General features: G+C 46.9%; 120 protein-coding genes, 4 tRNA genes and 1 pseudogene (1 of these 125 cut by a window edge). 35 read left to right on the plus strand and 90 right to left on the minus strand.

Annotation, left to right across the window (positions count from 1 at the left end; translation table 11 throughout):
• Window positions 1–514: 514 nt before the first annotated feature.
• On the minus strand, window positions 515–1,507 hold the full coding sequence (locus ACFI32_RS04530; RefSeq protein ID WP_462625317.1) for a DUF4424 family protein: 993 nt from the start codon (window positions 1,505–1,507) through the stop codon (window positions 515–517).
• A 149-nt stretch (window positions 1,508–1,656) separates the two neighbouring features.
• On the opposite strand from ACFI32_RS04530, the gene ACFI32_RS04535 reads away from it, so the two are divergent.
• Complete coding sequence (locus tag ACFI32_RS04535) at window positions 1,657–2,652, plus strand: NERD domain-containing protein (RefSeq protein ID WP_462625318.1); 996 nt, start codon at window positions 1,657–1,659, stop codon at window positions 2,650–2,652.
• A gap of 50 nt (window positions 2,653–2,702) precedes the next feature.
• Here ACFI32_RS04535 and ACFI32_RS04540 read toward each other — a convergent pair whose 3' ends face one another.
• Window positions 2,703–3,671 carry a LysR family transcriptional regulator gene (locus tag ACFI32_RS04540; RefSeq protein ID WP_462625319.1) on the minus strand — a complete coding sequence of 323 codons (969 nt, stop codon included), beginning with the start codon at window positions 3,669–3,671 and terminating at the stop codon, window positions 2,703–2,705.
• A 180-nt stretch (window positions 3,672–3,851) separates the two neighbouring features.
• Here ACFI32_RS04540 and ACFI32_RS04545 point away from each other — a divergent pair, with 180 nt between their 5' ends.
• Window positions 3,852–4,271 carry a nuclear transport factor 2 family protein gene (locus ACFI32_RS04545; RefSeq protein WP_462625320.1) on the plus strand — a complete coding sequence of 140 codons (420 nt, stop codon included), beginning with the start codon at window positions 3,852–3,854 and terminating at the stop codon, window positions 4,269–4,271.
• Between the two features lie 52 nt (window positions 4,272–4,323).
• Here the strand turns inward: ACFI32_RS04545 and ACFI32_RS04550 are convergent, their stop codons facing one another.
• The 3 genes from ACFI32_RS04550 to exaC form a co-directional block, all read right to left on the minus strand.
• A complete protein-coding gene (locus ACFI32_RS04550; RefSeq protein WP_462625321.1) occupies window positions 4,324–4,650 on the minus strand; it encodes a DUF779 domain-containing protein in 327 nt (108 codons plus the stop codon).
• 208 nt (window positions 4,651–4,858) lie between these two features.
• Complete coding sequence (gene adhP, locus ACFI32_RS04555) at window positions 4,859–5,887, minus strand: alcohol dehydrogenase AdhP (RefSeq protein ID WP_462625322.1); 1,029 nt, start codon at window positions 5,885–5,887, stop codon at window positions 4,859–4,861.
• Window positions 5,888–6,130: 243 nt separating this feature from the next.
• Window positions 6,131–7,657, minus strand: coding sequence for an acetaldehyde dehydrogenase ExaC (gene exaC, locus ACFI32_RS04560; RefSeq protein ID WP_462625323.1), 1,527 nt, complete (start codon window positions 7,655–7,657; stop codon window positions 6,131–6,133).
• 408 nt (window positions 7,658–8,065) lie between these two features.
• Here exaC and ACFI32_RS04565 point away from each other — a divergent pair, with 408 nt between their 5' ends.
• From ACFI32_RS04565 to ACFI32_RS04575, 3 genes are all read left to right on the plus strand, one after another.
• A complete protein-coding gene (locus ACFI32_RS04565) occupies window positions 8,066–10,015 on the plus strand; it encodes an AAA family ATPase (protein ID WP_462625324.1) in 1,950 nt (649 codons plus the stop codon).
• A 102-nt stretch (window positions 10,016–10,117) separates the two neighbouring features.
• Entirely contained in the window at window positions 10,118–11,254 is a 1,137-nt protein-coding gene (locus ACFI32_RS04570) for a type I glyceraldehyde-3-phosphate dehydrogenase (protein WP_462625325.1), read from the plus strand.
• A gap of 93 nt (window positions 11,255–11,347) precedes the next feature.
• A tRNA-Ser gene (locus ACFI32_RS04575) sits at window positions 11,348–11,438 on the plus strand.
• Between the two features lie 222 nt (window positions 11,439–11,660).
• On the opposite strand, the gene ACFI32_RS04580 is transcribed toward ACFI32_RS04575, so the two are convergent.
• The 11 genes from ACFI32_RS04580 to ACFI32_RS04630 form a co-directional block, all read right to left on the minus strand.
• Window positions 11,661–12,830 carry an Arm DNA-binding domain-containing protein gene (locus tag ACFI32_RS04580; RefSeq protein WP_462625326.1) on the minus strand — a complete coding sequence of 390 codons (1,170 nt, stop codon included), beginning with the start codon at window positions 12,828–12,830 and terminating at the stop codon, window positions 11,661–11,663.
• Window positions 12,831–13,023: 193 nt separating this feature from the next.
• On the minus strand, window positions 13,024–13,191 hold the full coding sequence (locus tag ACFI32_RS04585; protein ID WP_462625327.1) for a hypothetical protein: 168 nt from the start codon (window positions 13,189–13,191) through the stop codon (window positions 13,024–13,026).
• Between the two features lie 27 nt (window positions 13,192–13,218).
• On the minus strand, window positions 13,219–13,416 hold the full coding sequence (locus ACFI32_RS04590; protein ID WP_462625328.1) for a TraR/DksA C4-type zinc finger protein: 198 nt from the start codon (window positions 13,414–13,416) through the stop codon (window positions 13,219–13,221).
• 11 nt (window positions 13,417–13,427) lie between these two features.
• Entirely contained in the window at window positions 13,428–13,652 is a 225-nt protein-coding gene (locus ACFI32_RS04595) for a hypothetical protein (RefSeq protein ID WP_462625329.1), read from the minus strand.
• A 242-nt stretch (window positions 13,653–13,894) separates the two neighbouring features.
• Entirely contained in the window at window positions 13,895–14,623 is a 729-nt protein-coding gene (locus ACFI32_RS04600) for a hypothetical protein (RefSeq protein ID WP_462625330.1), read from the minus strand.
• On the minus strand, window positions 14,624–14,944 hold the full coding sequence (locus tag ACFI32_RS04605) for a hypothetical protein (RefSeq protein ID WP_462625331.1): 321 nt from the start codon (window positions 14,942–14,944) through the stop codon (window positions 14,624–14,626).
• 184 nt (window positions 14,945–15,128) lie between these two features.
• Complete coding sequence (locus tag ACFI32_RS04610) at window positions 15,129–17,795, minus strand: toprim domain-containing protein (protein ID WP_462625332.1); 2,667 nt, start codon at window positions 17,793–17,795, stop codon at window positions 15,129–15,131.
• Window positions 17,796–17,865: 70 nt separating this feature from the next.
• A complete protein-coding gene (locus tag ACFI32_RS04615; RefSeq protein WP_462625333.1) occupies window positions 17,866–18,309 on the minus strand; it encodes a DUF7673 family protein in 444 nt (147 codons plus the stop codon).
• A 13-nt stretch (window positions 18,310–18,322) separates the two neighbouring features.
• Window positions 18,323–18,541 (minus strand): ogr/Delta-like zinc finger family protein, encoded by a 219-nt coding sequence (locus tag ACFI32_RS04620; protein ID WP_462625334.1) that lies wholly within the window; start codon window positions 18,539–18,541, stop codon window positions 18,323–18,325.
• A 302-nt stretch (window positions 18,542–18,843) separates the two neighbouring features.
• On the minus strand, window positions 18,844–19,098 hold the full coding sequence (locus ACFI32_RS04625) for a hypothetical protein (RefSeq protein ID WP_462625335.1): 255 nt from the start codon (window positions 19,096–19,098) through the stop codon (window positions 18,844–18,846).
• Window positions 19,088–19,306 carry a hypothetical protein gene (locus tag ACFI32_RS04630; RefSeq protein ID WP_462625336.1) on the minus strand — a complete coding sequence of 73 codons (219 nt, stop codon included), beginning with the start codon at window positions 19,304–19,306 and terminating at the stop codon, window positions 19,088–19,090. Before ACFI32_RS04630 ends, ACFI32_RS04625 begins: the two co-directional genes overlap by 11 nt.
• Before the next feature lie 108 nt (window positions 19,307–19,414).
• On the opposite strand from ACFI32_RS04630, the gene ACFI32_RS04635 reads away from it, so the two are divergent.
• Window positions 19,415–19,897, plus strand: a complete 483-nt coding sequence (locus ACFI32_RS04635; RefSeq protein ID WP_462625337.1) for a helix-turn-helix domain-containing protein — start codon at window positions 19,415–19,417, stop codon at window positions 19,895–19,897.
• 27 nt (window positions 19,898–19,924) lie between these two features.
• Here ACFI32_RS04635 and ACFI32_RS04640 read toward each other — a convergent pair whose 3' ends face one another.
• The gene (locus tag ACFI32_RS04640) at window positions 19,925–20,131 is read right to left on the minus strand and encodes a hypothetical protein (RefSeq protein ID WP_462625338.1); all 207 of its coding nucleotides are present in this window, start codon (window positions 20,129–20,131) and stop codon (window positions 19,925–19,927) included.
• A gap of 241 nt (window positions 20,132–20,372) precedes the next feature.
• On the opposite strand from ACFI32_RS04640, the gene ACFI32_RS04645 reads away from it, so the two are divergent.
• Both ACFI32_RS04645 and ACFI32_RS04650 read left to right on the plus strand, forming a co-directional pair.
• Complete coding sequence (locus ACFI32_RS04645; protein WP_462625339.1) at window positions 20,373–20,855, plus strand: OB-fold protein; 483 nt, start codon at window positions 20,373–20,375, stop codon at window positions 20,853–20,855.
• Between the two features lie 203 nt (window positions 20,856–21,058).
• Window positions 21,059–21,634 carry a hypothetical protein gene (locus ACFI32_RS04650; RefSeq protein ID WP_462625340.1) on the plus strand — a complete coding sequence of 192 codons (576 nt, stop codon included), beginning with the start codon at window positions 21,059–21,061 and terminating at the stop codon, window positions 21,632–21,634.
• A gap of 4 nt (window positions 21,635–21,638) precedes the next feature.
• On the opposite strand, the gene ACFI32_RS04655 is transcribed toward ACFI32_RS04650, so the two are convergent.
• The 15 genes from ACFI32_RS04655 to ACFI32_RS04725 form a co-directional block, all read right to left on the minus strand.
• Window positions 21,639–22,631, minus strand: coding sequence for a contractile injection system protein, VgrG/Pvc8 family (locus ACFI32_RS04655; RefSeq protein ID WP_462625341.1), 993 nt, complete (start codon window positions 22,629–22,631; stop codon window positions 21,639–21,641).
• A 2-nt stretch (window positions 22,632–22,633) separates the two neighbouring features.
• Entirely contained in the window at window positions 22,634–23,062 is a 429-nt protein-coding gene (locus tag ACFI32_RS04660) for a phage tail protein (RefSeq protein ID WP_462625342.1), read from the minus strand.
• Window positions 23,062–25,779, minus strand: coding sequence for a phage tail tape measure protein (locus ACFI32_RS04665; RefSeq protein ID WP_462625343.1), 2,718 nt, complete (start codon window positions 25,777–25,779; stop codon window positions 23,062–23,064). The genes ACFI32_RS04660 and ACFI32_RS04665 overlap by 1 nt, the downstream gene beginning before the upstream one ends.
• A gap of 9 nt (window positions 25,780–25,788) precedes the next feature.
• Entirely contained in the window at window positions 25,789–25,929 is a 141-nt protein-coding gene (locus ACFI32_RS04670; RefSeq protein ID WP_462625493.1) for a GpE family phage tail protein, read from the minus strand.
• Window positions 25,914–26,342 (minus strand): phage tail assembly protein, encoded by a 429-nt coding sequence (locus tag ACFI32_RS04675; RefSeq protein ID WP_462625344.1) that lies wholly within the window; start codon window positions 26,340–26,342, stop codon window positions 25,914–25,916. Before ACFI32_RS04675 ends, ACFI32_RS04670 begins: the two co-directional genes overlap by 16 nt.
• Window positions 26,343–26,519: 177 nt before the next feature.
• A complete protein-coding gene (locus tag ACFI32_RS04680) occupies window positions 26,520–27,035 on the minus strand; it encodes a phage major tail tube protein (protein WP_462625345.1) in 516 nt (171 codons plus the stop codon).
• 16 nt (window positions 27,036–27,051) lie between these two features.
• The gene (locus ACFI32_RS04685) at window positions 27,052–27,651 is read right to left on the minus strand and encodes a phage tail sheath C-terminal domain-containing protein (RefSeq protein ID WP_462625346.1); all 600 of its coding nucleotides are present in this window, start codon (window positions 27,649–27,651) and stop codon (window positions 27,052–27,054) included.
• Between the two features lie 15 nt (window positions 27,652–27,666).
• Entirely contained in the window at window positions 27,667–28,335 is a 669-nt protein-coding gene (locus tag ACFI32_RS04690; RefSeq protein ID WP_462625347.1) for a hypothetical protein, read from the minus strand.
• A gap of 9 nt (window positions 28,336–28,344) precedes the next feature.
• Window positions 28,345–28,635 carry a hypothetical protein gene (locus tag ACFI32_RS04695; RefSeq protein WP_462625348.1) on the minus strand — a complete coding sequence of 97 codons (291 nt, stop codon included), beginning with the start codon at window positions 28,633–28,635 and terminating at the stop codon, window positions 28,345–28,347.
• 18 nt (window positions 28,636–28,653) lie between these two features.
• Entirely contained in the window at window positions 28,654–29,253 is a 600-nt protein-coding gene (locus ACFI32_RS04700; protein WP_462625349.1) for a phage protein Gp37, read from the minus strand.
• 8 nt (window positions 29,254–29,261) lie between these two features.
• Complete coding sequence (locus tag ACFI32_RS04705; RefSeq protein ID WP_462625350.1) at window positions 29,262–29,693, minus strand: phage protein Gp36 family protein; 432 nt, start codon at window positions 29,691–29,693, stop codon at window positions 29,262–29,264.
• Between the two features lie 84 nt (window positions 29,694–29,777).
• Window positions 29,778–30,686, minus strand: coding sequence for a Mu-like prophage major head subunit gpT family protein (locus ACFI32_RS04710; protein ID WP_462625351.1), 909 nt, complete (start codon window positions 30,684–30,686; stop codon window positions 29,778–29,780).
• A 52-nt stretch (window positions 30,687–30,738) separates the two neighbouring features.
• Complete coding sequence (locus ACFI32_RS04715; RefSeq protein ID WP_462625352.1) at window positions 30,739–31,218, minus strand: hypothetical protein; 480 nt, start codon at window positions 31,216–31,218, stop codon at window positions 30,739–30,741.
• A 30-nt stretch (window positions 31,219–31,248) separates the two neighbouring features.
• Window positions 31,249–32,367: a phage protease gene (locus ACFI32_RS04720; RefSeq protein ID WP_462625353.1), complete on the minus strand. Its 1,119-nt coding sequence runs from the start codon at window positions 32,365–32,367 to the stop codon at window positions 31,249–31,251.
• Between the two features lie 352 nt (window positions 32,368–32,719).
• The gene (locus ACFI32_RS04725) at window positions 32,720–33,202 is read right to left on the minus strand and encodes a phage virion morphogenesis protein (protein WP_462625354.1); all 483 of its coding nucleotides are present in this window, start codon (window positions 33,200–33,202) and stop codon (window positions 32,720–32,722) included.
• Window positions 33,203–33,255: 53 nt separating this feature from the next.
• Between ACFI32_RS04725 and ACFI32_RS04730 the strand changes: the two genes are divergently transcribed.
• Window positions 33,256–33,351 (plus strand) — tRNA-OTHER (locus ACFI32_RS04730).
• Between the two features lie 2 nt (window positions 33,352–33,353).
• On the opposite strand, the gene ACFI32_RS04735 is transcribed toward ACFI32_RS04730, so the two are convergent.
• The 24 genes and pseudogenes from ACFI32_RS04735 to ACFI32_RS04850 form a co-directional block, all read right to left on the minus strand.
• Window positions 33,354–34,709 carry a phage head morphogenesis protein gene (locus ACFI32_RS04735; protein WP_462625355.1) on the minus strand — a complete coding sequence of 452 codons (1,356 nt, stop codon included), beginning with the start codon at window positions 34,707–34,709 and terminating at the stop codon, window positions 33,354–33,356.
• Window positions 34,710–36,347, minus strand: a complete 1,638-nt coding sequence (locus ACFI32_RS04740; protein ID WP_462625356.1) for a DUF935 domain-containing protein — start codon at window positions 36,345–36,347, stop codon at window positions 34,710–34,712.
• Between the two features lie 31 nt (window positions 36,348–36,378).
• The gene (locus ACFI32_RS04745; protein WP_462625357.1) at window positions 36,379–37,959 is read right to left on the minus strand and encodes a hypothetical protein; all 1,581 of its coding nucleotides are present in this window, start codon (window positions 37,957–37,959) and stop codon (window positions 36,379–36,381) included.
• Window positions 37,959–38,501, minus strand: coding sequence for a DUF3486 family protein (locus ACFI32_RS04750; protein WP_462625358.1), 543 nt, complete (start codon window positions 38,499–38,501; stop codon window positions 37,959–37,961). Before ACFI32_RS04750 ends, ACFI32_RS04745 begins: the two co-directional genes overlap by 1 nt.
• 2 nt (window positions 38,502–38,503) lie before the next feature.
• Window positions 38,504–38,815 (minus strand): hypothetical protein, encoded by a 312-nt coding sequence (locus ACFI32_RS04755; protein WP_462625359.1) that lies wholly within the window; start codon window positions 38,813–38,815, stop codon window positions 38,504–38,506.
• Between the two features lie 13 nt (window positions 38,816–38,828).
• Window positions 38,829–39,152, minus strand: a complete 324-nt coding sequence (locus tag ACFI32_RS04760; protein ID WP_462625360.1) for a hypothetical protein — start codon at window positions 39,150–39,152, stop codon at window positions 38,829–38,831.
• Window positions 39,152–39,349 (minus strand): TraR/DksA C4-type zinc finger protein, encoded by a 198-nt coding sequence (locus ACFI32_RS04765; protein ID WP_462625361.1) that lies wholly within the window; start codon window positions 39,347–39,349, stop codon window positions 39,152–39,154. The genes ACFI32_RS04760 and ACFI32_RS04765 overlap by 1 nt, the downstream gene beginning before the upstream one ends.
• Complete coding sequence (locus ACFI32_RS04770; RefSeq protein ID WP_462625362.1) at window positions 39,342–39,689, minus strand: hypothetical protein; 348 nt, start codon at window positions 39,687–39,689, stop codon at window positions 39,342–39,344. The genes ACFI32_RS04765 and ACFI32_RS04770 overlap by 8 nt, the downstream gene beginning before the upstream one ends.
• A 2-nt stretch (window positions 39,690–39,691) precedes the next feature.
• Entirely contained in the window at window positions 39,692–40,474 is a 783-nt protein-coding gene (locus ACFI32_RS04775; RefSeq protein WP_462625363.1) for an N-acetylmuramidase family protein, read from the minus strand.
• 190 nt (window positions 40,475–40,664) lie between these two features.
• Complete coding sequence (locus ACFI32_RS04780) at window positions 40,665–41,072, minus strand: Mor transcription activator family protein (protein ID WP_462625364.1); 408 nt, start codon at window positions 41,070–41,072, stop codon at window positions 40,665–40,667.
• Window positions 41,062–41,499, minus strand: a complete 438-nt coding sequence (locus ACFI32_RS04785; protein ID WP_462625365.1) for a gp16 family protein — start codon at window positions 41,497–41,499, stop codon at window positions 41,062–41,064. Before ACFI32_RS04785 ends, ACFI32_RS04780 begins: the two co-directional genes overlap by 11 nt.
• 184 nt (window positions 41,500–41,683) lie before the next feature.
• On the minus strand, window positions 41,684–41,914 hold the full coding sequence (locus ACFI32_RS04790; RefSeq protein ID WP_462625366.1) for a hypothetical protein: 231 nt from the start codon (window positions 41,912–41,914) through the stop codon (window positions 41,684–41,686).
• Window positions 41,911–42,231 (minus strand): hypothetical protein, encoded by a 321-nt coding sequence (locus ACFI32_RS04795; protein WP_462625367.1) that lies wholly within the window; start codon window positions 42,229–42,231, stop codon window positions 41,911–41,913. Before ACFI32_RS04795 ends, ACFI32_RS04790 begins: the two co-directional genes overlap by 4 nt.
• Complete coding sequence (locus tag ACFI32_RS04800; protein ID WP_462625368.1) at window positions 42,228–42,620, minus strand: DUF2786 domain-containing protein; 393 nt, start codon at window positions 42,618–42,620, stop codon at window positions 42,228–42,230. Before ACFI32_RS04800 ends, ACFI32_RS04795 begins: the two co-directional genes overlap by 4 nt.
• Before the next feature lie 71 nt (window positions 42,621–42,691).
• Window positions 42,692–42,967, minus strand: a pseudogene (locus tag ACFI32_RS04805) (HU family DNA-binding protein); the annotation flags it as partial.
• A gap of 87 nt (window positions 42,968–43,054) precedes the next feature.
• Entirely contained in the window at window positions 43,055–43,711 is a 657-nt protein-coding gene (locus ACFI32_RS04810) for a DUF3164 family protein (RefSeq protein WP_462625369.1), read from the minus strand.
• Complete coding sequence (locus ACFI32_RS04815) at window positions 43,704–43,979, minus strand: hypothetical protein (protein WP_462625370.1); 276 nt, start codon at window positions 43,977–43,979, stop codon at window positions 43,704–43,706. The genes ACFI32_RS04810 and ACFI32_RS04815 overlap by 8 nt, the downstream gene beginning before the upstream one ends.
• A gap of 3 nt (window positions 43,980–43,982) precedes the next feature.
• Window positions 43,983–44,222 (minus strand): hypothetical protein, encoded by a 240-nt coding sequence (locus ACFI32_RS04820; RefSeq protein WP_462625371.1) that lies wholly within the window; start codon window positions 44,220–44,222, stop codon window positions 43,983–43,985.
• A gap of 1 nt (window position 44,223) precedes the next feature.
• Window positions 44,224–44,640, minus strand: coding sequence for a hypothetical protein (locus tag ACFI32_RS04825; RefSeq protein WP_462625372.1), 417 nt, complete (start codon window positions 44,638–44,640; stop codon window positions 44,224–44,226).
• Window positions 44,628–44,942 (minus strand): hypothetical protein, encoded by a 315-nt coding sequence (locus ACFI32_RS04830; protein ID WP_462625373.1) that lies wholly within the window; start codon window positions 44,940–44,942, stop codon window positions 44,628–44,630. The genes ACFI32_RS04825 and ACFI32_RS04830 overlap by 13 nt, the downstream gene beginning before the upstream one ends.
• Complete coding sequence (locus tag ACFI32_RS04835) at window positions 44,935–45,642, minus strand: hypothetical protein (RefSeq protein ID WP_462625374.1); 708 nt, start codon at window positions 45,640–45,642, stop codon at window positions 44,935–44,937. Before ACFI32_RS04835 ends, ACFI32_RS04830 begins: the two co-directional genes overlap by 8 nt.
• An 89-nt stretch (window positions 45,643–45,731) precedes the next feature.
• Window positions 45,732–46,511 (minus strand): AAA family ATPase, encoded by a 780-nt coding sequence (locus ACFI32_RS04840; RefSeq protein ID WP_462625375.1) that lies wholly within the window; start codon window positions 46,509–46,511, stop codon window positions 45,732–45,734.
• A gap of 90 nt (window positions 46,512–46,601) precedes the next feature.
• Entirely contained in the window at window positions 46,602–48,878 is a 2,277-nt protein-coding gene (locus ACFI32_RS04845) for a transposase (protein WP_462625376.1), read from the minus strand.
• Window positions 48,875–49,198 carry a helix-turn-helix domain-containing protein gene (locus tag ACFI32_RS04850; protein WP_462625377.1) on the minus strand — a complete coding sequence of 108 codons (324 nt, stop codon included), beginning with the start codon at window positions 49,196–49,198 and terminating at the stop codon, window positions 48,875–48,877. Before ACFI32_RS04850 ends, ACFI32_RS04845 begins: the two co-directional genes overlap by 4 nt.
• 231 nt (window positions 49,199–49,429) lie before the next feature.
• On the opposite strand from ACFI32_RS04850, the gene ACFI32_RS04855 reads away from it, so the two are divergent.
• The 3 genes from ACFI32_RS04855 (at window position 49,430) to ACFI32_RS04865 (ending at window position 51,903) form a co-directional block, all read left to right on the plus strand.
• Window positions 49,430–49,885, plus strand: coding sequence for a hypothetical protein (locus ACFI32_RS04855; RefSeq protein WP_462625378.1), 456 nt, complete (start codon window positions 49,430–49,432; stop codon window positions 49,883–49,885).
• A 269-nt stretch (window positions 49,886–50,154) separates the two neighbouring features.
• A complete protein-coding gene (locus tag ACFI32_RS04860) occupies window positions 50,155–50,376 on the plus strand; it encodes a hypothetical protein (protein WP_462625379.1) in 222 nt (73 codons plus the stop codon).
• A gap of 1,248 nt (window positions 50,377–51,624) precedes the next feature.
• Entirely contained in the window at window positions 51,625–51,903 is a 279-nt protein-coding gene (locus ACFI32_RS04865) for a hypothetical protein (RefSeq protein WP_462625380.1), read from the plus strand.
• A 342-nt stretch (window positions 51,904–52,245) separates the two neighbouring features.
• On the opposite strand, the gene ACFI32_RS04870 is transcribed toward ACFI32_RS04865, so the two are convergent.
• The 5 genes from ACFI32_RS04870 to ACFI32_RS04890 all read right to left on the minus strand — a co-directional run bounded on the left by ACFI32_RS04870 (window position 52,246) and on the right by ACFI32_RS04890 (window position 55,880).
• A complete protein-coding gene (locus ACFI32_RS04870) occupies window positions 52,246–53,055 on the minus strand; it encodes a hypothetical protein (RefSeq protein ID WP_462625381.1) in 810 nt (269 codons plus the stop codon).
• A 319-nt stretch (window positions 53,056–53,374) separates the two neighbouring features.
• Window positions 53,375–53,713, minus strand: a complete 339-nt coding sequence (locus tag ACFI32_RS04875; protein ID WP_462625382.1) for a CopG family transcriptional regulator — start codon at window positions 53,711–53,713, stop codon at window positions 53,375–53,377.
• A gap of 215 nt (window positions 53,714–53,928) precedes the next feature.
• Window positions 53,929–54,004, minus strand: a tRNA-Asn gene (locus tag ACFI32_RS04880).
• Window positions 54,005–54,368: 364 nt separating this feature from the next.
• Window positions 54,369–54,444, minus strand: a tRNA-Asn gene (locus ACFI32_RS04885).
• 233 nt (window positions 54,445–54,677) lie between these two features.
• A complete protein-coding gene (locus ACFI32_RS04890) occupies window positions 54,678–55,880 on the minus strand; it encodes a pyridoxal phosphate-dependent aminotransferase (protein WP_462625383.1) in 1,203 nt (400 codons plus the stop codon).
• 417 nt (window positions 55,881–56,297) lie between these two features.
• On the opposite strand from ACFI32_RS04890, the gene ACFI32_RS04895 reads away from it, so the two are divergent.
• The 7 genes from ACFI32_RS04895 (at window position 56,298) to ACFI32_RS04925 (ending at window position 63,785) form a co-directional block, all read left to right on the plus strand.
• Window positions 56,298–57,080: an SDR family NAD(P)-dependent oxidoreductase gene (locus ACFI32_RS04895; RefSeq protein ID WP_462625384.1), complete on the plus strand. Its 783-nt coding sequence runs from the start codon at window positions 56,298–56,300 to the stop codon at window positions 57,078–57,080.
• Window positions 57,081–57,105: 25 nt separating this feature from the next.
• Entirely contained in the window at window positions 57,106–58,827 is a 1,722-nt protein-coding gene (locus ACFI32_RS04900; RefSeq protein WP_462625385.1) for an NAD(P)/FAD-dependent oxidoreductase, read from the plus strand.
• A gap of 73 nt (window positions 58,828–58,900) precedes the next feature.
• Complete coding sequence (locus tag ACFI32_RS04905; RefSeq protein WP_462625386.1) at window positions 58,901–59,854, plus strand: DUF1365 domain-containing protein; 954 nt, start codon at window positions 58,901–58,903, stop codon at window positions 59,852–59,854.
• A gap of 88 nt (window positions 59,855–59,942) precedes the next feature.
• Window positions 59,943–61,463 carry a class I SAM-dependent methyltransferase gene (locus tag ACFI32_RS04910; RefSeq protein WP_462625387.1) on the plus strand — a complete coding sequence of 507 codons (1,521 nt, stop codon included), beginning with the start codon at window positions 59,943–59,945 and terminating at the stop codon, window positions 61,461–61,463.
• Between the two features lie 14 nt (window positions 61,464–61,477).
• A complete protein-coding gene (locus tag ACFI32_RS04915; RefSeq protein WP_462625388.1) occupies window positions 61,478–61,888 on the plus strand; it encodes a DUF2177 family protein in 411 nt (136 codons plus the stop codon).
• A gap of 181 nt (window positions 61,889–62,069) precedes the next feature.
• Window positions 62,070–62,642: an acyl-CoA thioesterase gene (locus ACFI32_RS04920; RefSeq protein WP_462625389.1), complete on the plus strand. Its 573-nt coding sequence runs from the start codon at window positions 62,070–62,072 to the stop codon at window positions 62,640–62,642.
• A gap of 66 nt (window positions 62,643–62,708) precedes the next feature.
• Window positions 62,709–63,785: a cation diffusion facilitator family transporter gene (locus ACFI32_RS04925; RefSeq protein ID WP_462625390.1), complete on the plus strand. Its 1,077-nt coding sequence runs from the start codon at window positions 62,709–62,711 to the stop codon at window positions 63,783–63,785.
• 96 nt (window positions 63,786–63,881) lie between these two features.
• Here the strand turns inward: ACFI32_RS04925 and dps are convergent, their stop codons facing one another.
• The 3 genes from dps to ACFI32_RS04940 form a co-directional block, all read right to left on the minus strand.
• Entirely contained in the window at window positions 63,882–64,364 is a 483-nt protein-coding gene (dps, locus tag ACFI32_RS04930; RefSeq protein ID WP_462625391.1) for a DNA starvation/stationary phase protection protein Dps, read from the minus strand.
• A 288-nt stretch (window positions 64,365–64,652) separates the two neighbouring features.
• Window positions 64,653–65,423 carry a tRNA(His) guanylyltransferase Thg1 family protein gene (locus ACFI32_RS04935; RefSeq protein WP_462625392.1) on the minus strand — a complete coding sequence of 257 codons (771 nt, stop codon included), beginning with the start codon at window positions 65,421–65,423 and terminating at the stop codon, window positions 64,653–64,655.
• Window positions 65,424–65,533: 110 nt separating this feature from the next.
• A complete protein-coding gene (locus tag ACFI32_RS04940) occupies window positions 65,534–65,983 on the minus strand; it encodes an AAA family ATPase (RefSeq protein WP_462625393.1) in 450 nt (149 codons plus the stop codon).
• 222 nt (window positions 65,984–66,205) lie between these two features.
• Between ACFI32_RS04940 and uvrB the strand changes: the two genes are divergently transcribed.
• The 4 genes from uvrB to ACFI32_RS04960 all read left to right on the plus strand — a co-directional run bounded on the left by uvrB (window position 66,206) and on the right by ACFI32_RS04960 (window position 70,323).
• Window positions 66,206–68,317: an excinuclease ABC subunit UvrB gene (uvrB, locus tag ACFI32_RS04945; protein WP_462625394.1), complete on the plus strand. Its 2,112-nt coding sequence runs from the start codon at window positions 66,206–66,208 to the stop codon at window positions 68,315–68,317.
• A gap of 97 nt (window positions 68,318–68,414) precedes the next feature.
• Window positions 68,415–69,017, plus strand: coding sequence for a hypothetical protein (locus ACFI32_RS04950; protein ID WP_462625395.1), 603 nt, complete (start codon window positions 68,415–68,417; stop codon window positions 69,015–69,017).
• Entirely contained in the window at window positions 68,998–69,708 is a 711-nt protein-coding gene (locus ACFI32_RS04955; RefSeq protein WP_462625396.1) for a class I SAM-dependent methyltransferase, read from the plus strand. The genes ACFI32_RS04950 and ACFI32_RS04955 overlap by 20 nt, the downstream gene beginning before the upstream one ends.
• A 243-nt stretch (window positions 69,709–69,951) precedes the next feature.
• Window positions 69,952–70,323, plus strand: a complete 372-nt coding sequence (locus ACFI32_RS04960; protein ID WP_462625397.1) for a hypothetical protein — start codon at window positions 69,952–69,954, stop codon at window positions 70,321–70,323.
• 127 nt (window positions 70,324–70,450) lie between these two features.
• Here the strand turns inward: ACFI32_RS04960 and ACFI32_RS04965 are convergent, their stop codons facing one another.
• Both ACFI32_RS04965 and ACFI32_RS04970 read right to left on the minus strand, forming a co-directional pair.
• Window positions 70,451–70,837 carry a hypothetical protein gene (locus ACFI32_RS04965; protein WP_462625398.1) on the minus strand — a complete coding sequence of 129 codons (387 nt, stop codon included), beginning with the start codon at window positions 70,835–70,837 and terminating at the stop codon, window positions 70,451–70,453.
• Between the two features lie 262 nt (window positions 70,838–71,099).
• The gene (locus ACFI32_RS04970; protein ID WP_462625400.1) at window positions 71,100–71,615 is read right to left on the minus strand and encodes a hypothetical protein; all 516 of its coding nucleotides are present in this window, start codon (window positions 71,613–71,615) and stop codon (window positions 71,100–71,102) included.
• A 382-nt stretch (window positions 71,616–71,997) separates the two neighbouring features.
• Between ACFI32_RS04970 and ACFI32_RS04975 the strand changes: the two genes are divergently transcribed.
• A complete protein-coding gene (locus ACFI32_RS04975) occupies window positions 71,998–73,857 on the plus strand; it encodes a single-stranded-DNA-specific exonuclease RecJ (RefSeq protein WP_462625401.1) in 1,860 nt (619 codons plus the stop codon).
• A 231-nt stretch (window positions 73,858–74,088) separates the two neighbouring features.
• On the opposite strand, the gene ACFI32_RS04980 is transcribed toward ACFI32_RS04975, so the two are convergent.
• The 6 genes from ACFI32_RS04980 to ACFI32_RS05005 all read right to left on the minus strand — a co-directional run bounded on the left by ACFI32_RS04980 (window position 74,089) and on the right by ACFI32_RS05005 (window position 80,169).
• Window positions 74,089–74,703: a trimeric intracellular cation channel family protein gene (locus ACFI32_RS04980; protein WP_462625494.1), complete on the minus strand. Its 615-nt coding sequence runs from the start codon at window positions 74,701–74,703 to the stop codon at window positions 74,089–74,091.
• Window positions 74,704–74,924: 221 nt separating this feature from the next.
• Window positions 74,925–75,560, minus strand: coding sequence for a trimeric intracellular cation channel family protein (locus ACFI32_RS04985; RefSeq protein ID WP_462625402.1), 636 nt, complete (start codon window positions 75,558–75,560; stop codon window positions 74,925–74,927).
• A gap of 185 nt (window positions 75,561–75,745) precedes the next feature.
• On the minus strand, window positions 75,746–76,846 hold the full coding sequence (locus ACFI32_RS04990) for a multidrug resistance efflux transporter family protein (protein WP_462625403.1): 1,101 nt from the start codon (window positions 76,844–76,846) through the stop codon (window positions 75,746–75,748).
• 154 nt (window positions 76,847–77,000) lie between these two features.
• The gene (queE, locus tag ACFI32_RS04995; RefSeq protein ID WP_462625404.1) at window positions 77,001–77,723 is read right to left on the minus strand and encodes a 7-carboxy-7-deazaguanine synthase QueE; all 723 of its coding nucleotides are present in this window, start codon (window positions 77,721–77,723) and stop codon (window positions 77,001–77,003) included.
• A 510-nt stretch (window positions 77,724–78,233) separates the two neighbouring features.
• The gene (gene dapD, locus ACFI32_RS05000) at window positions 78,234–79,055 is read right to left on the minus strand and encodes a 2,3,4,5-tetrahydropyridine-2,6-dicarboxylate N-succinyltransferase (protein ID WP_462625405.1); all 822 of its coding nucleotides are present in this window, start codon (window positions 79,053–79,055) and stop codon (window positions 78,234–78,236) included.
• A gap of 166 nt (window positions 79,056–79,221) precedes the next feature.
• Window positions 79,222–80,169, minus strand: a complete 948-nt coding sequence (locus ACFI32_RS05005) for an alpha/beta fold hydrolase (protein WP_462625406.1) — start codon at window positions 80,167–80,169, stop codon at window positions 79,222–79,224.
• A 262-nt stretch (window positions 80,170–80,431) separates the two neighbouring features.
• Here ACFI32_RS05005 and ACFI32_RS05010 point away from each other — a divergent pair, with 262 nt between their 5' ends.
• The 6 genes from ACFI32_RS05010 (at window position 80,432) to ACFI32_RS05035 (ending at window position 88,009) form a co-directional block, all read left to right on the plus strand.
• Complete coding sequence (locus tag ACFI32_RS05010; protein WP_462625407.1) at window positions 80,432–81,586, plus strand: FAD-dependent oxidoreductase; 1,155 nt, start codon at window positions 80,432–80,434, stop codon at window positions 81,584–81,586.
• 406 nt (window positions 81,587–81,992) lie between these two features.
• Window positions 81,993–82,988, plus strand: coding sequence for an arsenosugar biosynthesis radical SAM (seleno)protein ArsS (gene arsS / locus ACFI32_RS05015; protein WP_462625408.1), 996 nt, complete (start codon window positions 81,993–81,995; stop codon window positions 82,986–82,988).
• Between the two features lie 58 nt (window positions 82,989–83,046).
• A complete protein-coding gene (locus ACFI32_RS05020) occupies window positions 83,047–85,197 on the plus strand; it encodes an FAD-dependent oxidoreductase (protein ID WP_462625409.1) in 2,151 nt (716 codons plus the stop codon).
• A gap of 70 nt (window positions 85,198–85,267) precedes the next feature.
• Window positions 85,268–86,104 carry a TIGR04283 family arsenosugar biosynthesis glycosyltransferase gene (locus tag ACFI32_RS05025; RefSeq protein WP_462625410.1) on the plus strand — a complete coding sequence of 279 codons (837 nt, stop codon included), beginning with the start codon at window positions 85,268–85,270 and terminating at the stop codon, window positions 86,102–86,104.
• 63 nt (window positions 86,105–86,167) lie between these two features.
• Entirely contained in the window at window positions 86,168–86,833 is a 666-nt protein-coding gene (locus ACFI32_RS05030) for a TIGR04282 family arsenosugar biosynthesis glycosyltransferase (protein ID WP_462625411.1), read from the plus strand.
• A gap of 129 nt (window positions 86,834–86,962) precedes the next feature.
• Window positions 86,963–88,009, plus strand: coding sequence for a methyltransferase domain-containing protein (locus tag ACFI32_RS05035; protein ID WP_462625412.1), 1,047 nt, complete (start codon window positions 86,963–86,965; stop codon window positions 88,007–88,009).
• Window positions 88,010–88,153: 144 nt separating this feature from the next.
• On the opposite strand, the gene mtnP is transcribed toward ACFI32_RS05035, so the two are convergent.
• Together mtnP and lipA are read right to left on the minus strand one after the other, a co-directional pair.
• Window positions 88,154–89,083 (minus strand): S-methyl-5'-thioadenosine phosphorylase, encoded by a 930-nt coding sequence (mtnP, locus tag ACFI32_RS05040; RefSeq protein WP_462625413.1) that lies wholly within the window; start codon window positions 89,081–89,083, stop codon window positions 88,154–88,156.
• A gap of 379 nt (window positions 89,084–89,462) precedes the next feature.
• Complete coding sequence (lipA, locus tag ACFI32_RS05045; protein WP_462625414.1) at window positions 89,463–90,509, minus strand: lipoyl synthase; 1,047 nt, start codon at window positions 90,507–90,509, stop codon at window positions 89,463–89,465.
• A 470-nt stretch (window positions 90,510–90,979) separates the two neighbouring features.
• Here lipA and acnB point away from each other — a divergent pair, with 470 nt between their 5' ends.
• The 3 genes from acnB to ACFI32_RS05060 all read left to right on the plus strand — a co-directional run bounded on the left by acnB (window position 90,980) and on the right by ACFI32_RS05060 (window position 94,848).
• Window positions 90,980–93,583 (plus strand): bifunctional aconitate hydratase 2/2-methylisocitrate dehydratase, encoded by a 2,604-nt coding sequence (gene acnB, locus ACFI32_RS05050; RefSeq protein WP_462625415.1) that lies wholly within the window; start codon window positions 90,980–90,982, stop codon window positions 93,581–93,583.
• Between the two features lie 210 nt (window positions 93,584–93,793).
• Window positions 93,794–94,219, plus strand: a complete 426-nt coding sequence (locus tag ACFI32_RS05055; RefSeq protein WP_462625416.1) for a DUF805 domain-containing protein — start codon at window positions 93,794–93,796, stop codon at window positions 94,217–94,219.
• A gap of 155 nt (window positions 94,220–94,374) precedes the next feature.
• Window positions 94,375–94,848 carry a PACE efflux transporter gene (locus tag ACFI32_RS05060; protein ID WP_462625417.1) on the plus strand — a complete coding sequence of 158 codons (474 nt, stop codon included), beginning with the start codon at window positions 94,375–94,377 and terminating at the stop codon, window positions 94,846–94,848.
• A gap of 110 nt (window positions 94,849–94,958) precedes the next feature.
• On the opposite strand, the gene ACFI32_RS05065 is transcribed toward ACFI32_RS05060, so the two are convergent.
• The gene (locus ACFI32_RS05065; RefSeq protein ID WP_462625418.1) at window positions 94,959–95,756 is read right to left on the minus strand and encodes an enoyl-CoA hydratase/isomerase family protein; all 798 of its coding nucleotides are present in this window, start codon (window positions 95,754–95,756) and stop codon (window positions 94,959–94,961) included.
• A gap of 309 nt (window positions 95,757–96,065) precedes the next feature.
• Between ACFI32_RS05065 and ACFI32_RS05070 the strand changes: the two genes are divergently transcribed.
• The gene (locus ACFI32_RS05070) at window positions 96,066–96,878 is read left to right on the plus strand and encodes an alpha/beta fold hydrolase (protein WP_462625419.1); all 813 of its coding nucleotides are present in this window, start codon (window positions 96,066–96,068) and stop codon (window positions 96,876–96,878) included.
• Between the two features lie 89 nt (window positions 96,879–96,967).
• Here the strand turns inward: ACFI32_RS05070 and ACFI32_RS05075 are convergent, their stop codons facing one another.
• The 7 genes from ACFI32_RS05075 to ACFI32_RS05105 form a co-directional block, all read right to left on the minus strand.
• Entirely contained in the window at window positions 96,968–98,032 is a 1,065-nt protein-coding gene (locus ACFI32_RS05075) for an HpcH/HpaI aldolase/citrate lyase family protein (protein WP_462625420.1), read from the minus strand.
• Between the two features lie 69 nt (window positions 98,033–98,101).
• The gene (locus tag ACFI32_RS05080; protein WP_462625495.1) at window positions 98,102–99,253 is read right to left on the minus strand and encodes a cysteine protease StiP domain-containing protein; all 1,152 of its coding nucleotides are present in this window, start codon (window positions 99,251–99,253) and stop codon (window positions 98,102–98,104) included.
• Window positions 99,254–99,315: 62 nt separating this feature from the next.
• Window positions 99,316–100,143, minus strand: coding sequence for an HAD hydrolase family protein (locus ACFI32_RS05085; protein ID WP_462625421.1), 828 nt, complete (start codon window positions 100,141–100,143; stop codon window positions 99,316–99,318).
• Window positions 100,144–100,241: 98 nt separating this feature from the next.
• Window positions 100,242–101,543 (minus strand): phosphoribosyltransferase domain-containing protein, encoded by a 1,302-nt coding sequence (locus ACFI32_RS05090; RefSeq protein ID WP_462625422.1) that lies wholly within the window; start codon window positions 101,541–101,543, stop codon window positions 100,242–100,244.
• 46 nt (window positions 101,544–101,589) lie between these two features.
• Window positions 101,590–102,591 (minus strand): J domain-containing protein, encoded by a 1,002-nt coding sequence (locus ACFI32_RS05095; protein ID WP_462625423.1) that lies wholly within the window; start codon window positions 102,589–102,591, stop codon window positions 101,590–101,592.
• 297 nt (window positions 102,592–102,888) lie between these two features.
• Window positions 102,889–104,124, minus strand: coding sequence for a S1 family peptidase (locus tag ACFI32_RS05100; RefSeq protein ID WP_462625424.1), 1,236 nt, complete (start codon window positions 104,122–104,124; stop codon window positions 102,889–102,891).
• A 92-nt stretch (window positions 104,125–104,216) separates the two neighbouring features.
• A complete protein-coding gene (locus ACFI32_RS05105; protein ID WP_462625425.1) occupies window positions 104,217–105,341 on the minus strand; it encodes an ATP-grasp domain-containing protein in 1,125 nt (374 codons plus the stop codon).
• A 337-nt stretch (window positions 105,342–105,678) separates the two neighbouring features.
• On the opposite strand from ACFI32_RS05105, the gene ACFI32_RS05110 reads away from it, so the two are divergent.
• Window positions 105,679–106,911 carry a TerD family protein gene (locus ACFI32_RS05110; RefSeq protein ID WP_462625426.1) on the plus strand — a complete coding sequence of 411 codons (1,233 nt, stop codon included), beginning with the start codon at window positions 105,679–105,681 and terminating at the stop codon, window positions 106,909–106,911.
• Between the two features lie 105 nt (window positions 106,912–107,016).
• Here ACFI32_RS05110 and ACFI32_RS05115 read toward each other — a convergent pair whose 3' ends face one another.
• From ACFI32_RS05115 to rlmKL, 8 genes are all read right to left on the minus strand, one after another.
• Window positions 107,017–107,691, minus strand: coding sequence for a hypothetical protein (locus tag ACFI32_RS05115; protein WP_462625427.1), 675 nt, complete (start codon window positions 107,689–107,691; stop codon window positions 107,017–107,019).
• A gap of 123 nt (window positions 107,692–107,814) precedes the next feature.
• Window positions 107,815–108,426, minus strand: a complete 612-nt coding sequence (locus ACFI32_RS05120) for a TerD family protein (protein WP_462625428.1) — start codon at window positions 108,424–108,426, stop codon at window positions 107,815–107,817.
• Window positions 108,427–108,479: 53 nt separating this feature from the next.
• Entirely contained in the window at window positions 108,480–109,232 is a 753-nt protein-coding gene (locus ACFI32_RS05125) for a TIGR00266 family protein (RefSeq protein WP_462625429.1), read from the minus strand.
• An 81-nt stretch (window positions 109,233–109,313) separates the two neighbouring features.
• On the minus strand, window positions 109,314–109,889 hold the full coding sequence (locus ACFI32_RS05130) for a TerD family protein (RefSeq protein WP_462625430.1): 576 nt from the start codon (window positions 109,887–109,889) through the stop codon (window positions 109,314–109,316).
• A 354-nt stretch (window positions 109,890–110,243) separates the two neighbouring features.
• Entirely contained in the window at window positions 110,244–111,164 is a 921-nt protein-coding gene (locus tag ACFI32_RS05135; RefSeq protein ID WP_462625431.1) for a glutaminase, read from the minus strand.
• Window positions 111,165–111,340: 176 nt separating this feature from the next.
• Window positions 111,341–112,405 carry a DUF475 domain-containing protein gene (locus ACFI32_RS05140; RefSeq protein ID WP_462625432.1) on the minus strand — a complete coding sequence of 355 codons (1,065 nt, stop codon included), beginning with the start codon at window positions 112,403–112,405 and terminating at the stop codon, window positions 111,341–111,343.
• Between the two features lie 181 nt (window positions 112,406–112,586).
• On the minus strand, window positions 112,587–113,162 hold the full coding sequence (locus ACFI32_RS05145; protein ID WP_462625433.1) for a TerD family protein: 576 nt from the start codon (window positions 113,160–113,162) through the stop codon (window positions 112,587–112,589).
• A 258-nt stretch (window positions 113,163–113,420) separates the two neighbouring features.
• Window positions 113,421–114,976, minus strand: partial view of a bifunctional 23S rRNA (guanine(2069)-N(7))-methyltransferase RlmK/23S rRNA (guanine(2445)-N(2))-methyltransferase RlmL gene (gene rlmKL / locus ACFI32_RS05150; protein ID WP_462625434.1) — the 3' portion only. It continues 748 nt past the right edge of the window; the window shows 1,556 of its 2,304 coding nt (coding positions 749–2,304); its start codon lies off the right edge, out of view; the stop codon is at window positions 113,421–113,423.

Here is a 114,976-nt window from a genome sequence, read left to right on the forward strand (position 1 = left end):
TAATAGATCTCTTGCAAAGTTACCAGTTCATTGATTTTCAATGACGGAGTCACGAGGGCTAGCGATGACTTATGCAACAAGTCTATTTACTTTCGAATAATCTTTCTATGTTTCTATAAAATATATTATATGAATTTTTTCACCTTAGGCAAGTAATATTTTTAGTATAAGAAAATAATAAATTTAAATTTTCACTAATTATATAATTTATATTGTTATTTTTAAATGTAATTATATTATAATACTTATGATTTAAGAATTTTGATATGAATACATCGATATGCTTGAAACCGTAAAAAAATTAATTTTCTTGAGTAAAATATTATAATTTATATTCGAGTGCGGCGCGTCGCGAAAAATATTTTAAGAAAAATGACCTATATATCATATATTTATTTACTTTTAAATAGCGTTTGGTTTTGTTGTACTGGTTTTATATTGACTTAACTATATTAAAATTGGTTTAATGAAATAAGTTTTATCTATACGCTAGCCAAAGCCTACAAACTGTCTTTTAATTCATAATAAAAGTAACATCAAAATCATGTGTTGGCACAAAATTAGATTCTTTGATTTCAAACGTCGTTGCTCCAGTTTTTTTAACTTTGCTTTTACCTTTCCAACAAAATGAAACTAGCTCATTAGCATCACGCTCGACTGTGAGCTTAAAGTCCTTGATGGGTTTTGCCCAGTTTGCGCCTGTGGTCAAGATATAGCTTAATGCTTGATAAGGAGGGTTGGGATTATTTTTGCTAAAACCTCGCTGAGTTGACTTATCAATACAAAAGTATTTAATGTGCTCATCTCCCAACATAACTGAGCCGCCCACGAGTGGGGTATAGGTATGCTTTACTTTGGTTATTTTATTTGCTTTAAAGGTTTGCTGCCAGCTATAGATGATTTGTGAATCCCAAGAGAAATATGGACTGTCCCTATCATCTAAGAATTTATCTAAACGTTTATCATCACAATTCAAAAGTTTTCGATTAATATCTTCAAAGTTAACTCGATTTTGCCAAGGGTTTATCATTTCAGTATTACTCATGCCACAAGATCTAAACAGCGCTGTCGTATCGACAGTTTTATTCGTATAGTCTCTGCGACCGTCTTTAATGATAATTGGTTGCATAAAAGTACGGACGTGTAACGTAGGAGTGATTGGTTGACCATCAACCCATACTTTAAAATGGTTATACGTTTCACTTGTATCGGCGTAATCCGAGTCGATAAAGCTGGGTATGGCAGGCATGGGGAACAAAATCGTTTCGGTAATGTCCTTATTGCTGAGGTTTTTAAATTCATAATTGACGCGGATTTCATCTTTTGAGATATACAAGTCTTCGCTGTGCATGCTGATATGTTTGTTTTTAATATATTCAACGCCGCCCGTTCCTATATAACCTGTAGAGTCATTGGCTTGCGCCACAGTGCCACTCAGTATTGCGGTACATACTGAGGTAACGCCGAAAATTATACTGGCGTTGAATATCTGGGGTTTGTTATTCATATGGGTTCACTCAAAGCTATATGATGTATGCTACGTATAGATCATTCTAATGATACGCAAACGGCAAATAATTTGCTATTAAAAGCAAACAAAAATAAGACTTTTTGCAGACTTGCATGGTCTGATTACTTAAAAATATAAGAGCCATCATGTCCCTAAAATCCACCTTCAAAGGCTTTCTCGGCGAAACCGTCATCAACATTACCATGTGGCTCAAGCTTGAAAAAGACGTTTACCATCGCCTAAACAATGTCACCTTGCCGAGAGACAAAGGTGGCAGCACGCAAATCGATCATATTATTGTCTCCGTATACGGCATCTTTGTCATCGAAACCAAGAATTATAAAGGCTGGATATACGGAAAGGAGACGCAAAAACAGTGGATACAAGCCTTTCCAAATGGAAGTAAATTCAAATTCCAAAATCCATTGCGCCAGAACTACTTGCACATTAAGACGCTCGCGGATTTATTAGGATTGGAGCTGAGCTATTTTCATTCGATGATTGCTTTTATCGGAGAGTGTGAGTTGAAAACCCGTGATGAGCTACCCGAACACGTATTGACCAGTGGTATGGTCTCGTATGTAAAGAAAAAGCAAGATAAGCTACTGACTGAAGACGAGGTCACATCCATCGTTGAGCAGATTGAGAGCAATAGATTTAGCAAATCGTGGCGCACTAATCGGCAGCACAAAGCCTATCTAAAAGACAAGCATAGCACCCCAAGCAAGAATACTGATAATCCCACACCTGAACCAACAGTCAAAGAAACCGTAAAGAGACCTATCTTAAAAAGTAGAGAGGTGCAGCGATGGTCTGGTCAAACTGAGATTGAATCTAAAGATTTACCAGTACATCATCTGAATAATCAGCAGACGAGCGCACCACATGTCAGTATGTCGCATGCTATGGCCAATAAAGTGTTTATGACGCCATTTGAGGTTGTAGCGTCTGAATCACAAGTGGATAAATCTGAGGTAATTGAGCCAGCAGGCGATGCTGCTAATCTCGTCCAGATACCAACTTGCCCAAGATGTAACGGCGAGATGGTTGAACGCACTGCGAAAAAAGGTGCACGCCAAGGACAATCCTTTTATGGGTGCGCGCAGTTTCCTAAATGTCGCGGTGTGGTGAGTGTTCGCTGAGAGTGATTACTTGGCAATTGAGATGTTTGTTATCCAAGCGATAAAAAAGATCAAGTGAATCCCTCTAATCTACCAGAACACTCAATCAACCAATCTGCTACTGCTCTTACGCGTGCTGAGCGCCTGACATCAGGATGCATCACCAAATAAAGCGGATAGGCTTGTACCAGTGGAATGAGGGTGTCTGAGCTTGATGACGTGTTTTGTGTGGACAGGTTGTCATAACACGCGCCTGACTCGTGAGCTGGCGGATCATCGATATCCAAAGCGGTGACAGCGCTGCGCTGTATGGGGTCAATGGCGATCAGCTCTGAATAGGGACGCGCCAAAAAATCAGGCAACAAAGCGATACCGATCTGTTGCCGCGCCGCATGACACGCCATATACAAGTCATTGGTATGTAGGGTGATAGGGTAGTCGTACTGCTGAATGAGCATTTGCGCCCATGCCCAAACGCGGCTATTGGCTTCAAAGGCGATGAGTGGCCACGGATTACAGGTCGATTGCTTGAGCCAGTCGCGGTGCGCATAAAATCGATAGGTCGTTGCGCCGAGTCTGCGGATGACCAAGTCCTCTTCTATCGGTCGGCGTGTACGCAGCGCAATGTCGGCTTCACGCTGGTGTAAGTTACTTATGCTCACTTCGCCGCATAATGACAAGGTAATGTCGGGGAACCGCTGGCGAAAGTCAGGCAATACTGGAACAAGCACTTCATTTGCCCAAACGGGCGGCGCAGACAGTGTGACTTTGCCCTGCAGGACATTTTGGTCGATTGCCATCCGTTTAAAAACAGTGATCTCTTTTTTGACCTCTGTTGCCTGCTGATACAATCTCTCACCTTCGGTAGTGAGTACATAGCGTCTGCCCAATCGGTCAAACAGATTGACAGCTAAGCTTTGCTCAAGATGCTCAATACGGCGCGCAACGGTGCTGTGTTGCACGCCCATCTTATCCGCGCATGCCGTCAGGGTTTGTGTCTCTACCAAGCAAATAAAGTAAGCCAAATCATCCCAGTGCATGTCATGCGCCATTTTGTGAATATGCTGTATGTTAGCAGCTTTTATTGTGCATATTTGCACAGATGCTGTGTGTTCATCGCCTGTTTATTGATGACAATCTTCATTAGACTGGGTATCACGATCACTCGTAGGCAGTCCAAAGCGCCGCGATTTCTTTTGGTAATCATAGTGAGAAAACCCATGCAAACAACCGCAAATACCCAAACCCTTGATCAGTTCGTTGCTCATGTTTTTACTGGCGAGTACGAGCAAGCCATGGCGCTATGTGATATAGGCGTTGAGTTTGTCGTCTTTCGAAAGGCGCGTGACAGTCAAGTGCCGATCTACGGAACGCATACCGGACGCGAGGCGGGTACTGAGTTTTTTAAAAGTTTGGCGCAACTGTTTAAATTTGGCACCTTTGAGATGGAAGATGCTATTGAGAACGATCGTTACATTGTCAGATTCGGCGAACTTGCTCACACCGTCAAGCACACTGGTGACGTCTTCAACAGTCTTTGGACGATGATCGTACGCTTTGATGAGTCAGGAAAGATTTGCCTATATCGTATGCACGAGGACACCGCCGCGTTAGAGATAGCGATGCGCCTAGCACGGTAGATAATGTTAACCAACGTATATGCTGACAGTCAGCTGATGACAACAGTTAGATTCACACTGCACACACATCCGAGCGCACGATAAAACGCTTACCTTCTGGAATCTCTAGTGAAAAACTGGCACCGCGTCCATCGACCACATCAATGGTCAGATCGGTATGCTGCCACAGCTGATACTGGGCGCGTCCCATGTAAAAGGGACAACCAGCAAGCTCACCAACCAGCACGTCTTGACCGCCCACCTTAAACTCGCCGAGTGGGTAACACATGGGCGAGCTGCCATCGCAGCAGCCACCTGACTGATGAAACATCAAATCGCCATGCTTAGATTTTAGTGGGTCTATCAGCGCTTGACACGCTGCTGTCGCTGTCAGTTCCATATCATACTCCTTGTCTTGTTCCGTCCGTGGTGATTGGTTATTATCGTCGGTCTCTATCATCAGTATGCCACAGTCAAATCAAAAAGGCCGTATCATCTTTAGGCACATCACAGCTATTATGTGGCTAAATTTGATACGACCTAGGATTGCTTTTTGACAGCTGGCATAGTTATTTAACCCGCTTGTGCCGCTGTCATTTTGCGATCTGCTACTGGTTATAGTCGATGACGATACGGCCTTCGATTTTGCCTTCGTGCATCCGCTTAAAGATATCATTGATGTTCTCTAGTGGCTCGGCGGCAACGGTCGCTTTGACTTTACCTGCCGCTGCCATATCTAGCGACTCTTGCAAGTCAAGGCGCGTGCCAACGATAGAGCCGCGAATGGTAATGCCGTTCAATACGGTATCGAAGATAGATACTGGGAAGTCGCCAGTGGGTAGACCGTTACATACTAACGTACCACCTCGGCGCAGCATGCTTAAGGCCTGATCGAAGGCTTTTGATGATACTGCAGTGACGAGAACGCCATGAGCGCCGCCGATTTCTTCTTGTAGATATTCGCCTGGATCTGTGTTTTTGGCATTGACGACAACTTTTGCACCCAGTTTTTTGGCGAATGCCAGTTTTTCGTCATCAATATCGACCGCGGCGACATTAAGCCCCATCGCAATGGCATATTGTACCGCCATATGACCAAGGCCACCGACACCCGAAATGACAACCCAGTCGCCAGGCTTGGTTTCCGTCATTTTAAGGCCTTTATAGACGGTCACGCCTGCACATAGCACTGGTGCGATCTCAATAGAGTCTACACTTTCAGGAATGATGCCCACATAGTTGGCATCGGCAAGAACATATTCTGCAAAGCTACCATTGACTGAGTAACCTGCATTTTCTTGTTTTTCACACAAGGTTTCCCAGCCGCCCAAGCAATGGGTACAGTGACCACAAGCGGAGTATAGCCACGGCACACCCACGCGGTCGCCTTCTTTAACATGGGTGACGCCGTCACCGACAGCTGTAATGACCCCAACGCCTTCGTGACCAGGGATAAACGGCGGACTCGGCTTGACAGGCCAGTCCCCTTCGACTGCGTGTAAGTCAGTGTGACAGACGCCCGAGGCGTGCATTTTGACGACGATTTGACCGGCACCTGCAGTTGGGATATCGACTTCTTCGATTTGCAAGGGTTGACCAAACTCATGTAGTACCGCAGCTTTCATTTTATTACTCATAGTGCGCTCTCTTTGTTAGTTGTGGTTTTTGGGTTGAGTAAAAATCGTCTGCCTATTACCTGTCTAAAATAACAGGGGCTAAGACAGTCCAAATCGCTTATTTTAGGCGCAAAGAGGGAATGAATGTTTCATCACCTTGGCGCAGGTTGTGCGCCAGAGCTAAGAAACATTCATGCCAGTCTAGTTATGGTGATTTAATAGAAGAATGATGGTCGCTGATGATTCAGCGTGGGCAGTTGCGACCTAGAAGAAGCCCATCGCTTTGGTGCTATAAGATACCAGCATGTTTTTGGTTTGCTGATAGTGCTCAAGCATCATTTTGTGGTTCTCACGGCCAATGCCTGATTGCTTGTACCCGCCAAAAGCAGCGTGAGCAGGGTAGAGGTGGTAGCAGTTGGTCCAAACGCGACCCGCTTGAATACCACGGCCGAAGCGGTAAGCTTTATGAACATTACGGGTCCAAACACCAGCGCCTAAGCCATAAAGCGTGTCATTGGCAATCTGCATGGCTTCTTCGTCATCTTTAAAAGTGGTGACGGCAAGGACAGGGCCAAAGATTTCTTCTTGGAACACACGCATGTCATTGGTGCCTTCAAAGATGGTAGGCTTGACATAATAGCCTTCTGATAGGTCGCCATCATGCTGAGCGCGTTCACCGCCGACCAAGACTTTAGCGCCTTCTTTTTTACCAATATCAAGGTAAGATAGGATTTTTTCTAACTGATCTGAGCTGGCTTGTGCGCCAATCATGGTTTCCGTATCTAGTGGATTACCCATTTTAATGGCTTCAACACGGGCAACGCAGCGTTTGATAAACTCATCATAGATGCTTTCATGAACGAGCGCACGTGATGGACACGTACAGACTTCACCTTGGTTAAGGGCAAACATCACCAAGCCTTCGACGGCTTTGTCTAAGAAGTCATCATCTTCGTCCATGACATCGGCAAAGAAGATATTTGGGCTTTTGCCGCCCAGCTCTAAGGTGACAGGAATGATGTTTTCACTGGCATATTGCATGATTAAGCGGCCAGTGGTGGTTTCACCAGTAAAGGCAACTTTATTAATGCGAGGGTTAGAGGCCAGCGGTTTGCCTGCTTCGACACCAAATCCGTTGACCACGTTGAGCACGCCTTTGGGTAGAATATCCGCAGCACCGATGGTATCAAGAAGGTATAGCAAGGAAGAAGGGGTTTGCTCGGCAGGCTTGAGCACGATACAGTTACCCGCAGCAAGGGCAGGAGCAATTTTCCAGACGGCCATCAAGATTGGAAAGTTCCAAGGAATGATCTGACCGACCACACCGAGAGGTTCATGGAAATGGTAAGCGACAGTATCTTCGTCAATTTCGCTAATGCCGCCTTCTTGAGCGCGAATACAGCCTGCAAAGTAGCGAAAATGATCCACAGCAAGCGGGATGTCAGCTGCTAAGGTTTCGCGGACAGGCTTACCGTTTTCATAACATTCTGCAATAGCGATATTTTCAAGGTTAGCTTCGATGGCGTCGGCCAGTTTGAGGAGGATATTAGCGCGTTCGGTAACGCTGGTTTTGCCCCAAGCGTCTTTAGCGGCATGTGCCGCGTCCAAGGCTTTTTCGATATCGGGGGCTTTAGAGCGTGCCACTTCACAGATCACTTGACCATTTGTCGGGCTGATGGCTTCAAAATATTCGCCGTCAGTTGGATCGACCCACTCATTGTTAATAAAGTTACCGTATTTTGCGCGAAATTGGACAGAGCTGCTATCGGTATTTGGATTTGCGTACAGCATGAAACACTCCTTGTTGTGTTGTTGGTTTTATCAGATAATACAGGCGCTGTTTTTATCGTCAAAGAGGGCCATCATGGTTGCTCAAGTGGGTGATAACCATCAATTGTCAGCGCACTCATTCTATCGTACTCGGCTTTTGCCTATGATTATACGTACTTTTTATAATAAACTGATCATATATGTATAACTTATGGTTATATTTAATAGGGCATGATTGCGTGGTGCAATAATGCCTGTATGCCCCGAGTTATAAGGTGACCGTGCTGTATTTAAAGTGTCACTAAATAACACGATAAATATCATACACTTAAGGTTGGTCTGTCATTTTATGCAGCCTGACTGCTTTATAGACCTTTATAGGTTTAGCGCCGTCTTTTTACTTTTCATATTACTGGTTGGTTTGAATATATGCGTCAATCTTCTGCTCTAAATATTTTAAAAACAGGTCAAAATGTGTTTTTGACTGGCTCAGCAGGCTCAGGAAAAACTTATACACTCAATCAGTATATCCATTATCTGCGTGCGCGTCGCGTGCCTGTGGCGGTGACTGCCAGTACGGGCATCGCCGCCACGCACATGAGCGGCACGACGATCCACAGCTGGTCGGGTATTGGCATTAAAGATGAGCTGACCGATCGCGATTTGGGGTTGCTGGCACGTAAGCAGTTTTTGGCTGATCGTTTAAAGGACACTGCAGTGCTGATTATTGATGAAATCTCAATGCTGCATGCCAAGCAGCTCAATGCGGTCAATCAAGTGCTCAAACATGTGCGTAAAAGTGAGGAAGCATTTGGTGGAATACAGGTCGTGGTGGCGGGTGACTTTTTTCAGCTGCCGCCAATTGGCAATCGCGGTGAAAGTAATCGAGAAAAGTTTGCTTTTATGTCTGAAGCGTGGCTGGATGCCCAATTTCACATTTGCTATTTGAGTGAGCAGCATCGACAGGTGAGCGAGCAGGACAAGGCGCTGAGCTTGGATGATATTTTAAACCAAATTCGCCGCAATCAAGTCAGCTTTGATGCTGTTAGTGCCCTTGAGACGACATACGATCAAGATGTGGACATCAAGCGTACGCGCCTTTATACGCACAACCAAAACGTCAATAAGATCAACGATAAAGAGCTGGCCGATCTGTCAGGTGAGGTCAAGCGCTTTGATGCGGTGACCGACGGCGACAGCAAGCTGGTAGATACGCTAAAGAAAACGGTACGCACCCAAGATGAGCTGCTGCTTAAAGTGGGCGCAAAAGTGATGTTTATCAAAAATAATACTGAGCTTGGCGTCTCAAACGGCACCATGGGCGAACTGGTCGGCTTTACCGTGGTCAAAGTTGCCACCAAAAGTGATGAATCACGAGCGCAAGAGGCTTTGGGTAAAGTAGACAGCGACGATGACGATGATAATGACCATGATGCTGATGAAGAAAGTGACAACGCAGCGGCACAAGCTGGCAAAAAGACCGCCAGTGCTCAGTCAACCACCCAAGCGGCCAGTCAAAAAATGCCAGTGGTACGGCTCAACTCAGGCCGCGAAGTGGTCGCTGAACCTGAAGAATGGATCATCGAAGATGAAAACGGCGAGGTGCTCGCCAGTTATCAGCAAGTGCCACTGTGTCTGGCGTGGGCGATCACCATTCATAAGTCACAAGGAATGACCCTTGATGCTGCTGAAATTGATTTGTCACGTACCTTTGAGCTGGGTCAGGGCTATGTGGCCTTATCGCGTCTTAAGTCACTGGCAGGGCTCAAGCTGCTGGGTATGAACGAGATGAGCTTACAGCTCGATCCGCTGGCACGCGGGGCTGACAAGCGCTTTTTGGTGCTCTCGCAAGAAGCGGACGACAACTATGCCATGCTTGATACCGACAGCATGCAGCAGGCGCATGATAAGTTTGTCATCAAATCTGGCGGTACGCTGAGCCAGTCCGTTATTGACGCCTATAATAGTTTGCAGAAAAAACGCCGCGAGCAGCAGCAAGCACAACGTGATAAAAAGCAAAAACGAGGCAAACAGCTCACCGACAAGTCTAAGAGCACCTTGGCTGCCACGCGCGTATTGCTTGAGGAGAGCTTGAGTATTGCCGAGATTGCCCAGACCCGTGAGTTGGCGCAGTCGACCATCATGGGCCATATCAGCGAGCTAAGACGCCAAGACCCAAGCTTATCTTGCGACCATCTGCGCCCTGACGATGAGGTGATGACAGCGGTTGGCACTGCATATGTCGCTATTAAGGTAGCCAATGATCCCAACGATTTTAATGATAATGGCAATATCAAACTTAAACCCATTTATGAGCATCTCAAACAGACGATCAGCTACAATACCATTCGTTTGGCGCTGATTTTTATCAGCGCATAGTCCGCGCTGTGTCTGTTATGATGGCCTTCACCCGCCCATTCTCCAAGCTTTGGCGCGGTGAGTCTTTATTTTTGCCTTTTTATTTATAGTGATTGTTTCTTTATGCATAGTTTTGCCAGTGCTACCTACCGCTCATTGTCTGCCGCCGCCGTCCATGATGATATCAAAACTGCATCACAAGCGGTGCAGCCACTACGTGTTGCCATTAATGGTTTTGGGCGTATTGGGCGTAATGTGCTGCGCGCCTTGCTAGAGCGTTTTGAAGTGCTGGGCCGCGCCATTCATGTGGTTGCGATCAATGATCTGGCAGACGCAGATATTTTGCTACATTTGCTCAAATTTGATAGTACACATGGCCGCTTGAGCCGTTTGGGTATCAGCGCGGACGTGGTTGATGATGCAGGAGAGACCCAGCTGTGCTTGACCAAAAACGATCATCATTACTGTATCCGCCTACTGTCAGAAAAAAATCCGCAGCAACTGCCGTGGCAAGCGCTCAACGTTGATGTGGTGCTTGAATGTACAGGCTATTTTCGCTCGTATGAGCAGGCGCATCGCCATATTGAAGCTGGCGCGCAACAGGTCATCATTGGTGCAGCCCCATTTGATGACGTCGATGCTTGTATTGTGATGGGTGTCAACACTGACACACTGACTACCAAATTGCCGATTATCTCAAGTGTGTCTTGTACCACACAGGCGCTTGTACCGCTGATTGCCACGTTAGATGCCAGCTTTGGCGTAGCCTCTGCGATGATGACAGAAATACATGCGGTCACCGCTGACCAAAACGTACTCGATCAAGTCCACCGCGACCCCAGACGCGCGCGCGCCTCAGGCCACAACATCATACCGACCACCTCCAGCAGTATCGCCGCTACCGAACGTGTACTACCGTCGATGGTGGGCAAGATCAATGGCCACTCGATACGCGTACCCACCATTGATGTTGCCGCTATTGATGTGACGTTTGTCTTTGACACGCCGCCGACCAGTGTGGCAGCACTACAAAGCACCCTGCAGGCAGCCTGCGCGGGACTGCTGGCGGGTATCATGGCCTATACGGATGAGCCGTTAGTGTCTAGCGACTTTGTCCATCAGCCTGAATCCTTGATTATCGATGGTAGCCAACTGATGCAAGTGGGCAACCAGTACAAGGTTTTTGCGTGGTATGACAATGAATGGGGCTACGCCAATCGCTTGCTGGATATGTGCTTGCACCTGTCTGAACACCAGTAAAATGGGACAAAATAAGCCCCTGCAAAAAAAAGTGATGTTTTTTAAAATTAGGGCTTGCATTATAAACGGATATCTATATAATGATGCACCAATGGAGACGTGGCAGAGCGGTTGAATGCACCGGTCTTGAAAACCGGCAAGGGTTCATAGCCCTTCGAGAGTTCGAATCTCTCCGTCTCCGCCATATTTTAGGTGATAGCGAAAATCGCTGAAAGCCTTACAGAGCCTGCCTTGCGCAGGCTTTTTTAATGCTTAAAATTCGAGTGAAATTCCTTGCCGTGGGCTGGGTCGTGGACTGGATATTTGACTAAAATCGTTGTTATGGTTTTTGAAGCCCTTATAAATAAAGGCTTTCCAGCGTTGCTGCGCTAAAAAGCCTGGTACTTCGTGCGTGGGCTGGAATGGGCTATATCTGTAATGCGTGGTCTAGTATCTTGATGATGTGGCCACTGTCTTGCGGAATGAATTTGCCGTAATGTTTATGGATCATATCAGTGTTGCTATGGCCAAGTTGATTCGCTAGCCATTCGGCCGTAACAACGCCTGTTGAGAGTACTTGACTGGCATAAGTGTGCCGGCCATTATTTAGCGGTCGATAATCTACATCTATACGCTCTAAATAATCAGCCCACTGGTGGCGTAACTGCTCATAAGTATGATGTGTGCCAGTATTTGGATTGTGCCAAAGGAACTGCAGGGTATGCGGTCGTACTGTGCGATGATCACGCTCCGTTATCTCTACCGTTTGCAGCGGTACGTCCTTTATTAACTCAATTTGATTGCGCAATGCTTCGATGACGATAGGTAACAGCTCTACTTGGCGTTTGCGGCGACGGTTCTTTGTTACTCGGTATGCGCCTTTGACCACACCACGTCTGATATAAGCATAGCCATTGTCTAAATCTAAATCTGATACGGCCAGCGCTAATAGTTCATGTGATGACAAGCCTGACCATATCATTACCGTCCATAGATTTTTGCGCGCCTGGTCTTTCTCTTTGCCAATAATCAGGCTGATTTCTGCCTTGCTGAAAGGGTTGATGTCATCTGGGTCATTATAGTTGAGTTTGATATATTGAGATGGATCATTAATCTGCGCTTGATGTCTTGACCAGTAGCCGTATATCTTACGCCACAGCCCTAATATTTCTTTGATGGTATTTGAGCTTAGTTGCTTTTGTTTCATCAGCTCTTTGTATACCCAGTTTTCCACATCTTCTACTGTAATCTTGGCAATTTGCTTATGAGACCAGTATTTGCTGATATGGTTGTCTACTTTGCCTGCGTATGTTTTCCAAGATGATTCTGACACCAAGGCTTCTTCTTTCGTCCTCCATTGACTAATGTAGTAACCGAAATAAGATTCTTTCCTTTTCGGGGAATTAGGAAAGGTTTGGTCACGGTCGAAGGTGCCCATTTCTATTTGTGTTTCTATCGATTGCGCTATGGCGTTTGCTTTTTTTAGATTGGCTTCGGTGGGCGGCGTATCGTATAGGGTTTCGCGGTCACGTTTGCCTTGCTTATCGCGCCACCAAATACGGATGCTGGTTTTTAAAGGTTCTATGCCTGCAGACATTGCGTATCCTTTGATTTCAGGTCAAAAGTAGGTTTATAACGTAGCTGCTGTTGTAATGTGAGCAGTAAAATAGCGGTAATACTACGGTAGTAAAAAAAGAGGTAATAAAGGTAAGATCTTCATTATCTCTTTTTATGTTTCTGATTTTATTTGGATTAATTATTACCTTTAGAAGGTAGTTTTAAGGTAATAGTTACTCATCAAGCCTAATTGCAATTGTCATTGACGCCCCTTTAACTTGTTGTAAATGTAAGCAAGTACCTTTAAATTGGTGTTCTTCCATAACTTCTGCATATCCGATAATGGCATCACGTATGATTTTTGCTAGATCTGCATCTGGACTGTTTGCTAAATCGCTCAAAGTACAATCTTTTATGTCTGTCCTTGATTATCTTCTCCGTTCTTGAACATTTTGGCAGTCAATGCAGCGTTTGACGCCTCCGACTTGCTGCCGTTGGTAGGGTATGTCTTCACCGCAATCTATGCACTCCGGATACGACGGCTCATTGAATTTGGGTGCGTTGGTAATGATCCTATCGATTGATTCTTGAGCGATATCGTTTGCTCTGTCTATATCGCCTGCCACTTAACTTCTCCTTATTTCTTTAGTTTTTTAGGGTTTGTGCGGTAGCTTTGCTTATAGCAATCTTTACACTGTGTGGTAAATTTCTTTCTGCCTATTTTATCCTTACCGTCTTTGTAAAAAAATTCAGACGCAAGTGGATATAATTCATCACATTTAGTACAACGTTTTTCTGAACCAAGTTCGGTTTCGATTATTTTGTTTCTAACCGGAGGCTTCCTTTTGAATTTGACTGGCATATTATTTCCCTATCTTAAGTTCAGTTAATGTTTCAAACCGCCGCTCTTGATAAGATTCAACCTCGCAGCGCATTGTGATTTTGTCGTCTCTGATCGCGTACCGCTTGTTTTGATAAAGCTGTCTCTGTTTGTGCGTTGGGTGCATTGAGCAATCAATCATTTGCCCTGATTCAGTATCAAAGGTTAGCCAGTGCAGGGGACTTGTTGGGTTATATGGGAATAGAGCGCGGACTAGATTCATTTCAGTCAGCCTCTTTTACAGGTCTGAAGACATCTTTAAACTGTCCTATATTTATTCGAGACGACCATCTTATTTCGCCTGAATCTTTGTGGCGATAAATGATAATTCCTTGTTCAACCCTAATGCCGTAAATATAAACTTTGTAGTTATGGTGGATACTTACCCATTGGCTATCTTTTGTTATCTCATCAATTAGTGGCTGAAGCTCGACAAACTCACTCAAAAACTGTTCGATACTCATTTTTCGAGTGTGTTTGTTTCCTAGATATTTGAAAACTACGCCTATAATTTCGCACTTATGCCTGTCAATGCCAGATATACACACTTGCACGTTTTTATTTCTTCTAATCCATCTCTGATTGATATCTAAACTGTTTGGCTTCTTGTTCTCTCGCGTATGTAATGTCCTTAAGTTTTTTTTCTCACGACTATCTTTTAGTTCATCGAAAAGTGTGTCTCCGAGTAAGTAGTCATCTTTTATGTTTTTTGATGAAGAACTATCTTCATTATTAAAATAATAGTTTTTGATTTCGAGACAATCTTGTTTAAGCTCCTTTTTAAGTTTATTGAGGTCTCTAATGTTGAATGTGTAATTGATACTGTCATGCATTGATAAGAGGAAGTCTCGGCATATCTCACTTTCTCTTGACCTATCGTGTAGTGTTGTTCGAGCTGCTGCTTCTAATGCTAAACCTTGCTTTTTAGAAAGCTTTTTTATGTTGTTAGACATCTAATCAATCTCCATTTCGTCTGCAATTCTTAGAACGTCGATAGCACTATTTTTGGCCAACCCTGTTACTTCATGGATAGAGATAACCATCTCATCATCCTCATCATCAATGTCTCTAAGATAGTAATCTCGCAGATGATTAAGACTTTGCTGAAATTCAGCTTCTATCAATTCAGGTCTCACCAAGCGATTGATTGTTATGGCCATTATCAAAGAGCGATTGACTTCGATAATCTCTTTTGTCTGCTGCTGTTCAATATGTTTTTTTGCTAACTCTTGACTGTGTTGCATGGCCATCTGGAGTAATTTATGTAAGTCCATTAGTCTGCATCCTTGTACATTGGGTGATCCTTTGGTATCGAGCATTCACCATTGATTATTTCCATGTCGTAACAGTGGTCGCAGAGGTCCGCGTGAGGTGCGTCACTTTGTCCAAACCAAAGCTCACAGCCACATTCATCGCAAACACAGTCTATTTCAGCAAAGTCGTATTTATTACTATTCATCAGTTCGCTCCTTGTTCAAAAATCCAACACTTAACCGTTTTTGATTTATAAACAGCACTTGATACGGGCACATTTGAGTCGATAAATTTATGTTTACGGCTTGATTTGAGTAGTCGCTTCATTTCGGTCTGGTCTGGTAAGCGCTGACCTTCTGACTGAGCAATCTTGTAAAAGGCCGGTAGGTTGATGGCAATTTTCTTTTTATCCGCTGTGTAGTGATTCATCTGGCAATCAGCTAGGGAGTCTAAATACTCGTATATCTCCCAAAATTGTTCTACTAGCGGATGGTCATTGGATAGTCTGGCTACGCGCTGTTCTGCCATTTTGATGAGCGTGCTTTTGGCAGTCTTGGCTTGTCCATCTGTCATGATGCCGTCTAATACGTGCAAATGAAGACAATCAACCATCGCCGCTATTTGAGCGTGATTCAAGGCGATGCGCGTATGAGTAATCCCCGCTGCATGATAGAAAACCTCGTACTCTCGCACTTTGGTTTTGTACGTTTGCAATATAGCGTCCTCACTTCGAATCGCTTTGGCCATAAATTGACTGGTTATTTCGAGCGGTATTCTATCGAGCTCATCAACAATATATTTGCCCTCAAGCGTTTGTCCTTCACGAGTCAAACGAATATGCAGTAAACGTGTGAGCATGGCTTCAGACGCTTGAATAGGCTCATTTTGACTAATCATGATAGCTGCACGAAATGGTGGTGAATACGTGTCGTTACCGTTATTCTTGACACCGCGACTACGGATCGAGCGACCGTTAAATGCATCTTTTAACTGGTCCCACTCGAATTTTGAATAAGACTTTTTGCCATCTTCATCATTACGGTCGCCTTCAATCAAAGCGATAGGCATATTTGATATTTGGGCAAACTCTCGATAGATAGCGACCGATGTGGCCTTAGAGGGATCAAATCCTTCGTAGTCCTCACGTCCGCTAAGACGCCATAAGAATTCAAGTAAGCGTGACTTACCTGCACCTGCTTGGCCGACTAGTTCAAAAAAGGGATAGCTGCGATCCATGCCGCGTATCTGCTCGGCAAAATAAGTTCCCAGCCACCATGCCATAACGACAGTTCCATAGTCCCCACGTACTTTGTTGAACTTTGGCCACCAGTCAAAGGTAGGTTTATCTTTTGTATTGAGATGAACGGCTGGTGAGTTTGCAAGTGACTTAACTTCTAAGCGGCCAAGTTTGAAATAGTCCTGTTCATTAATTGCGACTGCCTTGCCTTTATGGACAGCAGTATCATTAAAGATATACGCGCCAAACTCTTTGCTATAACCGATATAGTCCGTCGTCTTGACCTCTTTTAGTGCTTCGGTCTGGTGACGCATGATGATATCTAGTTGTCCTGCTGAACCTGTCCAAAATACGCCAGCATAAACGGATAGGAGGCGCGGCTTGAATTTCGAGGGACTAGATAATTGGTCGCCAGTAATGGTTGTGGTCACAGTACCTTTTGCTGTGGCCACGCGAACAAAGTACCAGGATTCATCAGTGATTTCATTGCGCTGAAAATAAAGGGCCTCGAGCTTGGCATTGCATAGTTCAGTGACAGCACTGCAAGACTTCACAAACTCTGGCATCTGCTCATCAACGTCAGTTAAGTCGCTGACGGACTCAAGATAAGAACCAACTTGATGCTTTTCGACACCCATACAGGTTGATAGGGCTTTGGTATCTAATTCGAACCACCATGTACGATAGTTGTATTCAAAGTAGAAGCTGGTGCGCTTGGTGTGCATGTACATGATGACAGCAGCTTCCATTGCTGACGTTGCCGTCAGTAAATTGCCTAAGTAACGATAATGATCAATGTGCTCAGATGTGAGACGGCCCATCTCGTGTAGGTCGTTCCAATCTAATTTGCGATGCGTTTCATATGGCGGCTGCGCGGCCACGCATTTGAAGCCCATATCAGTTGCTAACTTTACAAAATTTTTGGTGTAGTCTTTGCCGGCCTTATCATTGTCATATGCCCATACTAGGGTGGGTAGTGTGCGCTTCTCTTTATTATATTTGCTCTTGAGAGCATACAGACTATGCTCAGGGAAGTTACTGCAGCTGATGGAGCTGGCGGTATCAAGGCCGTGCTCATGCAATGCACTAGCATCAAAGATACCTTCTGTGATCCAAATCTCCGTTGGCAGCTGCGTGTTTGCTGGATGCCACCACCAGTAACCCTTTAGATCATATCCATACTTGAGGTTGGCTTTACGCGGGAAACGATTAGCTTTATCAATGATGCGCTCCCACCAGCCTCCATTGGGTAGCTGGAAACGGACGGTCGCAGATGATATGCCAAGCTCACGATTGGTGTATTGCTCTTGGCTGTAACTGCCTTTGATTGCTTTGATGCTAAGCCCACGTCCCTCAGCTAGATAAGCGTCGGCTGCTGCATTGGGGCTGATGTCAGTTTGTTTATATGTGGCTGACCAGTCGGTGAATAGGTCAGAAAATAAGTCTTTAACATGGACTTCCATGCCGCATTTATTTAGCCGACCGCATTTAACCACGCGGGGCGTTACAGAGTGGGTATAGAGTGATTTTTTACTACAGTCTGGGCAGCGACCTTCGCGTAGCCATTCGCCGCTTACTTTGAATCCGTATTCCGATCTCAGGCGGTCTACGACTTTGTCATTAATTCGTGTCATGGTATTACCTAGTATTGAGTGCTTGTGCATTAAGAGAGCTGTGCGCTGCCACTGAGTGTGGCTGCTTGCTTCACTTTGACCCTATGAAATTTGGCGTGTCTTTATAGCGACTCCAGAGCTGCTGCAGGACCTTGTTGCCGTCTTCTATGTAGTGGTGAACGTCCTTATCTGGACCGTTGAATGTTTGATAATGGAGTACGTCCATACAAGCGCGCCAATTATTCAGGTCAAGATTACGCATACTTGTTAGATCAAAATGCCACACATGACGGTTATAGAGATTAAGCAGCATGGTCGCTGCAGTAAATCCGCCACCAGAAAAGGTTTGCGACAGTGCAATAACCGTCGGTAGAGATGCAATCATCCGTTGGCGTGCTATCTCTCGGTGTTCTTCTATAACCGTTTGTTCCGCCATCCATTTCTCAAGATGGTGCCCGCTTATATTAGGCGCCATATTGCGTAGGTCGCTTTGAATCGCGGCTTTTATCTCAGGTGTGATTACAAATTCGTGCATCGTGATATTCCTTTTATCTGGTCAGTGCAGCCGCAATTTCAGGTTTTGGCTGCAGACTGGGTTGTAGTTGTTTTGATATTTCAATCGTGACTTTTGCTGAAAATAAACAATCAGGATTATGACAAGCTGCTGTGAGCTGTTTTGTTAATGCGCTAAATAGCACATGACCATGTGTACGCATCCGTTTACCACAATGGGGGCAGCATATATATGCAGAGGTTGAGCTTGCCATAATGTCTCCATTTGATTATTTGGCCGCCTTATACTCTTGACCACAAAAAGGGCAGTAGTTAAAGAATAAAGGCATTTTTTTGGAAGTTTTCCGACCGCTGATTTCGACTTCAATCGTGGTACTTAACTTACTTGTTAGTCCCATGTTCTCAGTGATAACTAACTGAGCATCTTTTAGTCGTACAGACTGCACTGACCCGTTATATTCTTCGGTCTTGTTCAATCCTTTAACAATCTGGGCTGGTTTTTCTTCGATACAGTTACAAGACATCGTGGCGTCTCCATGTATGTGAGGTGGCGTTTTTAATTAACGGTAAATTTGCCGCTGGGGAATTGATATTTCACCGTTGGCACAATAACTTGCTGCTGTTTAAACTGCTTTTGACGATGGTTAATGATGATTTGTCTTGATTGCTCGCCAATAAATTCGCGTACAGCCGTTGCTTGCTGGTCTATATCGCGTATACGCATGGCTTCCAAGAAGTCGTCCAGCTCATGCTGATTGAGGTAGCCATATAGACGGTTGTCGCGGACATTGTCCCAGTTCTTATGCGCCATTGTTTTCCCCTTTAGCATTGTTTTTGTTGTCACTGGGTTGTTGTAAGGCTTCGAACTTTGCCATGAACTCGCTATCGTGCTGCTGGTAGAAGTCAATGATTTCGACCATTACTTCTTGGATGCTGCCATTCTTTTTAGTCATGGCTTTATAGCGGATGTAGTCGCGCTTAGATTCAGGTAAGCGCGTACCAAAGGGTACTAGTTCCATCGTGAATACTCCGTGATTGGCTTTTGTGATAAAGTGTTAACTGTCTTACTTGTTAACAACTATATTATTACATGCTCGTTTGGGCATGTAAAGGAGATATTTGGTCAAATGAGCATTTTATCTAATGACGAAATAGCCGTAAGGATAGCTGAAAGATTGGTTCTTGAGCGCAAAAGGCTTGGTTTGGAACAGGATTATGTGAGGGAAGTGCTAGGAATAGCCAACTCTACGATGTCTCGTTACGAAAATGCTAAACGGTCTCCAGATGTTATTTTGGCCAAACGGCTATCTGATATCGGTTATGACATGGCATATGTAATATCAGGTGAACGTTCAACTGAGCCCAAACTAATTGAAAGCAATGCTGAACAAACCATCCAGACTGATCGACTAATTAAAATTAGAGTACAGCAAGATAGTGATGGTTCTGAACTGATTGAGCCTCCCGCTTTGCAAGATATATTGCGTAGCTATGCTTACGATATAGAGACTTCTTTGATAGATGCGGGAGCGAATAAGGGTGAATATACTTTGCTAGATTTATATTCACTAGCGCAACCGTTTGCGCTAGCGGATTGGAACAAAGAATAGTTAAGTCATCGTATACTTATTAAGTGACTAGCCCAATTTGTTGATCGTATTAGCACCATCTGCGCACACTTGGGCAACGTCTTTAAAAATCACTTCAAGTTGTTCAAGTGATAATGTTTCAGGATTAGTTGATAGCTCACATAACTGGCCGAGCATATCTGTATATGCCGCGATGCGTGTGAGTTCGTCGGCTAGAGCCTTGTTATTTGTCATTACGCTGCTTGTTTTATTCATGATGTTACTTTCCTAGATTGATTAACTTGATAGACTTCTGTTTTGTCAATTAAGTCAGGTTCAAGGTTGTCAACCACTATGTTTAACAAAGACTTATTTACTGAATATTATTGCGAGATTCCCGTTAATTAAAGGATTATGGTATTTTTGTCTCTCTGTTTTGATTAACTGCTGTACCGTTTAGACATAATATAGTAAGGTTATTGTTTCGAACGCAGTAGACAAAAATGCAGAGGTCACGATGAAGAAGTTATTGTTAGTAGCAGGGTTATTGACTCTATCTGGATGTAGCGACAATAGTACGGCTACCACCGCATCAGAAGCGCCAGTAGATACACAGCCAGAGGTAGCAGCCGTATCTGGGAGCGAAGTTGTTCCTGAAGCTGCACCACAGGAAGAGCAAGAAGAAGTTATTGAAGTTACTGCGGATGAACTGTTGGCAGCTTACAAAGAAAATGAGTTGGCAGGAGATCAGAAATTCAAGGGAAAAACACTTCTCGTCACTGGTGTGCTGGATTCTATTCAATCAGGTATTGGTGATTCTCCATTCTTACTACTGAAAGCTGGTGATGAGTTTGAGTTCAATATGCCTCAAGCGCATTTTGACGCTTCAGAGACAGACAGTCTGGTTACTCTAAAAAAGGGTGAAAGCGTCCAAATCAAATGCGTGAGTGATGGGGAGGTTATGGGCTCGCCCATGCTGAAAGATTGTAAGGTTGTCTAAGCACTTTCAAGTATGAAAAAGCCCTGCTAGATAGCAGGGCTTTTTGTTGTATATATATAGGGCGCTTGGGGCTGAAATCCGCACCACGATAATACGGCCGCCTTATTCGTACACTCTGCAGTAGTGTCTTATTTCGACGCTCCCAAGCAAGTGTTATTATAACGTATTCAGCAAAAATATGTTTAATTTGAGGATAGAAAATTATGGATCCATTAACGGGTTTTGTCACTATAGTAGGGTTACTTGCTACCTTCCAGTCTGGAAGAGAGGGGAAGAGTGATATGGAGGAATTCAAAGTATGGTTGGAGGCAAATAATTATAGCAATATGGTTTCTATTATCGAAGACAACCAAAGTGTACGACAACACCTTACCGCTTTTATGAACCAAAATCATGAGCAAGTTATGGCTCAGCTATCTACTCTCAATGACCTAATGGTTTCTGTTGCAGGCCAGATACAGGGTTTAGGCGGTATTGCTACAGGTTTTAACCCTAACGGTGGATTATCGGAACAAGCTGTTGATGTATTAAGGCAGTTTGTTGATTCTGGTAGCAGCAATATGTACTACATGAAAAATAATGGTTTGGATGGCAATGACTTTTATATTTTAGAGGGGGCATCTGATATTGAGTATAGTGACGCAAGATTCATAGAAGCTGATATAAATAGTTTAGTAAATTCAGGTCTCATTAATTTCACTATAGGGTCTAAAGGTAGATATGAATATAAAATTACTCGTCAAGCTGTAAAGTTTATAGAAGCTATTGACAGTAAATAATATATCAACCTAATGATGCCAGTAAGTCTAGCTGTGTAAATAGGCCTCCACTTTTGCTATAACTATGCACAGCAATATCAACAGTCCATTTTAAGCTGTCAATCTCCGCCTTAAAGCCCTGTAGTGTTACAGGGCTTTCTGTCGTGATGGCAGGGTAGGCGTAGGCAGTGCTGATGCTAAACTTTGCTTGCTGATCACCAATACGTTTTGCTTCAGCGTGGGCTGCTGCAGTGGCCGCCTGCTTATCTTTGTATGTGCCTTTGAGCTTTTTAGTTTTAGAGCCATTAGCCTTGGTTTCAACCGTACGGCGGGTGGCCGCATCTTTGTCCTGGTAACTGGCTAACACGCTATCATAGTCTGCTTGCCTGTCTTCAATACTATAGCGATAGCGGTCACCAGTACGCTTTGTGATGACGGTTAAATCTAGTGCTTGGCCTGACACGCTTTGATTGCTATTCGCGGTAAAAATAAGCAGCTTACCATGCTTGATATTGACCACCGCACCGTATTGATGACACAAGCGCGTCAGCAAATGAATGTCAGATTCGTCTGTCTGGTCAACGTGACCGACGTCGATATTAACAAGCTCTGGTTTTATAGATAATGTCAGCTGCTGGCGTTTGCTTACAGTCTCTGCTATCGCCCCCAGTGTCGTATTATGATAGGACTGACTATGGCCAGATTTTAATGATGATTTAAAATCTGCTGACTTTGCGCGTATGCTGATAGTATCGGGCGCGCCTGACCATTCCACCGTATCGACGACGTATGTTCCCATATCATGAGTGCCCGTATCTTGATAGCCCATCCAGCACTGTAATCTAACACCGCGCTTGGGTAGTTCTAATGCACCGTCATGGTCATCTAGCGTTATCGTCAGCTCATCGGCGTCAAGGTTCTTGTTATCGGTAATAGATAACGTCATCAGTCGCGCCATGACTTGATCGTTTAAGGGCTTATCATCGGCTGTCAGTTTGAGTATTGGTGTGCGGAGCATTGTTATACCTCTTGGCTATCTGTCGCGACTGTCTTATCAGTCTGTATGCGGTCATCGTCGACCCGCATTAGCTTCATGGTGCCGTCAATCTTGCGTGCTACGCCTAGATTAGTGATATAGCTACGCGTCTCATCGATACTTGTGATGGCAAACACACCGTATATATATCCGCTGCCATCGATGAGCACATAGCCACCACCAGCGTCAGCCATCTCCGATAAATCATCGATAGACTGGCGGTTGCCAAAACCATGTGATTGATAGATCAGGAAAGGTATGGTTACTGTCTCTTCGCCAGTACCTGTGAACTGATACTGATCACGCCCCTGTGCGATGGCATTGCTACCATATGACCATGACCGGCTGCGCTGCAGCTCGCTGTATGTCATGGTATCGACGCTAAAGACAAACTGTCCAAGTGCTAAAAGCATTACCAGTCCTCTGCTAAGTCATAAAGTGCTGTGTTGTTGGTTTGGCTGCGCTGTGCCTTGGCGACTTCTTGCGCGACCAGCTGGGCAATCTGCTGCTCTGATTGGTGAGGCTGCGCGTAGATATTGATGTTGATGGGTGCGACAGCTTGGGGCTGATTGTTACCATGACCCATAAAACCACTGGCCATGATTGGTTTGCGATTATCAAAGCGAATCTCGCTTGTGTCCATCGCAGCGCGTAAACTGTCGCTGGTCTTGATCATGGCTTGCACAGGGCTGTCGTTTTTTAGCAGCCCATTATTCAATCCTTGCATCATAAAATCGCCGTACCCAGCAAATACACGGCTGGGGGAATGGATACCCATTAAGCTTGTGAACGCTCCTTTGATGCGCCCCGCAACGCCCTTGATGCCTTCGACCACTGCATTTGCGCGGCTCATGATACCGTTTTTTAGACCATCCATAATCTGCCCACCGATTGTCACCATCTGGGCAGGTAGTCCCATCAAGAATGCAATCATGCGACCAGGAATCCCCGCTACATAGTTGACCGCTGCGCCACCGTGTACGACGACCATCGCTGCAAATGTGCCAATAGCTGTGCCGATGGTCTGCAGCCCTAACGCTAATGCACCTACTAAGCCTGCAACGACCTGACCAATCAGACCTACAATAACGCCCAATACGTGACCAAAAGACTGTCCTGCTGTGGCTGCTGTATTAAGCTGGGACTGCGTAGTTTGAGCTGGCGTAATCAACCATGCAAAAGCTGCCGCTAACGACTGCAGACTAAAAATAATAAAATCTAAGACTGGCTTGAGCGGTGCAAATGTCTGTTGCAAAAGGGCTTTTAAGTCGCCCAGTGACTGTAAAAATGGCGCAATGCCTGCTAAAAATCCTGTCCACATACCGCCGAAAAAAGCTTTAACTGGTTGCCAGTACTTGATTAATAGCAGTCCTGCCAATGCAATGCCCATAATGATCCAGCCAATAGGTGTGGTTACTAGGGCCACTGACAAACTGCGTAAAGCGGTAATTAAAAACGGCACGGACTGCTTAGCTAAAAAGAGGAAACTACGCGCAAACACCTTGGTGAATAAGAGTAGCGCTTGCCCCATCATCTTGAACTTACCCCAGAAGGTGATACCAAACTTGGCTAAGATGGCATTCAATATCATCATGGTTGCGCCGAATTTGATGAAACTTGCGGCCATACTGAAAAATGTGCCAAACATCAACGCAGCGCCGTACTTTACTGCCCAAATCGCGGCATTGATTTTGATGAATTTTAAGGCCAGCATTCCAATCATTTTTACAAGTTCAGGATTTGCGTCAACCCATGCTTTTACGCGTTTGCTAATCTCAATAGCTGATTTTATAAACTCATTAAGATACGGCAGCACTAAGTTACCTAAGCTCAGCCCCAGCGCTGTTAGGTTGTTTATGAGCAGCTGTATATTATTTGCTGTGGTTGCTGCTCGAGCTTGGTATTCTGCATTCATTGAACCTGCATACGCTGTTTCGTCAGATACCAGCTGTAAATTACCTCTTAGTGCGTCTAAATTATTGAGCAGCGGGGCAATGGCACCGATAGACTCCGAGCCGAACAAATCCTTCAGCGTCGCTGCTTGCTTATACTTTTCTAATTTTGAGATAGACTCCAAGACTTTTAACGTAGTGCCTTCAGCATCTGTTTGCATATCCTTGGCGATCTGGCTGTAGTCTAACCCCAAGTCTTCAAATGCAGCTTTTTGAGACTTTGTAGCGGATTCCCCTGCAGCTAGTGCCAGCATCATATTCTTAATGCCTGTAGAGGCAACCTCTGTGGGCACACCCATACCATGAATGGTAGCCCCTAATGCTGCTATCGCTCCTGACGCATAGCCGCCGACTTCGCCTAAGGGCCCAATGCGCTGCACCACATTCATAATGCCTCTAGCGGCGGCGGGTGTATTATTACTTAGCAAGTTGATTTGGTCAGATAAGGCGACTACTTCTGTTTGCGTCAAGTCAAAAGCGGTACGCATTTCCGCCATTGATTGTCCTGCTTCTTGCGCGGCTACATCAAACGCGACACCCATTTTAATTGCATCTTGACCAAATGTAAGCAGATCCTTTTTTGCAATGCCTGACTGTCCGCCAGCTGCAATGATAGCCGCAATGTCTTTCGCCGCCATCGGATACGCTGTTGATAGACGAATGATTTCATCGCCCATCTCTTTGACGCCTTTTGCCACTGCAACTGGGTTGTCTCCGAAATCAACGACTTTTTTTACGTCTGCCATTGACGATTCAAAGTCAATGCTGGCTTTAATGGGGATGCTGACCAGCATCGCTGTAGTGCCTAGCGTCAGCGCGCTGTTAAGCACTTGCTGCCGCATACGCTGCCGAGTAGCAGCAAATGATTGAGATAATGTGTCCGCCTTTCTGTGCGCTGCAGACATGACTTTGAGCACCAGACCAAAGTCTGATGCCAAGCCTTTTGTTAAACTACGCGCTTTTTGTAGGGCACTATTTGTACGTCCTACAGATTGTGACGCTCTATTTAAATCTGAGTTATTGATATGGCTCATGCTACGCTCGAACGCATTGACGCTGTCTGTTGCTCGCCGCATTGATTTTGAGAGGGCTTCTGACTGTTTGATGATCGGATTGAGCGGTGCAGATATTTCATCAATCAGCTTCAGCGTTGCAGATAAGTCCAAGTTATTTGCCATCTGTTTCCCTTATTTATCTGTCTCACTACGCTTACGCGCGCGTTCGTGCCAAGCCATTAATTCGTCAATATACATATCATCGCAATCAGATGGTCGCCAGTGAAAGACGACCGCTAAATCTGCAATGATGTCGTCTACGCTGGGAGGGATTCCATAGCTTTCGCGCTTTCCGCTTCCTTGCGTGCTTTCTCCCGCTGCGCATTGCTGGCGAAAAAACCGACCACCGCTGTACTGACTTTAAGCAAGTCACTAGGATCAAGTGCGGCAACTTCATGTTCTGCAAGTGGTGGGGTGCTGACACGCGGCACCAGCTTGATGACTGTATCGATGTCTAGCTTGAGTAGGTCGGCTAATGATAGACCACGCAGCGCACCTGTCTTCGGCTTATTAATATTTACTTTGCTGATTTGCATATCGCCGCGCTGGACAGGGCTATCAAATTCGACAGTTTCAATGTCTGGATTGACCGGTAAAGTAGGTGGGGTTGCGGTTTCAACTTGGTTGTCTTCGATTTGAGACGCTGCGCCTGCTGCGATTGCTTCTACTGCTGCTTGCTTACTCATAATGTTGTCCTGGTATCTTTGATTATTGGTTTGGTTAAATGGTTAAAGTAATAAATTGGCCATGTTTGGATGATAGTGACCTCAGTGCCTCTATCGGACGATCGTCGCCTTGGTGAGCCGTCACCTCACCAACTAGCTAATCGCCATTTATCTAAACGGTGACGTTTGGCCAAAAGTTTATAAGCCTAATTTGCTATTGATGTCACTGGTCATATCTTTGCCAGCAACGATAAGGATGCCATTGACAAAATCGACTTCGAGTAGCGGTACGCCATCATCGACGATTTTTAGATACGTCACTGAGTATGTCAGCTCTTGTTCGTTGATATTGCCAAGCTCCATTTCGCCGAGGGGCAAGTTAGTGACTGAGCCGCGCATATACACGTCACGCACGACGTGGGTGCATGTGTCTTGACGCTCATACGCACCGATATAGCGGATGGGGAGGGCATCCACACCGCAATACGACAGCTGGGCAATATGACGAGCATCGACACCCGTGTAGTTGATGGTGGCTTCCATTGCTTCGAAACCGAGGTCCAACTTGATATCGCCAATCATTCCCGCTGCGCGATAGTCTTCAGTCTTTTTGACGATCTCAGGTAGGGTGATTGTCTTGGCAGTACCCGCATGACTGTCACCATCGATGCGGACGTTGAAATTTTTCAATACTGCAGGCATCTGTTTTGCCATGATAGTGTCCTTTTTGTTATGCGGTCTGGGCAATCAACTTGCCAAAGTCGACCAAGTAGCGGTCGGTGATGCGCTGGTTCAAGCCCAAGTTTTCGAGTGTGGGCACTGGCGTATAGTCGTAGTCTATCCGGAGCAGCCCTTGGCTCAGGTCTTGAGGGTTGTTCACTTCGTTGTTGTACCAGCAGCTTGCGCCCAGTAACCAGCCTTTGGTTACAGTTGCGCGCAATTTTGCGTTGATAGAGTCGATGATGTCTTGCACGAGCACAGGTGTCATCGGCTGGTCAACGAAAGGAAAGCAGCCGTTGATAATTGTGTCGAGCATCCACTGCGCCGTTAGTACACCAGTCTCAAATGCAAAGCGTGGGTCAGATGAGCAGGTACGGTTGCCCCAAAAGCGAAACCCTTCATGCTGAATGACCGAGGTCACTTCGTTGGCGTTTAGATAGCCCACTTCAGTGTTTGGGTCTTCTAGGTCCCAAGTGCGCGGGGCAACGATGCCATTGACACCAGGCACAGGGACGTTGGAGATCGATTTGGTAAAACTGGCTGGGGTCGTTTCATCAATGAGTGCTCGCATGGCGAGGGCTGTGGCGATGATTGGGATTTGTTGAGTCATGTGATGTCCTTAAATTTAGAAGTTGGAGAAATCAGGTGGTGGTAGGACAAATGAACATTGAGTATTAAATATAATGCAGTCTTGATTTGTGTCATGCTGTGCTTGCAAAAACCCCATATCTGCAACATGAGTGCTTGTGTTATTGATGCTTGATAGTAAATAATCATATGCATCGACGTGAGGATTATTTTGATCATCAATACGCAGAGCATCAATCTCAGACTGTGTACAGGGTAAGAATTTAACAACTGATGGACTGGTATTAATGATTAGTCCTACTGGCCCAACTGCGTATGTATCAATGATTGACTGTAGCGTGTCTGGCGTTGCGTTATACATTAGCTCTGTAAACTCATTAACACTGACAACATCGTTTGATTCTAGTAGCTCGTCTGTTAGCGCATACTTAATTGCCTCAAATGTATAGCCAACATAATTCAAGCCATTTAATTCAAGTCGATAGTCGCCAATCATCTGCCTATCTGAAGTAGGTAAAGCTACAGGTATTGAGTCATGCCACGTAGTCACACCAAAAAATATATTGCTCATTAGGGCCACGAGCCGTGTATTATCTTCAGATAGCGGTACGACTGATTCGACCTCGTGTGTATATACATCAGTAATGACAAAAATCTGTGGATCTTTGTCATCAATCTGTACTTTTAAACATCCTGATAGCTGCATTATTTTCTCCTATTGCACGATTTTGATGTAACTGGGCGCTGCCACGTTTTGTTTGTTTTGGCTGCCCACAATCTCAACCTCTACCCCCTGTGATACCGTCAAAGCTGCCGCCATCATGCGACCTGCGTTAGAGTCAGTACCGCACAAGGCATCGGCTGAGGCTGTGTCATAGATAGGCTTTGGTACAGTGGGCGCAGTGGCATCACCTGTTACAAACACGATGCTGTGATTCTGCGATGGCAGCCCTGTCCGCTGCGTTTGTGTATTGATTTTGGTATAGATACCTGGCGTACGTTGCATACTGTATATCCTTGTTTTTTAATGGTTTAAATGGGCGGTATCAGATGCCAGCACGCGGTCATCATCTGTATAGACATAATCAATATTGACCGTTTCAATCCACGGCACATCATCGTCACGATCAGGGTTGGTCAGCGTGGCGCTGGTATGCCAGTCATACGCAATGACTGACACCACTTGGTCGCGTGTCTTGGAGTTAAATAGTGACGTAATCTCACCATCATCCAGCGGATCGATAGCCAGTCCCATACGATTGCCCAGCAGCGCATTTTCGACCAACTTAATAAGTTGATAGCTGCCAATATTAAGCATTGTCCCATCCGCCTTAAATGCGCCTTGACGACTCGTTTCCTCACGGCGACCAGAATTGGCGGCAACAAGCACGGTAAAGACATAATCACGCTCTCGCTTTTTTGCACCCAGTTTTTTAGGCTTAGCTGAGGATTTAAACGTCACCCAAATTGCAGGGAATGAGGCGACAACTTGCGCAAACTCATCAGGTGACTCAGCATCAAAGTCGCCTGCGTAGCTCTTAATACCGCGTACAAAACCACCGCCATGCGCTTGGTTGTACTCGTGTAGCGTGTCCTTGATGGCTTGTTCTATCTGATCCAGCATAATTCCCCTTAGTACAGGCTATTACCAAACACACTTGGACGGCCTGAGGTCATTTGCGAAAGGTTAATACTAGGCGCTGCATTCGTTTCAACAGTACTAGCACCCGTACCTTTTTTGCCCTCGTTAATCTTTTCGAGATTTTTAACAGCATCGTCATAACGTTCTTTGTCACGCTTGCTCTCGCGCGCATTTCCCAACACAGCTCGGTATCGTGCAATATCATGTGCAAGCGTTTGAACGAACGGTGAGTTGACCACAGTGGGTACACTGAGTTTGGATGACAGATGAGCATCGACTTCGCCGTTAGCAGCATCAATAGCTTTTTGCAATTTGACGACATTAATCTGACCTGTAAAAGGTTTTTCTGTGTCGGTAATTTCAATTAAGTCTTCTTCACCAAAAGTCTCAATCATCGACGCTATCGTTGCGTAACTGCCCATTACATCACCTGTTGTTCCCGTTAAGTTAATACCGATGTCTAACGCCAGCCTTTTTGCATGACGTTAGATTTTCACATTAGGCGTTTACGCGTAGCCTTTTAGCATCAACTGCCAAAAGCCATAACCTGCACCGTATCGTGCTTCAGCACCAAACTTATAGACAGCACGCATAAACACATCAGGCGCGTTTAAGTCGGTTTGTGAGACAAACACAGGCTTCTTGCGTTCTTGGATAATCAGCGCTTTTACTGGCATAGAGGTATCTTCTAAATACCAAGTGCCAGCGGTTAGATCGTCAATGACCAGTAGCTCAGCTGTGTTCTTGTAGATGTTTTGGTCGCCGTTTTCTAACTTGTCGGCAGTGAGCAACGTGCGAGCCGTATCTTCAAGATCAGGTCCGACGATCAGCAAGTTTGGGCGCACTTTGAGATTGCGGCCTTCATAATCTGTCAGTGATCGCATCTTAGTACGTCCAATACCGTAGCTCGCCTTTGCGGCAGCAGCAGACTCAGCAGACAGTGCTTTGTTATGCACGTTACTCATGGTCTTATCTTCACCCTTTACCGTGACAGGGTGAGTGCTCGAAAAGAACGGTTTACCGTCGTAGCATAGATTGGTTTGGCCTTGATTGATTAACTCAGCCGCCAACTCATCGGGTAGCTGCTTGGCTGACCAACCTGCTTGCTGGCTCATATTGTTGTACTGACCAATATTGTCATCTTCGATGTCATTACGTTTGACTTCGACAGTGACTTCAAAATCATCATTAACGATGCTGTAGCCTTGCTTTGATAGCTTATTGATGACTTTATCGCCGACCCATTTACGCATACGTGGCATATTTTGTAGCCACGCATAGGTTTCTTGGCTGTTTGAGCTAGGTACGACCATTGCCATTTGTTTATAAAAGCTATCGGTCTTACTAAACGTATCGTTATAGACCTTTTTCAGACCAGCAGCGATAGCGTTAAGTGTTGGTGCATTGACGTTCATAGTGTGTCCTTGAGCTTATTGATTTATTAGTGCTTGGAGCTGAGCGGATGCGTTAAACCACTGGACCAGCAGAGCCAGCGACAATCCCGATAGGCGCGCCGCCCACATCGACCCATACTTTGCCGCTGTAGTCCACGCCCATCAGTACGCCAACACCAAGCGCGTCAGCCGAGCCGCCCTCGACAGGTTTTGCAACCGTGTTTTTGCCATTCAGCACGACGACTTTGCCAATGTCAGCAGCAGTTACAGGGTTGGTGGCATCGTTGCTCAGTAAAAATTGACGATTGCGCGTGATAGTAATCGTGGCATTGGCTTGCATAGCAGTAGGGTTGCCACCTTTAGTTGGCGTAGTATCGGCATTAATAGTCACTGTTGATTCAGCTCGTCCCATCAAGTACTGGGCGCTTGCATCAGTGGCAGGGACAGCGTGGCCTTCGGTATCAGTTGCGACCAGCTCGCCTTCAGTAATCATGACACCAGCAGCTACGATTAAAGGTATAGAAATACCCTCACGGTAAGGGGTGTTAATCATTGACTTATCCTTTTATTTATAAAGTGTGGTTTATGCGTTGAGCTGTGCGAGCATGTCCGCATCAGACAGACCCATTGCTGCCGCGACTTCTTTTTGCTCAGCGGACAGCGCTGTGATTTTGTCACCAGAGACAGGGTCGGGCTTACCGTGCGTTTGCTTGCTATTCAGTGCAGCGATGACGGGCGCATTATCCAGATACGTTTTAAAACCTACGGGGTCTGACTTGGCGTAAGACTTTGCCCATTTCTCTTGTGCGGGCAGTAGGCGTCCATCAGACAGCGCCGCGGTCAATAGCTCAGCAGTAGGGTCAACTTGATTACCTTGCAGCTCGGTAATTTGTGCATTCAATGCCGCTACTGTTTCGGTCATCGTTGCGACAGGCACGTATTTTGCTGGGTCAGGCTCAGCGCTGTGCGCAAATACGCTAGATAGAGCTGCCAGTGGCTTGTCTGCATCAACGTCAACTTTGGCGGTGGCAGCTTTGGTTTTGAAGTCATCGACTTGCGCACTGAGCGCGGTAACGGCTTCGTCTTCTGTTGTAGTCTCTTTAAGACCAAGAGCGGCAATGACATAAGCAAGTAAGGGTTTCATTTCTGTGTCCTGTTTTTGGTTTACATTAAATTTGGCAGACAGTGCGGTCAGCTCATCGAGCGTCAATAGGGCGGGCTGATTGGTGATGGCGACGTTCATGATGTTGGTCACATAACCGTCGGTGTCATAAACAATCACGGGTGATTTATAGCGGTACTCATTACCAGCGATGGCTTGTGTCGCTCTGGTCGTCCAACTGGGTGCGCGGTTGCACAGCCCCACGCCGTCGATATACTCAAACTGCCCAGCGGCAAGCCACCCAGCCGCTGGCGCAGGCTGTCCGTTAGATTGCGCGTGTAGCGTCTGGTGCTCATAATCAATAACCATATCAGTCGGGCGCGCATTCAGTAGGTCAGCCAGTGCATAGCCATTGCTGGCATCAAGTAGCCACGCGTCGCACTCGGACGGACGACCTGAGCCGTCACCACTGCGCGTTTTGCCCGCTGGAAATACTAAAAAATACCCTTGCGGTGCGCGGCTGGCTGTAATCTCTAACGACAGCGCGGCAATGTGGGTACTGCTACCGATTGTTGCGGTATGGGTTGACGGCTTGGCCATAGCATCTCTTATCAATTTGTCTATTTGTTTTAGTGGTTGGGATAATCAGCAAACGTTACATAACCCTTCCTGAGGCGCGTATAAAAAAAGCACTGCTTTTACACACTGCTTTTACACACTGATTTTTAAGCACTTAGCGTTGTTGTCATAAAGTCTTATGATGGCAAAAATAAGCGCCAATAAATACGGGACGCATTTCCGACTTTTTGAGTTTTTGCATGAACATAAAAAAACGCCCATTTAGGGGCGTTCAATTTATAAGTAGAGCAATCACCGCGTTTTATCTTTTGCGCCTGATAGTCGTAAATCTAACGACCCTCTAACGCTATTCATCTACCATATGTTTGAGTCATTATCTAAAACTACGCCGCAAATGCGCCATAATGACTTGATGTACACCGTCGACCGCTTCTGTTTGTAGGTTGCCATTTGCGTCAATGGGTATATAAGGCCGCGCTGGTATCTTCACTTTGCGGCCACGACCTGCCATACCACCCCATTGCTGTATCGCAGCATACGCGCCCGATTGATTACCACCACCTGCACTGATAGTAGCGCTGGTAGCATCACTAAAGGTTTGAATACTGTTATATAACGAATTAGAGCGCCTAAGTAGCCCGTCTGTACTGATTCCCAAGCGCTCATAGTTTTTGATGGTGACATCGGACAGCGCGGGCCATTTAGGGCGACCCTGCGCTCGAAAGTTCTGCTGCGTCTGACTCATCAGCTGCGCGCGTATCGTCCGCATGAGCGGCGATGTGTTGCTGGTTTGCCGTGCGGCTTGGTTAAGTACGCGTTGTAGCTCATCTGTAATTAATATCGTTGATACTGTCATATGTCGCCCTAAGTTGTTGATATTGACAGCGATTGACGTTACGCTAGCAACAAGCATTGGTACTCATAATGGTACGAGGACGGTTGCATTAGTGGTTATCAGCATAACCACCAAGCCGTGTGTAGTGGGTTCGATTCCCGCCCAGTGCTTTCTATTTACTATCAACCGTACTCAACAGCCGAGTATAGTTCGTGCCGTTATTTAAGTTACTAGCGGTATCAAGCGAGATAGTACGTATCACATTACCGATGTAATTTTGTTTTGCTTCTACGACATCGCGACCCTTTATCCTCTCGTTCATTTTGACAATTAATTTGTAGCTGATGTCTGGTGTATCAAACACTAGCACGGGTGCATTGGTTATGTTGTCCCAATACAAATCATGCTTTGCCGTCAAATTACGCACGATATTCGCGACCCATGCAGGATCATGTCTCTTATGTGCCCGATCCAAATGCTGCAACGTGATGCGGTCATGCAAAGTAATCACCGCATTTTCTAGCGCCAGTCCCTTTTCATCTGCCAGTTTTTGTACGAACTCAGGACGTACTACGCCAACATGACGAAACTCACCACGAGGGCGCGTTGGGTCAACACTATCGACCCATGTTTTTACATCGTCATTAAAGCGGCCCAGCACCGACTCACGAGCAAGTACAGCTTGCATACTATTAGCGCCCAGCAGCGCAGGTGCTTGTCCTGCTTTATCCAGCATTGGCTGCATGGGTAGCGTATCGCCTACGTGTAGCCAACCAGGGTCAGTACGGTACACGGGCATATTAGGCAAGCGCATGACATTGACAGGGGCAGTGTAAGCGCCATACGTGCCTTGTACGATGACATTTTCAGTAGTCACATATTCGCTGATATCGTCATATATCGTATAGCCATCGAGTGCGCCATATTGTCCCGCTTGCTCAGCAGTCAGTAGTATCTCATCACAGCGGCAGCCCCATGCACATCGCGGGCGAATAGACTGATAGTAAGGATCATCACGGCGAAATATTTGTCCGTCTAGCGATTGATGGCTAGGACGCACACGGTTATCGCCGCGTGATATCCACATTGCATAGGGATAGATATCGTAGTCACCATCATGGCGGCGCGCCTTGTGATACGCCTGATTGATATTGGTTTCATAAATACGCTTTAGTCGATGGTCACTACCTAGCTGTGCTGGGGCTATACTGCCATCAGGCAGCTCAATATTTTTTTTGCCCCACCAGCCTTTTTCTTTTAGCATTGGCTCGACAGACGCCTGCCACTGGGCAAAGGACATATTGTTTTCCATTGCTTCGACCAGTGACTGCTGCACTTGCTTGAGCATATCCATGTCAGTCATCTTAGCAACGACGAACGCATGGTCATGCGCGCGCCCTTGTACCTCTGCGTAGTCAATGGACGCTTGCGGCTTTTTGTCTTGCAAGTATTTGATGGCATCATCAGGGCGGCGATTGAACAGGCTTTGCAGATTAATATTATTAGAGGTAGCGTTAGAATCAGGCATTTATGCGCCTCCAGCGGGTAATTCTAACGGTTGCTCATTTAAAGCGCCCCACAGTCCAGCGGCACACAAGTACTGCTCAAGATTAGCCGCTAGCTCATCGACCGCCTTGTTTGGCTCGGCATTGGACAATAGCGCCAGCGCTTCGTCATAACTGGTTGCAACCGATAGCTTATCGACCATCGCTTGCCCCAGTACCGCGCTCATATCGGTGATATTTTGCGTATAGGCGATATCAGACAGGGCAGCATCAATACCTGATTCAGCGCGTGCGATATTGGTACGCTCACGTTTAACCGTGTCCATTTGTGTATTCAATGCCGCTTGTGCGCTTAGTGCGGCGCTCAGCGCAGTAGGTGTGGCAGTAGTGCCGATGGTCAGGATAGCCTCGTCATCAGCCGCCATTGGTATATTGAGCTTACCATGTAGCCATTTAGCACCGATTCGCATACCGTTAACACCAGCCAGTTTAGGGATTGCTTCACTAAAAGTCGTGATATCTTCAGGTTCTGATAGATCAAACGCAAACTTTGGATAACGGCGAGGATGGACGCTCGGATAATTCAGGCGCATCATTGATGCTACGATATCGCGACTGATAGACGCTGCGAGCTGCTTAGCATCACTATCACGTATTTCAATCCGCGCCACTTCATGAATGTTACCAAGTGCGTTAGTGCTAGATTTACCATCGCTTTGTGTGGTCAGCGTGCCACCCAAGATAGCTTTAGACTGTGACAGCTCGCACCATTTAATCATGGACTCGAACGGATCACTATTGCCCTTAGCGGCTTCCTTAAAATCAATCTGCATACCTTGCGGGATAATGCCTGCCGCGCGGTGTCCGATCTCCATTACTGCCCGTAACAAGGTAAACTTTTCAGATTCGGTCGCACCTGCGGGATACGTCCCTAGACGCATTGGTAGACCATAGATCTCCAAAAATTCAGCCAAATCACGCACTGAGTAATTTTTAAACACGTACGGCCATGCAAGAATACGATGCAGACCGCCACGCACTAGATAGCCGCTTTTGGCCTTGTGCGTGTGCATCAAAAACGCATGATCCCAAAGCGCCTCTGGCGCATCAATGCCGTTACCCAGCATCAGCGTCTTATTATCAGGGGCAATCACAAAGCGCTGGGGCTGCACAAATGCTAGCGACTCAACATACCAAGTACTGCCGTCGCGCACCCAGTTGATTTCTTGTCCGCTAAATCCTTTCCCAATGGCATCCAGCGCGTCTTTAATGACAATGTCAAAATCATTGATCGCGTGCATGAGCGTTTGGATAGTCGCTGCTTGTTCTTTTTCTGCGGCGGTTGCCCCTTCAGGTGTTTTGACGTACCAATCAAGGGACAATAGGCTACGCTTACGCTTATCTAGCTCAGCAAAGATATGACTGTCACGTTCTTCCATGTCTTCAAACAGCGACAGCATATCGTTCATATTGCCAGACTCTGCGCCTGTAAGCAGTTGGTGCAACTTAGCGGGTGTTAGTCCTACCGCTGGATGCGATAGCTCTGGACGCTCCCACACGTGAGCGCGGTCGTCAGTGGCTTGTACTTGTGAGCCAAGCAAGCGCTTAATTTGTTTTTGCGCAATGGGCGCGGCTGATTTCAGCGCTGCATAAAATGACATTGATATTCCTTAAAAATCGTATTAACCAAAACTACCAACCACCCGTGCCTAAAAAGCCACTAAGCGATACAAGCTTTTCAAACACATCACGCATTCCGCGTGGCATCTCTGATCTATCAATTGGCACTGGCGTCCATTCAAGCTCAGGCGTTGGTGATTTACTCGCATAGTCACAGAGCAAATGTGCGATACCGCTATCACCGTGGCGTTTACTACCAGTACTGCTATTGGTTCGTTTAGCAGGTATCCGCGCCACGCCTTTGATTTTAGTAAATAGCAAGTGGTCATCACGGATATCACGATCAGCGGGCATATCCTCGATCGTGCCGTCTGTGAGACACGCGCCAAAATGCGGTGTATGCTCGGCATACCAGCCCTCACTAAGTTTTACAGCATCGATGCGGTGCGCCCCAAATTTCACTTGTAGGGCTTCAGCCAGATACTCACCATTACCACTGGCATCATTCGCCCCTTGATTAAATCGCGGGGTACGCTCAATCACATGGATACAGATGCGTTCTTGCTGCTTATAGGGTGTTTTTTCCATCTCCAGCACATACGGGCAGTAGCGTCCTGTGTTTAGCCTCTCAGCCTGCCACCACATCACACAGGCATCACGATGACGGGCAAAATCAAGTCCATAGTAATGCGGGTGGGTCTTGTCTAGCGTTAGCAATACAGGGTCGGCAACTTCTTCTAACCACTTATCTACATGGGTGTTACGGGCATCCTCAGTCCACAGCTCAAAACCTTTAGGCGGTACAAAGCGGATTACTTGACTGTCTTCATTTTGCAGCTTTTCTAGCTGCCCCATTGTTAGCCAGCGTCCTGAGCCTTGCGCGGGGATGACGTCCAGCTCTTCCTCAGCATCATCACCATAGAATTTATAGACCTCAGCCACCCACGCCGCTTCCTCAGCCGCGTCATACTCACGACCCAACCGCAGACACACGCGCTTATACAGCCCTTGCTGGACAGCCTCGGCAAACGTGGTCTTATGCACTGTGCCGCTACGTTTAAGCGCGCGTACCTCTTGGATGAGATCGTTAAAGGGATTCTCATCCCCATTGTGCGTCGAGATAATACGCACTTTACCGCCCCAAATAAGCAACGCTAAGGCAGCTTTGATTAAGCCCGCCAAGTCTTCATGAAACGCTGCTTCATCAATAACCACTACGCCTTGCTTACCGCGTAGGTTGGATGGTCGGCTTGATAGCGCGGTGATGCGGTTTTTGGCTTTTGGGAATCGGATCGTGTAGGTTTTGATTTCTTTGTCGCCGTCTTCATCGACAAAAATACCTTCCTCAATCTCAGAGGCTGCATAGTTAAACGACCGCGTCCACATTGCGCAGGCTTCGATATACTCAACGGTCATGTCTTGGTTATAGCCAACATAGTAGACATTTTGCCCACCTGATTTTTTATCAGATGCCGCAATCAGCGCGCAGTCCGCAGCCTCCGCCCATGTCAGACCAATACGCCGCGACTTTTCTGCAATCTTAAGCTGTGACTCGTCCGCCAGCCACTTTTGCTGATACGGTAGCAATACCGCTGGTGCTTCCAGCTCATAATTGGCATCGAGCAGAGGCGGGGCTGTTTGCGTTGTGGTCATCAGTCTGCGATCCCTAAAATGGCCTTGCGGATTTCTTGCACGGTGTCACCCGTCAGTCCGCCCTTATTAGCGATTTGCTCAACCTTGTCCGCCGCCGCTTGCGCTTTTTCGCGGACTTCGATTTGATGCTTTTTTTGATTGATCGATGCTTTGCCCAGCTCAGCAATGCCCTTACTGATTTTGGACAGGGCGCCCATACGCTCCATAGGGTCAGTATCATCATCAAGGCTTTGCAGCTGCACCAGCGCGTTAAAAAACTCTGACTGCATCATGGTAATAACGGTAGACGACAGCGCCCCTGCGTCATCAGGATTACGCTCAGCCATATAGATGGCGGCTTGCGTAGACAGGGACACCGCTTGCATTTTTTGCTCGTGTTTTTTGCCAAAGCGGTGGACACTAGATTTGCTAATCTGATAGCCAAGCTCGGTCAGCCAGTCCGTTAAATCTTGGTAGTTTTTAAAACCTGAATCCTCAAGCCGCTGCTTGAATAGCTGCAAATGCTCAGGCGTGAGCTGGTCTACTGCACTTTCACGCGCCATGCTTAGCTCCAGTATTTAGTGGGGCGAGCGATACCAGCGCGGCAGTCCACTGTATAATCAACAACATCAACACCCAATGCTGTACAGCGTGCGTGCCAGTGCCCATCAGGGTTTTTAGTCAAAGCAACCATCTTACGCATTTCAAGATAGCTAAGCTGTTGGTGCAGCTCCGTCGGTGTCACATTGCCGTAAATGTCGTCCATGATGGTTTTTAGCATGACATCACCGCACCCTAAAGGTTCGGCACGGTGGATAGCGACCAGCAAATACCAGCGCATACCCTCACGGCGGCTTTTATTAAGGTCAATAGACATCAGTTATCCTTATTTATTTTTGCTGATTAAGTAACTCATAGAGTCGGTCAAGCTTGGCTTCGACCACGGTAAAAGTGCGGTTGAAGTCTGCGCGGGTTAAGTACTTTTCGGGCAGCTCAGCTTTTAATAGCAATAGGTCTTTTTCAATCTGACGCACATCATTGCTTTGCTGTGTAAGCTGCTTTGATACATTGCTAATAGCGACCTCTAGCGTGTCATCACGCTCACGTAACGACGCATCAAAGCGCGCAAACAAGGCTTTCCCTGTACCAAAAATTGACCCAGCAACCGTCGCCAGCAGAACAATAACTTGATAGGCTTCTAACTCTAATGTCATCACGAATCCTTATGGTATTGCTGGCATTCAATACAGTATTTGGCATGTGGGGCAGCATGTTTGCGATCAGCACCAATCGGGTCACCGCAGTCGATACAGTCAGCGATATCATTAGCCTTAGCCGTTTTGATATGTGACAGCGCTGCGTTTAGATGCACAGCCGCGATTTTGTTGGCATCATCAATAATGTCACCCACGCGTTATACCGCCTTTGATCGGCTTACCCGTTAGTAAACGCAAGATGGCATTGATAAACGCCACGCCTGTCGCCAGTACGCCATAAACTTCAGGCGTCATTAGCGTCTCAAGGCTTGGTGTGGCAGATGTTGCTAGCGTCATCGCAGTAATGATCAAGTTAAACCAGATGGTTTTTGACTGATACCAATGCTTAGGTTCAGGCGTAATTTGCCCGTACTGTGCGGGTAAAAACCCAGCGTCGTCGATATAGACGATACTTTCACCAGAACCACGATTAGGCTTTGGCAGCTCATCAATGGTTAAGTGGCGCTCGTTAGTTTGGGGGTTATTGTCTTTCATTATCACCATCCGTTCTTTTTGGCACGGGCATGACCACGGTCCATTTTTTTGTCATAGCCATTGCGCTGATAATCTGAGCCGTTATAGCCCAGCGCGAAACTTGGCCAGTCTTCACGGCGCAAGTCATCATCTAGTCCATTGACTTTGATATAGCGACACACCGCATCAAGCTGCGCACCCTCTGACGTATACATATGCTCAATAAAATCACGAACAGACTCATAACCAAGGCTCTGCCAGTTGAAACCCATGACTTGTCCAAAGCCCCAAGACGCCGCCTCATGCGCGGCATCCCAGTTGAGAGTTGCTGCGATCAATAGTTTCTCGTATTGCGGGCGTACGCTATAGCCGCCAGAGCGTGGATTACAGATGTCTGGATACTTCTCAAACATCTCATTACGCTTGGTAATCCAGTTACGATCAGTCAGCGCCTGCCAAAACTTATGACGCTCAAATAGGATTTTTGGCGTACCGTCGCTGTTAAAGCCACCCTTAGGTGATTCAACATCAGATAGCGCCTTAATGGTCGCGGCAGGTACATTGATGCCCTTAGCAGCAGCAATGATGTCATCTCGTTGCACTTTTGGCGGATTTGGATTGGGAATAAGCAAAACAGGCGGCTGCGCCAAACCGATGCGTACCAGTAGCTCCTGTAGTTCGTCAGCTGAAAACTTTTCTAAAAATGTATCCCCAGCATCGACATTGTCTTGTACCAGCATTTTTGAATCTTGCTGATAGCGCAGCCAGTTAAAAAATGCTGGTTTGGTCATAGCGGTTTGGGTCATAGTCAGCTCGGCAGTCAGATAAATAGGGCAGTAAAGTTGTGTAATACCGCTATCATCCCAAAAACAAGCGTCGATAAATACGTGATACATTTCCGATGTTTTACTTATTTCAAAAATAAATTGTCAGGCACAAAAAAGCCGTTAGATACGGGGGTATCTAACGGCTTTAGGCTAACCAAATAGAAAAGGGCTAACAGTCAAACAAGCGTAGCTGTCTGCGCGCGTATACCGCCCTTGCTTGTTCATTGCGATAATTTTCAATGATTTTGCGTACAGTACGTACATGCAGATTGTATTCTTTGGCAAGCGTGCTTTTGCTGGTGCCTGCTTTGTATTTCTGCGCGATCTCAGCATTACGTTCAGCCAGATTTTTTGCGCGTTGCATCGGTATTGTCAGATGACTGCCGTAAAAGTAATGACACATCCGCCGCGCTGCTTCGACGCCGATTATTCGTGCCAGTTCATGGTTATCATCAATTTTATTAGGCGCATACATATAAAGTTCTTGACCCCGAAAAGCAGCCACCACCTTTTCGGTAGCATCATGACCGATCAGCATCTCTAGCTGTTGGTAAGTCTTAGTATTATTATCGGTCATCCACTACCGCCGCTTTTGCTAGTGCCTGCTGATTTTTAACCAGTGCGGTGATGATGCCGCGCAGCTGACGGGGTGTACAAAACGTCAGTGCATCAACTTTGTACATATGTTTTGCCATTGTCTCAGCATATTCCCACGGCTTAGCGCCATCTGTTAGTAGCGCTTCAATCTTATCTATCAATGCTTTTTTGGCAGCCGCTGCGTCTGGCTTTTTGGTGGTGTGCTTTTTGGCAGGTGTCACGGTAAAGCCGTGCTGTTCCATATGATCAACGACCTTACGTAGCGCTGCTGCTGTGCAGTCTTTGCTTGAGTGTTTACCTGTCACTTGATATAGCATTTCGCGATACGTGCCGTTGTCCAGCCCCAGCTGATTTTTGCCGATATGCACGAGCTGCATCATCTTACGTTTTTGAGGAGAGTACGCCATTTGCTGACCTCGCATAAGCATATGATTCAATAGATGTTTATTATTATAGACAAAAGCGAGTGTTTAGAGTTATGAGGTAAGATTATTTTAAACAGTAGTTCTAAACAAAAAAAACCCGCTAACAAGTAGCGGGCTGCAATACATATACTTACCTCACATATCAATTTTTCGCCGTTAGTATTTTTTAGTGCTCATTGCGTAGCACCTTTTCATGTATACGCCAATCACTGAGTTCTCTTGCAATAACATTCTGACTGGCGACCTCATAATCCATCATCAGTGTCACCTCACACGCACAAATATAACCACCCAAAAAGCAGTCTTTATCTGGTTTTAGCGGGTGCACTGGGGTAAACGTAACTTCACGCTTGCACTTCGGGCATACTGAATCGCATTTTTCATGACTGTCATTCATAACTTAACTCCAATCAGACCATTGTCACCTTGTCCATTCATCGCATGATGCAGCTTGGCATTTTTGCCTGCGACAATACCGTTATAAAAATCATCAGTGCCAGACGCTGCTCTATTTTTAGATACTCTATCCACCGCATTTTTAGTTTTCAGTGATAATTCTCGTTTCATTGCATATTCAATCATAGGTATGTCAGTTGTAGGTGGTACAAGCTTACTAACCAGCTGTTCGACAGTCGCTACCCAGCCCATGCAAAACGCATCCGCTCGTGCTGTCTTGTTTTTAGCAAGTCGCACCCGTTTAAGCTCAGTTTTCATATAGTGAAGCCGTGCTTCAGCTGACGGGCTAAAGAGTCATAAGCGTAGCTCGCTATCGTACTGTGCATCTCTAAGCCAACAAAGCAAAATACAGGCACATACTTAAGCCCACCTTCACCATTCCCCAAATACATTTTGCAGCCAAACAATTCCGCTATCATGTCTGCAAGACATGCTAAATACAATGCAGGATTGCGCGCAGTACGCGTGCTTGATGCCTTAAACTTAATATCAGCCAGTTTGACATCATCCATGCTGATATTATGCTGTGACATCATCGCATGGGCTTGACGTAAAGCCGTGGCTGCTTCATGTTCATTACTTGACTTGCTCAGTGCTAAGCAGCGGATGATCTTATCCATAATGCGTTTTTTATCTATATCACTCATAATCTTCTCCAAAAAAAGACTGGCTAACAGCCAGCCCTTTTATGATTGTTTAAATGCCGTTTGAAGGTGTATCAATTCACCGCATCTTTCAATGTCTTACCTGCCACAAAGCGCGGTACAGTGGCAGCGGGGATCAATACAGGCTCACCTGTTTTCGGATTACGGCCTTCACGCTCAGCACGCGGTACAGCTTTAAATGTCCCAAAACCGACCATTTTTACCTCATCACCAGCGGCCAAAGCCTTACTGACGTGGCTCTCAAACGATTTGAGCATCGCAGTGGCTGCGGTCTGTGTGACGCCTGCATCAGCGGCGATGGCTTTGATTAATTCTTGCTTATTCATGGTCTTATCCTTTTTATATTGTTTGGTTTAATAGCGTAGGCTAGCAGTGCGTAGCCCACGGGTATCGTTAGACAGTAGGGTTAAAAGCTTCTATACATTGCTAAAATCAAGCGAGATTTGATGATAAGCGCCAGCGTCGTCGCGCTCATAAAATCTTATGTATTCCTTTGTGTCCGTCACTTGTACCGCATCGCTGATAGCTTCCATAGCACGCAGCCACTTTGTGTCACTGATGTCTAATGAGCGCAGGCTAAGCACACGATGCGTGCTGATTTTGCCCTCTTTATCAACTTGGAATGCTTGATTGATCAGCGCCTTAATGTTGTCATTACTGCCCTGCGTCCAGTCGGTCAGACACTCATCAATCAATTTTTTTGCGACTTGCAGCCGTTCATCAAAGACGATGTTCTCAGATATTGCCAGTTGCACTTTATACTTGCCGTCATAACTGAGCAGCGTCGTATTGCCTTTCTTACCACCCAGCTGCACATTATATTCCTGCGCTGATAGCGCCACAAAATCGTTAAAGGCGGCAAACAGCGTGCGCTTTGTCTCTTGCATGTTTTGATGCAGCGCCTTTGCAGCATCAATCATGGACTTGACTTGCTCGTCGCGCAGCTTATCGACGGGTTTAACTTTGTCGATGGGGATTAGATGCCCCTTTGAGTTCTCCATATAAGCAACGACGTCGATAGGCGTAAGTTGGGGCGCTGTATTAGCAACGGTGTTTTGATTTTGATTATTCATGGTTAGATTCCTTATCAGCTCTTAAGTTGTCAGTTTGGGTAATGCTAGTTACTAATCCTTTCACTACTTCTTGTACAACCGCATTTAGCGCTTGTGTTGATTCACAGGTGGTTTGCTCGTTGAGCTGCATAAACTCTCTGGCTGATTTATTTAGCTCTGTCAGCAGGTCAGGCGATAGACGTGATACAGTACGTGCCAATAAGTCATGGCAAATATGGCTGTGTAATTCACCTGCTTGCTGTGCTTCGTTTGAAAAGTGATTACTCATGGTTTAGTCCTTTTTGTTTGTCATTAATTCAGCGTGTGCTGGCAGCATATACAGCCAGCGCGTGCGCCGTGTCGTCACATGAAATCGACGGCGCACAATGTCTTTATTACTGTGTAGTCGGCGCAGCAACGAGTCTGCCGTGTCTGGTGAGACGCCTATTTCAGACGCGATATCACTCACAAATGCGGGTGCATCGGCTAACACATCCAGCACTTTCAGGCTTGTTGTGTATATGCAGGACATATCACACCTCATCAGGCTTATGCGTGCAGCCCTGACACGCGCGCCAATGGCGCAGAGCCGCAGGATTATGTGTCGGCGCATCAGCAAGCGCATGATCCGTGCAGTACTGACGGTTGACTGTCTCACCAGCATAGGGACATAAGACCTGTGTACGATAAGTGATATAAGCATCAGCAATGGTCTTGGTATTGCCTGTATAGTTCCCAGAGAGTGCAAGGCTCAGGCTGGGGCGTGCATAGTCGATACGCCTTGCAATTTCAGCATATGAGATGCCCAGCGTCTCTTTTTCCTCATGACACGCCGCGATCCAATTGGCAGCCGTCACTGGATAATATTTCCAGCCTTGTGGGTTTCGACAGTCAGCATCAGCAGCCGTACTAGCGGTATTATCAATAGTCACCGTTTCTATAGCAGACATAGCGCACCTCCTACGACCCCAATGACCAGTAACATCACGATCACCAGCGTGATTAGATGGTGCAATCGTTGCACCTCGCCGCGCAAACGCTCGATGTCAGTAGCAGCGGCATGCTCAAAGGTTGGCAATCTTTCAATGGCTGCCCGTTCGCGCTGTTTTTTCAAATACTTTTCTACCGATTTATCATCGGTTTTTAGCGGCGCTATGGCTGTATCCAGTAGCGTGGTATGCGTATTTTTAACGATGCTGCGCTCAAGCGTCGTCAGATGCGCGGGTATATTTGTGGCTTTAGTATTAGACATGACGACGCGCCTCCCGTTTGGCTTGTTTAGCTCGAGCTCGAGCTTCTTTTTTTTGTTCAGATTGCTCAGATTCCAACTGGTGCGAGGGTGCAAGCGCGGTCTCAGGGTCGTACACGACCATGCCGAGATTACCGTCATAGATTTTTTTACCGCGTTGTACTTCAGGCGCTTTGGGGCCAGTGTTGTGTATCAGCTGATAGATGGCCAGCTGCTTGGCTTGCCCCGCTTGGCGTACTTGTAAGTACCCCGCACTATAAAGATGACGCAGGTACTGGCGCACACTGGCGACATTGAGTACCAGCTCAGGCGTTGAGCCACTAGCAATGATTTGATTAGCGTTAAAAGTTCTGAGGATGCGTATAGTGCGCCAGATAGTCTCGCTGACAGATGGCGGTTTTGGCGCGCCCTTGCTATCAATACGGGGCGGTGCTTGACCGATATCGCGTATCAGCTGATAGCGATAGGTCGGCAGCTTACGTGTGAGTCCAATTTGTTCGCGTGAGACATAGCCTGCGCTGAGTAACGCGCCAAGCCAAGCCTTAGCTTTATCATAATTGATACTAGGGATAGTGCGTGGCACATCGCGGATGATGACGCCATCCGCTGATGCACGCAGCATGTCCCACAGTTTTTCGTAGTCGCTACGCACGATAGTACGCGGCTTTGACACAGAGAGGAGGGGGTTTATATTAATAGTCATACCGTTTTGACAGTTGTTTTTTTGATAGGTATGGTTTTGACAGTCACATTCGATTGAGTTTTGACAACGACAACACATAAAGTTTCTCCTTAATGTAGTGCAAATGAGCGTGGTTTGGGGGATTGACCAGTGATAAAGCCATTAGGCAGTAGCTGCTCGATATCACTCATCGTCACAGAGCGTATACCGCACTCAAGTGCCCGTTGCCCCAGCATCTCAAGGTTTGTGCAAGTACGGCGTGTTGAGCCGCGTACTGCGCCGACCAGCTGCTCAAGCACTTGGCTCTCGATAGACACTTTTGACGCATAGATCGGTGCAAGCAAGGCAGCATCAGCGACCGTTACAGGCTGTGCAGGGACCCAGCTGTGCACGCGCCCGTGAAACCGCTCCCAGCGTTCTAGCTTTTTCGGTAGCTGCTCCTCGCCGATGATCAGTATCGTCCCTTGTGACGACTCGTAGATATCGCGTACCATTTCTACCTTGGAGCCACTTACCAGATGATCAAATTCATCAATGATTAGCGGGCGTCCAGACTTTGCCAACTCCTCTGCGATTTGCCCCAGCATTTCGCTAGCCGTTTTTGCAGCAGGGATGCTCATTTCACGCAGCACCGACTCCAAAAAGCTTTTGCGTGTGCAAATACTGGTCGCTTGTACATAGTAGGCGTTAGTGCGATTAGCGATATAGCCCGCAGCGACAGACTTACCAAGACCTGACGGGCCATAAAACACCCCGATACCAGGCAAGCTCGGATGGCGGCTTTGTATGCGTTCTATCGCCTCAAAGCACACAGCCACGTTCGTGACTTGCGCCACTCCAGCAGCCGTGGGCGTCATACCAGTATTGACATTATTCATTACTTCACGCATGATTTAATCTCCTATGATTGAGTATGCGTACTTGATCAGGCGGTAGTCATTACAGTGGCTACCGCCACCTTTTTAGGGCTACCTAAATAGCTAACCCCACTTAAAAAATGGTCGCGTGCCATGCTCGGCTTCATGAGCGTCGCTGTATTCACGCAGTTTGATTTTGAAAATCTTAGATTCAGGGTACAGCTCGTAAAAGTCCGTATCCGCTGCCTCCAGTGCATCACCTACTTTCACCTGAGCATCTAGCAACAGCCAACGCTCAAATTTTGCGTCCTGCTCAGACTGCCCACTTGGAGCTACTTTTGGCTGCTGCGCCTCTGCTATCGGCGCTTGTGCCTGCTGTGTTTTGTCATCTGCGCCTAAACTGTTTAGGCGTTCAAATGCCGCCTGCGTTGACACATTCGGCTCTATCAGCGGCGCATCTTCGATCTCGGCAAGGCTGGCATTTAGCCGCGCTTGCGCTCGTTCAATATCAGCCTTTGGCATCATCTGACCCTCTACATGCTCTAGCACCCGATGCGGCGCAAGGTTTTCAAGCGCTGCATCCACATGCACCTGCGCCCGTTTCACTTGACCAAGCGCACGTTTTTCACGCGCATAACCCAGCGCATGTTCGGCAAAGTAGCCTTTCTTATTCGCCTCAAACTCAGCGATACAGATCAGGCGATGGGTGAGGTCACGTACCCAGACTCTACTGCCATCATGGATGTCATAACCGACCAGCATGATCTCCCCGTGATACTGCTCCAGATCGCGTGAGAAATACTTATTACTAAACAGATTGATCTCACCGCGTAGGCATTTACGCTGTACATACGGACGGTATAAGTCATCGCGCTCAGCATCTGATACGACAACCAACCCAGTGCCTGCTTTGGTCATCGCGTCAACTTGCTCATCCCACATTTTTTGTGGCGTTAGGTGCTCACGGCGTCCTGTAGTTTGGTTGTAGCGGCGGGGCAGACCACTGTGCGGCTCATGGTTATAGGTAGTAACGGCCTCTTTTGCGATTTGCAAAAACTCATCCCAGCCGATAAGCCGCTTAGACTCACCAAACTCTTTAATGTCTTTGCGGGTTTTCTTAAACACAGCCTGCTTGGCTTGGCTATCCATATCTGCACCTATATAGGTAGGCAGTTTGCGAGCTAAGCGTATCCATATCGTTTGATGCACCCGCTCAATAGTCCCGCGCGCTTGTGAGTTGTAGGCGATAGAGTGTTTCACCTCCACACCCATACGTGTCATCAGACCCGTTGACTCGTCTTTCATCATGGCGTTTTTATAGCCAGAGCCGTTATCTACGTAGAATATGGCAGGTATGCCGTAATCACTTGCTGCGCTGGATATCGCGTCTAGTACCGCAAGACCAGACTCTGCTAAATCAATGCTATAACCCACCACCATACGAGTATGTACATCCAATACCGTAGTGATCTCAGGACGGAATGGTTTTCCCGTCTCAGGGTGCGCCACTTCTGCATCAAACGTGTGTCCATCTGCCGTGTAGACATCAGACGGCAGCAAAACAGTCGTATCACGGCGTACAAAAGGCTTGATGTTCTTAATCTCACGACTGCCCATCCGCCCGCGCTCACGCTCGACATTGCCAATATGCGTATCCAAAAAGTACCGCGCTTGATGATAGCTTGGCATCTCGACAGCGCTGTTAGCATAGGCCGCTTCGATACGGCGCATCACCTCGGCAAGCTCAGGCTTGGCAGGGTCACTCCATAGTTTGAGCAGCATTCCAGCCCACGGCGGTATTTCCGTCGTACGCGCTTTAGGAGCCAATAACGCCACCGCGCTGGCATCAGGCTTAGACTCGCTGGTCTCAAACGCCTTTATCCACTCAAACAGCGTGCGGCGACTCACATTACCGCGACCCTCTTTAACGCCGCTTTTAGCCCCGCTCTTAGAGTTGGCGCGTTTCAGTGTCGCGGTCAGCGTATCGTCCAAGCGTTTCTCCTTGCTTGCTTTGGCAAAGGCTTCTACCGCTTTGGTTTTACCTGTTAGCTCAGCCGCCTTTAGCACATAGCGCACCACAGCGATGCGAGCAATAGCGCAGTCTCGTTGCCAGTCGGCAAGTATGGCCGCGCTAGCAAATACACCATTATCGGTAGCGGTAATCTCGGTAGTACCTAAAAAATTACTTTTGGGTACTTTTTCATCATCGTTAATACTTGCAACCTGATAATGCAAAGGCACTTCATAAAGGCGTTTGGGACGGCCTCTACCTTCATGTTCTTTGTCGTAGTGCCAATTCCAACCTTCTTTCTTAGCTCTGTAGCTAATTGCTTGGCGAGTAGTAGGGAAGTCAGGAATATTAAGCTCAATGATTTCATCAGAATTTAAATACTTTTTCATGACAACAACTCCGCAACCGTGGTATATTTGTCCGCATACCGTGGTCTAACGCGTTCTTGTCCTATTGTCCAGCGGGTAGGGAACAGCAATTGCACAGGCACATCGAGATATTCAGCGATAGCCAGCTCACCTTGCGTAAACGGCTCAGCCAGTGCCTTACTAGCAGAGTTCTTTGGCACACCCATCTGTGTGCATAGCTCAGCCAAAGTCACGCCGCGCTTACGAATAGCGGCCTTGATGTCTTCAGGATGCCAGCCACCGTCGGGTAGACGCTCAAATTGAGCAAACAAGGGGTACGCGTCAAAGGCATAAGGTTGCATAGTAATAACTCCAATCAGCCCCGCTGATTTATTTTTTAATGGTTAGATTTAGAGTTAAGCGGCTTAACTTGTAAACATCATAGTACCTAAAAGTATTTAATACAAGTGTTTGCATTAATAAAAAAGTAATTTTAGGTACTTTTGAGTATAAAGTATTGATATTTAAGGATATGTTTTTTTTGCAAAAGCACTCAAATAAGTTTGGCTGCATTTGCATTAATAGGGGTATTTATGCAAAAGAATAAGAAGCAGATAGGCGAGGATTTCTGGCTTAGAATTGAAATGCTAATGAATGGGGAAAATCCATATTCATGGGCAGTATCCCATGGTATAAATAAAAGCACCTTTCAAAGTGCTATGAATCGCGGCACAAAGCCACTTGACCGCACTGTTGAAAAGTGGGCTAATAAAATTGGTGTAAACAGTGAATGGTTAAAAACAGGCAAAGGCGACCCCAACGACCTAAACCCCTCGCAGCCTGTGACGCAAGCCATGCCAGACACAGACGGTATCGACATGGCAATGATGGTCGAAGCGCTTACGATAGTAGAAGACCACCTGACCGCGCATAACAAGCGCATGGACAGTGACAAAAAAGCCGAACTGGTCGTCAGCATCTACGATCTACTGTGTAAAAGCCCAGAGGCAGGTACTACCATTACCGCCATGCTAAAGCTTGCCGTTTAGATAGATTACGCACAGTGAGTGCCAAATTATAATTAGGTACTTATGACAGACCATATTTTTTATTGATAAATATCAGTAACTTAAGATTTAGGTATAGCGCAATACGCTGTGGCACAAGTGCCATATTAATCGTCGTCAATAGGATACCTATGACCAATAAAAATGAGAATAACAGCACGTCATTTGCTGTCGTATAAGTCGATTTAACTATTGTCGAGACCTCTCCAACCAGTTAATATACTCCTCCGAATCAAAAATGCGGAGGATGTATGACCACTTTGCCATTTCCAAAATCAGCCAAGCCTTGCAATACAGCAAAAGTGCAGACACAAAAAAAGGACATAGCCGCGTTACTCAACAACCATGTCCATCCCAACCACAATACAACCCTCACGCTATCAGACCACTCAGGTAAGACCCTCACCATCAACTGCAACACAGACGACCCATCTGGACTATTAGACACCGCCTTGATATACCTCAGTAACTAACGCCCATAAAAAAACAGCGCCTACAATCACGTAAGCGCTGTTCATCTTTAATTTTAGTGCAGAATAACTTACAACTATTATCGCAACTCAATTTGCACCACCTATTTAGTGCAGAATAATTTATAAATGCGCCTAATTCAGATAACCAATCAAATCCTAGCCAACTTCCGCCGTATCCCGTACAGCTAAAGGCTTCTTATCCCACTTCACCCCAACTCGTCCCATCTAATCCCACTACCATCTAGTGCAATATAAAGTACTAACTCACACTCATGACCTCTAAATCTTGTCATCTCGGCCGATCTCATCAATAAATCGCTTGAATGTGCCAGCCATATTACCAATACTGTAATCAACCCTCTAAACGAGGGCAAAAAATCCTTTTTTTTGGCTATTTAAAAATTTATATAAAAATCAAACAGTTATAACAAGGCAAAAAATAAAAGGTAAAATAAGGGTTTTTGTCTTCCACACCTTGTGATAACTGATTTTTTAGAGGTATAATTCCTCTTACTCACCGCACAGGTGACTTAGAAATTTGTTTTGTGGCGTCTTGCCATCCCAACCCTCTTACTCACCGCACAGGTGACTTAGAAATGCAAATCATGGGCGGATTAGATGGTCAGGACCTTACTCACCGCACAGGTGACTTAGAAATTAAAAGACGTGTTGAGTGAAGCCACGCCTGACTTACTCACCGCACAGGTGACTTAGAAAAAGCAAAGCTCTGTCTTTTAGCGTCTTTAAATCTTACTCACCGCACAGGTGACTTAGAAAATTGCCATTGTCTTTGCTCAAATCAGAGCAACCTTACTCACCGCACAGGTGACTTGAGCCGCGTTAAAAAATTGCATGTCAATTTTAGTGGTGCAAGGAAAATCCTTTAAATAGGATTTTTAGGTAGTATGACCATCGTGAGATATTCGTATTTATCCACCGCACAGGTGACTTAGAAAATATATCGTGACGCCCAAAGCGAGCAGTAGTACTTACTCACCGCACAGGTGACTTGAGCCGCGTTAAAAAAATTGTATGTCAATTTTAGTGGCGCAAGGAAAATCCTTTAAATAGGATTTTTAGGTAGTATGACCATCGTGAGATATTCGTATTTATCCACCGCACAGGTGACTTAGAAATCAATCAACCCACCCTCATATAAGCTCATAAAATAAAGACGTTTTCGCACTACAATAGAGAAAGCGTCCTCTAATAAAGCTGTTACAAATTTTTAGAGATTTTGGGGAAATAATGAGTCAGACACGACATGCAGGTCCTGTCATTACCGCTCAAACTGGCTGGGATGAAGCGTTACTCATCGGGACTGAGCAAGAGTTGCTCGAATTTGCGGAGAGCATCATTCAAGCGGTGGGCTGTGCAAAAAAAGAAGAGTTCTTTGGCGAGGAAGCCCATGTATCAGCGTTCTATGCCGTCACAGGCCAGTATAGTGAAGTCCTATTTGATTGGTTGGTGGTCACAAAGGACAGCAAGCAAACCATTGAACTTGTGCATAAAGTGCAAGGTTTATAACAAGTTGCTGCATACACAAAAATGACTCGTTGCACTCCCAATTTCTCGGTGAGTAAGGCGTTGAGGCTGTAGAATTAATCTGCTTGCTTCAGTATTATGCTTGAACGCGAAAGCCACTCTAAAAATGAGTGGCTTTTTTTATAATCTGATCACGCCAAAAGTCGCGCCCTCCCGTCCAAGTTTCGCATACTAAATGTCATTATTTTAATGCACCAAATGCCCTCAGAAGACCCACTGTTTTATAATAGCGGTATAAGGGTATGATGCAATATAATACTCATTATGCAGCGATATCAGGCCTTTTTGGCGCTCTAAACCTCTACCTTGCTGACCACCATAGCGCTACGGCGACAACGATTGAGAAAAGCGCACTTGCTGTCCATCGGCCAGGATCAGCGTGCCTTCATCGATAGCAATATTCACATCTTGCGTGTTACGAATGGCTCGCATCACATTGATATCCTCAATACTGCTGTTGATAATGATCTTTCCAGATTGTTCCGTGGTGATGGGCGGCTCAAAATCTGTATGCGGTATGACAAAGCGTTTTCCTTCTCTTAACTGGTCATCTTTCATGATCAGCACCCCCTTAAAGCTTTTGATGGCGCTTGTGCCATGGTTGGAGAGCATAAACTGTAGCTTGACCTGATTTAAGCTGTCACTGTCGCTTGATTTGACAGGCAGTAGGGCAATAGGGTAGGTTTCGGTCATCGCCGCTGTTCCTGCCTTGCTGGCGATGATAGGGCTTTTTTCTCCAGTAGGATTGTTAGGGTGCAGGCGCTCATACTCTCGCTGCTGCACAAGCGCTTGCTTGATGGTGGTACGCGGCATCGCCCCTGACTCATACGCGTCACTGAGCTTCATACGCAGCATATAGCGGCTGAGCAATTGCCGCTCGTCCTCGGACAGCTGCTCAAAGGTGTCGCCCAGCTTGTTTTGCCACTGATCGGAGTCGGTGGGGATGGTTTGGGTGAGTGGGTCAGTTTGCGGCTGGCTACAGCTGGCCAGTAGGGGCAGTGCGCCCAAAAAAGACAGGAGCAAGATCATGGTTGTAGCAGGCTTGGTGCTTTTATTGGCTGTGCGTTGCCAGTGTTCACCTGCCATAGGATGTATTTGCGTCCTTGCGCCACGCTTTTTTAGCATACCTACCATAACCTGTCTCCTAATCCTTTATTATTATCCATCAGCCATGACGGCTGACAGGTGATTGGCTTTGTCAAAAATCACGCTGTATCTTAAATATACCCTGTTTTGGGCGGCGTTATATCAGCGCGTTATCAGGTATCGTGTTACGTTTTGCAAAAGGTGGAGGCAATCGGTAGGTGAACCAAAGCAGAGGAAGTATGGGGATGACGAGGGTGAAAACAGATAAAATACACAGGCATAAAAAAGGGCCAAGCGCTCTATAGCGGATTTGGCCCTGTGTTTCTATAATACAATACGGTAGACGGCGGCTGATGTGCCGCCAATATCACTTACTGGCGTCTTGTTCTTGTAAGTTGCAAAGCGGCTCCGTGATATGATTGTTGTGAGTCACCACGATGGCTTCATCGATGATGCGCTGGCTGACGCCCTTTTTGCGCAAAGTTTCGATAAAGATTTCATCATGGGCTAGGGTATAGTCCTCATGATCGCGGTCAAGACCTTGGCGAATATACAGACGAATCAGACCTTGTATACGTTTGAAACCAAGTTCTGATCGAGTCGTCTCCAGTAGCTCAATCATCTCTTCTGAGAGACGGATACTGATAGGACGCATGATCTTTTGTGGATGATCAGAAAACTTATTTTTTATTCGTACAGGTATCATAGTAAACCATTATGTTTTAATGAATAGAAACAGTACTTAAGCAAAAACATGTATCGTACGGATGATAAATACTTGAATTGTGATTATAAAACAAATGCCATCACCACTATGTACCATACAATAAAACAATGTAAAAGAACACTGCCACTTTTGCAAAAATGATAGACATAAAAAAAACCTTCATCGTATGAATACAAGATGAAGGTTTTAGTATATGGCTCCTCAACCTGGGCTCGAACCAGGGACACACGGATTAACAGTCCGACGCTCTACCAACTGAGCTATTGAGGAATAAGCTGTCATAACGAATGCTATGTTTTCTAACAGTGTTTGCGTTATGTGGGGCGTATTTTAGCCAAGTCATTATAGGCTGTCAACCCTAAATATGCATTATTTTTGATTTTTTGCCAAAAACTTAAAAGCCGTCAAAAATAGCCGCTATTTGGGCAAGTTGCACCCTGTTATATGCTCATTATTATTGATGAGATTATCAAACCAGTAACCGATCATGTACCACATAAATAATAGAGCGTTTTGAATGATCAAGATAGCAGACATAAAAAAAACCTCATCAAGTCGATGAGGGTTTTGGCAAATGCCATAATTGAATCTAATGTGATTCAAGATAAGCCGTCACAATATGTGTGACAAAATGTGGCTCCTCAACCTGGGCTCGAACCAGGGACACACGGATTAACAGTCCGACGCTCTACCAACTGAGCTATTGAGGAATAAGTTATCAACCTAATTGGTTGTAACGAGCTTAGCGCAAGCATGTTGCGTTGTTGCTAAGTGGGGCGTATTCTAGCAAAGATAAAAAATAGGTCAAGCATTTTTTGCTATTTTTTTGAAAAAAGTTCCAATCCATATCCTGAATACTCAAATTGGCACAAAAAAACGCCCACAGCGGGGCGTTCTTTGTTACATAGTTACATACTGCTATTAAGCGTCAATCACAGATGGCTTATTCGGCAACATCCAATTCTGATACGGCAGACTCGATACGCGCTAGCGCGTCTTTTAGTGTCGCTTCGTCAGTGGCGTAAGAGATACGCATAAAGCCGCCAAGACCAAAGGCATCGCCAGGTACGACCGCCACGCCAACTTTTTCAAGCAGCCACTCGGCAAACTCGGTGCAAGACGATAGGCCAGCGGCCTTAATCAATGGCTTGATCTCAGGATACACGTAGAATGCGCCATCAGGACGCAAGCAAGTAATGCCTTTAATGGCATTTAGGCCGTCAACCACCAAGTCGCAACGCTTCTCAAACGCTTCAATCATCGGCTCAAGGACGGTTTGGTCACCGCTGATGGCGGCTGCCGCTGCCACTTGGCTGATCGAGGTTGGGCATGAGGTGGACTGTGATTGTACTTTTTTCATGGCGCCAATCAGTTTTGCAGGGCCACCCGCGTAGCCGATACGCCAGCCCGTCATGGCATATGCTTTTGATACGCCGTTTAGGATGATGGCGCGGTCTTTGAGCTCAGGCGCTGCATTTAGGATGTTGTAGAACTTATCGCCTGTCCAGCGAATATGCTCATACATGTCATCAGAGGCCACATAGACTTGTGGGTGCTTTTTTAGCACTTCAGCGATGGCTTTTAGCTCATCTAAGGTATAGATCATGCCTGTTGGGTTAGATGGGCTGTTGAGTACCAACATCTTGGTTTTGTCAGTGATGGCGTCTTCGAGCTGCTCGGCAGTGATTTTGAAATCTTGCTCAGCGGGGCATTTTACGATGACAGGCACGCCTTCAGCGATCTTAACCATATCAGGATAGCTGACCCAATAAGGGGCTGGGATGATGACTTCGTCGCCTGCATTGATAAAGGCTTGGGCAAGGTTAAAGAACGACTGCTTACCACCGACCGATACTAGGATTTCGTTAGGCTCGTAGCTGACGTCGTTGTCACGCTGGAACTTGTCGATAATGGCTTTTTTGAGCTCTGGCGTACCGTCAACGGCAGTGTATTTGGTAAAGCCATTATTGATGGCTTCAATCGCGGCTTGTTTGATGTGATCTGGGGTATCAAAGTCAGGCTCACCTGCACCAAGGCCGATGATGTCTTTACCAGCATCTTTAAGCTCTTTGGCTTTATTGGTGATGGCAAGTGTCGGTGACGGTTTGATGTTGTTTACGCGATCAGACAGTTGCAGTTCGCTCATTATAGATCCTTTTTTAATAAAATGTTTTTAGTCATTGTTGTGGTCATAAGTCGAACGCCAACATGTGGCTGGCTGATGACAGTGATTGCCCAAAAAAAGACGTGACACGTGCTATCACCAATGCCTTTACTCAAGCGCAGGGCATATGGGCGTAGGGCTGATATGACATGACTAATAGTAACGTAATTCCGCTGTGTTTTAATAAAAACCGCGTCATTGGTTACAAAAAAGCCAAGCGTTGCGCGAGTGCTTGCGAAGTTACAACACTAGTCTATCAACCATGTTTTATAATTATTTAGACTAAATAAATGAACATCATATGGTGTTAAGCCAGCCGATAAAGAAAAAAGTAGCGCTTAATGCCAATTAAGATGGATATGACCATCATCAACCAATTATAAAAACAGGGATCTTATTATGAGCCAATCAACCAAAGATAAAGCATCAGATCAGTCCTCTAAAACAGACGCATTGCCAACAAACAGTCATATTCTCATTACAGGTGCGACCTCAGGGATTGGTAAGCAGTTGGCCATTGATTATCTACAAGCGGGACATCAGGTCTATGCTGTTGGCCGCGATGACGATGCGCTAGCAGACCTAAAAGCGCAGGGTGCCATGACGATTGATTTGGATTTGATGGATCGAGAAAAAGTCATTGAGGCTTTTGAAAAACTTGACACGATTGATTTGGCTATCCTTGGGGCAGGCATGTGTGAATACCTAGATATGCCAAACTTCGACAGTGAATCGTTTATGAAAGTGATGTCGGTCAATATGGGTACGTTGTCGCATGCCATCGAGGGCGTATTGCCAAAACTGATGGCCTCAAAAGGTCGCTTGGTGGGTATCGGTTCGGCATCAGCTTATGTACCTTTTGCCCGTGCAGAAGCCTACGGCAGCTCAAAAGCGGCGATTCATTACCTGATGAAAACCTTACAAATCAGCCTTGCGCCGCATGATGTGGCGGTTAGTCTGGTGGTGCCAGGCTTTGTGGAAACGCCAATGACGGCGCAAAACGACTTCCCGATGCCGTTTTTGCAAACCCCTGAGCAAGCCAGCCGCGCCATTCGTGAGGGTATCGATCACGGCGATGAGGTGATTGAATTTCCCAAAAAGCTCACGTTACCCCTCAAAACCTTGGGAGCTTTGCCAGATATGATCTGGCAGCAAGTCAGCGAAAAGCTCAATAAAAAATAATAGCACCATAACAGGATCATCGTTTATGCCAATCAGACGTCGCAAGCCCAAAGCAAACCGTGTGGCAGCCGTAAAAGACAACAATAATGACACCCATGGTCGCCATCAGAAAAATGACAATCAAGCAGCTTCACCTAAAAAAAATATTGCCATCATTGGCTCTGGTGTTTCAGGGTTGACTTGTGCGCATTATCTGGCAGCTCAGCACGCGGTAACCATATTTGAAGCCAACGACTATATCGGCGGTCACGTCAACACCATTGATGTGGCACTGCAAGATGGCAAAAAAGGCGCAGATCATATCGAGACCAGTGCCATAGATACTGGGTTTATCGTCTTTAACGAGCGCACGTATCCCAACTTTTTTCGCCTGCTTGATGAGTTGCAAGTGCCATTTCAAGCCACGGACATGAGCTTTTCAGTCAAAAACAGCGCGCGCAACTTTGAGTATAACGGTCACACGCTCAACACCTTGCTGTCGCAGCGCAAAAACGTGCTCAGTCCTAAGTTTTGGCAATTTATTACCGATATTTTGCAGTTTAACAAGCACATTCGTACGCTCAGAGCAGATTTTGATGCCGCACAGGCCAAGGGTGAGGATATCAGCACGTTGTCGGCGCAGACGTTGGGCGACTATTTGGCCGGCAAGCGCTATGGTGCTTTGTTTACGGACAATTATTTGTTGCCGATGGTGTCGGCGATTTGGTCAAACTCGCTCAAAGATGTGCAGGACTTTCCATTGGTGTTTTTTGCGCAGTTTTTTGACAATCATGGCTTGCTTGATGTGGTCAACCGTCCGCAGTGGTTCACTATTAACGGCGGCTCCAAGCAGTATGTGAATAAGCTGGTCACTCGCTTTGTGCAGGCAGGCGGCAAGGTACATGTCAACCATCCTGTGCAGTCAGTACGGCGAAAAAATGGTCGCGTCAGTATCAGCTTTCAGGCGCGTACAGACAGCGCACATACGGGCACACAAGTACAAGCATTTGATGAGGTGATTTTTGCGTGTCACGCTGACACGGCGCTGCGTCTGCTGGGTGATGCCAGTGCCGAAGAACAATCGGTACTGAGTTATTTTCAGTTTACCCCCAACACGGCGGTACTGCATACCGATACCAGCGTGCTGCCCAATAAGCCATTGGCATGGGCCAGCTGGAATTATCTGATAGATGCGCCTGCTAGCACAGATCGCTCAGGGGCATCACCCAAGCCTGTATTGACCTATCATATGAATATCTTGCAGCGCTTGCAAAAACGCCATAATTATCTGGTCACGCTCAATCAAAACATTGATGAGGCACAGGTTATTAAGCGTATCGACTACACGCACCCTGTTTACAACACCGACATGGTCGCCGCACAGGGGCAGTGGTCGCGGATCTCAGGTCACCAGCATACGCATTTTTGCGGGGCGTATTGGTTTAACGGCTTTCATGAAGATGGCGTACGCAGTGGACTGCGGGTTTGTCAGGCATTAGGTGCTGCTATAGATATCAAAGACACCGTTGACCCAAGCCACCTACCTGCTGCAGACACGGCGCACACACCCTTTCATTATCGAGACTTGCCAGTAAAAGCAGATAAAAAGCCGCGTCAGCTCAAGCGTCGCCGTGTATTGACCGCCAGTACCAACCAAGCGCTGGTCGATCACATCGGTAATATCTCAGATGCGTTATCAAGTCCCGAGCAAAAAACCACATGGCGCAGTAAATGGCGCAAGTCAAAATCACGTGCGTCTGAATCATAAGCGATTAGCCGCGTTTATTTGGCGTCGCCGATAAAACTTAAGTTACAAGTCAGTTAACCAATAAGAGAGCCTTATGCCGCCATCATCGCACGCTTCTGATAGACCAACCGCTGCTGCCTACGGGCATCAGCTGTTTGCGGGTAGCACGTGGCACCAACGGTTGCTACCTGCCAAACATCAGTTTCGTTATGATTATCGCTACTGGGGCATCAACCTCAGCGCCTTAGCTCGTGGTGATAAGCTGCCAGAAGTTAAAAGCATACTGCGCTTGCCGCTATTTTCAGGCACACGCCGAGCGTTACAGCAGTTCTGTGCAGCAGATTATATTCAGTTGTCAGAAGAGACCGATGATGATGAGCATGCTCAACAGCAGGCAGCAACTGATACTCATACTGATGCTCAAGGTTCCGATCAAGGCTATACGTCACTGCATCAGCGATTATGCACAGCATTTGAGAAGCATACAGGCAGTGTGCCTATCGGCGACGTGATGGGGCTGGTGGTCTGCCGCAATGCGGGATTGTATTTTAGCCCTGTCAATTTTTATATCGGTTTTGACGAAGCTCAGACGCCCACCCATTTATTAGCAGAAGTCTCCAACACGCCATGGAACAAGCGTCATTATTATGGGTTTTTATTGACAGGAGAGGAGAGCGCATTTTGTCATGATAAGGATTTTCATGTCTCACCGTTCAATCCGATTGACCAGCAGTATTTCTGGCAGGTGACGGTTAAGCCCAGTACAAAGGTATCAGCAGAGGGTTTGCATGTGCGTATTGCCATCAGCATCAGTGACGTACGTGGTGAGGTGCTGCGCGCAGGGGTAAATCTGTTTGGGGATACCATGACCACTGAGCGTATCACCCACAGCTTACGCAACAATCCGCTGATGAATATGACCTCACTGGCGCGTATTTATTGGCATGCTCTCAAACTCTATGCCGTCAAACGTGTACCTTATGTTCAGTACGATCAAACGCTGGCGGACAGCACGCAACGAGCTGAGCACAAAGCCAGCCGCGATTAACCAAAATCAATAATCACAACGATAAAACGATCGCGACCAATACCGCATCACCCATAACAACAGCATAATAAACAAGGATAACCACACGATGCCCACACGCCCAACCGACCGAAGTCCCAAATCCACGCTTGAAAAAGCCACTGCGCGCATCAGCAAAACGGTCAATAGTAGCGCAGCACTCAAGCCACTCAGTCATGGGGTGAATTATTTGGCAAAACAGGCGGTATTTCGCGCCCTCAAAAACATACAGTTTGGCAGCATCACCATCATTGAGGCGTTTGGTAATCAGGCCGAAAATGTACATCACTTTGGTACAGCAAGCACACCATCGGCGGCTATGGATGCCATAACTGAACCGACTTATACGGATATGCCCAGCAGCTCTGTGGTCGGTCGGCATCGACTGGATGTCACCTTGGTGATCCATGATGACACGGTTTATCGTCAGCTGCTATTCGGTGGTTCTATTGCGCTTGCCGACAGTTATATTGATGGCAAATGGGACACCGATGATCTGACAGGATTGATTCGACTGGCCGCACGCAATTTGGCCGTTATCAATGCCCTAGAAGATCGCTTTGCCGCGATTAGCAAGACTTTGGAGCGCACCAAGCACCAACTGCGCAGCAATGACAAATCAGGCGCGAAGTCCAATATTTTGGCGCATTATGATTTGGGCAATAGCATGTATCAAAATTTCCTTGATCCGACCATGATGTATTCCTCAGCCATGTACCCTGCGCCTGACAGTACCTTAAGTGAAGCGCAGCAGCATAAGCTGTCACTTATTTGCCAGCGTTTGCAACTGACTGCTGAGGATGAAGTGATTGAAATTGGTACGGGCTGGGGCGGCTTTGCCATTTATGCAGCCACGCACTATGGCTGTCATGTGACCACGACCACCATTTCTGATGCACAGTATGACGAGGCGCAGCGCCGAGTAGAGGCGGCAGGATTGACCGATAAAATTACCTTACTGAAAGAGGATTATCGTGAGCTGACAGGTCAGTATGACAAGCTGGTTAGTATCGAGATGATTGAGGCAGTGGGCTATGAGTATTTGCCGACCTTTTTTGCCAAGTGTAATGAGTTGCTCAAGCCAACGGGCTTGATGGTGCTACAAGCCATTACCTTTAACGATCAACATTACCAAAGCTATTTAAATTCAGTTGATTTTATCCAAACGCATATTTTCCCAGGGGGCTGCCTGTTGTCCAATCAAGAGCTGACCACCCAGTTTGCTCAGCAGACCGACATGGTTATCAAGCAGCTACATGATTATGGCTTTGATTATGCCTATACACTACGCGATTGGCGTGCTGCTTTTATGGCCAAACGGTCAGAGATTCAAGCGCTCGGCTATGACGACGCCTTTATTCGCCTGTGGGCGTTTTACTTTTGCTATTGCGAAGGCGGATTTTTGGAGCGCACCATCGGCGTGGTACAGGTGACTGCGGTGAAACCAAACAATACCGATATGCTGCACTTTGCTGATTTGCCAGCGCGCACAACCCAAGCGGGAGTGGCTGAGTCTGGCTGTCAACACGATACGGGCAGTTCATATGACACACACGCAGATGATTGCCAAGCGTGTGCGGCGGCATCATAGACGAGGAGAGCATCATGGGATATCTATTTATTTATCTGGCAGCAGTAGTGATATTTTTGGGCGTGGATGCCGTGTGGCTGACGACGATGAAAGGGGCGTTTTATGAGTCGCGCATCGGTCATCTGCTCGCTGATGAACCAAATATGGTCGCGGCAGGCGCGTTTTATATGTTTTATGTCTTTGCCTTGTGCGTCTTAATTTTGTATCCACAAATCAAAGCAGGCTCTTCGGTCGGGTATATCTTTTTACTTGGCGGTTTGATTGGCTTGATGGCTTATGGTACTTATGACTTCACCAACTTGGCACTATATAAGGGGTTTACCCTTGATACAGCGCTGGTAGATTTTGTGTGGGGCGGAGTGTTGACTGGTTCGGTGAGTGCCATCGTTGCATGGCTGGCTTACCGTTTTCATTGGCTGAGCTAAAGTATCACTCAGATGAGCGCTTGCATCATGGTGCGGTGTTCATCCGAGCCGTGATGGTCGCGTTGAGTATCGATATTGATACGGCGTCGGGCAGGGCGGTATCCAAGTTGGTTCGGTTTGCGCTACACTAGAAGCCACTTACCTTTGGTTTATGTCACTGCTGCTGTTATTAAGGATTATCATGCCCCAAGTCAATACCACTTCCACTGCCAAAAAAGCCCCCCTAAATCACGAACTGTACATGTCGGTACTGATGACGCCCGATATGGCCAATTTTATTGGCAACGTCCATGGTGGTGATTTGTTAAAAATGCTCGATCAGGTGGCATATGCGTGTGCCAGTCGCTACAGCGGTAGTTATGTTGTGACCTTGTCTGTGGATCAGGTGATGTTCCGTGAGCCAATCTATGTGGGTGAGCTGGTCACTTTTGCCGCCAGTGTCAACTATGTCGGTAGAACCTCGATGGAAATCGGTATTCGAGTCGAGGCAGAAAACGTACAGGCACGTACCATCCGTCATACCAACAGCTGCTACTTTACCATGGTGGCAGTCGATGACAATGGCAAACCAACCGCAGTGCCACCGCTGGAGCTAAAAACCCCCATGCAGCGCTGCCGCTTTGATGCTGCATTAGAGCGCAAGCGTTTACATATGGAAGAGGCCAAGCGCCCCAGCTGTGATATTGAAAATTTTCAAGACGCTCAAGACATGGTCGGTGAGTTGACCGAAACGCCAAGAGACCATAACGACTGATTGATGAACAACATACCAATCTAGCCATCGCATGATGGCAGATGTGACAATTCCTTAGAGGTGATCATGAGCTTAAAACCGTCTGTGGCCAGTGCGCCGCGTCACCTTAATCAAAATGCCGCCCCTTCTAAGCCCACTAAACGTGGCAGCGGCGGTTATGATGGCGACCCAGAAGGCACTCCAGAAGGCGGCCATTCAGGTTCGCTGATCACGGTACTGATCGCGGTTGGTGCTAACTTACTGATTGCCATTGCCAAATCTGTGGCAGCGTTTATGACAGGCTCGGCGTCTATGGTCGCAGAAGCGGCGCATTCATGGGCAGACACGGGCAACGGCATGCTGTTGATCGTTGCCGAAAAAAAGGCCGTCAAGCCTGCCGACCACAGCCACCCGCTGGGTTATGGCAAAGAATCTTATGTCTGGTCGATGATTGCCGCATTTGGGGTATTCACTGCAGGCTCAATCGTGTCCATCTATACGGGTGTCAAAGAGTGGAACGCTGCTGAAACCGAGACCAGTTATACAATAGGCTTTGTGATTTTGGCGATTGCTTTTTTGTTAGAAGGGTTTTCGCTGGTGCAGGCTTATCGTCAGAGCAAAAAACATGGCGCGGCAATGAATATCAGTGCGATCGGCTATGTGGTCGATACCTCTAACCCAACCTTGCGTGGGGTATTTTTTGAGGATTTGGCTGCGGTGATTGGTCTGGTGATTGCAGCAGCGGCCATGGGCATGCACGCTTATACTGGCGAGCCGTTTTGGGATGCGTTAGGCTCTATCATCGTCGGTGTCTTGCTGGGTGCAGTGGCTATATTTTTAATCAGTCGCAATCGTGACTTTTTGGTGGGTCTAAAAGTCACTGATAGCATTCATGACTATGCGCTCAGCGAACTGCTGGCACATCCTGATATCGATAGCGTCTCATATTTACACCTTGAGTGGGTGGGGCCAAAGAAAATCTTTATGGTGGCAGCAGTAGATATTGCAGGCAACCAAAAAGAAAACAGCGTCGCGCAGAAGTTTGAAGACATTGAAAACCAGTTTCGCGCCAATGCGTTGTTTCAAGAGGCGATTTTGACACTATCCGCCCCAGAGGCAGTGCCGCTGACCCTTAGTGCAACAAATATGCAAGCGGGTCAGTAAGCGTCTGATATGGCACAAAAAAACCGAGACCAGCGTCTCGGTTTTTTTAATACTACTCTGTTTGATACACGCTGTATCAGCAGTCAATTTACTGGATTAGTTCTTTGGCGCATTGGCACCAATGAACCATGCATCTTTGTCTACCGTACGGCTGGCAGCAGTAAATAGGTCAGCAGTATCTTCATCGCCTGCATCACCAGCAGTAACAATGGCTTCTCTTAACGCTTCGGCAACTTTTTTGTAGCGGCTGGTCAGCTCACGCACATGTTGGTCTACTTCGGTAAAGTCAGTTGGGTAATCATCTAAAATAGACTCTTTGGCCACGCGACTTGCCAAACCGTTTGGTTGGCCACCCAAGATCACAATACGTTCTGCGATGGTGTCTGACACTTCACGAATACGGTCAGCAGTGTCATCTAATAATTGATGCACACCGATGAAGCCCGTACCTTGTAGGTTCCAATGGCACTGTTTGCCATCTAAGGTCAAATCAATGACGTTTGCTAGGTTTGCATTGAGCAAATCAACCATTTTTTTGGCAGTTTCGTCTGAAATTCCACTTGCGTAACGTTCTCTCATATCTTACTCCATTATTTGGATTATTTATTGTTAGCTTATATTTATCGTAGTAGCCCTTGTCATCATCGTATGACAAAAAAGACATATTGTTATCGATCATCAAAACAAAATTAGAAGCTTGATTTTGATGACTGGTTGTTGATAAATGCAGTGCTCGTTAATTCAGTACCGATAATAGCAGGTTCACCGCAGCATGAAAGCCCCAAGTGTTATGCTTTGTTAGGTGGTCGTGTAACCGACTTGTTAACCATGAAAATCTTTGTAACGTTACGGCTTCATGGTTATAAATTAGGTAGTCAAATCAGGAGATAGGAGCTGACTGACAAAGTCATCATAGTCATCGCCCAGTGGCAACTCGGTATCAGCATATAGCTCGCGGCGATAAGTTGTCGTCGGCATATTGGTCTTCGGGTTAAATCCCGTTTTACTCACTTGTTGAAAATACAGCCCCGTCCCTCGTTTTTGCCACGTGGGCAGCTCATTGTAATTGATGCCGTGTGTGTACAGCAGCTCGTGCTTATATTCCAATGCTTTGCCTGCCATTTGCATGGTGGCCTGCTGTGCACCCACACCTTGCTTGCGCAGCAGCCAATAACAATGCGCATTTAAGCTGTTACGGTGGGCATCTTCTTGTCGCCAGCGAAAATACTGTTGTACCAATGAGATGTTGGGCAGCTGCGAGACTCTTGCATCAAAGCTGGCCAATTGACCATGGGTGACGCTAAAAAACCCGCTCGCTTCACCTGCCAATACGGAGTTGATCTTGCGCAGTTTACGACCAAAGGTGTCTTCAGTTGGGTGCAGTAATAACGATATTTCATCACTTTGCGTATAGCCGTAGAGCACATTAAAGCCGCAATTCATCAAATGCTGGGTAGTGGCGACCATCAATTCATGAAAGCGACTGTCAAAAGGTGCATCAAGTTGCCAGACTTCTTTGGTCTTTTTGGTAAAGCCGCGCCCATCGAGCCTGACGACAACAAACATCTCTGGCAGGACGCACAGGTCATGAGCCGTTTCATAAATTCGCAGGCGGGTATCAAGTTCTTCAAAACGCATAATGCTCTCAATCCTATCATTCATTTTATATCAGCAAGTCATGCCACCGAGGTGACAGGCGCTCATGGTTTTCAAATCATTTTTGTTAGGTGGCTGTTATATGGTGTTTGTTAGATGGCTTTGTGGATGTTTTCTTGAACAGTAAAGGTGTTGTCACCGACCTTTACCGTAAACAGCTTATCAAAGCCTTCCTCAAAGCTGGGCAACTGCATCTTTTTTGCCGTGCCCTTAACCCCAATGGCGGGGATTTTTGCTTTGCCTTCTCGTCTGTTGTTGCGTGCCAAAGCATCCTGAAAAGGGCAGTCAAAATAATAGGCGATAACTTCAAATCCTGCTGCCTTTGCCGCCGCAATAAAATCAGTACGCTCAAGTACGGTGGGATTGGTTTTGTCGAGTACCATCTTGGTTTTGCTGGTAAGACAGGCCTCAAACAGTAACTGGAGTCGATGATTGGTCTTGAGCATGTCTTTATTTAGGCGAAGATGGCTGTGGAAAAAGTGGCGCTGATAAAAAGTCGATTTACCCGCCCCTTGAATACCAATAAACATAATCAGTTGCATAAATGGTCAGTTATCCTCGTCAGTCATTCCTTAGTAGGCATGAAGCCTTGTTTTGGAATCTATCCATCATTTGTTGATTGGGTGCCGGATGACTATACCTGATTTGATGCCTTTTTTGGCATCCATTTACGGCTTTATATGTGCCTTGAGCGTGATAAATACGCTTTAAAAATGGCGATTTACCCCCATATTGTCATAAACCTAAAAAAGAAGAAAATGACCATGCGCATGCCTGAACCACGATCATCACGACAACTCAATCAATTGGCCACTCAGCTGCAAGGCGATGCTGAAATCAGTGGCGTCAATGCGTCGGGGACGCAAATATCGAGCCGCGCTTTTGAGATGGTGACGGACTTTGAGCCAGCAGGGGATCAGCCGCAAGCGATTGCCAAGCTGGTCAAAGGCATTGATTCTGATATGGATGAGCAATTGCTGCTTGGGGTTACAGGCTCAGGTAAAACCTATACCATGGCCAAGGTCATCAGTGAGTGCCAGCGCCCGACCATCATTATGGCACATAACAAAACCCTCGCCGCCCAGCTGTATGGCGAGTTTAAGGCGTTTTTCCCCAATAACGCGGTAGAGTATTTTGTCAGTTATTATGACTACTACCAGCCAGAAGCCTATGTCGCCGCCAGTGATACCTTTATTGAAAAAGACAGCGCGATTAACGATCATATTGATCAGATGCGTCTGTCTGCCACGCGCGCGCTGCTTGAGCGCCGTGATGCCATTATTGTCGCTTCTGTCTCCTGCATTTATGGTCTGGGTGATCCTGAAAGCTATCTAAAAATGCTGCTGCATATCGTGGTCGGTGACCGCGTTGATCGTACGGCGATGATTAAGCGTTTGGTGGAGCTACAGTACAATCGTAATGAGTTGGACTTTGGCCGCGGTACGTATCGCCTCCGTGGCGAGATACTGGACATCTATCCAGCAGAGTCTGAGCAGCTGGCTGTGCGCGTGCATCTGTTTGATGATGAGGTAGAAAAAATCACATGGTTTGACCCATTGACAGGCAAAACGGTACGCAGTGTGCCGCGTATCACCATTTATCCCAAGTCGCATTATGTCACCCCGCGTGAAAAATTGGACGCCGCCAGTGAAACCATCCGCGAGGAGCTGGATCATCGTTTAGAGTATTTTCGTGACAACAACAAGTTGATCGAAGCGCAGCGAATCAAAGAGCGTACCCAGTATGACTTGGAGATGATTCAGCAGCTGGGCTACTGCAATGGTATCGAAAACTACTCGCAGCATCTCTCAGGCCGCCCATCAGGAGAAGCGCCGCCAACCTTGTTTGATTATATTCCAGAAGATGCGCTGCTGTTTATTGATGAATCGCATGTGACCGTTTCGCAGATTGGCGCGATGTATAAGGGTGACAGATCGCGAAAAGAAAACTTGGTCAATTATGGCTTTCGCCTGCCAAGCGCGATGAATAACCGCCCGATGAAGTTTGAAGAGTGGGAGCGCATCAAGCCAAAAACCATTTTTGTGACCGCAACGCCCGCGCATTATGAGCTTGAGCATAGCGACCAAGTGGTTGAGCAGCTGGTGCGCCCGACAGGCCTGATCGATCCTGAGATTGAGATACGTCCTGTGCTCACCCAAGTCGATGATGTGCTGTCTGAGATTACCAAACGCCGCGAAAATGATGAACGCGTATTGATTACCACACTGACCAAACGCATGTCTGAGGATCTGACCAGCTATCTAAAAGAGTACCATGTCAAGGTGGCTTATCTGCACTCAGATATCGACACGGTAGAGCGTATGCAGATCATTCATGAGCTGCGTACTGGGGTCTATGATGTGTTGGTCGGTATCAACTTGCTACGTGAGGGCTTGGATATGCCTGAGGTGTCATTGGTGGCGATTTTTGATGCGGATAAAGAGGGCTTTTTGCGCTCAGAGCGGGCGTTGATTCAGACCATTGGCCGCGCCGCACGTCACTTAAACGGTAAAGCCATCCTCTATGCCGACCGCATTACGCCAAGTATGGAAAAGGCGATAGAGGAAACCGATCGCCGCCGCGAAAAACAGATTGCCTTTAACCTTGAGCATGGCATCACACCAAAAGGCGCCCGCCGTAGTATCACGGATAAGATCGACACGGGCGAAGAGGTTGATGCCAATGACAATCAGGCGATACCGGTCAAGAGTAACCTGCCTGATGTCGATATCAACATCTTGCGCAGTCCTGATTTGCTCGCTAAAGAAATCAAGCGTCTGGAAAAACAGATGCAGCAGCTGTCCCGTGACCTCAAGTTTGAGGAAGCAGCAAAAACACGCGATAAGGTGCTTGAGCTAAAAGCGCATTTAATTTAGAAGCTCTTTAGTAAAATTTTATAGTATATGAAATTTCCATTTCACGTATGATAAGTTATTGAGTGTTTGAAATTAATTATAGTAATCGGGGATGTTCTTGAAAACTTTTTTAAACTGGCTTGCCGCGGCAGCATCAATTATAGGACTATTTTTCACACTTAAACCAAATCCCTATGATTTTTCAGTTTCACAGACTGTACTTTTAACTATTATTATTGTCGTATTCTTTTTTGCTGCAATATCAGACCTGAAAGAATCTTATCAGGTATCTAAGAAGAGATATTCAAATGATAGAAAGATAAATAATTATATGTATAAAATGCTAAAAAAATCTGGTGCTTGTGAAATATGCTCAAGAGATGCAAGTTGGATTGTGGAGGAGCGTATTATGGAGTTATTGGAAAGTAAGGCTAGAAGTGGTGAATTATGCTTTTTAGTGCATCAAAAAACTGAAGAGTTAACGAGGTTAGAAGGACTAGGAGCAGAAGTTATAGAATATGGAAAACTTGGATTTGAACCCTTAACACGCTTTACAATAGTAAATGCAAATAATAATAACTCGTCCTATGTTGCAATAGGGCAACAAAGGCCTAATGAGCATCATATGATACAAGAGCTAGATTCTTCAAACCCTACCTTTTCTATTGCAGTTGATCTTGTACGTTCAATTAGAGTTATATATGACACACATAATAATTGATAAAGAAGAATCTAAAATAGTTGAAGAATGGGATGAGATTGCAGCTGTTAGAGAGTTTCAGATAAGCTCTGGAATAGATCACAGTGCAATTAAAGTTTTATCTCCAGCTATTCTGAGAGAAATTACTACAGGTAGTAGTCTAATAGATATTGGATGCGGTACGGGTTGGTTAACAGCACAAGCTTCTACTATGTGCAGCACCTGTTTGGGGATAGATCCAAGTGAAAAATCAATTGAAATTGCGAATGCGAAATATGGAAATAAAGATTTAAGTTTTATAAAGTCAAGTGTTGAAAATTTCTCTTCTAATGGTGAAGTTTTTGAAACGGCAATATTAAATATGGTTGCCAGCAATGTGCTCAATCTTGATAGCTTCATCGCAGCTGTAAAAAAAGTATTAAAATTGAACGGAGTTATGATTATGACTATTCCTCATCCATGCTTCTGGCCGCAATATTGGGGGTATGCAGATGATGACGATTTTGCTTATTCAGAAACTTGTATGGTAGAAGGTCATTTCAAGATACAGAATGATACAACAGGTCATACTACCACTCATTTTCATCATCCTCTTGAAAAATATTTTAGTACCTTATTCCTTGAAGGTTTTTCAGTCGAAAAACTGATTGAATTACGAGGTAAAGGATTTAATTTTCCCAGATTTCTTCTAATCAAAGCCAAAGTTATATAATTAAGATAAGTTTAAGTGATTGATTAGATGTATTGCATTATGTGGTAGAGATAACCCTGTAGCTGTGCCAATCAACAACGCAGTTTTACATTTTCTGTCTTAACAACCTTGGCGGCTTTTTGTAGGATGGTGTTATCCAGTGCGTGATAAGGCTAAAGCCATGGTATGATGACCGCCGCACTGCATACACAACAATTATAAATGTGAAATCATTTTAAAAAATTACTGACTAGGGACGTAGCTATGTTTGATATCAAATCATTATTACAAAGAGGAATAGAGAAAGAGTTGACCAACGTTGATGACTATATCTTTATGCCAGAAAACATCGAAATGGAGCTTGAGGGTGGACAGCTCAACTGTGTGCTCAACAGCGATGGCCGTGTGGATATTTTTTATAGCAAAGAGGGCGTGACAGACGTTAGATCAGCGCCGCGCAAACATCCATTGACCGCATTTGAGCATGAGTTGCATCACGGCGTCTATGATGATGTGATTGAAGAGTTAATCAAAGACGTGGATAAAACCTTAGATGGTAGCTCCAGATATTTTCGCAGTAAGGTGTTACCCATGGCGGCAGCGCTCACGGCAGAGCCATTTGTCACCAGCAAATAAAGTCACGCTCTAGCAAACAGGTTGCTGGATATGCGCTATCTCGCATTTTACGGTCACCTGTTACTAGCAGCGATGAGTTGATAGCGGACGCACTCACAAAGTGCGTTCGCTTTTTTTGTGCGGTGAGTTATTTGAGGATACTGCCGTAACAGCTTTGCAACGACTTGGCGATGACGCGGGTCACCATCTGCGTGCGGTATTGTGTGTCAATGGCAGCATTGGCCATATCGACGATGGTCACTTGCTGCGGTGCTTGTTCGCTGACGCAGCCGCAGATTTTATTTTGTGCGGTGGTTTGTTGCTGCGGGGTCATGGCCACACTGGCAATGCGCCATGCCTTTTGTTTTTCAAGCTCAACGCGGCATTGGTTATCAACAGCGGCTTTAAAAACACTCGCACCAATATTGGTTGCAGTACCAACGGTATTGTTGGGTGCGCCGCCTGTACCAGTAGATGCACAGCCAGAGAGGGCAAAGGTGGTGAGAATCGCCGCTGACAAACAAAGTTTTTTCATCTTAATATCCTTAAATAATCATAAGTGATGGCAACAGATGCGCATCATGGGCTGATAGGGTGGCTCATTATACCCTGTTCTGGTATCACTGCGTCATGGCTACATTCATGGCTAGATGGTATTGAGCGCGCCACTACTCGCTTCGAGTCTGTATCCACGCATGACTGCCCACAAAAAAACCAGCTAAGTTGCCTTAGCTGGCGATTAGCGGTTGTAATGGCAGCCGCTATATCAAAACGTCATGGACATGTTTAGCGGATGTTTATACGTTTTTGCCATGCTGCTGATCTTGGATGTCTTTGGCAAGCTTGTAGCATTCGTTGATGTGGTCAACGGCGATTTTTTTGAAAATCATATAGCCCATGGTTGCTGCGACCATTTGACCACCTAATGGAATAAATTTGGTGACCTGTTTGGCAACGATACGACCACCAAAGCCTTGCACAGTCTTTTTGACGATACCGCGAGTGGCCATCAAACCTGCAAAATCAACCGCGCGGTCTTTAACTTCGCTCCAATGAATGTCGCGTGACTGAAGATCCACTGCTGAGGTACGATCTTCTAGCAATCCAAAGCGCTCACTGATTTCTGGCAACAGCTGGGTCAACAATCCAGCATCGACTGCCACATCAAAAAATGGCACAGGAACGATGGCAACACCTGCAGAAACTTTGGCGCGTTTTTTGACCAGCTTCACGCACTCTTTTTTAACGCTATCTAGGTCTAAGCTTGGATCAATGGTGTCTGGTAATTTTTCGGCAGCAGGTGTGGTATTCATAATAGTGTCCTTAGTTTTTATAAAAGTGTTCAATAATCAAAGGTGAGGTATCGACCAAACCACTGTCTGAGTCAATAGGCGACAAACCAAGCAATCGGTGCCGATATCACAAATGGAATAGACAGTTGTTATTCTAGGGAATTGTGAGACAGATACAATCATAGCTTTGTATCAAAATACAATAAACTGCACTGTCTATGCACAGTTTTTGTAAAGAGTACTGGCATTTGTGGGCAAAATCAGGGTCAAGTGATGCCTAGATAGAACCTAAATGCCACCTCAAAGGGGTGCTTGATACTGGCTGAACCATGGGTACACAGTTCTTTGTATCAAGGGATAAAATAGGATTGTGAGGCGGCCTGAAAGCCAGTAAAATGGGCAGATGCTAAATTTAACCCCCCGATATATTTGTGACGATACCAAATCCTTTCCCGACGCCCTGCAGCCGCTGGCGACCGAATCACTGACCTTAGCGCGCCTATATGCAGGCCGCGGCATCAAAGCCCCTGATGAGCTGGAAACCAGTCTGTCAGCATTGCTGGCAGCTGAAGCGCTGCATGGTATGGATGAAGCGGTACAGTTGCTAGACAATGCCATTGATGATGGCCTGCGTATTCTGATCGTTGGCGATTTTGACTGTGACGGTGCGACCAGCACGGCGCTGATGATGCGTGCCTTGACAGAGATGGGCGCGGTGGTCGATTTTATTGTCCCTGATCGCTTCAAGTATGGCTATGGTCTGACGCCTGAGATCGTTGAGCTGGGCATTGAGACTTATCAGCCGCAGGTAATCGTGACGGTAGATAATGGTATCTCCAGTCATGACGGCGTGGCGCGCGCGCAAGCAGATGACATTACGGTTATCATCACTGATCATCATCTCACCACCAAAGCGGTGCCACCAGCAGAAGCGGTGGTCAACCCCAACCAGCTTGCCTGTCAGTTTGACAGCAAGGCGCTGGTCGGCGTCGGCGTGGCCTTTTATGTGCTCGGTCGCCTTGCCAAAGTGCGCCGTGCTGCTGGCAAGTCCAGTGTGCAAGTCAGTCGCTATCTGGATTTGGTGGCGCTGGGTACGATTGCCGATGTGGGCGTACTGGATAAAAACAACCGTATCCTAGTGCATCATGGCCTGAATGCGATTCGCCAAGGGCGCTGCGCGATGGGCATTCTCGCGCTGCTTGAGCAGGCAGGCCGCGATGTCAAGCAGCTACAGGCACAGGACTTTGGCTTTGTACTCGGGCCACGTATCAACGCCGCAGGCCGTATGGACAATATGCGCATCGGTATCGAATGTTTGCTGACAGAAGACTGGCCTACCGCGCAGCGTTTGGCGCAGCAGCTTGAGCAGCTTAACCGTGAGCGCCGTCATGTCGAAGGCGAAATGCGAGAGCAAGCCGATAGCATCGTGCAGGCCTTGAGCGCTCATGAACCATCAGCTGAGACAGATGACGATGGTGATGGCGATATTGATAGTGACAGTGATTCGCTGATCTCCGCAACGTCAGCGAGTGACCAAACGAGCAATATAGATCAACAAGCAGACACCGATAGCAGTCGCAGTATTATTTTATATCAAGAGCACTGGCATCAAGGGGTCATTGGCATCGTTGCTGGGCGATTAAAAGAGCGCCATTATCGCCCCAGTATCGTCTTTGCGCCTGCGGATAAAGCGCAGGTGGGCGCTGATGACATGATCAAAGGCTCGGCGCGCTCGATTGCAGGGGTGCATATTCGTGATGCGATTGAGCAAGTTGCCGAGCAGCATCCTGCGCTGATCAGCCATTTTGGTGGTCATGCGATGGCCGCAGGACTGACCATCAAAGCGGGCAATTTTCCTGCATTTAGCCGCGCTTTTGAATCGGTCATGGACGACTATGACGAGGCAGTATTTACTGAGAAAAAATTCACTGATGGCGCATTGCAAGCGGCAGATTTTAGCCTGTGGTTTGCTGAGAGTCTCAAGCATGCCAGTATCTGGGGGCATGGTTTTGCACCACCGATATTTGATGGGGTGTTTGAGGTGCTTAGCTTTAGGGTGTTAAAAGACAAGCATCTCAAGCTGTCATTGCGCTACCCTGACGTGCAGTATCCGATTGACGCCATTTACTTTAATTTTGACCCCAGCGCATGGGATTACCGCGCCGAGCAAGTGCATATGCTGTTTGAGCTGGACATTAATGAATGGAATGGCAAACAAAGCTTGCAACTGATGGTTAAGGATTTGGCGGTTGTCAGTCTTTAGCGCTGATCACAAAAAGCGTGATGACAAAAAAGAATGGCGGCGATCTGTCTTAGATCGCCGCCATTTTTATGGTGAGTGCTGCGGTAGCTTGTATAGTGAATCCTTTATAAAAAAGACACAGCGAGATTTAATGGTATTTTTCGTAGCATCAAAAGCTGCCATCACAGCAAGCAAGAAAAATACCGTTAAATTGAACGCACTTTGCATGTTGTCTCTTTTTTATTGAGTGTATCAAGGATGATTTTTTACCAAGCTGATACTGGGAAACTGCCAGTCAAAACGAATGGCAAGGGTGCGAATCACAAAGATGGTACTCATGGTTGCAACTTCAGTGACCCAATCAACCACGCCCAAGCCCTCAAGCACGAAGTAAAGCCCGCCACCGATAAGGGCGGCGGTGATATAGACCTCTTGCTGCAATACCAGCGGAATCTCATTACAAATCATATCGCGGATGATACCGCCGACGATGATGGTGATGACCCCCAGTAGCAAAGAGACAGGTATATTGGCCCCCATGCTTTGGGCCACTTTGATACCGATCAAGGTAAACACCGCCAAACCGATGGTGTCAAACAACTTGAGCAGTGCATCAACATGACGCGAAGCGGGGTTACAAAAGATTTGAAAGCCCAGTGAGGATACGGAAATCAGCAGCAAATAGTTCATATCCACCATCCAGAACAGCGGATGGCGATCCAATATCACATCGCGCACCGTACCGCCGCCAATCGCGGTGACCATGGCGACCAGCATACAACCGAATACATCAAAATTCTTGTGCTTGGCCAATATCGTCCCCGACACGCTACAGGCAAAAATGCCCAGCATATCGAGCCAAAACATAAACGAGGTTGGCTCAAAGGTGGTGACAATATCAGGGGTCAGAATAATAGGCAGTTGGGTCGCAGGGTCGATGGGGACTTGGTGGTCAGTCGCCACCGTCAGCTCCGTTGACCACGACACGTCCAGTGGTCTATCAAATAGCGCCAGTGAACAGGTATTAAAAAAAGCATACACATGCATCAAAACCGTCTGGATCATAAGCGGTCACGTCATTTGATTGCTTATTTGACTAAGCGAATGGAAGGAAGATGCCAATCAAAGCGGAGCGCGAGCATACGCACCGCGAAGATGACGCCAAGCATGATAAACTCGTTTATCCCTGCATCGATACCCACATAATCGAGCAGCAAATAGGTCACGGAGCCTGCAACACTGGCAGTGATATAAATCTCCCGCTGGAGCAGCAGCGGTATCTCATTGCAAATGATGTCTCGAAACAGACCGCCGACGATCGCGGTCCATACGCCCATCATTACCGCAATCATCGGTGAGACGTCTTGTGCCAGTGCCACCTTAAACCCAATCACACTAAATGCCGCCAATCCGATGGCATCAAAGAGGTTTAACGCGTTGTCTATCTTGTGGTACAGATGAAAGAAGATTTGTATCACGACGGAGGTGATGGTGATGACGATCACATAATTCAAATCTGTCATCCAAAATAATGGGTGCCGATCGAGCGCCATGTCGCGTAGCGTGCCGCCGCCGATGGCATTGACCATAGACACGAGGATACAACCAGCAATATCAAAGCCTTTATGCTGGGCGAGTAACGTGCCAGCAATGGCGCAAGCAATCACCCCAATCATATCCAAAAAGTACAGCAAGGTATCTGGTGAGACCAGCTCATCTGCCATGGTTTTGCTCCTTATCGCGCCGCAATTGCTATCAATCAGGCATAAAATATCGCGCAAGGATATTGCGCGATGGGGACAAGCCGTTTTGGTATGTATATGGGGGCAAATGGGTGGTCATACTGCTTAAGATGACCAAGATTTATTGCCCCCACGTTTTGGCTTTTGACCTTTTTAGCTGGTTTGAGTTAGCCGTCTTTGGCAAACAATATCAAGCCAATAATAATCAGTACAATACCAACCAACCCTAAAGCTGATGGCAAAGGGTTACCAAGCAAAATCATACCGCCAATCAACGCAAAAATAATCTCACTGGCTTGGGTGGAATCCACGCCTGCCACCTCACTTGAGGTGACCGCTTGCTCACGGGCATATAAAAAGATACTGGTTGCGGCCACCCCTGATAACAGGGCGACCAGCAAGGTATTAAATACCTGCGCGCCGCTCGGTAATTCAGGGCGCACCATGATGCCTAAAACGAGCCAAAATGGCAAACTACCAACGGTCATTAACCATACTTTGTTAAACGCGTTTTGTAACAGGTCGGTCTCGATGACAGGGATGCGCGCGATCAAGCGTTGCAGCGCCGAAGGATTGGGTTCGCTGGGCGCTACCTGCTCCTCATGATGGTCATAGGCACTTGCCAGTAGCGCGGTTTCAGCACGCATGGGCTGCGCATGGTGCTCACTGGCTGCCTGCTGCTTGGCCTTGTGTTGTTTGGCATTGTAAGAAGCCTGCCAAACCAGCTGATTGCCAATCGGATAGCTAAAGGCGGCGATTAGGGCAGGCAGCGCGCCGTAGAGCAGCATCTGGGTAAGTGGAATAGCGTCGGCATCCGCAGGCGCGTGTAGTCCCTCACTGATATTGACCAGCACCACACCGACAAACACGATCAGTGCATAGACGATGAATTTTTTGTCAAAGCGCTGACCAAACGCCATCAGTACGAGCAGACTGGTCACCACCGTAAACATAAACGTCGCCGCGACCACCCAGCCGCTGGCATGATCGCCAGCATAGCAAATGCCCATATAAAATAAGCCAAAGCCAATACTGCCTGTAATGCACCAAAAGCCCCAGTGCTGACAAAATATCGTCCACAGCGCTTTGATGCGCCCGACGCCATGCTGCGCCCCAATCATTACTGTCAATAGCAGTAGCATAAACACATAACGCAGACTGGCTGACCAAAACCAATGCCCACCTGCATCGCTCATCAGCTCATTTAACACAAACGTCGAGCTAAAAAATGCCCCCGATAATAGCCCCAGTAAGATCAGTCTGATCATAATTCCTCCGTGATGTTGTGCGCTGATAATGGCGTGTGCGCGTTTATGGTCGTATGGGTGACGGATGCATGGCCCGTCACGCGTTATCAGTACGGTTGTTGTTGATGTGCGGTAAGTATACGTTTGGCGTATCGCGGGTAGGGTGGTCTACTGGTTATTTGCCTTTGGCATCAGCCCAAATGATTTTGTGCAGTTGCAGTTGCAAACGGACGGGGAGTGCATCTGCTAAGATCCATTCGGCCAAATCGCGAGCGAGCATTGGCACGTCAGGACTTTGATCGTCATCCGCCACATTAAACATAGGCGAAAACCAGACCGTATCGACACGCTCAGTCAGGTTGTATTCATTCAGCTTGGCTTTGGCCCAGTCGTAGTCGTCACGGTTCATGATGACAAACTTAAGCTGATCGTGCGCAGTCAGGTGATCAAGGTTTGACCATAGGTTTTTGTCCGCTTCGCCTGAGCTTGGGGTTTTTAAATCCACCACTTTACTGACGGCTGGCGGCACGTTTTGTACTGACAGCGCACCTGCGGTTTCAAGGGAGATTTCATAATCATCATCAAGCAGCATTTTTATCAGTGCAATGGCATTAGGCTGCGCCAGCGGCTCACCGCCAGTGACACAAATGCGCTTGCACGGGTAGCTGTTAATGGTCGCGACAATGTCGTCTAGGGATTGGCGCTCACCACCTGTAAATGCGTACTCGGTATCACAATAGACGCAGCGTAGTGGACAGCCCGTCAAGCGTACAAAGATGGTGGGCAGGCCTGAAGTCAAGGCTTCACCTTGCAGGGAATAAAAAATCTCAGTAATGCGCAGTCCTGCTTGCGGATCGGTCACAAAAATAGCAGGATTGCGTAGGTGTTGGTCACTCATAACAGGTTCAAATCAGTCAGATGCTGTCAGTCGCCTTAAACCAAACGGTGCCTGATTGCTAGCACAGGCGGCGCTGGTAAGGGTGACGAGCAGGGAAATAAAAATAATCAGGCAAATAGATACGGGCAGGCTATGCCTACCGCAAAAATACGCCAGATTGAGTATGTTGACCACTTATGGGTATGGGTCAGATAAAAGCAGTGTATCGTTCGCTTAACCTGCCATGGCGGCAGGTATCAAAATGTGTGCGTCAAGATTATCAAATCAATATCATGAGAGAGCAGGTAGATATGATGTATAAAACGCTGGTATAGAGTGGTATATCAATGTGCCATGTGAGCGCTTTTGGCGTTATTGGCATGAACGCTTACTAAAGTATACCGATACTGTCAGAATTATAACGCAAGCGTGCGCGTTTGGCTGTAAAAAAGACGCTGAAGTCGTCTTCAGCGTCTTTCATGGTATCTATGCTGTGCAGCAGGTATAAGGTATACGCTGGCAGAATGAGGATTAATCTAAACGCAGCAGCTCATTGACCGCTGTTTTGGCACGGGTTTGCGCGTCTACTTTTTTGACGATGATGGCAGCGTACAAGCTGTGTGTGCCGTCTTCTGATGGCAAGCTACCCGGTACAACAACCGAACCTGCAGGTACGCGGCCACGATGGATTTCACCTGTTTCGCGATCATAAATGCGCGTTGATTGACCGATATAGACACCCATGGAGATAACCGCGCCTTCTTCGATGATGACGCCTTCAACGATCTCAGAGCGCGCACCGATAAAGCAGTTGTCTTCGATGATGGTTGGGTTGGCTTGTAGTGGCTCAAGAACGCCGCCAATGCCCACGCCACCTGATAGATGTACGTTTTTACCAATTTGGGCACATGAACCAACCGTCGCCCACGTATCAACCATCGCGCCTTGATCGACGTAGGCACCGATGTTGACATAAGACGGCATCAGTACCGCGCCTGCCGCGACAAATGAACCTTTGCGGGCAATCGCAGGGGGTACAACGCGAACGCCAGCTTCTTTGAACTGTGCTTCGGTCCAATCTGCAAATTTGGTTGGCACCTTGTCATAAAACTGAACATGCTCGCCCGCTGGCATGGCATAGTTGTCGTTTAAGCGGAATGACAGCAATACGGCTTTTTTCGCCCATTGATTAACGACCCATTCGCCCTCTTTTTTCTCTGCAACGCGCAGGCTACCATTATCCAGCTGTTCTAGTACTGCGTTAATGGCATCACGCACGTCTTGTGGCATGGTGCTTGGGCTATATTCGTTGCGTTTTTCAAAGGCTTGTTCGATCACTTCTTGTAATGACATAAGGAATCCTAAAGATTAATAAAACATAAAGTCGAGCATGATTTTAGCACAGGGCAGGCAACTGTGTTGTCGTGTCCTGTACTCGATATCAGGCGCTTAAAGAGACGTGTGGTATTGTCGCTAATTTGGTCGATTTTAGCAAACGCTGTCTGGCAGGTCGGCGCATTTACTTTGTGTGAGGTCTTGAGGTACTGAGGGTTTCGATCCAGCGCAAAATATCACGGTATACCACGTTATGATCTTGTTCATGCAGCGGTTCATGGCGCATGTTGGGATACAGGCGCGCATTGACGTTGTTAAAGTTTTTCGCCTGTAGATTACGAATAACGCGGCGTACCCCGCGCCCCATATCGCCGACAGGGTCGTGCTCACCGCTGACAAAGAGCATAGGGAAGTCTTTATCAATGGTGGTGGCCCAGTTTTTATTCAAGCCAAGTTTCATCAGCGCAAATAAGGTCATAAAGCCATTATTGGTGAAGTCAAAACCTGTGAGTGGATCGGCCTCATACGCGTCGATATTGTCAGTATCTTCGCTCAGCCATGCAAACCGTGAGGTGGTGTTGTGGCGACCGAGCTTGGCGTTAAACAAACGGTTCATGGTATCGGCAAACAGACGGTTGCTCTTTTTGGGTGCTGCTTTTGCCAAGATTTTATTAACTGGCAATAAGGCATTGGCCAGCGGATTGGCATTGGCTGTACCCATCAAAATAGCCCCTGCAAAGTCTTGCGCGTGATGCTTGAGTACCATTCGCACGATAAACGAGCCCATAGAATGACCCAAAATGAAATGCGGCACCTCTGGATGGCGTGCTTTTAGGCTGTCGGCCATGATAACGACGTCCTTGAGCAGCACTTGTACAGGATGTTCTGAGTCAAAAAAACCGAACTCCTCTTCGCTTTTCACTGTTTTTCCGTGTCCGAGTTGGTCATAAGTGGCTACTGCAATGCCGTGATCGGCCAAAAACTGCGCAAATTTTTCATAGCGTCCGCTGTGCTCTGACATGCCATGTACGATCAGCAGTGTGGCTTTGGTGCTGCCTGATGTCGGCTCAAAAAAGTGGTGATGCAGATAGTGACTTTGGTTGGAGGAGGTGATTTGCTCAGCGTGACTCATAAGCGTTCCTTTAATAATTGGTCAGACAATAACAGACGACCTATTATAGAGCAAAGCAGGGTATGGGGATAAATTGTCTTATGGCATTTGTGTTGGTGTCATCGTAACCGATCATTCATCGTGATCTTTGATATGGATGCCTGCCGCTATGATTTGCAGGTGAATTGTGCTTTGATAAAGACAACGGGAAGACTCATGGCACTGCTGTGCCGAGTCGGCCAAGAATCGCGCACCGAGCGCCAATAACTCACGGTTCAGTATTATGGTGATAACAGAACGCGCGCGTAAATGCTTGTTGGTGGGTGGCGGCCATGCGCACATCGGTTTGCTGCGCCGCCGCAAAAAAGCGCGCCAGGCTGCTGCGCCAAGTCCATCTTCCGCTGATATGGCTGCCGATATGACACTGCTCAGCCCGCAACCATATGCCGTATATTCGGGTATGTTGCCCGGCTGGATGGCAGGACACTATAAGCGCCATGATATCTGTATTGATGTGGCAGCATTATGCCAACAAGCAGGCGTCCGCTTTGTGCAAGGGTCACTCACTGGCATCAATGCGGCATCCAATCAGGTGCTGACCGATACGCATGGCGCGATAGATTATGATATTTTATCCCTCAACACTGGCGCAGATACCAACATGCGCTGGCTTGATCAAGCAACGAATAATAATGCCGTTATCGCCATCAGACCACTGCCTGCTTTTATGGCGGAGTGGCAGCGTGTGCTGGCAGCGGCCAAGCAGTCCCCCAGTTATCAGCTGGCTGTGGTGGGTGCAGGCGCGGCGGCAGTAGAGCTGGTAATGGCGGCACAAGTGGCCTTGCAACGTATTGATACCCAGCATCAGGCTTACTTGGTGTGTGGTGAGACCTTGCTGGCAGGTTTTAACCAGCGTCTTCGCCGTCAGGTCATTCAGCAGCTACACCGTCACCGTATTACCATCATTGATGCGCGCGGGTGTGGGTATCAGGACGGTCATTTATTAACATCAAAAGAACCGTTGCCCGTTAATGCAGTGATCGTGGCGACTGGGGTAGTTGGTGCGGCATGGACGGCACATACCGATCTTGATACCACCAATGGCGGCTTTATCAGTGTCACCGCCGCGCAGCAAAGCACCTCACATGCCAACGTATTTGCCGTGGGCGATGTGGCCACGCATGTGGCGCAGCAAGTGGCACATTCAGGCGTGCATGCGGTGCATGGTAGCACGGTGTTGTCTACCAATATAAGTGCCTATCTGGCAGACCTGCCATTGTCGCGCTATCGTCCGCGCGTGCGTACCCTATACCTACTCTCTTGCGGGGACAAGTTTGCCATCGCCAGTTGGGGCCGTTATAGCATACAAGGGCGTCTGTGGTGGTATGTCAAACGCTATATTGATAAGCGTTTTGTCGCCGCTCATGGCAAAGCCTAGCGAATGTGCTTAATAATTTTCTTATTACAAAATAAACACTTAGCCAATCAAGGTTCATGAAACAAACGACTCATATTCAGGTATGCTAAAGCAAAGCGGTACAAATAATATTGCTGGCAATATGCCGTTTATCGTAGATCTGTTATAGATGAGATATAGCGGGATTGAATGGTATTTTTTGTAGTTTTTGGAGGCACAGCCACAGCAAGCAAGAAAAAGACCATGTAATCAAGCGCATTTGTTATGACACCTCTTTTTTATTGAAAGTTAACGACAGCAGCACCACAAGTATCCGATAAGGAGCCGCAAGCATGGATGATAAAACCGCTTATTTTTTATCACGCATGTCTGAACTCACCATTTTTAATGGCGCCATGATGCGCTATCGACAGGGCGAGAGACCATTATGAAATCCACTATTGAACTGCTCGAAGCCACGGATTTTCCTGCCATTAAGCGGCAGAAGCTGACCACGTTGCAGGTGAATCTAGGCTACCTATGCAACATGTCTTGTGTGCATTGTCATGTGGCGGCCAGTCCTTATCGCACTGAAATGATGCCGCGCGACTTGGTTGAGCTGGTGGTGCAGGTGCTACAAGTGCAAGACATTGAGATACTGGATCTGACAGGCGGCGCACCTGAGATGCATGCCGATTTTAAATATTTGGTTAAAGCCGCGCGTGATCTTGGCGTAACCGTGATTGACCGCTGTAACTTGACCATTTTAATGGAAGAGGGCTATGAGGATATGGCGCAGTTTTTGGCCGATCAGCACGTAGAGGTGGTGGCGTCGCTTCCTTGTTACTCGATCGAGAACGTAGATAAGCAGCGCGGCAAAGGCGCTTTTGATGACAGTATATTGGGACTGCAAAAGCTCAATCAGCTGGGCTATGGCAAAGCATCTGCCGAGGACGATAACGGCTTGATACTAAACTTGGTTTACAACCCGCAAGGGCCATCGCTACCGCCAAATCAAGAGCAGTTAGAAGCCGACTATAAGCGCGAGTTAAAGGCGCATTTTGATATTGAGTTTAACCAGTTGTTTGCACTGACCAATATGCCCATCCAGCGCTTTGGGGCGGTGCTTTTGGCCAAGGATCAGTTTTATCCCTATATGACGATACTCAAAGATAACTATATGGCAGCAAATTTGGCGCACGTCATGTGCCGCTCGACCATTAGTGTCAACTGGCTGGGCGAGTTGTTTGATTGTGACTTTAATCAACAATTGCAGATGCCTGTACCCAATAAGTTGCGGCGTCATTTGCGAGACTTGCTCACGCAAACTCCTGCGGGTGATGCTATTGCGATAGCGGATCATTGTTATGGCTGCACGGCAGGTCAAGGCAGCAGCTGCGGCGGCGCGCTAGAAGACAGCTCTGCAGAAGAAAGCACCGCTTAAAAACGATACTGGCTCAGATAGTAATCACGCTCCACCAACCACCAATAAGGCGTAGCCCATGAAAAAGTTCGTGATTGTTCTACTGATTATTGGAATTATTGCCGGTTTTTTCTTTTTTGGGCTGAATGAGGTGTTGACCTTAGCAGGCATTCAGTCGCGTTTGGGTGAGTTTTATCAGTGGCGTGACACATCGCCGCTGCTGGTGAGCGGTGCCTTTTTTATCGGGTATGTGGTCATTACTGCTTTTTCGCTACCGGGCGCGGCCTTAATGACCTTGCTGGCAGGGGCGCTATTTGGTTTGTGGTGGGGGCTGCTGTTGGCCTCATTTGCTTCAAGCATTGGCGCGCTACTGGCGTTTTTAACCTCACGTTATTTGCTGCGTGATAGCTTCCAACGCAAATTTGCCAGTAAGCTGACCCGCATTAACGAAGGTATGGAAAAAGACGGCGGCTTTTATCTGTTTACGCTGCGTCTGTTGCCTTTATTCCCGTTTTTTTTGGTCAATATCTTGATGGGACTGACTAAGATTCGGCCATGGACGTACTATTGGGTCAGTCAGGTGGGCATGCTGGCAGGTACGTTTGTTTATATCAATGCTGGGGTGCAGCTGGCGCAGATCGAGAGCCTCAAGGACATCATCTCGCCTGCCTTGCTTGGCTCGTTTGTCTTATTGGCGCTGTTTCCGCTCATCGCCAAAAAGGGGCTTGCATGGTATCAACGCCAGCACGTTTATAAAGGCTGGCGCAAACCTGCGCGCTTTGATCGCAATATCGTGGTTATCGGTGCTGGGGCGGGCGGCTTGGTGTCGGCGTATATTGCCGCTACGGTTAAGGCCAAAGTCAGCTTGGTTGAAGCACATAAGATGGGCGGCGATTGCCTAAATTACGGCTGCGTGCCCAGTAAAGCGCTGATAAAAAGCGCCAAAATAGCGCATGAGATGCGCCATGCGTCAGCTTACGGATTGCAAGCGGTAGAGGCGCAGTATGATTTTAGCGCGGTTATGGCGCGCATTCACCGCATCATTGCGACTATTGAGCCACATGATAGCGTCGAGCGCTATACCAAGTTGGGCGTCGATGTCATCAAAGGCTATGCCACCATTATCGATCCTTGGACGGTTGAGGTTGAAAGCGAGAATGGCGAGCATCAGCGGCTGACCACGCGCAGTATTGTGATTGCGGCAGGCAGCCAGCCGTTTGTACCACCGATTGCAGGGCTTGAGACAGTGAATTATTTGACCAGCGATACCCTGTGGTCAGCGCTGAGCCAGCAATCTACGCCGCCCAAGCGTCTGGTGATCCTTGGCGGCGGCCCGATAGGCTGTGAGCTGGCGCAGGCTTTTGCGCGTTTGGGATCTACGGTCAGTCAGATTGAGCGCGGCGCACGTCTGCTAAAAAAAGAAGATCAAGACGTGTCAGATTATGCTAAGCAATGCCTAGAAGCAGACGGCGTCCATGTATTGCTTGAGCATGAAGCAGTGCGCTGTGAGCGCGATGGGCAGATTCAGCGCTTGATCGTAACGGCACACGGTACTGAGGTGACGCTTGAGTTTGATACGTTGATTCTTGCCGTTGGCAGGCGCGCGCGGTTGACTGGTTATGGTCTTGAGGCGCTGGGTATTGATACCACGGGTACGGTCACCACCAACGCCTATCTTGAAACCAAATACCCCAATATCTTAGCGGCAGGAGATGTGGCAGGCCCCTATCAGTTCACCCATGTGGCGGCGCATCAAGCGTGGTATGCAGCGGTCAATGGCTTATTTGGAATGTTTAAAAAATTCAAAGCCGACTACCGCGTGATTCCTTGGGTGACGTTTATTGACCCTGAAATAGCGCGTGTGGGGCTCAATGAGCAAGACGCCCGCGCGCAAAACATAGCATTTGAAATCACCCGCTATGCTCTTGATGACTTGGATCGCGCGATTACCGACAGTCAGGCAACAGGTTGGGTTAAAGTGCTGACCGTACCCAATAAAGACACCATACTGGGCGTGACCATCGTCGGCAATCATGCAGGCGAGCTGCTGGCGGAGTATGTACTGGCGATGAAGCATGGTCTTGGGTTAAACAAGATTTTAGGGACGATTCACACCTATCCCACCATGAGTGAAGCCAACAAATATGCCGCAGGAGAGTGGAAACGCGCACATGCCCCGCAGCAATTGTTAAAGTGGGTTGAGCGCTATCACCGCTTTCGGCGGCATTGAATCGTTTGGATGATGAGGCACTATGTGGTTGAATATCAGATATCGTAAACCAACCGCGCGGATAGTAGCCATGATGACCGCCAGTACGGTCTATGTTGCTTACGTGTGGGCAGCGGCGCCGCAAAATCAGGCGGCAGTAAGAAAAAGCCGCGCGAGTGCCTGCGCGCCAACTCGATCTGCTGCACCGCTACCGCCGCGTACGGTTTCAATCATCATTCCACTGTTAAATGAAGTGGGTAATTTGCCACACCTTATTGCGCATATCCATACGCTCAGCCCAGCGCCGCAGCAAGTGATAGTGGTTGATGGCGGGTCAACGGATGGCTCGATGACCGCCGTGCATAATTTGCTAAAAGCGTGGTCAAAAACGAGACAGTCATCGATTGACTGGCATTTGATCGAGTCCACTGCTGGACGCGCTCGGCAGATGAATGCTGGCGCTAAGCGAGCAACTGGCGATGTGCTGCTGTTTTTACATGCCGATACCCAGTTGCCGACTGATGCGACAGATGACATTCAACGTGCAATGATGACGTATGATTGGGGACGTTTTGATGTGCGCTTGGACAGTCCTCATCCATTGTTAAAAGTTGTTGGTATGATGATCAACAAGCGCTCACGGTTGGTACGTATTGCAACGGGTGATCAAGCCATTTTTATCAAAAAATTTCTATTTGAACGATTGGGTGGCTATCCTGATCAGCCACTAATGGAAGATGTCGAGCTATGTAAGCGCCTAAAACCTATCAGCAGGCCTGCCTGTTTACAAAGCAAAGTGATGACGTCAGCGCGGCGCTGGCAGCAACATGGTCATTGTCGTACGATTTTTTTGATGTGGTATTTGCGCTTTGACTATTGGCGCGGGGTATCGCCTGACCGCTTAAAGCAGCGCTATTATAAATCGTAAATAATAAAGACTGGATATGTAGGCAAATTTCAATAAACCATAATAAGACAGAGACACGCCCTAATGCATTCAACTGCTAAAGTAAAAGCTGAGCCGCATATAAGCGCGCAACCTACCTGCGTCATTTTATTTGCTAAATATCCAGCACCCAATATGGCAAAGACTCGTCTGCAGCCCGCGCTGGGCGTCGAGGGTGCTGCAAATATGGCACGGCAATTGTTATTACATAGTGTTGATCAGGCAGTCGCCACCGATTTTGCTGTTGAGCTATGCGTGAATCCCGCACCAGAAGACCCCTGCTGGCAAGCGCTTGATTTACTCAAATCTTTGCAATGGTCTGCTCAGGCAGAGGGTGATTTGGGCGCGCGCTTACGCACTGCCAGTCAGAACGCATTAGAAAAATATGAAAAAGTTGTCCTAATTGGGACAGACTGTCCTAGCCTAACCGCAGAGCGTATACAGTCAGCAGTACAGCAGCTAGACCAACATGATGCGGTGATGATTCCTGCAACCGATGGGGGCTATGTGTTACTGGGCTTTAAGCAAGTTGATGCTAGCCTTTTTTCAGATATTATCTGGAGTACGGCGAGCGTCGCTGATGTGACCAAGCAGCGTATCGCGGCATTAGGTTGGACACTGGCGTTGTTGCCAGCGCTACATGACATTGACGAGCCTGATGATTTAGTACATTTACCGTCAGATTGGCGCAATACACTCAAAAAAATCTAAAAATTAAATATAATTTTTACCGTTATTCATTTACGTTTTAGGGCGTGTCATTTTAAGACCGCTAAATGATTTGATGGGCTAATTGATGACACGCTCTAAATAGATATTACTATAAACAAGGATATGGTTATGCATGACGTTGTGCAAAATTATTATGGCAAAGAGCTGCAAGGAACCGATGATCTAAAAACCTCGGCGTGTTGCGATATCAGTAATATGCCTGAATGGCTCAAGCCGCTGCTGGCAAACATTCACGATGAAGTCATGAGCCGCTATTACGGCTGTGGGCTGGTTTGTCCTGCATTACTTGAAGGTTGCCGAATTCTAGACTTAGGCAGTGGCTCAGGTCGCGATGTCTATGCACTTGCGCAATTGGTCGGTGAGAGCGGTCATGTGGTTGGTGTGGATATGACCGAGGAGCAACTGGCCGTTGCAAAGCAGCATCAAGCCTATCATATCGAGCAGTTTGGCTATGATAATGTGACGTTTTTACATGGTTATATCGAAAAGTTAGATGAGCTGGATCTGGCTGATGGTAGCTTCGATATTATCGTCTCAAACTGCGTCATCAATTTATCACCGGATAAGGCTGCTGTGATGGCGAGCGTGCAGCGCTTGCTCAAACCGGGCGGTGAATTTTATTTTTCTGACGTTTATGCTGATCGGCGTATCCCGCAGCATCTGATCGATGATCCAGTGTTATATGGTGAGTGTTTGAGTGGCGCGTTGTACTGGAAAGATTTTATCCGTTTATCAAGAAACGCAGGGTTTTTAGATCCACGTCTGGTGGAGGATCGCCCGCTTGAGATTACCGATCCTGTACTGGCTGCCAAAATCGGTGACATACAGTTTTTCTCAGCCACTTATCGCTTGTTTAAGATTGCCGCATTAGAGGATGCCTGTGAAGATCATGGGCAAGCCGTGATATACAAAGGGTCTATCGAGCAATCTCCGCATCGATTTGATTTAGACAAGCATCATGCGATTGAGGCGGGGCGAGTATTCCCTGTCTGCGGTAATACGTTTCGGATGCTACAAGAATCTCGCTTTGCACCGCATTTTGACTTTATTGGTGATGACAGTCGCCACTATGGTATTTTTGCAGGGTGCGGTGAAGCCATGCCTTTTGGAATTAAGTTGGGTATGAATGCTGATCTTGCCGGCAACTGCTGCTGACGCAAATTACTGAGGATAAAAAGGCCATCACTCATATCATGGCCTTTCATGGCCTTGAGTGCTAAACAGTGACGGTATCATACCCAGTTATCGGCATACGGTGTTTCGATGTATGTTACTGAGGTATGTTACTCATGTATGTCATTAAGGCAACAGCGCCGCCAGTCTGGTTTTGGTGAGTGCATCCAGCTTCTCAACAGGTGTGATTAAGGCTTGTGCCAGCGCACTATGAGCGATTGACTCAGGTGATTCAGCGGCGATTAGTGCGACCGCTTCTTTAATGACTTTTTGGGCATTTTCGGCATTTTTCATTAGATTTTGTATGGCATAGTCGGCACTGACGGACTCTTCGGTCGGGTGCCAACAATCAAAGTCGGTCACCAAGGCAAGAGTGGCATACGCCATACTGGCTTCGCGTGCCAATTTGGCTTCTGGCATATTGGTCATGCCAATGATATCCGCTTGCATTTGACGATACCAATGCGACTCAGCACGAGTAGAGAACTGCGGCCCCTCGATACAGATATAGGTTGCTGCTGGGTGACAGGTGCCCTCAGCGATATCTGCATTGTCATAAGCCCTTGTCAAAATAGTGGCAAGGGCAGGACATAGTGGATCGGCCATCGCTACGTGCGCAACCGCCCTTTCACCAAAAAACGTACTGACGCGATGCTTGGTCATATCTATCATTTGATCTGGCACGACCATATCTAAAGGTTTGAGTCTTTCTTGCAACGACCCAACCGCCGATACTGACAATATGTAACGTACGCCCAGTGTTTTGAGCGCATAGATATTAGCGCGATAAGGCACTTCAGATGGGGTCAGTCTGTGCCCTTGACCGTGACGGGTCAAAAAGGCAACCGTCACACCGCCAAGCTCACCCAACACGATGTGGTCAGAGGGGTCACCGTAAGGGGTTGCGATGGTCACTTGCCGCTTATTGCTCAAGTCTGGCATTTGATACAAACCGCTACCGCCAATAATGGCAATCTCAGCACAAACCGTGTCAGATGAGGGCGTGGTAGCTTTATCTTTATCTTTATCTTTATCTTTATGGGCAGAGGTAGGCATAATAGACTCCAAATAAGGAATAAAAAATCGGGCAACCTTTTTGCTTAGATGACTATAACACGCCCGCTTTATTGGTCACTGACATTTATAACTTTGTATGAAATTTAAATAGAGGTTGGCTTTGTGCTGATTGAGTGTGCGTAAAGGTATTCAAGACCTGTTATAAATAAGATATAGCGAGATTTAAAGATAGTTTTCGTAGCATCAAAAGACGCAGCCACAGCAAGCAAGAAAAGCCCGTTCAATCGAGCGCGTTTGTCATGATGTAACTTTTTATTGAGTGTTGACTGTCGTTAAGCAAAGGCAGTGAAAAAAAGGGGAATGGTCACTTATAACCATTCCCCTTTTGCATACTGATCTACTTTGTGTGAGCGGCGTATTAGCAGCCCAATTTGCCTTCCGCTTCCAAGGCTTTTTTGCTGCGTACAGGCGCGGGGCAGTCTTCGCCATAGTATTGACGGTCAGCAAAGTAGCTTGAGCGTACCATTGGGCCTGCCCAAATGCTAAAGAAGCCAATCTTTTTGCCATAGTCCATATAGCGCTGGAACTCGTCTGGATGCACGTAGCGGTCGACAGGCGCATGGTTTTTGCTGGGCTGTAAGTACTGACCGATGGTAATCATGTCGACATCATGCGCTTTTAAGTCATCGAGTAGGGCGTAGACCTCTTCTTCGGTCTCGCCAAGGCCAACCATAAAGCCGCATTTGGTGGCGATATCTGGACGACGCGCTTTATAACGCTTGAGCAAATCGAGCGAGTGTTGATAATCAGAACCAGGACGGAACGCTTTGTATAAGCGTGGCACGGTTTCGATATTGTGGTTAAAGACATCAGGTGGCGTTTCGGTCAATAGATCAAGCGCCATCTCCATACGGCCACGAAAATCTGGTACCAGAATTTCGATGAGACAGTTGGGACTGAGGGCTTTAGACTCATTGATGACTTCAACAAAGTGACCGGCGCCGCCGTCTTTTAAATCATCACGATCCACTGAGGTAATGACCGCATACTTTAGTTGTAAGCCTAAGATAGTCTCAGCGGTATGGCGCGGTTCATCAGCGTCAAGCTTGTTAGGACGACCATGTGCCACATCACAAAACGGGCAGCGGCGCGTACAGATGTCACCCATAATCATAAAGGTCGCTGTACCATCTGCAAAGCACTGCGGCAAGTTGGGGCAGGCCGCTTCTTCACAAACAGTATAGAGCTTTTGCTCACGCAGGGTGGCTTTGATACGCGCAACTTCAGCAGGTGAGGACATTTTTACGCGAATCCAATCGGGCTTTTTTTTGGCCTCAACTGTGGGGATTACTTTAATGGGAATACGGGCAACCTTGTCGTAGCCGCGCAGCTTTTCACCTTGAACCGCTTTTTTCGGTTTGGGTTTGGTTGCAGGAACGTGTGTTTGTACAGCTAATGAGCTCATAAGCTTATCCTAACCCCTTATAATCCTAAGCCTTTATAAGATAAGGGTTTTGTTTGTTATTCAATGACAGTGAACAGCGAGATGATAGCAACCAATTATAGCAAATCTTCTCTTAGGTTTCACCCATCCATTGCCGCAAGTGCGTATCATATCGGCCGTGATATGGATGGTATATAAGGCTTGTACTTATCAAATAAATCAGTGTGATTAGTCAAGTAGGACAATGTGATCGAGGACAGGTTTTTAAGGTTTTTTACACGCGCTTAGTGCTACGCATAGGGAGTAAAAAATACTATTCATTTTTCTACTAAATGTTGGCTATGTGCGCCTGTTTGATCTTTGGTCATTAACATTTTGGCTGTTTTAAGCTATATTGTGGCGGTATGTAATCAATACAGCACGTCAATGTAGGCAGTGATTTGGCTACCCACGCGACGTGCTGATCACCCAAAAAATAGAGGATGACTATCGTGTTAGAAGCTTATCGCAAGCATGTCGCAGAACGTGCGGAGCAAGGAACGGTTCCCCTACCATTGAACGAAAAACAAGTTGCCGAGCTTGTTGAGCTACTTAAGAATCCGCCAGCGGGTGAAGAAGACTTTTTGATGAATTTGCTAGAAAACCGTATTCCTGCTGGTGTTGACCAAGCAGCTTACGTCAAAGCGGCATTTTTGGCAGCCATTTTAAAAGGTGAGGCAACATCACCACTGATCAGCAAGCAAAAAGCGGTCGAAATCCTAGGTACGATGCAGGGCGGCTACAACGTGCAGCCATTAGTAGCGGCACTCGATGATAGCGACGTGGCACAAGATGCTGCTGAAGCACTAAAGAAAACGCTATTGGTATTTGACGCATTCAATGACGTGACAGAAAAAGCCGAAGCGGGCAATGATATCGCCAAAGAAGTGATTCAGTCTTGGGCGGATGCCGAATGGTTCTTAAACCGCGCTGAAGTGCCAAAGAAAACCACTTACACGACGTTTAAAGTCACCGGCGAAACCAACACCGATGACTTGTCACCTGCGCAAGACGCATGGAGCCGTCCTGATATCCCACTGCATTCACTTGCCATGCACAAAAACTCTCGCGACGGCATCACTGCTGACGAAGAGGGCGTTGTTGGCCCAATGAAGCAAATCGAAGAACTTAAAGAAAAAGGTCATCCGCTTGCCTATGTGGGTGACGTGGTCGGTACCGGTTCTAGCCGTAAGTCTGCTACCAACTCAGTATTGTGGCTCATGGGTGAAGACATCCCGAACGTGCCCAACAAGCGCGGCGGCGGTCTGGTACTCGGTAACAATATCGCACCGATCTTCTTTAACACCATGGAGGATTCTGGCGCATTGCCAATCGAAAAAGTTGCGGTTGATAACCTCAATATGGGCGATGTGTTTGATATCTATCCGCACGATGGCAAAATCACCAAGCATGACTCTGATGAAGTGCTGTCAACGTTTGAGCTCAGCTCACCAACATTGCTTGATGAAGTACGTGCTGGTGGCCGTATTCCATTGATCGTTGGTCGCGGCTTGACCAATCGTGCGCGTGAGTATATGGGTCTTGGTCATTCAGACATCTTTGCCAAGCCAGAAGAGCCAGCCGATACGGGTAAAGGCTTTACGCTTGCCCAGAAAATGGTCGGTAAAGCATGTGGCCTAGAAGGCGTGCGTGCTGGCATGTACTGTGAGCCTAAGATGACCACTGTCGGCTCTCAAGATACGACTGGCCCAATGACACGTGATGAGCTAAAAGACTTGGCATGTTTGGGTTTCCAAGCAGACCTAGTGATGCAGTCATTCTGTCACACAGCCGCTTATCCAAAGCCAGTTGACGTTGAGACGCAGCACACGCTACCTGACTTTATCATGAACCGTGGCGGTGTGAGCCTACGTCCAGGTGATGGTATCATCCACTCATGGCTTAACCGTATGCTACTGCCTGATACTGTTGGTACTGGTGGTGATTCGCATACCCGTTTCCCAATGGGCATCTCGTTCCCAGCGGGTTCTGGTCTGGTGGCGTTCGCTGCTGCGACTGGTGTGATGCCACTCGATATGCCTGAATCTGTCCGTGTTCGTTTCGTTGGTGAGCGTCAAGCGGGTATCACCTTACGTGACCTTGTACATGCCATTCCTTATCAAGCAATCAAAGAAGGGTATTTGACCGTTGATAAGAAAGGCAAAATCAACGAGTTTAACGGCCGTATCCTTGAGATCGAAGGACTAGAAGACTTGACCGCTGAGCAAGCGTTCGAGTTATCTGATGCCTCAGCTGAGCGTAGTGCTGCTGGTTGTACCATTACCTTGTCTGAAGACTCAGTAACGGAATACCTAAATTCAAATATCACGCTGCTCAAGTGGATGATCAGTGAAGGTTATGGCGACGCGCGTACTATTAGCCGCCGTATCGAAGCCATGCAAGAGTGGCTCGCGAACCCAAGCCTCATGCGTGCGGACGACGATGCTGAATACGCTATCGACATCACTATCGATATGAGCGAGATCAAAGAGCCAATCCTTTGCTGCCCGAATGATCCAGATGATGCCAAAACCTTGGCAGACGTCGCTGGTGATACCATTGACGAAGTATTCATCGGCTCATGTATGACCAACATTGGTCACTTCCGCGCCGCTGGTAAACTCTTGCAAGACGTACCAGCAGGTAGCCTCAAGACTCGTCTATGGATTGCACCACCGACTAAGATGGATGCACGCCAGTTGATGGAAGAAGGTTACTACAACATCTATGCACAAGCCGGCGCTCGTACGGAAATGCCAGGCTGCTCACTCTGTATGGGTAACCAAGCGCGTATCGCACCGAAATCGACGGCGGTATCAACCTCGACGCGTAACTTCCCGAACCGCCTCGGTCAAGGCGCAAACGTATACCTAGCGTCTGCAGAGCTTGCTGCCGTTGCTGCGGTACTTGGTAAATTGCCGACTAACGATGAGTATCAGCAATACGCTGGCATGCTCAACAGCATGGGCGATGAAGTGTATCAATACATGAACTTCGATCGTATGGAAGAGTACACCGAAGAAGCAGACAAGATTAATGTTGCTCAGTTGAGCTAATCTTGGTTGACGCTTAAGTTAAACATTTTTAAATAAACAAAACCCCGTATCGTGATGATGCGGGGTTTTTTAATGATCAAATAAAAAAGTATGAATAATTATCTGTAAACTTTTATTGAATGTTATAATCTATATTCATGAATCGAAAACTCTGAATGACTCCTGCTACTGCTAGACATTATTAGCAGCCATATCTATGGAACATAAAATATGCCGAATAACGTGACACCACCACCAATACCAAAAAATATGACCTCAAGCAGTTATAATGCTGAAGAAGACTACGGCATTATTGATTGGTTTAAAAAAGGCCTGAAAAACTATGTTAACTTCTCTGGTCGGGCCCGCCGTAAAGAGTTTTGGTATTTTTTCTTAGTACAAATGGGTGTGACAATTCTTGCGATGATCGTAGATAGCATCATTTTTAGCTCAGAAACAGGGCTTTTTTATGCGATCGTAGCGCTAGGTCTGTTTTTGCCTAGCCTTGCTGTTACTGCTCGCAGATTACACGATACGGGTCGCTCAGGATGGTGGATTTTGATATCACTTATTCCACTAATAGGTATTGTATTGATCGTATTTCTTGTAATCGATACCAAGCCTGAAGCCAATCGATGGGGTCCACCAGCAAAATAAAAATTTTATTTTGCTTTAAGTGATAAGCGTGTCAGCTGGTTTCTCTTATTATATTATGTATAATGTAAGGGCAGGCGGAAACCGTGGCTCTGCACTTCACCTCTTTTTTCTACTTTCTAACTCGGGACGGACCGATACTTTGATAGGCACTTTTTTTGAATACAGGTGCTTTGGAGTCTTGGTTGATTATCTTATCCCCAGTGAAACGTCGTATTGTCTATGTGACCGTCTTTGAAATCGTTGCTATTATTTTATCTACCGTTATATTGATGAAGCTCAGTCATAGCGATGCGTCAGAATCTCTCCCGATTGCGGTTATGATGTCAATGGCAGCCGTGATTTGGAACTTTATATATAACACCGCTTTTGAAGCGTGGGAACACCGTAGGCGCATCGCCCAGCGTACGCTGTGGATACGCAGCATGCATGCTTTTGGTTTTGAGGGCGGACTGGTGTTGATCTGCGTGCCACTCTATATGGTGTGGTACGATGTTGGTTTGATAAAAGCGTTTATGATGGAGGTCGCGTTACTGCTATTTTTCTTAGTCTATACGTTTACCTTTACATTAGTTTTCGACAGGATATTCGCTTTGCCTTATCACTATAAGTCGGCATCTGCCTCTCGATAAGTATTTGTCCCTTAATTAAAAAGAATCATACAAATCATACATAGGCACTAAAAAAGGCTGTCTGATAGGGACAGCCTTCTTGATCATGCCTTATTTCAGGTAGGTGTGAATTATTTACCTTGATAAACAGGCTTTCGCTTTTCTACAAAAGCGCTAACCCCTTCGATAAAATCATCGGTTTTTGCCATTACGGTTTGCTGCGCCACTTCCATATCTAGCGCGTCGCTTAAACCTGCAAAAGCATGCACATTCAAGCTCTCTTTCATTGCCGCCAAGGCCTTGCCTGGCAGTTGGCTCAAACGCAGCGCCAATGCCTGTACGGTGGCGTCTAGCTCGTCAGCACTTACCACGTTATTCACCAGATTTAAGCGCGCCATATCGTCTGCGGTGAGTTTGTCTCCCAGCATCACAAGCTCAGTTGCTTTGGCAGCACCTACCAGCTCATTCAATAAATAAATACCGCCAGCGTCAGGCACTAAACCAATATTGACAAAGGCTTGCACAAATTTGGCGTTATCTGCCGCAATACGAAAATCACAGGTCAGCGCCAAGTTCATGCCAGCGCCTGCCACCGCGCCTGCTAGTTTGGCAATGATGGGCTTATGAATATCGCGTAGCTTTAGGCTGATTTCGCCTGCGCCTTGTACCATTCCTCTTAGTTTGTTCGAGACAATATCTTTATTCAGCCCCTCAGACAGCATCTCTTTGATATCGCCGCCGCTTGAGAAGTTGCCACCAGCCCCTTGCAAAATAATCACCCGCACCTGATCATCGGCTGCTGCCTTGTCTAGCGCTGTCATGACATTATTTTTTAAAGGTGTACCAAAGGCATTAAGACTTTTTGGGTCATTAAAGGTGATGGTGGCAATATGGTTTTCGACTTGATAATCGACGATAGGCTGTGACATTTGATACTTCCTTATATTCAATGATGGTTTCAAACGGTTATTTGTGCGCCTGTATAGGAGATATTGAGACAAATTGGTGATAACCAATAACGCAATGCTGATTACTATAGCAGTTTGCACCTATTATAAAAGCGGATTTTGTGGGCGCAGCAGCTACCGATTGATGATGTGCTGACACTATTGGTTACATAGACGCTGCCAAACGAGGCTACAAAATATCATGACTGTCATTTATGCTGGATGGTGTTTCTAATAGCACTTCTGGTACGGGAGTGTGCCCAATTTATTTTAGCCAGCAAGGATGTGATTATGCCGTTTATGCAAATCAATGGTGCCAATATTCATTATGAGGACAGTGATCCTTATGATCAGCACAAGCCAGTGATGGTGTTCGCGCATGGACTGCTGTGGAGTGCGCGCATATATGATGAGCAGGTGGCTCATTTTAGCGCGCATTATCGCTGTATTACCTTTGATTTTCGTGGTCAAGGTCAGTCACAGATTACCAAAACTGGCTATGATATGGACAGTTTAACCAACGATACTGAGGCGCTGCTTGAGGCGCTTGGTATCGAGCAGTATCACTTTGTCGGACTATCGATGGGTGGGTTTGTCGCACAGCGACTGGCCATTCGCCACCCTGATCGTATATTGTCGTTGGTATTGATTGCCACTTCAGCCGATCCTGAAGATGTCGATAATGCGCCTAAATATATGAAGCTGGTGAATGCCATTCGCTGGCTTGGTATGAAGCGAGTCAGTAAAAAGGTGTTGCCCATTATGTTTGGTGAGCAATTTTTGACCGACAAAGGGCGCAAGGATGAGTGCAAAGCTTGGCTTGAGCAGCTCCAAGCCAATCACAAATTGGGTACAACGCGTGCGGCGCTCGGCGTGATAGAGCGTGAAGGCGTGTATGAAAAAATCAGCAAGATTACCGCGCCGACATTGGTTATTGTTGGTGACCAAGATGTGGCAACACCTTATCCCAAAGCGGAGCGTATGCATTTTGCCATCTCAGGATCAAAGCTTTTAGTTTTAAAAGGTGCAGGACATACGGCAACGATAGAAACGCCTGAAAAGATCAATACGGCGATTAGTCAGTTTTTGATCACTTGCCTATAATCACCACCGTACAATCCAAAAAAAACCGCTATCGTATGTGATAGCGGTTTTTTTGTGCATGTGGTCGATGCGGCGTTCACCAGTATTTTTTATAACAAGGATTGTAGGTCGGCAGTGCTGTCATCAATGGTTCCGAACACTTGAGCACGGTTGACCACCTCAGTTGCCCATGCGCGGTGCGTGGCAGGCTCTAGCATGGTGTCGTTGTATTTGAAAACTGCTTTGGCCTCAGCGTGCAAGATGGCTTCTGCTTCATCCAGCACACTCGTTGGCACGCAGTAGGCTTGTTGTACCAATGCGATTTGGCTTGGATGAATGACGGTTTTTCCTACCAAACCTAAGCCGACATCACGAGTCAACTCTTGCATAAATAGGGTTGGACTGTCTAAATACTCAAAGACAGGCGCGGTCAAATAAAAGCCATGTGGTACAAAACAGCTAAGCAACTGGTAGGCGAGCGTACCAATAGGGGTGTCATAAACAATGTTATTTTTTGGACGGCGTAGGCGCAGCGCCGAAAACAAGTCATTGCCGCCGATACGCAGAGCAAAGATAGGCTGGACAAAGGCCTCTTTAAAGGCAATGGCTAATTCTTGGTTATGATGTTGATCAAACAAGGCGGCGGTTTCAAGCGTTGGCATCAGTAGCTGTTCGGCGCTTAAGTTCTGGCACGCCATTCGCCAGTTAGACAGGCTATACATATCGACTTTGGGTAATACAAAGCCATCTAATAGGTCAATATGCTCAAACGCTGCCAATTGCTGTAGCATCATTGGGCTACGCGGACGTACAAATACCAGCGGCCGCGTGGGCTGCTGCGGTTGGTGTTTTGTGTCGTTGGTAGCATCTGATGGCTCATTGATACTGTCGAGGTGCGTTGCCCAGGTATGGAGTAGGGTTTGGAGTTGTGTGAGCGCCATTTCCACATCTGCGTGGCTGACCGCATCTTCTAGGCAGATAATAATGCTATTGATCGTCGGTAGCTTGTCGCGCTTAATCACTTGCCAGATGTCTTTTCGCGTTGCTGGCATGTACAAGCTCGCTCCCAGCTGATAAGGATGATGGGTATGCGGCTTGACCATCGCGTGACGCTCAGTGATTTGGTGGGCGTAAGATTGCGTGTGATTTTGAAAGCTAAATAAAGTATCTGGCATAGAATAAGGTCACATGTAATGGTCGATGAATGGAACAAATAAACAAGTTAAGTAACGTTATTTGCGACGTTACTCAGTGCTACGCTGTTTGATTAAGGTAATGGCCTGATAGGGCAGTATCTGATCGCCTAATATCGTCACCGTAATATCACGCTGCGCGCATAAGTGCCGTAGTAACGCAGTATCAGGATGATCAGGCGACGCCAGCAGCACTTGCTCAGGGTCACGGCGCAATATGGCACGTGTGGCTTCAGCAATGGTCGGCTTAATGCGGTTGCGATTGGTGATGGCATATTGCTGTGCCACATCATCGATCAGCGCAGCGGTGTGATAGCGCGGCATCTGATGGGTTGACAGCAGTTGAGGTGTGACCATCAGCTGCTTGCGCCTCTCATCAATATGTGTGATAAAGGCCAGACTGCGATCGGCAGCGGCCAAGTTATCATAAAATACGCTACGGTGGAGACCTATTTGCGGCTCGGTATATAAACTGCGCGAAATCAAACCAGATACTGTGCTGTTCAGTAGTCCTGAGGGAATCAGCCAGTCTTCACCACTGGCTGACAGCCAAGCTACCCCAGCAGGATCTGCCAGCGTCAACAACGGTATCACGCCTGTACCTTGATGAAAAATATTGCCAAAATGCAGATGCGACTGCTGGCTAAATGGCTCAAGACTGCGTGCCAGCTCTTGATAAATTGCGCCTTTACCCGTCCAGCCATCAACAAACACAATCGGACTGTCAGGGTAAGTGGACAGTAGCAGCGCCAGTGCGCGGGTATCGAGGCCGCGATCTCGGATAATGCTCATGCCATAGTGCCGACTGGGTAATGCATAGCCCTGATCACTATCTGCCAGTGCGCGCTGTAGCAGCACCCCAACTGGCAAGCCTGCGCGCACCAAACTGACCAGTACGAGCGGTTTGTCTTTGGTAACGTTTTTCTGAAACTGCTGATGCAATGCGTATGCCAAGTTAGCAATATCGGTTGCCATGCGATCAGCGCCTTCGTCAAGCGCTTGTTCGTACAGCATTTCGTGCATGTCGGTTGGTGCGTGCTCCAAGGTCAGCATGTCAGAATAATGCCGCTGTCCACTTTGGATCAGTGCCTCTTTTTGGGTCACTGGCACGTCAGCGACTGCATCTTTAGCCACAATATCGAGCAGTACAGTCACATCACTGGGCGGATAGCTGCCAGAGCCGTAACGGCTGATATCCAGCATATCAGGGTTGGTATCGTGGCGTGGATGCGTCACTGCTGCGTGAGGGCTACGAATAGATGTACTCATGATAACTGCCATGTTTGTAATTGAGAATGAAGCTGTCCGCGACTGGGCATACCGTACCAATCCAGCTGCTGCAAAAAGGGCAAATCGGCCAAACTGTCACCAAAGCCAAAGCTGGGGCGTGCACTGTCTAGACACTGCGTCAATAAAAACTGTACCGCATGCTGCTTGTGAATGGCATGGGGCAAGATTGCCAAATTATTGGCGTTTACATGCACATAAAAATCTGCCGCAAAATCAGGGATAAGCGTCGGCAACTGCTGCGCCAAATCAGCCAAGGCTTGATGGTCTTTGTTGGCATGTTTGACGGCCACATAAATTGTCAAGCTACTACCATCAAAGGTATCGCTATGCGGTGTCAATACCAAGTTCTGATTGCCATCGCCAAGCTGATCGCTGTATTGTTTTAAGCGCTCAGTAAGCAGGTGCATTTTGTCTTGTAGCGGTATCAGCTGCGACTGGCTATGCTGCTGCCACTCGCTCAGTAGGCTGCCGTCAGGGCGAACAATCACTGCGCCATGTGTGAGCACTTGCCAACTGTCAAAAGGCAGCTTCACGCGCTTTATTTCCGCAGTATCGCGTGCGGTGACGACGATCAGCTCGGTACTGGCAAGCAGCCAGTTAAAAAAGCTCGCTTGGCGCTGACTCATAAAACTGAGTGGTTCGCCTTGCTTGTTGACTGTCGCACATACCAGATGCTCTGGCTCGGCTGTCGGCACCTGCCAAGCATCAATCTTGCGCTGGGTTTGAAATAGGGTATCGTCTAGATCCATTAGCGTATAGGGCCTGACGATATCAGGGCTTTGCTTGAAAAAAGTCGTAGTCATAGATGAGGTCATAAAAGTATCCATCAATATTCAATATAAAGTCGATCAAATAGGGCAATGCATGGTGTTTTATTGATATATTATTTGCGATTACGGACCTATTGCTCAGTAGGACTGATTACCACCACATTATCCAAACCTGTCCACATCGCATCCACGCTGTCAGTTGGCGTTTCCACACACAAAACAATCAAATCCCATGCCTCAGGCTCGACGTTGTAGACAAAGTTGGTCATCCCCAGCCCGTAATTATCACTAAAGCTCAGCATCGCAGTGATCGCGCCGCCAGTGGCAATCGGTGAGCGAGTAATGGCGCTAAATTTGACCATAGAGTCGGTGTTAGCACAGTTGTTTTTAGGTGCTTGATGCTCGGTATGTCGCTGTAGCCATTCTGCCAATAAGAACGGCAGCCACACAAACTCATTACTGCCCAGTACCAATATTTTTTGCGGCAAAATCACATCATCAAACGTATTCTGATGCTGATAAGCGGCAAGGCATTTTTGAAATTGTGCCAAATACGCTGCAAAACCAGAGGTACTGTCCAAAGTCGGTGCGCGTCCCCAGTTGCCTGTGGGTGCAATTGGCTGGCTGCCTGCTTCAGTGGTGTCAACGGCAGGCATGTGGATCGGTTCAGGGTTTGGTGCATCCGTCCATTGCCACGCACCCGAGAGCAAGTGATGACGATAAAAATCAATATCAGGCAAACGTGCTGCCATGCTATCTTGTGCGCCTGCTAGCTCATCATTGGTTTGACCAATCGACCAATCGACCAATGTGGTCAGATGTACTGCTTCAAGCTGGGTCAAACCTGCAGCGCGCAGGGCAGTGACCACATTGATGCAAGTGTTGCCCGTTGACGCTTCATCATCGACCATGATTAACGTTTTGCTGGTCAGTACTTGCGCCTGTGTTTTGGCATCCTGACTTTTATAAATCAAATGACTGCTGGCGTGGCTGTGATCTTCACTAAAAGTCGCCAGCAAACGCTCAGTGTCTTGCGCACTGTGCTGCGCATGACGTGTGGAGTTGAGCAGTAGCGCATTGGGATAGCGCGTTTGTAAGGCTTGGTGTACGCCCGCAGACAAACCCACTGCTGTTTCTGCCATACCGATAACCAAAATTGGCTCAGGCAGATTATCAGGAATAAAGCTTGCCAAATCCGTAAATGCCTGCCGCATGGTACGCGGCGCGACAGGGATATGACGTCCCAGTACTTTGGACACAAACAAAAAAGCGCGCTTAGGATTGATGCGCTGCGCGAAATCCAATAAATCTTCAAGCTGGTAGGGCTGATGGTTTTCGCACTGACGATGTTGGTTGGTGCTGGTAGCCTCATTTATCCGATAAGTGAGATCCAGCGTACCGCGAGGTAATTTAATAGCGTAATTTTGTTTCATAGAGGCATCATTTATAATCATAAAAAGGGTTTCATATTATATGGCTTTAAAAGCCTAGTATTTCTTTTGCTAAATTTAATTCTTGGGCTTTTTCTTCAAGCACCAGCCTGACAGCATCAGGTAAGCTGGTATATTTATCAGGATGGAAGTCCTTCATTTTTAATCTATAGGCACGGCGCATCTCATCAACCGTTGCACCTTCTGATAGACCTAGGATGCTCAATGCTTTTAGAGTGTCAGAATCTTTTGTCGATTCCTGTTGATTGTTAAAATTTTCAAATACAGAATAAACATCTTGTTGCACGTCATTGCTTATTCCCATCAACTTGCTAAGATTTTTAATCTCTGCCAAACCACTTTCGATGGTTGACCATTTACCTGATTCCAGATTGTTCAGGATGATTCGAGCTGATGCATAAAAAATAATGTTTTTATCATCGATTGTGTTTTCTCTGTTATTGAAATCTGTCACGCACTCTTTTAGCACTATTGGCCTTTTGGATAACATTTTCATATTATCTCTTAGAAAATCCTGTTCTTCCTTATCATTTTCTATATATTTAGAAAATACTTTTTTAATGACTTGGATGTTTTCCTTAGACCAAGATTTGGATGCTTCTGTATCTCCTTTTTTAATAGAAAAATAAGCGAGAACTTCAAGCGTAGGCATAAACCATTCCATCATCAAAAAAGGTCTGGAGTCTATTTTAATCTCTTCTTCAGATTTTAATTTATCAAATATAGTGCCATTTTTTAGTAAGGAGACCTCAAAATTTACGGAAATATCCTTATTTCTAGGTAGGATCAAAGCGTTTATTGGTACAGTGATAAAATAAAGACCGTTATGATTACGAGATCCCATTACAAAATTGCCTTGATCATCGTTAAAAAGATCATGATAGCTTTTTACATATTGACCCTGATATAGGATTTCAAGAATGATAATTTCTATATCTTGAGGAATGGTATCTATTTTTAAATATAGATATTTGTCTTCTATCCTTGTTGTATAAGAGTAGTTTTTGGGCTTAACATTATCTGAAGTCACGCTATCATCATCGTTTGATAGATGCCCTATGATAAAGAAAACAGCGACTATAATTATTATATAAATCATATATATTTACTCAATCTGGTTTATTGAAAATATTTTCGTAAAATTTATATTGATTTTCTGATATATATAATAATTCAATATTATATTGGTTACAGGTTATGAATATTATTTTTTGAGAAATATCATGAGTTTTTTAATAATGCTGGTTTTTAGAACATTGTGCTGATATATGATAAGATTTTTCTATTCTCTTAACAAAGAGTATTTCAACAAAAAAAGTACCTTTCTTTAACCCTGACAGCCCACCATCCACAACGCACCTCGGCTTTGTTTGCTCAGCTGTGGTGTGGACAGCGGCGTGGGTGATATGGCAGCTAGTGCAGGACTGTCTTGTTCATGGGCAGGTGTCATAAGGCTAATACCTGCACTGGTCAAGAGCGCTGATAGTAATTGAAACTTCACCGCATAGTTCATATTTTGTGCCTGTTCATGTTGATAAGTCGCCGTTACCATACCCACAACGCCGCCTGTTGGTAGTAAGAGTGGACTGCCGCTAGAGCCAGGCTGAATGGGTGCAGTGAACTGCAAATAGCGGATATCATCACCAAGACCAGTCAACCCTGATATACAACCTTGAGTGACCTGTAGTTGTTGGCTTAAGCTGGACAATGGAAAGCCTAACGTAGTAACGGTCTCACCCAGCATGTCAAAGCCATGTTGCGCCAGTGGCAAATAACTGGGCAGCGGTGTGCTGACTCGAATCAAGGCACAGTCACTGCCAATATCGCTCAGCACCACATGCGCCTCGCGGTCAGGTTGTCCTTGCTGCCGTATGCCAATCAGCGCTGCCGATTCAATAACGTGGTGACAGGTCAGCAAATGATAAGGGTCAATGGCAAAAGCAGTGCCAGTCCATGTTTCACCTGCTTGTACCTGCCGCGGCGGGCGCTGGGTTTGCTGCTCCTGCTGCTGTTGTTCTTGCTGAATGCGCGCGTGTGTGTGCGGCGGACGCGTGTCAAGACCGACCTGAACCCGCTGCTCCAGACGCGCTAAACCTTGAGTAGATATCTCACCCAGCGCACGGCATTTGAACTGCCCACCGCGCTGATATATCTCAAGTACAATCGCTGCTTTGGCATGCCGTTCATTAACAGCAAAATCATAACGTACGGTGTGATTGAGTGATAACTGGATATCACTCATCTCTATAGCAGGCAGCGTCTGAGTAGGGTCATGATACACATAGGCAATAAGCTGCAAAAAGTGTACCCCTTGCTGCTCAAATAGGGCAGCTAAGTCCAGTCGCCATTCACACGGCGTATTGGGGTTGTCTATTTGTGCCCAAGCCTTGGGGTCATGCAAATAAGCAGGACTACACGCCGCGTGGCGATTTGCGTCTAATGGCAGCCATAGCAAGCCGAGCTGCTCACCAAAACGCAATGGTTGTGATGCCGCAAAGCTAACGGTACAGGGCGCTTGAATGACGGTATTGGCACCCAGCGTTAATATGGTCTGTGCGGTCATAAGCTGTCCCTTATCATATCAGTCGTTACGTGTCTCTCTATGGACGTTTAGCTCTTACCAAGATTGATAGCGATTAGTAACCTGTTGGTGCTCTATATCTTCACACTGACCATGATAGAGCGCACCTGACAGGGTGTGATTTGTGCAATACTGTCGCTAAGCTGCGGCTTATCAGTCAGACCGAGCCAGTAACCAAAGCCCACTTGAGTCAAGTCAAGACCGCTGTGACGAGTATAGCCAATGCCGCCAGCTGGGCGGCTATTGATTTCGAGCACACGGTGCTGTCCATCATCATCGGCTTTGGTCTGTACGCTGACCACACCATCACAGCCAAAGGCTTTAATCAATGGAATCACCACTGCCATGACCGACTCGTCATAGCCAAGATGCTGGATTTTGCCCGTTTTATAGCGTGTGACCGCCGCCAGTACCTCTCCATGTTCACAGACCACATCGATGGAGTATTCGCGGCCTGACAGATAGGGCATGAGCAACATTGGGATGGGACGCTCCTGTACCATTTGGCTGTTTTGATAAGCATTGATAAATTGCTCAGTACTGATTTTTTTGTCTTCTGTAAAATACAAATGCTCAAAGCTGTCCCAATGCGTGCGCGCACTATCAATCATTGCGGTATCAAGTCGCCAAAAGCCTTGAGCAAAAATACCTGAAACAGGTTTGACGCATAATGGTTGGTCGCCATGCTGGGCAAGCAGCGCGTTTAGCTCATCAATATTATCAAAGCGCCAGCTGTCTGCTACTGGAATGTCATGCGTGTGACAGTGCTGCATAAAGCTGAACTTGTCATCAATCATGTCAAGCGCTGATACACTGGTGGCCCCTGTCAACAGGCGAATCCCCGCCGCTTCGAACAGCTGACGTTGTGCTTCGTATTCACGGCCATTACGCCCCGTGAGCAGTACCTTCACATTATTCGCTTGGGCATGCTCAAGTACAAACTGCCAACGAGGCATTGTTTCTATACTTGCTGCTGTAGTTGTCGTCTCGTTGTCATCGGTGCGGCTGGCTTGTGGCTCATAGTAGACTTGATCGGCAAACTCAAATATCTCAGGGCGCTCAGATCGGTGCGAGGCAATAACCGCAATAGACGTATTAGTGGCTGATTTAAGGGCTTGTAAGCTCTCTAGCATATCACGCTGGCTAGACTGTGCTTCGGCCAGCCAAGCAGCAATTGGGGCAGTGGTGCGGTCATTCATAATGCAACTATCGTTCATAAGTCTCTCAAGGCTATCAATGATATAGGTGCTGGTTATTATATACCACCACAGGTGATGTGGCGGCTGAAAATAGGATCAATCTTGGCCATTTTGGGCAACGACTGGCCCAGTAAATGCTGAAATGATGTTGATAGAACACACACAAGCAGCAGCGTCGTCAAAGATTGCTGTCATGCTACTATACTATGCATAACAATCATAATAGTATGGTGCGAGTAGACCCTATCTTTCATATTTTTAATCGCGCCAAAAATGTGCGACGATGACCGTATACAGGGTTAACCCTATTTCCATTTATCTTCATAAAGGACTCATGATGAGCCAAACCTTAATTGCTGGTGCCAATGCCCCGCTACCGACAGATCAGATCAGTATTCGTATTCTCAGTCAAAACCCCATTGACTGCGCCGCTTATCGCCTAACCTCTACAGGCCGGGTGCGCGGTGATGGCGACATGATTTTTTATGGTCAAACCCAAAGTGATGATGGCACTGTCAGCCGTCGCGGTCATGACAGCGACGGGTTTTTTGACATCAATTTGGCCGCGCAGCCTGCCACGATTGAAAAAATCGCGTTGGCTTTCTCAAGCAACCAAACTTTAGCGCAGATTGGCGATGTGGATATTCAAGTCTTACAAGGCAGCCAAGTGTTGCTCACCTGTCCGCTGAGTGCTGCTAACCGTCATGAAAAGGCCATCATCATGGCTGAATGCTACCGCAGACAAGGCAGCTGGAAGTTCCGGTTTATCGCCCAAGGCTTTAATGGCGGATTAAAACCATTGTCTGAGCATTTTGGTGTCGAGATCGCCGATGAGGCGCCGCCACCTGCGCCCAATCCCACTGCAAATAGCAGCGTCAATACGCAAAAACCCACACCGCTGCCCATACCCAGTGCAGCACCTGCACCCACACCTGCCGTCAGACTCAGCAAAGTCACCTTGACCAAAAACCAATCGAGCATCAATCTCAAAAAACGCGATGACTTTGGTAAGATTGCGGTCAACCTAAACTGGAACCAGCGGCCAGATACCAGCAAACAGGCACCAAAAAAAGGATTGTTGTCAGACTTGTTTAAACAGCACCAAGCAAGCGGGATTGACCTTGACGTAGGTGCGATGATTCATCTAAAAAATGGTGAAAAAACCTTGATTCAAGCCTTAGGTAAGCGCTTTGGCAGTTTGCAGTCGCCACCGTATGTTTGTTTGCGCGGCGATGACAGAACAGGGCAGGTGAGTGATGGCGAATGGCTGGACATCAACGGCCAGCAGTGGGCGCACATTCAAGAAGTGTTTATTTTTGCTTTTATCTATGAAGGCGCACCCAACTGGGCGCAGACCGATGGCGTGGTGACCATCCATGCGCCCGATCAGCCGCCGATTGAGACGCGTCTTACCGAAGGAGCGGGCAACTTGCCCATGTGTGCCATTGCACGTCTGGTCAATCAACAAGGCAGCATCAACGTCGAACGTATCAACCAATACTATAAAGGCCATCAAGAGATGGACAAAGCCTTTAACTGGGGCTTTAGTTGGAAGCGCGGCAGCAAATAATGATTGTATAGTGACAACAAATGATCAGCTTCGATTTGTCGTGGGGCTGATCTGCTAGATTTTATTGAGGGTGAGTACGATGAGCCGTGCTCGCATTGACGGTTTCTAACTTTTGGTAAGGCGCTCTTTTTGGTAGGTATTGAGCTGCACTTGTAATTGTGCCAGCTTTTTATTGATCATCTCGCGGTTTTTGGCTGACTTCATCCAATGGGGCAGTCTTGAGATCATACTTCCGTTACCTGCTGCTACGCTGCGCTCTCTCAGCCCTGCATTAATATATGTATGTAGCTCAGTCAAATGTATCTGATTAAATACCCAAATTTTGCCAAATCGGCAAGGTTTTTGTAAAAATAGGGGCAAACCAAAATCAGGATCGATGCCTAACGATGCCTCATAATATGGATAAACATAGTTTTTATCGATTAGTATATTGTTGGTTTTATCACAAGTTGGACAGTGTCTAACAGCGTTGCTAGGTAGGGTATGTTGATTAGAAGACAGCATGATTTCTACGGTAGGCAAACCTGTACCACAGTAGCGGCAGTAACAGGGATTTAATAGGCGACAAGGGCCAGCCCAATCCTGTTGCTGTTGGTTTCTTGTCAATGACAGCTGGCAATGTCGACAAGTGAACTTGGCACCGCCTCTCTCTCTATTGTCTGCTGTTCGATAGTGATAATCATCAATCTCGCCTACAGTGTCGCACTGATTGCAGTGTACGATACTTTGTACGGCATAGTGTCTTAAAAAATGACCTTTGTCGATATGTCTTAATGGCATCGTTATTCGCATTCAGAGGTACATGACTCAGGATACAACAAGCAAAAAAACAACTCAACGAAAGTCGTTGAGTTGTTTTTGATGATTGCTATTAACCACAGAGGGCTAGAGGTAACTTAACCATTAAGCATGCGGCGCGATAGCAGGCATCAAGTCGTGGAAAGTACGGCCTGACGCGGTTTCGCCAATAGCGTGCATTTTCCATTCATTGTTATGGCGATAGACTTTCGCCATCACCATTGCTGTATGTCCGCCTTGTGCCGACAAGTTATAACGTGCCACTTCGCTGTTGTTACTGGCATTGACGATGCGGCAAAACGCATTTGCCACACTCTCAAAGGTTTGACCCGTAAAGCTATTGACGGTAAATACCAGTGAGACCACATTGGCAGGAACTCTCGACAGATCGACGTTGATGACTTCATCATCGCCATCGCCGTCACCTGTACGGTTGTCACCCGTATGCACGACGCTACCATCTTTTGACTTCAACTGGCTAAACCAGATCGCATCAACTGCCTGTTTGTTGGCATCGAACATGATACATGACGCATCCAAGTCGATAGAGTCGCCGCCACCACCGCCGCTGAATAGCTTACCTAAAAAGCCGCCGCCTTGTTTACCAGCCGCTGCTTGTGCTACATCCCAGCCTAAGCCAAGTTTGACGTTTGTGAGTGTACCACCAGCTTCTTTGCTGAGCGATATTTTTTGTCCTTTTTGTAGGCTGACTGCCATACGATTATCCTTGTTAGTGAGTCGTTATTATTATCATAAAGTGGCGGATGGGGTTATAAAATCTGATCTAAAAAGCCGCCATTGCCGCCGCGTCCACCTGAGCTGGTGCCCAAGATGCTTTGTAGCCAACCTTGGTAGCTTTCACGGTTACGCGAGCAAATGATGACTTTGCCACGACCAGAAAAATTTAATACCATGCCTTCGCCACTGGTGACGGAGTTGATGATATTGCCCATAAATCCTTTTTTCTTACTGGTTGAGACGGACAGTTTATAGTCAAGCTGTGAATCCCAGCACACCACATGACCATTATCAATGATCACATCTTTGTCTGGCGTTACATCAATCTCAAACAGTGAGCCAAAGCCAGATACCACGACTTGTCCTGAGCCTTGGGTCTGCATGACCATAAAGCCGCCTGTATCACCAAACACCGCACCACCCAAGTTACGCTGGATTCGGGCGTTAATATCCACGCCTTGCATCGCGGCGACGAACGCGCCATCGCTTAAGGTGTATTGCTGCGCGCCAACATCTAAGATTTGCATGTCGCCATCTAAGGTTGGTGCAAGCAGACAATCCCCTTCGCCATGAACCGCTTCGATCTGCTGCTGAAACAGTGATTCGTCATTGGCAAAGCGGCGCATCAACGACTGCATCAGTCCGCCTTGCAATTTACCTTTTAGCTCCAGATTGGACTCCATCATAACCATGGCATTGGCTTCGCAATAAATGGAATCGCCTTTTTTTAAATTACAGTGTAGAAAGGGCTCAATGGTGCCAATCAGGCTAAATATCGCTGACATGGATTGCAGATCCTTATGTGTTTTTGGTTTATAACATCAGTGCGTTGTCTGGTGTGAGGCTTAGGCCGATATAGCGTGTGTTTATACGTTCACGCCATATGAGGCTACTAATGGGCCTAGACCACCGCTAAAGCCTTGACCGACGGCGCGGAATTTCCAATCGCCGTTATGGCGGTACAGCTCACCGAAGATCATTGCTGTTTCAGTGCTACCGTCTTCTGATAGGTCATAGCGAGCGATTTCAGAGTCGCCATTGTCGTTGACAACACGGATGTAAGCGTCACCAACTTGACCAAAGTTTTGGTTACGGCCTTGACCTTCATAGATAATGGCACATACGGCCACTTTGTTGACATCAGCTGGGACGCTGGCGAGGTTTACTTTGATTTTTTCATCATCGCCGTCACCTTCACCCGTACGGTTATCGCCAGTATGCTCGACTGCGCCGTTGTCTGATTTTAGGTTATTAAAAAAGATAAAGTCTTGGTCGTTACGGACTTTGCCAGCATCGTTGAGCAAAAAGCCAATCGCATCCAAGTCAAAATCTTGACCGTCAGTGGCGCGTGGATCCCAGCCCAGACCAACAGTGATATTGGTAAGTCCTGGTGCTTCTTTTGATAAGTTAACGTTGCCGCCTTTTGTTAAGCTAATAGCCATTTGATTGTCCTTTTTAGTCATGGTGATACGCATAAAGTACGTACCAGTGAAATTAAACAAATATAGTGCAGTATTTTGCACGCACATACAAAAAGCGCGCCATTCGCATTCTCTGCTGCGCGGTATCCTGTATGTGATTACGCTTTACTATACTAAGCACCCGCGTACTACGCAAGGCGAATTTTGTGCGCTTACTAAGCGATAGCAAAACGCCATATATCTGATACTTTTTTCACAAAGCGGTTTGAGCTATGCAGGTCAACATATCTATAAAACAAAACAGGCCATATCATTTATGTTGATATGACCTGCAAGCGTGCGATGCTGCACTTAGGAACATCGATATACGGATAATCAATTACCAAAAACAGACCAGCCAGTCTCTTGTACAAACATCTCTAGCGCCTTTGAGCCGAGTTTGGAGTTGCCAATATGGTCAAGTCCGGGTGACCATACGGCAATAGAGCCTTTACCAGGAGCAATCGTTAAGATACCGCCGCCCACACCACTTTTGCCGGGTAGGCCGACACGATAGGCAAAGTCGCCAGAGCCGTCATAGTGACCGCACAGCATCATCAAGGAGTTGATCCGCCGTGAGCGCTGCGCGTTAATGACCCGTACTCCTGTATGATGATTGATACCATTGGATACCAAAAATAACCCAGCGCGCGCCAGCTGCTGACAGTTCATGGCGATAGAGCATTGGTGAAAGTATGTACCCAGCACTTTATCGACATCGTGCTTGAGACGGCCAAAGGATTTCATAAAGTGCGCCAGCGAGGCATTGCGGTCTTTATGCGCCATCTCAGAAGCAGCGACTTTGTGGTCAAAGCTGATTGAATCGTCATCAGCCACAAAGCGCATAAACTGTAACAGTTCACCCAGTACCGCTTTGGGCTCATGCCCCATCATGATCGCATCAACCACCGCAATCGCGCCTGCATTGATAAACGGATTGCGCGGACGACCAGACTCGTGCTCAAGCATCATGATAGAGTTAAACGGATCGCCAGACGGCTCACGGCCGACATGCGTCCAAAGCGCGTCCCCCAATTTGCCAAGGCCAATGGTTAAGGTGAACACTTTGGAGATACTCTGGATCGAAAATAGAGTGCCTGCATCACCAGCACTATACATCCGTCCATCAGGCGTAGCCACAGCTATACCAAACTGATTGGGATCGACATGTGCCAATTGGGGAATATAATCGGCGACCGTACCGCGATCGGTGTCGCGTGCCATGGTTGCGGCAATATCATCAAGGATCTGTTGCATAAAATAGAGGTGTTCTTGTGGTTAGGAAGGGGGTAAAGGCTGACGATTTTAACTGAATAATGCATACACGTGAGCAGAAAATTGTACAAGGCACAAAAAAGGTCATACCAACAGTGTTGATATGACCCAGAGAGCCCAGTAGCTATGGGCTGATCGCCAAGCAATCATTGATCAAGCTATGACAGCTGCGCTTCCCGTTTGCGATGTCTGAGTGAGCCCCACAGTGCCAAGCCGATAAAGGCAATACCGATCAAGCCAGTGATCAGTTCAGGAACATGGAATTTCACCGACAACAACATGATAATGGCTAGGGCACCAATGGCATAATGCGCGCCATGCTCAAGGTAAATAAACTCATCAAGCGTGCCTTTGTCTACTAAGAAAATGGTCATTGAACGTACAAACATCGCACCAATGGCCAGACCCAGCATAATGATGATCACGTCATTGGTGATTGCAAACGCGCCAATCACGCCATCAAAACTGAACGATGCATCAAGGACTTCTAGGTATAAGAAACCAATAATACCGCCTTTCATAATGGCACTGGTCGCCGCCGCGCCCGAGCCGCTTTCTTCGTTCTCTAGCTCTTCTTCAAGGTCGCCCTCAAGCATTCCTGACACCACTTGCACGCCAAGATATACCAAAATACCCCAGACGCCCGCGATCAATACCGCGCTTGATTGTTCAGCACTCGCCTGCGATACCGCAATCATAAGCACGATCAGTGCCACAAACACGCTCATGGCATCGACTTTACCCAGTTTTGCCAAACGGCTCTCAAGCCATTCAAACCAATGGACATCTTTGTCATCAAACACGAAGTTTAAGAATACCAACAATAAGAAAATACCACCAAACGCTGAAATCTCAGCATGGTGTGCCATGAGTTTTGCTGAATACTCACTGGGGTTGTACAGCGCCAAATTGATAACTTCCATCATGCCCATGTCGGCGGTGACCGCAACGATGACAATAGGGAAGACCAAGCGCATACCAAATACCGCGATCAGAATGCCCACGGTTAAAAAGATCATTTTCCAAAATTTGTCCCAGTGCTTGAGCACGGATGCGTTAACCACGGCGTTATCAAAAGATAATGAAATCTCCATCACCGCCAAGATAGCAGTAATCGACAGCGCTGATATTAGCCCGCCCATACCACTATGTGAATATCCCCACCATGCTGCGACCATCAAGGCAATAGCGGTGAAGATAAAGTCTAAATAAAAATGCCTCATGACATATCCTATAGGGTTGCGTAAAACTGAGGTCGGCCTAGTATAGACACAGACCATAAAAAGTGGCTATGACTAACCACTTTTTAGTTGTCTTATTGGTCATCAGTGCCGATAAAACAGAGAACATTATTGGCTATCGCATCATCAAAACCTATGATGATTTTGCAACTTTTTAGGCGGTTTAGATGTCCACGCCGTATTGGTGACACATGGCCTGCAGACCGCCTGAGTAGCCTTGACCAACGGCGCGAAATTTCCACTCGCCATTGTGACGATAGACTTCACCAAAGACCATCGCTGTTTCGACAGAATAGTCCTCTGCCAAGTCAAAGCGTACCACTTCAGTGCCTGTTTCTTCGTTGACCACGCGGATAAAGGCGTTGGCCACTTGGCCGAAATTTTGGTTGCGTGCGGCGGCCTCATGAATGGTAACGGTGACGACGATTTTGTCAACATCTGCAGGCACTTGGGTGAGGTTGACTTTGACCACTTCATCATCGCCATCGCCTTCGCCAGTACGGTTGTCGCCGGTATGTTCGACTGCGCCATTGTCTGATTTTAATTGATTATAAAAGATAAAATCGTGATCGCCGCGTACTTTGCCAGCGCTGTTGAGCAAAAAGACACTGGCATCAAGGTCGAACTCTGCGCCTGAGGTGGCACGTTCGTCCCAGCCAAGGCCGATCAGTAGTTTGGTAAGGTTGGGGTCTGTTTTTGTGAGCGATAAATTACCGCCTTTATTGAGTGACAACGCCATGGGTATGTCCTTTTTATTAGAATAAGTGAAAAAATGAGAAGGCAGTATTCAGCTGTGCTTGACACTGCGCTGTGATCGTCATAAAGACCATCACAAAAAATGACCCAATCAAAGATGATCAGGTCACTGTCCTTTTTAACACAAATTCCAACGATTTACCAAAAAATGCGCTTTTTGACACAATTTGGTTGTGATCTATCCATACCTATTGTATTCACTAAGACAAAATCGTCGCGCCTACCTCGTACCATTGAGCGGCTACTGGCGATGACGAATCTCAAAACTTTGGTGAATTGGCTTTTTGGGGTTAAAGTCAAAACCAATGGTTTTGTGCGTGATATCGGTAATGTCATAGCGCGACTTGAGCTGTTCATCAAGCACAAAGCGGGTAAAGTTATTGGAAAAATACAATACCCCGTCAGCGGTCAAGCGGTTCATGGCACGGTTGATAAGGGCAGCATGATCGCGCTGCACATCAAAGGTACCTTGGAACTTTTTGGAGTTTGAAAAGGTCGGCGGATCGATAAAGATGACATCGAACTGCTCCGTATTGTCTTTAATCCACTCAAAAATATCAGCGGCAACAAAGGCATATTTGCGGCTACTGATATCAAGGCCGTTTAGCACAAAGTTTTGTTTGCCCCAATCGAGATAATTCTGTGATAAGTCAACACTGGTGACACTTTTTGCACCCATAAGGGCAGCGTGGACACTGGCAGTACAGGTGTAAGCAAACAGGTTGAGCACGTTTTTATTGCGGCTGGCTGCTTTAATGCGCGCCCGCATGTTGCGATGATCAATAAACAAGCCAGTATCGAGATAGTCGGTGAAGTTGACATAGAGGAAAGCATCATCTTCGCGTGCGACGTAAAATTTGCCTTTTTTCTCAGCTGAGCCTTGCTTGGTGTACTGCTCATTACCAGACTGACGCGCACGGGTTTTGATAAATACTTGCTCACGGTTGATATCAAGTACTTCGCGGATACCCATCAACGCCAGATTAAAGCGTTTTTTGGCCGTTTCAGGTGGGATGGTTTTTGGCGGCGCGTATTCTTGGACATGGACATGATCGCCGTATAAGTCGATAGCCACCTTAAAATCAGGCAGGTCGGCATCATAAACGCGAAGATTGCTCACTTGGGTTTTATTGGCCTGTTTTTTGAGACGCGCTAAGTTCTTTTGTAGGCGATTGATAAAGTCTTGGCCTTCTTCGTTTGCAATCTCGCGTTTTTCAAACTGGCTGATCAGGCTGGCTGATTTTTCTGCCAACAGCTGACCATAACGGAAATAAACCGTGATGGCACCATTATGGCAGCGCAATGTTTGCGGCGCTTTAATCGGCAAAATATCAACTTGTTCGACATGCGCCGCCAAGATACCGACCATGGGGTCGATACCGCTACCTGCAAAGCTGTCCTGCAAGCTCAAACCCAAAGCGTGATAAAGCGGCTTGATCATGTCTTCATCGCCCAAGCGCTCACCGTATGGCGGGTTGGTCATAATAAGCGGCTGGGTCAATCGGCCGTCTTTGACCAACGGGCGTAGGCGCTGTTTGAGCTGATCAAGGGCGCAGTTTTCAAGCGTGAGGTGCGGCAACAGGTCATGCAAACCAGCAGCGATCAAGTTCTTTTGGGTGGCAATCACCGCGCCCATATCGGCATCAAAACCCAAAACAATGGGCAATGTATCAGGCTGCTCGCAAGCGATATCGAGCGCTTCACGGAAACGGTCTTGCGCGTCATCGATCATCTGTTGCCACAGGGTATCATCATGGTGTTGCCACTGATAAAAGCCAAATTGATTGGCCGCTTTAT

This window comes from Psychrobacter sp. PSi21 (assembly GCF_054960615.1).

Coding starts and splice junctions, on each gene's coding strand:
- dps (WP_462625391.1), bottom strand. CDS start 64,364: ATGAGAGAACGTTACGCAAGTGGAATTTCAGACGAAACTGCCAAAAAA.
- ACFI32_RS04965 (WP_462625398.1), bottom strand. CDS start 70,837: ATGAAAAAACTTTGTTTGTCAGCGGCGATTCTCACCACCTTTGCCCTC.
- ACFI32_RS04695 (WP_462625348.1), bottom strand. CDS start 28,635: ATGCAACGTACGCCAGGTATCTATACCAAAATCAATACACAAACGCAG.
- ACFI32_RS04750 (WP_462625358.1), bottom strand. CDS start 38,501: ATGGCGCGTGAAAGTGCAGTAGACCAGCTCACGCCTGAGCATTTGCAG.
- ACFI32_RS04650 (WP_462625340.1), top strand. CDS start 21,059: ATGGATCCATTAACGGGTTTTGTCACTATAGTAGGGTTACTTGCTACC.
- ACFI32_RS04680 (WP_462625345.1), bottom strand. CDS start 27,035: ATGGCAAAACAGATGCCTGCAGTATTGAAAAATTTCAACGTCCGCATC.
- ACFI32_RS04745 (WP_462625357.1), bottom strand. CDS start 37,959: ATGACCACAACGCAAACAGCCCCGCCTCTGCTCGATGCCAATTATGAG.
- ACFI32_RS04705 (WP_462625350.1), bottom strand. CDS start 29,693: ATGGGCAGTTACGCAACGATAGCGTCGATGATTGAGACTTTTGGTGAA.
- ACFI32_RS04795 (WP_462625367.1), bottom strand. CDS start 42,231: ATGAAAACTGAGCTTAAACGGGTGCGACTTGCTAAAAACAAGACAGCA.
- ACFI32_RS04535 (WP_462625318.1), top strand. CDS start 1,657: ATGTCCCTAAAATCCACCTTCAAAGGCTTTCTCGGCGAAACCGTCATC.
- ACFI32_RS05055 (WP_462625416.1), top strand. CDS start 93,794: ATGCCGAATAACGTGACACCACCACCAATACCAAAAAATATGACCTCA.
- ACFI32_RS04655 (WP_462625341.1), bottom strand. CDS start 22,631: ATGCTCCGCACACCAATACTCAAACTGACAGCCGATGATAAGCCCTTA.
- ACFI32_RS04970 (WP_462625400.1), bottom strand. CDS start 71,615: ATGAATACCACACCTGCTGCCGAAAAATTACCAGACACCATTGATCCA.
- ACFI32_RS04890 (WP_462625383.1), bottom strand. CDS start 55,880: ATGAGCGAACTGCAACTGTCTGATCGCGTAAACAACATCAAACCGTCA.
- ACFI32_RS04615 (WP_462625333.1), bottom strand. CDS start 18,309: ATGCACGAATTTGTAATCACACCTGAGATAAAAGCCGCGATTCAAAGC.
- ACFI32_RS05110 (WP_462625426.1), top strand. CDS start 105,679: ATGAGCCAAACCTTAATTGCTGGTGCCAATGCCCCGCTACCGACAGAT.
- ACFI32_RS04630 (WP_462625336.1), bottom strand. CDS start 19,306: ATGGAACTAGTACCCTTTGGTACGCGCTTACCTGAATCTAAGCGCGAC.
- ACFI32_RS04775 (WP_462625363.1), bottom strand. CDS start 40,474: ATGACCCAAACCGCTATGACCAAACCAGCATTTTTTAACTGGCTGCGC.
- ACFI32_RS04685 (WP_462625346.1), bottom strand. CDS start 27,651: ATGACTCAACAAATCCCAATCATCGCCACAGCCCTCGCCATGCGAGCA.
- ACFI32_RS04925 (WP_462625390.1), top strand. CDS start 62,709: ATGAGCTTAAAACCGTCTGTGGCCAGTGCGCCGCGTCACCTTAATCAA.
- ACFI32_RS04975 (WP_462625401.1), top strand. CDS start 71,998: ATGCTAAATTTAACCCCCCGATATATTTGTGACGATACCAAATCCTTT.
- ACFI32_RS04835 (WP_462625374.1), bottom strand. CDS start 45,642: ATGACTATTAATATAAACCCCCTCCTCTCTGTGTCAAAGCCGCGTACT.
- ACFI32_RS05075 (WP_462625420.1), bottom strand. CDS start 98,032: ATGCCAGATACTTTATTTAGCTTTCAAAATCACACGCAATCTTACGCC.
- ACFI32_RS04620 (WP_462625334.1), bottom strand. CDS start 18,541: ATGGCAAGCTCAACCTCTGCATATATATGCTGCCCCCATTGTGGTAAA.
- ACFI32_RS04915 (WP_462625388.1), top strand. CDS start 61,478: ATGGGATATCTATTTATTTATCTGGCAGCAGTAGTGATATTTTTGGGC.
- ACFI32_RS04540 (WP_462625319.1), bottom strand. CDS start 3,671: ATGCACTGGGATGATTTGGCTTACTTTATTTGCTTGGTAGAGACACAA.
- ACFI32_RS04570 (WP_462625325.1), top strand. CDS start 10,118: ATGCATAGTTTTGCCAGTGCTACCTACCGCTCATTGTCTGCCGCCGCC.
- ACFI32_RS04530 (WP_462625317.1), bottom strand. CDS start 1,507: ATGAATAACAAACCCCAGATATTCAACGCCAGTATAATTTTCGGCGTT.
- ACFI32_RS04565 (WP_462625324.1), top strand. CDS start 8,066: ATGCGTCAATCTTCTGCTCTAAATATTTTAAAAACAGGTCAAAATGTG.
- queE (WP_462625404.1), bottom strand. CDS start 77,723: ATGAGTGACCAACACCTACGCAATCCTGCTATTTTTGTGACCGATCCG.
- ACFI32_RS04910 (WP_462625387.1), top strand. CDS start 59,943: ATGCCCACACGCCCAACCGACCGAAGTCCCAAATCCACGCTTGAAAAA.
- ACFI32_RS05140 (WP_462625432.1), bottom strand. CDS start 112,405: ATGAGGCATTTTTATTTAGACTTTATCTTCACCGCTATTGCCTTGATG.
- ACFI32_RS04895 (WP_462625384.1), top strand. CDS start 56,298: ATGAGCCAATCAACCAAAGATAAAGCATCAGATCAGTCCTCTAAAACA.
- ACFI32_RS05115 (WP_462625427.1), bottom strand. CDS start 107,691: ATGCCATTAAGACATATCGACAAAGGTCATTTTTTAAGACACTATGCC.
- mtnP (WP_462625413.1), bottom strand. CDS start 89,083: ATGCCTACCTCTGCCCATAAAGATAAAGATAAAGATAAAGATAAAGCT.
- ACFI32_RS04605 (WP_462625331.1), bottom strand. CDS start 14,944: ATGGACTTACATAAATTACTCCAGATGGCCATGCAACACAGTCAAGAG.
- ACFI32_RS04875 (WP_462625382.1), bottom strand. CDS start 53,713: ATGATACCTGTACGAATAAAAAATAAGTTTTCTGATCATCCACAAAAG.
- ACFI32_RS04690 (WP_462625347.1), bottom strand. CDS start 28,335: ATGCAGCTATCAGGATGTTTAAAAGTACAGATTGATGACAAAGATCCA.
- ACFI32_RS04780 (WP_462625364.1), bottom strand. CDS start 41,072: ATGACCGATAATAATACTAAGACTTACCAACAGCTAGAGATGCTGATC.
- ACFI32_RS05100 (WP_462625424.1), bottom strand. CDS start 104,124: ATGACCGCACAGACCATATTAACGCTGGGTGCCAATACCGTCATTCAA.
- ACFI32_RS05035 (WP_462625412.1), top strand. CDS start 86,963: ATGCATGACGTTGTGCAAAATTATTATGGCAAAGAGCTGCAAGGAACC.
- ACFI32_RS04740 (WP_462625356.1), bottom strand. CDS start 36,347: ATGTCATTTTATGCAGCGCTGAAATCAGCCGCGCCCATTGCGCAAAAA.
- ACFI32_RS04860 (WP_462625379.1), top strand. CDS start 50,155: ATGACCACTTTGCCATTTCCAAAATCAGCCAAGCCTTGCAATACAGCA.
- ACFI32_RS04645 (WP_462625339.1), top strand. CDS start 20,373: ATGAAGAAGTTATTGTTAGTAGCAGGGTTATTGACTCTATCTGGATGT.
- ACFI32_RS04660 (WP_462625342.1), bottom strand. CDS start 23,062: ATGCTTTTAGCACTTGGACAGTTTGTCTTTAGCGTCGATACCATGACA.
- ACFI32_RS05005 (WP_462625406.1), bottom strand. CDS start 80,169: ATGAGTCACGCTGAGCAAATCACCTCCTCCAACCAAAGTCACTATCTG.
- ACFI32_RS04550 (WP_462625321.1), bottom strand. CDS start 4,650: ATGGAACTGACAGCGACAGCAGCGTGTCAAGCGCTGATAGACCCACTA.
- ACFI32_RS04600 (WP_462625330.1), bottom strand. CDS start 14,623: ATGTCTAACAACATAAAAAAGCTTTCTAAAAAGCAAGGTTTAGCATTA.
- ACFI32_RS04770 (WP_462625362.1), bottom strand. CDS start 39,689: ATGAAAGACAATAACCCCCAAACTAACGAGCGCCACTTAACCATTGAT.
- uvrB (WP_462625394.1), top strand. CDS start 66,206: ATGCGCATGCCTGAACCACGATCATCACGACAACTCAATCAATTGGCC.
- ACFI32_RS04845 (WP_462625376.1), bottom strand. CDS start 48,878: ATGAAAAAGTATTTAAATTCTGATGAAATCATTGAGCTTAATATTCCT.
- ACFI32_RS04735 (WP_462625355.1), bottom strand. CDS start 34,709: ATGCCTGATTCTAACGCTACCTCTAATAATATTAATCTGCAAAGCCTG.
- ACFI32_RS04955 (WP_462625396.1), top strand. CDS start 68,998: ATGACACACATAATAATTGATAAAGAAGAATCTAAAATAGTTGAAGAA.
- ACFI32_RS04595 (WP_462625329.1), bottom strand. CDS start 13,652: ATGCCAGTCAAATTCAAAAGGAAGCCTCCGGTTAGAAACAAAATAATC.
- ACFI32_RS05010 (WP_462625407.1), top strand. CDS start 80,432: ATGGTGATAACAGAACGCGCGCGTAAATGCTTGTTGGTGGGTGGCGGC.
- ACFI32_RS04900 (WP_462625385.1), top strand. CDS start 57,106: ATGCCAATCAGACGTCGCAAGCCCAAAGCAAACCGTGTGGCAGCCGTA.
- ACFI32_RS04755 (WP_462625359.1), bottom strand. CDS start 38,815: ATGTCTATTGACCTTAATAAAAGCCGCCGTGAGGGTATGCGCTGGTAT.
- ACFI32_RS04790 (WP_462625366.1), bottom strand. CDS start 41,914: ATGAATGACAGTCATGAAAAATGCGATTCAGTATGCCCGAAGTGCAAG.
- ACFI32_RS04855 (WP_462625378.1), top strand. CDS start 49,430: ATGCAAAAGAATAAGAAGCAGATAGGCGAGGATTTCTGGCTTAGAATT.
- ACFI32_RS04990 (WP_462625403.1), bottom strand. CDS start 76,846: ATGATCAGACTGATCTTACTGGGGCTATTATCGGGGGCATTTTTTAGC.
- ACFI32_RS05145 (WP_462625433.1), bottom strand. CDS start 113,162: ATGGCGTTGTCACTCAATAAAGGCGGTAATTTATCGCTCACAAAAACA.
- ACFI32_RS04870 (WP_462625381.1), bottom strand. CDS start 53,055: ATGGTAGGTATGCTAAAAAAGCGTGGCGCAAGGACGCAAATACATCCT.
- ACFI32_RS04580 (WP_462625326.1), bottom strand. CDS start 12,830: ATGTCTGCAGGCATAGAACCTTTAAAAACCAGCATCCGTATTTGGTGG.
- ACFI32_RS05085 (WP_462625421.1), bottom strand. CDS start 100,143: ATGACTACGACTTTTTTCAAGCAAAGCCCTGATATCGTCAGGCCCTAT.
- ACFI32_RS04960 (WP_462625397.1), top strand. CDS start 69,952: ATGTTTGATATCAAATCATTATTACAAAGAGGAATAGAGAAAGAGTTG.
- ACFI32_RS04710 (WP_462625351.1), bottom strand. CDS start 30,686: ATGAACGTCAATGCACCAACACTTAACGCTATCGCTGCTGGTCTGAAA.
- ACFI32_RS04665 (WP_462625343.1), bottom strand. CDS start 25,779: ATGGCAAATAACTTGGACTTATCTGCAACGCTGAAGCTGATTGATGAA.
- ACFI32_RS04635 (WP_462625337.1), top strand. CDS start 19,415: ATGAGCATTTTATCTAATGACGAAATAGCCGTAAGGATAGCTGAAAGA.
- ACFI32_RS05080 (WP_462625495.1), bottom strand. CDS start 99,253: ATGCTGGATATCAGCCGTTACGGCTCTGGCAGCTATCCGCCCAGTGAT.
- ACFI32_RS04980 (WP_462625494.1), bottom strand. CDS start 74,703: ATGTTTTGGCTCGATATGCTGGGCATTTTTGCCTGTAGCGTGTCGGGG.
- ACFI32_RS04715 (WP_462625352.1), bottom strand. CDS start 31,218: ATGATTAACACCCCTTACCGTGAGGGTATTTCTATACCTTTAATCGTA.
- ACFI32_RS04985 (WP_462625402.1), bottom strand. CDS start 75,560: ATGGCAGATGAGCTGGTCTCACCAGATACCTTGCTGTACTTTTTGGAT.
- ACFI32_RS04810 (WP_462625369.1), bottom strand. CDS start 43,711: ATGAATAATCAAAATCAAAACACCGTTGCTAATACAGCGCCCCAACTT.
- ACFI32_RS04800 (WP_462625368.1), bottom strand. CDS start 42,620: ATGAGTGATATAGATAAAAAACGCATTATGGATAAGATCATCCGCTGC.
- ACFI32_RS04830 (WP_462625373.1), bottom strand. CDS start 44,942: ATGTCTAATACTAAAGCCACAAATATACCCGCGCATCTGACGACGCTT.
- ACFI32_RS04760 (WP_462625360.1), bottom strand. CDS start 39,152: ATGACATTAGAGTTAGAAGCCTATCAAGTTATTGTTCTGCTGGCGACG.
- ACFI32_RS04675 (WP_462625344.1), bottom strand. CDS start 26,342: ATGAGTAAGCAAGCAGCAGTAGAAGCAATCGCAGCAGGCGCAGCGTCT.
- ACFI32_RS05105 (WP_462625425.1), bottom strand. CDS start 105,341: ATGAATGACCGCACCACTGCCCCAATTGCTGCTTGGCTGGCCGAAGCA.
- ACFI32_RS04905 (WP_462625386.1), top strand. CDS start 58,901: ATGCCGCCATCATCGCACGCTTCTGATAGACCAACCGCTGCTGCCTAC.
- ACFI32_RS05065 (WP_462625418.1), bottom strand. CDS start 95,756: ATGTCACAGCCTATCGTCGATTATCAAGTCGAAAACCATATTGCCACC.
- ACFI32_RS05020 (WP_462625409.1), top strand. CDS start 83,047: ATGAAAAAGTTCGTGATTGTTCTACTGATTATTGGAATTATTGCCGGT.
- ACFI32_RS04815 (WP_462625370.1), bottom strand. CDS start 43,979: ATGAGTAATCACTTTTCAAACGAAGCACAGCAAGCAGGTGAATTACAC.
- ACFI32_RS05120 (WP_462625428.1), bottom strand. CDS start 108,426: ATGGCAGTCAGCCTACAAAAAGGACAAAAAATATCGCTCAGCAAAGAA.
- ACFI32_RS04640 (WP_462625338.1), bottom strand. CDS start 20,131: ATGAATAAAACAAGCAGCGTAATGACAAATAACAAGGCTCTAGCCGAC.
- ACFI32_RS05135 (WP_462625431.1), bottom strand. CDS start 111,164: ATGCAACAGATCCTTGATGATATTGCCGCAACCATGGCACGCGACACC.
- ACFI32_RS04785 (WP_462625365.1), bottom strand. CDS start 41,499: ATGGCGTACTCTCCTCAAAAACGTAAGATGATGCAGCTCGTGCATATC.
- ACFI32_RS04940 (WP_462625393.1), bottom strand. CDS start 65,983: ATGCAACTGATTATGTTTATTGGTATTCAAGGGGCGGGTAAATCGACT.
- ACFI32_RS04610 (WP_462625332.1), bottom strand. CDS start 17,795: ATGACACGAATTAATGACAAAGTCGTAGACCGCCTGAGATCGGAATAC.
- ACFI32_RS04865 (WP_462625380.1), top strand. CDS start 51,625: ATGAGTCAGACACGACATGCAGGTCCTGTCATTACCGCTCAAACTGGC.
- ACFI32_RS05125 (WP_462625429.1), bottom strand. CDS start 109,232: ATGTCAGCGATATTTAGCCTGATTGGCACCATTGAGCCCTTTCTACAC.
- ACFI32_RS04725 (WP_462625354.1), bottom strand. CDS start 33,202: ATGACAGTATCAACGATATTAATTACAGATGAGCTACAACGCGTACTT.
- ACFI32_RS04625 (WP_462625335.1), bottom strand. CDS start 19,098: ATGGCGCATAAGAACTGGGACAATGTCCGCGACAACCGTCTATATGGC.
- ACFI32_RS05130 (WP_462625430.1), bottom strand. CDS start 109,889: ATGGCTATTAGCTTAACAAAAGGCGGCAACGTTAACTTATCAAAAGAA.
- ACFI32_RS05030 (WP_462625411.1), top strand. CDS start 86,168: ATGCATTCAACTGCTAAAGTAAAAGCTGAGCCGCATATAAGCGCGCAA.
- ACFI32_RS04850 (WP_462625377.1), bottom strand. CDS start 49,198: ATGCAACCTTATGCCTTTGACGCGTACCCCTTGTTTGCTCAATTTGAG.
- ACFI32_RS04700 (WP_462625349.1), bottom strand. CDS start 29,253: ATGCTGGATCAGATAGAACAAGCCATCAAGGACACGCTACACGAGTAC.
- ACFI32_RS04935 (WP_462625392.1), bottom strand. CDS start 65,423: ATGCGTTTTGAAGAACTTGATACCCGCCTGCGAATTTATGAAACGGCT.
- ACFI32_RS04920 (WP_462625389.1), top strand. CDS start 62,070: ATGCCCCAAGTCAATACCACTTCCACTGCCAAAAAAGCCCCCCTAAAT.
- ACFI32_RS04820 (WP_462625371.1), bottom strand. CDS start 44,222: ATGTCCTGCATATACACAACAAGCCTGAAAGTGCTGGATGTGTTAGCC.
- ACFI32_RS04840 (WP_462625375.1), bottom strand. CDS start 46,511: ATGCGTGAAGTAATGAATAATGTCAATACTGGTATGACGCCCACGGCT.
- ACFI32_RS04825 (WP_462625372.1), bottom strand. CDS start 44,640: ATGTCTGCTATAGAAACGGTGACTATTGATAATACCGCTAGTACGGCT.
- arsS (WP_462625408.1), top strand. CDS start 81,993: ATGAAATCCACTATTGAACTGCTCGAAGCCACGGATTTTCCTGCCATT.
- ACFI32_RS05090 (WP_462625422.1), bottom strand. CDS start 101,543: ATGAAACAAAATTACGCTATTAAATTACCTCGCGGTACGCTGGATCTC.
- lipA (WP_462625414.1), bottom strand. CDS start 90,509: ATGAGCTCATTAGCTGTACAAACACACGTTCCTGCAACCAAACCCAAA.
- ACFI32_RS04720 (WP_462625353.1), bottom strand. CDS start 32,367: ATGGCCAAGCCGTCAACCCATACCGCAACAATCGGTAGCAGTACCCAC.
- ACFI32_RS05070 (WP_462625419.1), top strand. CDS start 96,066: ATGCCGTTTATGCAAATCAATGGTGCCAATATTCATTATGAGGACAGT.
- exaC (WP_462625323.1), bottom strand. CDS start 7,657: ATGCTGTACGCAAATCCAAATACCGATAGCAGCTCTGTCCAATTTCGC.
- ACFI32_RS04545 (WP_462625320.1), top strand. CDS start 3,852: ATGCAAACAACCGCAAATACCCAAACCCTTGATCAGTTCGTTGCTCAT.
- ACFI32_RS05025 (WP_462625410.1), top strand. CDS start 85,268: ATGATGACCGCCAGTACGGTCTATGTTGCTTACGTGTGGGCAGCGGCG.
- adhP (WP_462625322.1), bottom strand. CDS start 5,887: ATGAGTAATAAAATGAAAGCTGCGGTACTACATGAGTTTGGTCAACCC.
- dapD (WP_462625405.1), bottom strand. CDS start 79,055: ATGTCATTACAAGAAGTGATCGAACAAGCCTTTGAAAAACGCAACGAA.